Origin of the sequence: Paraniabella hibiscisoli (assembly GCF_022512515.1) — a bacterium.
GTDB lineage: Bacteria > Bacteroidota > Bacteroidia > Chitinophagales > Chitinophagaceae > Niabella > Niabella hibiscisoli.
Map to the genome: position 1 here is coordinate 787,261 of NZ_JAKWBK010000001.1, position 112,027 is coordinate 899,287.

A 112,027-nucleotide genomic window follows, 5' to 3' on the forward strand; every position below is an offset into this window, starting at 1 on the left:
ACGAAGGATGGGGACAATATGATACTAAAAGAATTGCAGCATGGACGCAGCAATATGATCGTACCCGGTTGGTGGATGCACCCAGTGGCTGGGCAGACCGCGGGGTGGGTGACGTACTGGATGTTCACCAGTATCCGGGTCCGGCAATGGGCGTGGTGGATCAAAACCCCTGGCGGTCGATGGTGTTAGGTGAGTTTGGAGGATTGGGCCTGGTGGTAAAAGATCATATATGGGACGCCAATAAAAGAAACTGGGGATACAAGACCTACACCGAAACTGATACATTGGTGAAAGAATATACAGAGCTGATGCATAACGTGGCACTGATGGTGAAGCGGGGATTATCTGCAGCTATCTATACACAAACAACCGATGTAGAGGGCGAGGTAAACGGCTTGATTACGTACGACCGGGAGGTGGTGAAAATTCCCGAAACCCTTTTAAAACAATTGCACCAACCGATTTATAATGACGCAGATGGACGTATTCTTTTTGTAAACCAACGAACAGAAACGGACCGGCCATTCATTTTTTCATCGCACCAGCAACCGGCAGCAGACTGGCTAACCGGACCCGTTAAATTTGAAAAAAGCAAACAGCCGGTTGAAGTAAAAAAAGGCAGTAATGTTTATTTATACCAGGACATTGACTTTGGCAAAATCCCTGAAGGGCTGGGCTTAAAGCTATATGCTTCAGGCGATGTAAAAATATTCATTAATGGAGAGTTGGTTTGGCAGGAAAGAGATGTAAGGACCAGGAGGCATTCAGATGATATTAATCTATCCTCCTTTATGCACCTGATTAAACAGTGGAACAATCGCATTGCAATAGAAGTAACAGGCGCTACACAGGATGGCATAATAGACTTCTCTTTATACCAGTGGCTGAAATAATATTAACCTGTAGCAGTTGTATCTCTACCTCTACCCGATCTTAGGTTTCGGTAATGGTACAAAGTCCTGGTCATCACCTGGTACTTTAGGAAAAGCGGCCAGGTTTTGCTCCTGCCAGTTTTGTTTCGCGGTTTCTATTTTTTCCCTGCTGGTACTTACAAAATTCCAGTAAATAAAACGGGGTTCCTCAAAAGGCTCTCCGCCGAAAATATATACACTGGTATTGGCATGTAGCGTAAACTCACAAAGCGTAGCATTTTTTGCGATCAGCAACTGTTTGGTACCATAGTCATTACCCTCAATGTTTACCGTTCCTTCGAGCACATACATAGCCGCTTCTCCAAAAAGATCTTTGCCAATGCTAATGGTTTGCGTTGTGGCACTTTTAATTTCAAGGAAAAATAATTTGCTGTGCACAGGCACGGGAGACTTTCGGCCAAAGGCTTCACCGGCAATTAGCTTATAAGCGATGTCTCCATCCTGCCACGCGGGTATATCGGTTGCCTCCGTATGATGAAAAGAAGGCTCACAATCTTCCAGCGCTGCAGGCAATCCTACCCAAATCTGGAATCCGTGCAGGCTTTTACCGGTATGACGCAAATATTCGGGCGTTCTTTCAGAATGCACTACACCTTTACCTGCAGTCATCCAGTTTACGGCCCCGGGTTTAATTTCAATAGCGCTACCTATGCTATCCCGGTGAAAAATGGACCCCTCGAAAAGATAAGTTAATGTAGAAAGACCAATATGAGGGTGTGCCGCCACATCAAAATTCTGGTAGTCTTTCATATAAACAGGTCCCATGTGATCGATAAACACAAAAGGCCCCACTGATCTTTTTCCCGAAACGGCAACTGGCGGCCTACCAGGAAGTTCCCGATATTAGCCGCCTGCTCTTCATGTATCATTCCAATATTTGACATAATATCAACGATTAAGCTGCTCTAAAAATAATCAATTAAAGTTGATGATAAGCCGGGAAGCTGGGGTGTACCAATCGCTTCCACTCTGGATGCTTTTTGATATAAGCAAATACATAAGGACAATAAGGTAAGATCTGCTTACCCTCCTGTTCTAACTGCAACAATGTTTGTTCAACCACTGCAGCAGCGGCACCTTACCGGCCAAACCCGGATCAGCTTCCGTATGTACCAATGCAACAAGTCCGTCTTCATCTACCTCGTATTCAACAAAAGCATACAAATCATCGACAACTATTTCAAAACGTGACTTTTCTTCTTTTTGCACAAGGGGTATATTTTCAAATTCAGGTTTCATATCTCTTTACAATTTAGGGTTATCTATAAAATTGGTTTTGCTTTCAGAATGTGCATCAGCCCATTTGGCCAATAATCCAGCCAGTTTGTAATGAATGAACTCTTCATCCGTCATCAAAAAGGCTACCAGGGCTGCATCGGGATGTAACAGATCTGCCACTTTGTGCAGTTTGTTATAATCTTCGTGAGACAAGCCTTTATCAATAATTAACAGATCAAAGCTTTGCTGACTGAATGTATTGATCGCCTGCTCCACATCTGTTTCATATTGCACTTCCAGCCCGTCTAACTTCCCGGTTACTTGTTTAAAGCTATCCAGGTTGGTTTTACTATCTGCTACTACGTAAGCTTTTAAGGTTTTCATCATTACTCCTTTTTTATACAGCGAATCTACCGGCTTCTTCCCACCCGGGCAATAATGTAGGTTAAGTCGAAATAGCAGGACAAAAAAAGCAACCCGAAAGTTGCTGTCTTTTATTGAGTCCTTAATGCACTGGCCTGGAAAGCCGTTGCAATAAATAACGCGTCAAAATCCTGTATTTATTCCCGGCGGGTTGTCTATCATAGTTTCGTTTAAAGGCTTGGATCTGAATTTTGACTGATAGTTTTCATTATTGCCTTCTCTTTCTGTGGGGTTAGGTGAGTGCAATACAAGAAACGGATGATCCGCTCCGTTATAGGTTTCCCAATTTACATCATAGGTTACTGTTTGCAACTTTCTATCTGAAGCTTTTACTTTACTACCCCAGCCTCTTGTACTACCTCCGGGTGCTTTGCTCCACCATCCGCCTTTTCCGGTTGCTGGAGTAATGGTTAGCTTTTTGCCCTGCACTTTATAAGTCCCTGTTTCGTAATTAAACAAAATGTCTTTGGCGTACACCGACCAATTTTTTTGCCTGAACAGGTAACGGCCATCTGCATAAAACACATATTCTTTGCGAAAATACCCAGCCGAGTATTGCGGCACACCATTTACATAACCAGAAGTTTCATTAAAGTAGTCCGTCCATAAGCCAACGATAGAGCCGTTACTTCCAGCACTTGTTGTGGCATTTGATATCGCAATAGTGTGTTTGCTGCTGGCAGCGGTTATTTCCAATGATTGAATCAGTGACAACAAATCACCTTGATAAGTATCTGAATTAGCTATTAAAACCACGCTTACCATTTGTCCTCCACCTGTAGCTGTAAGCAATGTTACCATTCCTTTTTGTTCGCCATCAGTATAATTAGCTTTACCTGAAATAATATCCCAGCCATTTTCTTTTACAGGCTCCTGCATAGCGGGCGCATCATTTACCTGTACAGAAGCTTTGATTAACTTATCCCAATCGCTATTGAAATTTCCATTGGCATCTGCATTGGTTGAAGCTGCTTTGGTTATAATAGCAATGGCATAAGCTCCTTTTTCTCATCAGTAGCCAGTAGCTGTATGCCGGCTTCATTTTGCTGCTGTTGCCAGCCTTTCGGAACTGTGAAGTTAACTACACCAAAGTTTTGCTTTTGAGTATAGCGGTGATGCTCATTAAAAGAATGGCATGAACAATCAATAGTATTTTGAATGGGCTCATTGCAATAAATTTATAGTTAGTACAGAAAATGATTTACATCATCGGTGCAGGCGCGGCTGGTGCACCGGGAGCTGGCTTTTTCGTTCTCGCCCTTAAATCAGCCTGGCCGGAGGTATCTTCTAATTCCATTGTCAGCGTTGTCATAAACTGGTTAAACTCACTGATGCAAGTATTGTTATTAGTCAACAGTTGGTAATACAGGGTTTGTTTACCATTACTCAGCGAGTAAAAATAACTTTGTACAGGAGCCAGTTGTTGCGCGGTAGTGCCTTTTGAAAAAAACTAATCAATCCATTGGCTTCATATTTGGTAACTGCACCTTTTTGATTTTGATAAGTAATACCCGTGCCGCCATACAGTGCACGGTATGACAGATACTCCGCATCAGTAGTTACAGCTCCTTTCTCGGCAGCCGAAATAATGATCCTGCATACAATGCCCTTTTTCAACGACTTCTCCAACGTTACAGTCTTGGTTGTCTTCGTCATTTGCCAACCTGCTGGTACTGTAAAACTTGCTTTGCCAAAAATTTCCTGTGCCTTTATCTGGAACAGGGAACAAAGCAATACACATGTGATGAAAATCTTTTTCATTTTTTAGAGTTTAAGAGGATTATTTATTATAGGTGTAATTGGTAGTATCTGTAAGCATTAGCGTATTGCCCGGCTGTGTGTAAATGTTCATTATTTTTTGGGAAACAAGGCCGATATTATTGGTTTGATAAACATACTCCATTGTTTGACGTATGGCATTTTTATCAAGCTGGTTATAATAAGTGGCTTTTTTAGCAGGTATTTATCCGGCTTGCCAAAAAGCGATACAGGCATTCCTGTATTAAAGAAATCAGCCCGAAGTGGTAATGCCGTATACTCATATATCACCGAGTCTTTTGCCGGGGCAATGGATGGAATATTGGAAACGCGTTCAATTGAAGCATATACTGCTACCCCATTTTGATATTTATACTTTTTTATGTTTTTATAGTTGATGTAATCAGACACTTCGATATCTTTTGTACCATCTGCATGATAACGATAGGAGCTTGTTTGAAGGATGCCGGAATTATTGGTGACCCAGTTGCTGTCAATGAGACCCGCTGTGTTGAAGCGGTAATAGATTTTTGCGGCGATATGGCGTTGTTGGTTATCAAAACCTGTGTAAACAACCCATTTTCAAGGGTGAGCCTGTAGTCATACACTAACCCGTTGTAGTAACGCAGGTAATTAATACTTGTGCCGCTGTATATATAGATGCTGGTATCAGCCGAAAAAGAAGAAGATGCTCCTGAGTAAGTTCTTTGACTGTGATAAATCGTCTTCGGCTTATATATGCTATAGTCAATGTCAGGAATTTGCGGAGGCTCATTTTCTTTAGAGCAGGCAAGCAACACAATGCCTGTACAAAAAGCAAAAACTGTTGTTTTCATTATTTAAAGTATTTGTTGCAGTAAAACTAAATGGCTGTAATGCGGTATACAATCGTTAAAAAAGATGATTTCTTCGCTATTTTCCACTTTTATATTTTCAAAAATCAGTATAGGATTATCTCAAAAACCACCACTCCCTAGGCTGTATACCCTTGGACAAACCTGCTCAACTTGAAATCCGTAAATAGCATTTCAATTTTTTGTTGGCAGTATCATACACCAGATTGCAAGTCAGAATTTTGCTCGCTTCTTTTTTGATCGTTACGGTAACGTTATTTCCATTTACCGCATATGTTCCACTCAACTCCCCGGCTTCTGAAATTATGGTGCCGTTACAACTGATAGTACCATCGGCATTAAACCTGAAATTCGAGGCAGACACAAAGCCTAGACCGCTACGGGTTGCACCCGTTGATTGCGAAAATTGAAGAAGCTTTACGAATATTGTCATTAATGGTATCTGCTTTTACCACTTGTATTTGCTTGATAACAGGGAGGATATAGGTTTTAACTGTGCATTTAAAATCCCACCAAAGCAACAGCTAAGCGCTTAGAAAAATACTGGTTTCATAATGCAAAATTTCAATGCGATAAAAGTAGATTTGATCTAAGGCGAAATCCATCTTTAAAAAGAATGATTTATTTCTCTTCAAAAAATCATTAAAAAAGATGATAAACCCCAAGCATCCTGAATACTTATTTTGTAATAGAATTATTAAGATGTAAAATGCTTAAAAAACATTCTTATCAGTTGTTTTGTTGTGTGGCTATTGCTGGCTTTTGGCACAGCCCGGTGGCGCTAAAGATAGCCTGCTGTTACAGTTGAATACGGCCAAAGAAGATACTGCGAAAATCAGGCTGCTGCTGAAAGTGCAAAACGTATATGCTAATAAAAACTATGATAGTTTTTACTACTACCTCAGCCAGGCCGAGGCGCTTTCGCAAAAATTGAGAACAGACTGGTTTGACTTTTACATTAATGCGGGCTACTCCGAATATTATTATTACAACAATGATTATAAAAAAGCAATAGCTTATGCACAAGCCGGCAGGGATGTAGCCGAAAAACAAAACGATTTAAAATTGCTGGCTAAAAGTTATAACAATCTTGCTGCCGTTTATAATCGCTTTGGCAATCATAAGTATGCTATCAACTGTATCCTAAAATGCCTGGACATTTCTGAGAAAACAAAAGACAGCATAAGCTTCCCGGTACGTAATCTTACAGCTTCGGTTACTTATTACAACCTGCTACAGTTTGACAAGGCAATTGTTTATGCTAAAAAAGCTTACGAATTTGGTAAGCTTTTTAAAAATGACTTTGCCATAGCCATGGGCTTAAATAATTTATCAGCCAGTTACTCCCAATTAAACAGGTTGGACAGCGCTATAATAATAAGCGAGCAGCAGCTTGCATTTGCAAAGGAACAGGAAGATGCGGTCAATACCGGTTATGCGCTTATCAATCTTTGCTATGACCATTTCAGGATGGGAAATAATGCGGCTTTAGCAAGCTATGCAGATGAACTTACATACTATAACAGATCGCTGCCCGATAGCCAGATCATCGGCTCGATACGTAATGCCTTTGCATTAAACCTCATTAGCCAGCGTAGGTACGATGCTGCAAAAATTCAATTGGATAGTGGCATCAATATATCCCTGTATATGAACAATGCCGATGCATTAGAGAATCTATACCAAACGGGGGCTATCTTATTCTATTTGCAGGGGAAAATAAAGGAGGGTAGCTATTATGCCTTTAAATATGATTCCATTATTCGTGCCGCTAACATTAAGGAGTTAAATTTTTATACGGAGGAGCTGGAAACAAAATATCAAACCACGAAAAAAGAAAACCAGATAAAACTGCACCAGGCCCAGCTTAAGCAACAATCGGCATTGAATTATTTTTTGCTGGCTTGTGCCGCAGGCTTGCTTATGATCTCAGTACTTACATATAGAAACTATAAGCATAGGAAAAAATTGCAGCAGGCAAAAATAGATGAGCTGGAAACAGAAAAATTGCTCACTGCCACAGAAGCAGTACTAAAAGGAGAAGAGCAGGAACGCAGCAGGTTGGCCAAAGATCTGCACGACGGATTAGGCGGTATGCTTAGTGGCATCAAACACTCGTTAAGCAGTATGAAAGAAAATTTAATTATGACGCCTGATAATGCACAGGCATTTGAACGAAGTATTGATCTACTCAATTCTTCTATCACCGAAATGAGGAGAGTGGCACACAATATGATGCCCGAAACCCTGGTGAAGTATGGATTAGATACCGCATTAAAGGATTTTTGCGCGGAGATAACCGGCAGCGGTGCAGCAAAAGTAAACTACCAGTCTATTGATATGAATGCAACAGCTATCAGTCAAACAGCATCGGTATCTGTTTACCGGGTTGCACAGGAGCTGGTAAACAATGCTATTAAGCATGGCAATGCCAGCGAAGTGCTGGTGCAGCTTCATTTACATCAACAGGAAAAACTACTGGCACTAACAGTGGAGGACAATGGTCGTGGTTTTGACGTAAATTCGTTGGAGGTGTCGAAAGGAATAGGATGGAAAAATATTCAAAGCCGCGTAGATTTCCTGAAAGGAAAATTAGATATACAATCTGCGCAGGGAAAGGGAACATCTGTAATGATTGAAATAAATACCTGATGGCAGTAAATTTATTTATAGTTGACGACCATTATATGGTAATAGAGGGCATACGTTCCTTATTACAAAATGAAAGCAATATTGTATGGCTGGGGCATGCTGCCAATGCCGCATCCTGCCTTAGTTTTTAAAGCAGCAGCAGCCGGATGTAATATTGATGGATGTGAACCTGCCTGACAAAAATGGCACCGAGCTTTGTAAAGATGTAAGGCAGCTATACCCATCAGTGTTCGTGCTTGGGTTAAGTACGTTTCATCAACAGGCCGTTATCCGTAATATGATGGATAACGGAGCTTCAGGGTATTTGCTAAAAAATGCAACAAAGCAGGAGTTATTAACCGCTATATCTACTGTAATAACAGGTAGAACCTACCTGAGTATTGAAGCATCTGTTTCGTTGAGGGAGTCTGCGGATAAGGTCTCTTTAATAACAAGAAGAGAAAGAGAGGTTTTACAACTGATTGCCGATGGACTTACTAATTCGGCGATAGCAGAAAAACTTTTATCAGCATACCAACCGTTAATACCCATAGAAAAAGCCTACTTTCTAAATTCAACGTAAGCAACACTGCCGGCTTAATAAAACTCGCAGTTCAACACAATCTGGTCTAGCGCAGCTACACATTAACCTGGTTGCTTTCAAATTTCATTTTGTCAGTATGACATTCAGGTGTTCGTTCACTATGTATTGGGGCATAAAAAAGCAACCCGAAGGGTTGCCTTGTTTCGTTGGGTTTATAATATATTATTGAGCAAACTCTCCGTCAGCTTTAATACGCACTACATCGCTCACCATTCCGTCGGGAAATTTCTCACCTACTTTAAAGTCTGAACGTTTGATGCTACCTGTAACCTGGAAGGCAGTTGTTTCTTTTTTGCTCATTGGGTTCTGTGTTTTGCCCTTGTACAAAAGGTCCACTACTACTGACTTGGTAACGCCATGAAGCGTTAAATCTCCAGTCAATTTGTAAGCATCTTTTCCAGCTTTTTTAATACCTGTACTTTTGAAAGAAATTTCAGGGAATTTTTCTGCATCAAAGAAATCAGCGCTTTTCAGGTGATTGTCTCTTGCTTCAATTCTTGTGTCTACTGATGCTGTTTTTGCAGACAGGGTAACTACTGCATCACTTAAATCAGGTTTGGCTGATTCCACAGATACGGTAAAATCTTTAAAGAATCCGGAAACATCATTGATACCCAGGTGTGTAACGGTAAATCCTAATTGGGAGTGAGCCGGATCGTTTTTCCACAAATTATTAAACGTAAAAGCCGAGAGGCCTAAAAATGCTGCTGCAATAAATAAGTAGCGCTTCATGTATAAATTAATTTTTGATATGAAACGCGAAGCTAAATCGCTTTGATTTTCCGGCACTTAATGTAGATTAAGAATGTCATTTTTTTACAGAAAAAGTTTGCAACAGGCTTTTTAAAAGGTATGAAATTTTGTTTTGTATTTGACAGGCTGTGCAGCAAATAAAAGCCAAAACCGCTATCTTTACTGCTTAAATTGTCCTGTTTAGGATTAAAAACCCGCTAAACAAATGACGCTGCTTCAGCCCTCATAAATGACTCAATATGGATCGCTATTGGAAATGGTTAATAGGAGATAAGGATCAGTTTTCCTTAGAAGCAAGGGTATTTAATGCAACCTGCATTGCGTTGATCATCTGCGTCTTATTGTATACACCTATTTCTTACTTTATGCTTACGATGGAGCTCTACCTTATTTTGGTTGTAGTAGCTTTTTTAGTAAGTATATTGTACTATTTATCCCGCTTTAAAGGCCTTTCAAAGGTAAGCGCCACACTTTTTCAGATAGCCCTGAATATAGCACTGGTGGTGAACTATTATTACAATTCGGGTATTGATGGTCCCAACCATATTATATTCCTGGTTGCTTTTTTCATTTCTGCGGCTACAGCTCCCATGAAGCAATACTATATATGGTTGCCTCTTAATATTTTGCTGCTCTCGGGATCATGATCATAGAGTATCAAAATCCAGGCTTTATTGAATTAACCTATAGTGATATCACCAGCCGGTTTATTGATATTTTTTCTTCTTATTTCGGGATTGTAATATTCATATTTATTGTTACGATGTTCGTGAGAAAATCTTACAACCGGCAGCGGGAAGAGCTCATTGCAAAATCTATTGCATTGGAAGAGGCCAATAGTACCAAGAACAAATTACTCTCTATTTTAGGTCACGACCTGAAAGAGCCCCTGGCTTCTTTACAAGGTTATCTTGAGCTCCTGATCGATTTCGATCTGGATGAAAAAGAGCGAAAAGAAATGAAGGCGCAATTGCTTACGATGACGCGTAACACTTCATTTATGCTTTCCAATATATTGGCCTGGACGCGTACCCAGGAACAGCGTCTTCGCGCAGACCTTCAAATACTTTTTGTTAAAGATGCTTTGGCTAATGTGGTAGAGCTAACCAGGAATATTAGCCTGAAAAAGAAATATCCTTTCGTATAGACCTGCCTCAGCAGCTCAGCGTAAAAGCAGACGCACAGATGCTGGCATTGATTATTCGTAACCTGTTAATGAATGCAATAAAATTTACGCGCAAGGGTGGTAATATTTGGATAACGGCGGCTATTGCAGGGGATCGTTGTAACATAATGGTGAAAGACGATGGTATAGGCATTCCCGAAACAATACAGCCTGGTATTTTCAGAATGGAGTCTGGTTCAAGAAGAGGCACAGAATCTGAAAAAGGAACGGGATTGGGCTTAATGCTTTGCCAGGAGTTTGCTGAAAAGATGGGAGGAACACTCAATTTTACCAGCCAGGCAGATAAGGGAACGGTGTTTTCACTAACACTTCCGGCGGCACAAATGCCTGTTGCTTCTATTAAAAAAATTGCGGAGTAAATGATAAGACGCTGGAACTATCAAACTAATTGCAACATTCGCTCTTTTATATTTTTGCCCGGGACCACAGCTATTTTTCTTATTACTACATTTATCTTTTAAAAAGGATAAACTAATAAGCAAAGGTTGAGAACTATACCGGTTAATAAAAAGTACATGGCATTTTATGATCTTTCAAAAGACGAAAGAGCTGCTTTATCAGCTACTATAAAGAAGAATCTCAGTAACGCGCTTTCTTCATCGCTTGTAGCAGGCATTATTGGTTATTTTTCTGACGAAGATACCTATATACGCAAAGCGGCGTACCTGGCCATAGGGCGTATTTATTTTGAGCAGGCATATTTACAGGCTTCTATTATTAATTCGTTGAACACTTTATTAGAAAAAGAAGATTTCAAGATCAGGCAAACGGTGATCAATGCCGCCGGCGAAATAGGCAAGCAGGATTTCGATAGTGTACAACACTTTTTCGACAAAGGTTTGTTTGATGCGCATCACTCACCCAGAAATGCCGTTATAGGATCGATCAAAAAGATGGGAGAGGTAAATCCGGAGTCTGTTTTAGCCTGGACAAAAAATACCTGCATCACGATGATAAAGAAATAAGGCGTGAAATATGTCATGGTATTGAATTGAGAGGCAGAAAACATCCGCAGGATATTTTACCCTTATTGAAAGAGCTGCAATATGATGCTACAGCCAGGGTAAGAAATACGCTGGTTCACGTAATAGGCCAGATCGCTTATAAAAAGATTGTTTAGCCACCGTAGTAGACCATCTTAAAAACTGGGATAACCAGCAATTGGTAGCCGAGGTGCTCGAAGAGATCATTGATGTTCATCACCGCTATCGCAATTTTGCAGTACTAACACAGGAAGAAGCACGACAGTATATTATCGAACATTTTAATGATCAGCTAAATGCAAAAGAATAACTACTTTGTAATAACCGGAGGGCCCGGCGTTGGGAAAACCACTTTATTAACAGAACTTGGGAATAGAGGATTTACCATTATTGCAGAAGACGCCAGGCGCATTATACAGGAACAGGTGGCTGCAAATGGCGAAGGGTTACCCTGGAGCAATAAAGAACGTTATGCGCAATTGATGCTGGAAGCCAGCACGAAGTCGTACAAGGCCGCTCAAAAAATAAAGCAGCAGGCAAAAGCAGTGTTCTTTGATCGTGGATTGATAGATGCTGTTTGCTATATGATAATGGAAAGCATGCCTGTCTCAGAAGAGATCAATAACCGGGTAGCTGCTTGCCCCTACTCATCTCCCGTATTTATATTGCCTCCGTGGAGAGAAATTTACCAAACAGATAAGGAGCGTAAACAAAAATGGGCGGAAGCAGTAAGAACTTATGAGGATATGAAACAAACTTATATCAGTTACGGGTACGAGGTTACCGATGTGCCTAAAGATACGGTGGCTAGCCGGGCAGATTTTGTTTTAAAGCTGATTGACCGAATGTCGTGATCACTTTTTAAAAGTTAGTGCACATTACTTCTAAAGATGTACACTAAAATTCAATTTTTAATACCAGTAAGTGCGAAATCACGCCATTGTAATTGTCTGAAAGCGACCTGGCCTGATACTCTATTGGCTCATACCATACAACACCGCAATAATAATGATGGCAATAATGATGGCCACCACAATTTTGGAGGTCGATAAAGGTTTATTACCACTAATCGCACCCGTTTGCCCATTGATAATAAAATGATAGCTTTTTCCTTTAAACAAATACTGGCAAAGCCAAATCGGCAATATCACCTGCTTAAAGGTTTCGCTGGCGTAGCGGGTTTGCACGCTAAGGTCTTTATAAGTATCATCCGCCAGGTGTTGTGCAGCTTCTCTGTGAACACGGTCGTTGATCTCGCTACGGGCCGCGTCAAATGTGTCCTGCAGCGCTTTGTCAAACGCCTGGGCGTGCCACCCCAGTAAATATTCAGGATTAAACAACTCCACCTGTTGCAGGTTGAAAGGATAGATCTTATTGATCTGCTCCTGGGTAATTCTTTTATTTCCACAAATCAGTATATCATCAAAAAAGCGTTCAAAAGAACCCTCACGCCAATACCAGCGGGTGCGCTGCACGCTTTGTGTTACTTCTTTACCATTTTCATCCCGGGTACGGATCGTTTCGTAATAATAAGTTCCCGCATAACCCTCCCATTGATTATAGGTATGGCAATCGAAGGTAAAGAACGGAACATAATGTCCTTCCAGCTTATCGGTCAGCGATAGCTCTTTTAAACTGCTGTCGTTCCAGAAACCTTTGCCGATCCATTGTTTAAAAACATCTAATGCTTCCTGCCTGGATAGCTGGAAAGGTAATATACCCGTAGGTGTGATGGTGCGGGTTTTATAAGCTTCAGGATTTAAAACATTATTGCCGCAGTTGCGGCACTCAAAAAAAGCAATATCAGCCCCAGCCTGTGTTTCCTGGCCACATTTACTGCATTTATAGGTAACCGTGGTCACCGGCTCCAGCGGGATAGCTGCAGCATCCTTAAATATCTGGATATTATTTTCTTCTACAACCTGGCTGCTTTTTTCAATAGGGAACTGTGCGCCACAATGCAGGCACTTTAACGCATTTTTATCTGCATCAAAATTCAGTTCCGAATTGCAATTAGGGCAAGGGTGCTCTTTTAAAACCTGCATACTATAACCTGCTCAGCAATTCTGTTTTTTTAGTATTAAATTCTTCTTCGGTAAGAATGCCCTGCGCTTTTAACTCACCTAATTGCTTCAAGGTTTCCAATATGGCAGTCTTACTTTCTGCTGCATTGGCTGGTTGAGCAGGCTGTGGTTGAGTAGCCTGTCCCATCAGGTTGTTTAAGAGTACGCCGGCTCCCAGTCCGCCCATACTACCTGCTGCGTCATTATCCGCTAATTTCTCCAATGCAATACCTCCCTGCATCTGGTTAAAGTCATTTAGGTTACCCTTCAATATATTCAGCTGCGTTTTTTATCCAGCATCTTTTCTACTTCTTCCGGCAGCGATACATTTTCAATAAAGAATTTTTCAAGTGCTATACCGTAGCTGTCTAATTCTTTTTGAAAAGCCGGTTTTACTTTTTCGCCAATGGCATGAAAATTAGCCGCCAGATCTAAAGCTGTAACATTGGCCTGGGCCAACGCTTCTGCAAATTTGCTGGATACAATGCCCTGTAAGGTTTCTTCCACGGCATCCACCCGCACAAAAGGATTGGTACCGGCAAATTCGGTGATGAATAATTTAGCATCTACAATACTAATAGCAAAATTGCCGAAAGACCTTATACGTACCTGGCCGAACTCCGGATCCCGCATTAGCACAGGGCCTGAAGTACCCCATTTCAGGTCAGTAAACTGGCGGGTATTGATAAAATATATGTCAACCTTAAAAGGGCTGTTAAATCCATATTTCCATGATTTAAGCGTAGTAATCACTGGCATATTGCTGGTAGTTAGCGTATGCAAGCCTGGATTATACACATCACCAAACTCTCCTTCGTTCATCAGCACGGCTACCTGGCTTTCCCGTACGGTTAATTTAGCACCGCTCTTAATATTGTTGCCTTTATCCTGGAATTTCCAGATGATGGTATTGTCTGAAGTATCCACCCATTCAATTACTTCAATCAGTTCGTTCTTAATAAAGTCGAATAAGCCCATTACTATTTTTTTAGAATACCAAATTAAGATTTAGCCCGTGAATTATTGATTATTTTTTTGTTTTAGAGATAGCTTAACCATCTGTTATTACGGTGTGCCGCTTTGTAAACACCATACCACTTACACAGGGGGTACAATACAAGGATCGCCAATATCCATACTCCATAAACAACAGGGAGGAAAAAAGCCTTGAATTCCTGAGGCCGCCCAAAGTTGAAGCCAAAAGCTAAATCGCCGACAGAAAAGCCACTAGCCAGTATTACTAATATTAGTGCAGCGTGTATCAGGTACCAGTGTACCAGGTAAAAAAATAAAGGCACTTTACCATAAACAGCTAGTATTCCTGAAAATCTATTCCGGCTATTGGTAAACAAAGCCAGCAGCAGAAACATAAAGCCCAGGAATAATAATGTATATTGAAGAGAAGGAGGGTACTTATTAACGTTAAGAAACGAAATAAAGGTAAAAGCGCTGCTCTTTTGATAGGACCAGGGTGTACCATCTCCATATATATTGATCGCTCTTAGAAAAAGAAAGGCTGCTATTAGTATAAGCCCTGTCCTGACGCAAATTCGTCGCACAGAGACGGCCTCTTTTAAAAATATCCTGGCCGAGCCAAAGCCTATCAGCATAATAGCCAGCCACGGTAAAGGTGGATAACCATAGATCAGGCTATGCTTGTCGCTAAGCGGTACAAATGCAGGCTGAAAAAGAGCGTTCAGTATTGCGGCAACTACATTTTGTTGGGATAACGCTAATAAAGGCAATATGCCTGAAAACACCATCACCACAATGCCTGTGGCTAATAGGGTAGTGCTGCGCAGCTTTAATAAAAGAGATAATACAATAAAGCCAAATCCAATAGCAAAGATCACCTGTATGAGAATAACGCTGAAGTGTATGTCGAACCAGATACCAAAATTGACCAGTGTTAATTCCAGTACAATGAGCCATATACCCCTGCTTAAAAGAAATAGACGGTGCTCTTTGGTACTGTTTTTTTATTTTGAAGGGACAGCCATGTAGAGGTTCCTGACAGGAAAACAAAAACGGGCGCACAAAGGTGGGTGACCCACCTTGTAAAAAATAGAGGTATAGTGGTAGTTGCCAGATCGGTAGGTTGTTGGGTAAGCGCCGTTTCGTGAAACAGGTCCCGGGTATGATCGAGCACCATAATTACCATTACCAGGCCTCTCAGGATGTCAATGGAGGGGATGCGTTTAGCCATACACCAAAATACAACTATTTATAAACAGATCGTTTTATGTACCTTCAATAAGCGATTACAACCATCCAAAAAATCATGTATTATGGCCGATAATAAAACAAAAGCTACTGCAGAAGATGTAGCCGCATTTATCGAAAAAAGCGACCCAAAAAAGGTGGAGGATAGTTTTAAACTAATAGAGATCATGGAACGATTGTCTGGCGAGAAGGCAACCATGTGGGGGCCATCCATTGTTGGCTTTGGCAAATACCATTATAAATATGCAAGCGGTCATGAAGGGGATATGTGCCGTATAGGATTTTCACCACGTAAGGCCCAGTTCTCCTTATATATTTTAAGCTGCGATAGCCCGGTTCAAAGTAAACTGGTCGATCAGCTAGGCAAAATAAAAAAGCAGTGGCTTGTATTTATTTTAAGAAGCTGGATGATCTGAACCTGGAAGTGTTGGAGAAAATGATCCTGCAATCTTTAAAAGAAACAAAGGAGTTGTGGGGCTGATAACCTTAATTTGCAGTCATGGGTGAGATTAAAAAAGAACAGGCGGAACCATTTATTTTCAGGATGGCTACAGCAGCCGACGCCGATAGTATCTGGGAAATATTGCAACAAGCCATTGAACGTCGCCGGCGGGATGGTAGCAAGCAATGGCAGGATGGTTACCCGAACCCAGACACGGCGCAGGAGGATATTGAAAAGGGCTGGGGTTTTGTGCTTACGGAGGAGGGTGCTATAATTGCCTTCTGCGCGCTAATAGTAAATGACGAACCTGCTTACGATAATATTGACGGCGCCTGGTTAACCAACGGTGATTTCCTGGTAGTACATCGTGTGGCCGTATCGGATAAAGTAGCAGGAAAAGGAATAGCTACCCATTTATTTAAAGCGATAGAACAATATGCTATCACTCAAAATATCCCCAGCATTAAGGTAGATACCAATTTTGATAACCCGGCAATGCTGAAGATATTGGAAAAGCTGCAATATACTTATTGCGGTGAAGTGATGTTACGCGGTGCACCCAGGAAGGCATTTGAAAAGGTATTGGGATAACTAAGATTAAATAGACTGTCGCGTTGTTTTAAGAACGACATGTAATAATGATAAATGTGCAAATTCGTAAGTGCTTCTCTTTTCATTTCATGAATAAGATCGAGTGTATTGTTTTTCACAATAATTCCGGTGATCTCACAAGATATTTTGCGGTAAGAAATTTTCTTAGGTGAAGGAAAGAATCCTTCTTCTTTAATTATATTAAGTATTTTCTCATTCAAGGCTCTGAAATCTTCTTTGGAGGAAAAGGTCAAATCATCAAGGTAGCAAGTAAATGTGAGATTGTTTGTTCGGGCAAAATCATGAAGTCTGCGCGCGACATTCTGCAGTACGAGGTTTGCAATGATGCAGGATGTGGGCGCGCCTTGAGGAAGCTTCCCCTCGACAGTAGTTAATGGGGTTACAATCCTAGCTATATCGTGCGGTAATCCAAATTTCACCAGCGAACCATATACCTGTCTGTGACTGATATTGGGAAAGAAATTTTTGAGATCCACTTTTAAAAAGTAAACATTATTGCAATGCCGAAATGCATTTTGTATATGATTTCTGCCTCTTATCGATCCGTACATATAATCAGGGAAAGCTGATTGAGCCGTAATAAATTCATGGATCGTCTTCTGAATCCGATCAAGAGGGTAGGTTGGTATTCTTAGATTTCTTTTCCTGATGCTGCCATTTTTATCTAATTGCGGCTTTCCATATTTGGTTTTATCTACTTCTTTTTCCTTGTAGTGTTTTGCAATGTTCTTTATAATGTACCAGATATGCTTTTCTGTAAATTTTAGGGTGTTGTATAATGCAGCTTTAGTACTGATCATAAAATTGATAGGGCTCAGACCATTCTCTTGATAATTGTCAAGGTTGTTGCAAACCATTGTTGTACCTTGATGAAACGCCACGGACTTTTATTCTTTTTTAGCCGACGAGTCTTCTTCAATGTTCTGGAAATCTTTTCCAGTTGGAGATGTTCTAATGGAGATAGCTCTTTTTCAAACTTTCTTTGAAGAGACTTTAAGCACATACATAAAGCCCTAGTTTTTAATTGCTTCATGAGATTGATTTTGGTGATGACAATATTGTCCCATGATCAATATGGCCAGTCGCCCATTGCAATAAGCTAACTCTCCTTTTCAAACCCTATCATTCTAATTTGGCGCGCCGCCCCATGCGGGCGCACCCAACCAGCGTAATTACGCTTCAAATACTGGGTCGATCTTCAAAGAACAGAGCTAATTTACTAATGTCTGTAGGTAGAATAACCTGCAGTTGTCAACAATTATTAAACATTATTAGTGATGTTGAACTCATGATAATAATTTCACCTTGCTTAATATCTGCTTCGATTCTATAACCTGTACGCCTCTATGTTTTTGCCTGCCATAATGCAGCATCAACATAGCCAGCTTATGTACCGGCAGGGGCTCCAGTTTTTTAAGCAATCCTAGCTTATTAAAAAAGTGCAATACCGATTCGCTTATTTTTTCACCGGCCCGGTCGGTACCCGGTCTCGATAACAAGCCCGGCCTCAACAGTGTTAAACTTTCAAAGCTCAAAGCTAGAATGGCTTGCTCAAGTTCACCCTTCATGCGGGAATAAAAGACCAATGATTTGGGATTCGCCATACCCGCTGATACTAAAACAAAGGCAGGAACAGCATTCAGACTTGCAGCCCGCGCGAAAGCCAGCTGGTATTCATAATCTACTTTGTATTGCGCCTCTTTACTTCCCGCCGCCTTCAAAGTAGTGCCCAGGCAGGAAAATGCCATATCTCCTCTAACCAGATCCTGCCATTGCCGGGGGTTGTCAAAGTTGATTACCTGCACCTGTAGCTTCGCATGATGCAGCGATAGCGGTTTTCTTACCAACGCAATTACTTCTGTAATGCTTTCATCCCGCAATAATACTTGCAATAGTTCTTTACCGGTAGCGCCCGTAGCGCCAATTAATACTGCTTTCATTAAATAGCTGGTAGAAATTTTCAGGCCAAAATTAATACAGGGATCAACGTCAGAGCATAATAACTACAACTCGCTAAAAAAGCATTGATCCGGCTTTCCAGTTCGGTATTACCAGTGGCTATATTATTATGATCGCGACCGGGGTAAATAAACAATGTCACACGGTCGCCAACGCCCTGCTTCTTCATTTCATTAAATGGCAATTCGGCCTGCGATGCCGGTGTAATACGATCGTTTTGTGCAGCGTGAAGCTGGGCCTTCGTAAGCCGCTTACAGAAATAAAAAGGAGAAGAGGCAATCAGGCGCTGTCTTGTTGCAGCGATGGTGATATGGCCATTAATAAGACCATCCAGGAATTGTGCCTTATAAGTAGGGTCATTATACAGTTGGGCCGTCAGGCCTATAAAATCCGAATTAAAAGCAACAGGCGCTACCCGTTTAAAACGCTGGTCGCGTATGCCGGTTAATAATGCCACAGTACCGCCGCGACTGCCACCCCTGATCATCGCCCGGCTGGTATCCGCCTGTTGAAACAGGTAACCCACTGCGTTCAGGCAGGCGATCACATCGTCCGTAGCACCATCAAAAGCATCGAATCTCGATCCTCCGGACAAAGCCGACTTGAGTATTTTACCGTCCACCTCCAGGCTTACATATTGTCCTCTCATCGATGGTATTACATATATAAACGGCAGGTCTTCCCGGGTAACTTAACTTTTACCGAATTGACGGGATCTTCATCAATGCCAAATCCACCGGCATAAAACAACAGCGGCACGCGTTGATCAGTTGCCGGCGCTAACACGGCCGCGTACTCTTTAATATCTCTAACCTGAACGAAATAATATAGGCTGATAATTTCGGATTGACGGCTTGGGTTTCTTCTATCCTGATATCCTGCGGCGCCAGGTTTCGTTGCGACCAGGTTTGTTCCACTGCATTGATCTCAGCGGCAGTGGGCGGCGCAAACAAAGATGCTTTATCTATTCCTTTAAGCACATCTTTCTTCTTACAGGCAAACCAGCTCAACATCAAAAGCAGCAAGGCTGTACAACGATAAGCATTCATTCTGGGAATGTTTCGCGAAATTATTTCCCGCCTTTTAAAGTAATCGTTTAAATTTCACTAATTAACAAAAGATCAACAGGGCCATTTTGAAGGGAAAATCCCGGAGTGCTGCGCATTTAGCCAATCTCTTTATTTCATTATTGAATGCTATGTTTTACTCCACACCCAATACCCGCTCTATCTCCGAATGGTATTCTTTAAATGCGTCCAGATCGTTATGCGCTCCACCTGGAATGGTAATAAATGTCTTGTCAGCACAATCTGCCTGCTCAAACAATTGCTGTCCTAAACCGTAAGGCACTACTTTATCAGCCGTGCCGTGAAACACTGTTAGAGGGCAATTAAGCTTTTCAATACTTTGGCTACTGTTGAATTGAAACCTTAGAAAATACTTTACAGGTATAATGGGGAACCGGGCTTGTGCAACATCCATCATAGTAGTAAAAGGAGATTCCAGTATAAGCCGTTGCGGTTTATTTTCAGCTGCTACCAGGGTAGCAAAATGAGTTCTAAAGACCGCCCATATACGATGATATGGTCTTCGGGAAACTGCTTTTGCAACTCTTTGTAAAAAAAGCGGGCATCGTTTTGCAGGTTTACTTCAGACAGTTCTCCAGTGCTTTTACCATAGCTCCTGTAATCCATCACCAGCACATTATAGTTATATTGTGTGAATGCTGAAGCAATCGTTCCCCACCGCTTTAAACTACCCTTGTTACCATGAAAATAAAGGATAACGCCTTTAGGTTGGGCTACTGTAAAATAAAGCGCATTCAGCATCGCACCATCGGCTCTTTGAAAATGCAGCTCTTTGAAAGCGCGGTCAAAAGAGAACTGATAAGAAGCTTCCAGCTTCTCTGGCCTGAAAATCAACTTTTGCTGAAACATAACTAGTCCCATCATAACTACAATATAGATGCCCGACAAACCATACAATATTTTTTTATGCGATGCCTCATCGTCTGTGATCTTCTCTATAGCTACTGCCTTCGAGGTTAACAGGTGTTTCTTTATAATGAATAATTTCTTCGAGCATTTTATGATAAGGTGGGAAATTATTCAGATTCTTATGTCCGCCGCCAATGACGGTATATAGCCTTGTCCTGTCCGGATTGATACGCGAAAGCTTTACCGATGAAGCCAGCGGGATAAGCTTATCATTAGTGCCATGTATGATAAAAATGGGACACTTTACATATTTGATCCATTTATAAGTAGGCAAAGGAAAACGCATGGCTAACGATAACGGCATAAAAGGCACAAATTGAGCGGCTACTTGTTTAAGGCTATAATAAGGCGACTCCAGGATGAGCATACGGGGATGATTTACCGAAGCCAGTTTGGTGGCAAAACCCGAACCTAGGGATCTGCCATATAAGATGATATATTTCTCTTCTACTTTTCCCTTAAGCTCATTATAGATCATTTGCAGATCCTGCTGAATGCCTTTTTGAGAACGCCTACCTGTACTTTTTCCAAAGCCCCTGTAATCGAACATGATCACATCATAACCATGCCGGGTAAAATCAACGGCAAACTTGCCCCAGCCTTTAATACTTTTGGAATTGCCCTTCAGATAAAGTACCACACCTTTCGGATGGCTGGCTTTAAAGTGCAGGCCATTCACTATAGCGCCATCGTGGGTTTCCAGGTTGTACTCATCTACCTGCTGATTCTCGTAAAAGAACTGGAAGTTTTTGGGTAACTTTTCGGGCTTAAATAAAAAATACTCCTGCAGGTAATAAATAGCTATGCTGATGCCGGTATAAACAGCCAGTATAATTAATATGGTTATTCCCCAGGCAGGCATGCAAGTATTTTGTACTTACAAGATACTAATGTTTATGGTAAATGGACATCTTTGAAAAAACATTAAGGAGTTAAGAATATTAAGACGTCATGTATCCTGATGTATTAATGATTTAAAAAATATTGTCAAAAACTATTTTCAAAAATTGCTAAAAATTAATACCTTAACATATCGATAAAAACCATTGCGCTTTTTTATGCGTCAATCATTTATCATTAAATTTGAGTAAAGAATAATCTAAAGGCTATGTTAGAACATTTGATTGAAAAAGAGGAGATCACTAATTACACGATCATCCCGGCTGAGGAAGACAGATCGGCGTTTTGGAAAGAAAAGCTGGAATATGCGGTACGACTCGGAAACGAGTTTAAAAGCAAAACAAGTATCACTTTTAATACCAGCGACGGACCGCGCACTGTTCACACTACCGTTTGGTCGCTTACAGAAAATTACATTGCGTTAAAGGCAGGAACTTTAATTCCTTTAAAAAGCCTGATCGACGTACATTTTTAAATGCATAAAAAAGCTGGTTAAAACCAGCTTTTTCTTTTTCTGCTTCCACCGCTAAGGCCAATAGCGCCCAGCAGGGAGCGCACAATAGTATTACCGGCAGTACGCGCCACACTTTTTACAATAGGGTTATCAAAAAAGCCCTTTTCCTGTTTTTGCGCTTTGGCCTCTTCTTTCTGCTGTGCTATCTCTTCTTTTTGATTGGCCGCAGCTTCGAGCTTTTGGGTTAGTATTTCGTAAGCACTATTCGAATCAATCACCTCATTATAATGCCTGGCTATTTTAGAGCTGTCAACTATGGCATTTAATTCAGTATCCGTTAATACATCCATACGGCTTTGAGGCGCACGCAACATACAATGCACCAATGGTGTGGGTATACCTTTTTCGTTGAGCATTGTAATTAAAGCCTCACCAATACCCACCTGTGTCAGCAATTCGTCTGTTTTGTAGAACTCGCTCTCGGGATAGTTTTCTGCTGTTTGCTTGATCACCTTCCTGTCTGCCGCCGTAAAAGCGCGTAATGCATGTTGCACTTTTAAACCGAGCTGCGACAAAACCGAAGCCGGTACATCCATCGGGTTTTGGGTACAGAAATAAATGCCGATACCCTTGGAACGTATGAGCTTTACAATGGTTTCTATCTGCTTTAAGAGCGCTTCGCTGGCTTCATTGAAAATTAAATGGGCCTCGTCAATAAAGAGCACCAGCTTAGGCTGATCCATATCTCCTTCTTCGGGACTGGATGCATATAACTCGGCCAATAATTGCAGCATAAACGTAGAGAACAGCTTAGGGCGATCCTGCAAATCGGTTACCCGCACAATCGAGATCATACCACGCCCGTCATTACTCACACGCATCAGGTCTTCCACATCAAAGCTTCTTTCTCCAAAGAAAAGATCAGCGCCCTGCTGTTGCAGCTCTATTACTTTTCTTAAGATGGTTCCGGTTGAGGTGGTAGATACCTTACCATAATCTTTTTCCAGCTCAGCCTTTCCCTCATCACTCACAAACTGCAGTACTTTAATAAAATCTTTCAGGTCCAAAAGCGGCAGCTTGTTATCATCGCAATATTTGAAGATCATGGCTACCAGGCCACTTTGCGTATCGTTAAGGTCGAGTATCTTGGACAGTAGTATGGGACCAAATTCACTTACTGTAGCACGTAGCCTTGTACCTTTTTCGTTGCTTAACGTGAGAAATTCGGTTGGATAAGCTGCCGGCTTAAACTCCACGCCCAGCTGCTGGCAGCGGCTCTCGATTTTTCGTTAGTGCTACCTGCGGCCCCAATACCACTCAAATCCCCTTTTATATCCATCAATACTACAGGTATGCTCGCATCACTTAATCCCTCGGCCAATACCTGCAGGGTTTTGGTTTTACCGGTTCCCGTAGCACCCGCAATTAAACCGTGCCTGTTGAGCGTTTTAAAGGGAATGAACACATCTGCACCTTCTACCACCTGGCCATCCAGCATGGCACGACCTATTTTAAACTTTTCTCCCTTAAAGGAGTAGCCATTATTTACTGCTTCAAGAAACCCGGATGTATTGGACATAGATTTTTATTTGAATATAGTTTTGTTTATCAAAAGTAAATATTCCGCGCTATGATTATACCAGATTTTTAATGGCATGATTTTTACATCTTTAACAAAACATTCATGCACTTATTATTTATGTATTAAAACCATTAACTTTATTTGTGTTAGAAAATATTAAAAACGAATACAATGGAAGCAAATAAACCACATATTTTATTATGCGAAGATGATCCTAATCTTGGGAACGTCTTAAAGAACTATTTAGAGCTGAACGATTATGATGTGACACTTGAAAGAGACGGAAGGCTGGGTTTGGCTGCATTCCAGAGAGAAAAATTTGATCTTTGCCTGTTAGATGTAATGATGCCGCATATGGACGGCTTTACACTGGCTGAAGAAATACGCGATATTGATGCAGATGTGCCCCTGTTCTTCCTGAGCGCGAAAACCATGAAGGAAGACATCATACAGGGTTATAAACTGGGGGCTGATGATTATATCACCAAGCCTTTTGACAGCGAGGTATTATTGCTGAAGATAAAAGCTATTTTAAAGCGCAATGAAGAATTGAACAAGGAAAGCGAGAATAAAGAATATAATTTATCCAGCTATCATTTCAATCCAAAGCTGCGTCAGCTGATCCAGGGTGATAATACACAAACGCTTTCTCCCAAAGAAAATGAGTTGTTGAAAATGCTGGCCGAGCATTTAAATGACCTGTTGCCGCGTGAGCAGGCCTTGAAAAAAATATGGGGCAGCGATACTTATTTTAATGGTCGTAGTATGGACGTGTATATCGCCAAGCTGCGTAAATACCTGAAAGAAGATGACAAGATCGAGATCGTGAATATTCACGGCAATGGTTTTAGGTTGGTAGTGCAGCCTTAAGTCAGTCAAAAGATATAATTAAACAATTAGGCCACGGTTTAAACCGTGGCCTGACGTTTTTTGGGGGTCTATATTAGTACACCAATGTTGAGTGTTTTTTATGGTCTTAGCTCAATCCGGTAAGTAGGCAAAAACTCATTAACAAATGGCTTCAACGAGCGGCTAATGTTGTCTGTAAAAAGTTGATGAGAAGTCCCTGTGGTTTCTGCAATAGCTTCATATAGGTTAGGATCTGAGCCTCATGTACAGGTAAAATATGTTCTATTGCTTTTAGTTCTACAACAATGCAATCATCCACCAACAGGTCCAGGCGCAATTCTGTGTCCATAAGTATATTAGCATAAAGCACTGGTACTGCTATCTGCTGCTGTACGGCATAGCCATTTTGCAATAATTCATATTTTAAGCATCTTTCATAAACGCTTTCCAGCAAACCCGGCCCAAGGGCTTTATGAACTTTTATCGCATAGCCGGCTATTTCATAAGATAGTTGAGTGACTTGTTTTTTAGTCATGGGTGTATATTTCAAGGTTACATTATCAAAGTTAGCAAACCGAAAGTATTTAAATATCTGTTTTAAAACCATGAAGAAATGAAGGCCCATTAAGGCTTAACTGTCCTTAACTTCTTCATGGCTCACTTATTACAGCTTCTTCCATTCAAACGGCGTCCTTTCTAACCATTAAGAGATGAAGGTTCATTAAGGCTCGACTACCCTTAACTCATTCATAGCCCACTTATGGCAGTATCTTCCATCTAAACGGCGCTCCTTTAAACCATTAAGACTTAACTATCCTTAAATCCTTCATGGTTTTAAAAATTCAACTCTAAACTGCTACCACCTCTATTGGGCTTTTTTCCTAAATGCTCATACGCTTTATGGGTAACCTCCCGGCCACGGGGTGTACGTTGCATAAAGCCCTCCTGAATCAGGAATGGCTCATATACTTCTTCCAATGTACCAGGCTCTTCGCCTACTGCTGTGGCGATAGTAGTAATACCTACCGGTCCACCTTTGAACTTATCTATAATAGCCAGAAGGATACGGTTGTCCATATCATCCAATCCATATTCATCTACATTTAACGCCTTTAACGCATGTTGGGTAATGCCGAGATCTATTTCTCCATCGTTCAAAACCTGTGCAAAATCGCGCACCCGGCGCAGCAAGCCATTGGCAATACGAGGTGTAGCCCGGCTGCGTTTGGCTATTTCTTTGGCAGCATCGTTGGATATAACGGTACCTAAAATTTTGGCGGCGCGCAACACAATTTTAGTCAATGTTTCGGCAGAATAGTATTCCAGTCTCGATTTGATCGCAAACCTGGAAAGTAGCGGAGCGGTTAACAAACCACTACGGGTAGTAGCACCAATTAACGTAAAAGGGTTAAGCGAAAGCTGTATGCTACGCGCGTTCGGACCACTATCTATTAATATATCCAGGCGATAATCTTCCATTGCAGCGTACAGGTACTCTTCTACTACTGTGCTAAGCCGGTGTATCTCATCAATAAACAATACATCATTCGGTTCCAGCGAGGTTAATAAACCTGCAAGGTCACCCGGCTTCTCAATTACCGGTCCGCTGGTTTCCTTGATATTTACACCCAGCTCATTAGCCACAATACGCGACAAGGTAGTTTTACCTAAACCCGGAGGGCCATGAAATAATACATGGTCCAGCGCCTCTCCCCTGATCTTGGCTGCGCGTATAAATATGGTGAGGTTTTCAATAAGCTGTGGCTGCCCGGCAAACTCTTTAATCTGCCCTGGCCGGATAGTATTCTCAAACTCACGTTCAGTGGCATTCAGCCCCTGTTTCTCCCTGTTTAAATTTGGATTGCTCATTGTACTTCAAAGATAAATACGAATATCTGAACCGTAACTTATAGGCTACATTAAAAAACCGCCTCTTTGCAGAAGCGGTTACATTTATGGGTTAGTAGTATAGCCTTTTATTTCACAGCCACTTTCAGGTCTACCCTCCTGTTTTGTGCTTTACACTCATCTGTATCATTTGCCGCGCAAACAGGGAATTCAGGACCGTAGCCTTCTGCTTCGACTATTTGCTTCGCTTCAGCACCTGCTTTCACCATTTCCTGGGAAACAATTTTGGCACGTTCTGCTGATACTTTTTTATTAATTGCAGCATCACCCGTATTATCCGTATAGCCGCCTAATTTAATAGCTGCCTTAGGGAAATTCTTAAGAATAGAGGCGATGTTTAGTATTTGTGCCGCAGACTCAGCAGTTAAAACCGATTTACCGGTTTCAAAATATACGCGGTCTAATACTACCCAGTTGGCAGATTTATTTACCGTATCTACAGCAAATGCCGCGTCGCTCAACATATGGTACAGCCTGGCTTCTGTGCTGTTTTCACCTACTGTTAATATGGTGCCATCTGCCAGTTTGATTTCTGTATTGTTACCTACATTGTAGATATAATTACCGGTTGCTGTATCTAATGTTCCGCTGGTAGTTGTTGCAGGAACCAATGCAGCAGCAGTATCCAGCGGGGCCGTTGCAACGGTATCAGCACCCGTAGTACCTGTTCCCTTATTACATCCTTTGCCCATTAGCCACCAAAGCAGGAATGCCAATGCAGCCAACAGTAATAATGGGAGCAACCATTTTAATCCACCACCGCTTTTTTCCGCTTGCTGCTCAGCATAATTATACGTAGCTGTAGATGCCGCCTGTACATCGTCAACAGTTTCGCGTGCCGTACTTCCTAAAGAACCAAGTCCCAACATAGAAGCCAGCGAGCCCAACCCAGACGGCAATGCACTTAAAATATTCGATTTCTGTGTATTTAAAAAACCGGAGAAGCCACTGGTATCCAGGTTGTTTTCTGTTGCCTGTTTTCCCAATAAACCCATGATCAGCGGTGTAACCATGCTGATCAAAGAATTGGAAGAGGATGATTTTACTCCGGCAAAACCGGATATCGCATCAATAACAGCAATTGACTGTCCACCGAAGATTCTATTAAACCAACCGGTACCCTGCGCCTGCAAATCAGCATTACCGAAAAAGAGCTAAGGTTGCCTAACAGGCCTGATGCATTGGCTTCTTTAGCGGCATTCAGCAATTGCCCTGCGTCCGTTTCTGACTGGGTTCCTTTCGCCACTACACCGCCTAAAATGGAAGGTATCAACCCTGAAAGCGCTTTTGAAATGCCGCTGTCACTTTCGCCGAGCAATGCGCTGGCTCTGGAGATCAGATCAGGAGAAACATAGTTCTTTACAAGATCTACGATGTTGATTGACATAATTGTGTTTTTAATTGTTGAAAATTTTTGGTTTAAAAAATATTAGGTGCGAAATTATAAGCCAATATCTTACAGATCTCAAAATCTAGCTGTAACAACCTCATTTCTCGCTAAAGGCAGCAATTATATCGCCCAATAATCCTGATAACTAAAGATTACATACTATTTTAAAACCGATTGATCATATGGCGGGCGGGGCTTGGGGTCTTATCAGCAAAATCATTTAGTACAAAAGTATTCCTAAATTACAATAAAATATTCACCGAAAACGAAACTGATTTTCGGCAGGCTGATAGGCAGTTGTTAAATCGTATCAAAATTGTAACAGCGATAGAATATTTGTATATTACCCTGATTAATTCAATGATATGAGAAAAACCGCACTCAACACTGTTACCGCTATCGCTTTGTTGCTGTCGACTGTATTATTTTCTGCCTTTTCTACCGAGGATCCTAAACCTGGCAACAAGCCCCTTGCCGGCATCTGGGAAATGCAGATCAATAACCGGCCCACCGGAATTTTAAAGATATTAGGTACTGGTGGCGATCTTAGTAATGTGAGGCTAACACCGTTGGGCTTTGTGAAAACGCTTTGGGGATCCTACGAAATACAATCTGACTCTACTTACATTGAAAAGGTAGAAGAGCATGAAAACGCTATATTAAACAAAAAAATGTTGTACTAAAGTATAAAATGGACAATCCCAATGTGCTTACGATAAGCTACACGATCAATAACCTTTATGGTGAAGAAACCTATAAACGGGTACCCTTTACTATCGTCGTAAATTAAAATACGGGCATAAAAAATCTCCGTTAACACGGAGATTTTTGACAATATTTCAATACGCTTTTATATAACAATATTGACCATCTTATTTTTAATATAGATGATTTTCTTAGGTGTTTTGCCCTCTACCCATTTCTGAACCACCTCATTGCCTAATACTAATTGCTCCACTTCTGCCTGATCAGCTGTTAACGCAATCACCAGAGTAGTACGCATTTTACCATTGATAGAGATCGGATATTCTTTACTGGTCTCCACCAGGAACTTCTCTTCCAGCTTAGGATAAGCCGCGTCGATTACTGAAGTAGTATTGCCTAACGCATGCCATAATTCTTCTGCTATATGCGGTGCATAAGGAGCCAGCATGATCAGCATAGGTAACACTTCTTGCTTGTGGCATTTAAGATCAGTTAACTCATTCACCAGGATCATAAAGCCGCTTACGCCAGTATTAAAGCTAAAGCGTTCTGTATCATCTTCTATCTTCTTTATGGCGCGGTGTAATACTTTTTGTTCGGCATCCGATGCTGCATCGGTAGTTATCTGCCAGATCGATTCCCCGTATTGGTTTCCTTATAGAATAAACGCCATAGTTTCTTTAGAAAACGATGCACCCCTTCAATACCTTTGGTATCCCAGGGCTTGCTCATTTCTACCGGCCCCAAAAACATTTCATACATACGGAAAGTGTCAGCTCCGTACTTATTCACCAGCTCATCGGGATTAACTGTATTATATTTGGTTTTAGACATTTTTTCTACTTCTGCTCCGCAGATGTATTTGCCGTCCTCCAAAATAAACTCCGCATTGGCATATTCACTATTGCGCCATTGTTTGAATTTCTCTATATCCAGTTCAAAACCATCAACAATATTTACATCTACATGCAACCTAACAATTGGCGAAAAATTAATGATGTACTCTTTATCCTGTAGCTTCTCATGAACTAATTTATTGATAGCCGCATGATGCTTAAAATCCGAATCAGCTTCATTTAACTCATCAGTTAATTTTGTGGCATAATCGCTGCTTAACATCAACTGAAATTCTACGTTCTCACCAGTGTTTTCTTTGGTCGCAATAGCCTGCATTCTGTATACAAACCGGCTGCTTCCCTGAATCATTCCCTGGTTTACCAGCCTTTTAAAAGGCTCGTCAAAACCAATATAGCCCAGATCATACAAGGCTTTCGTCCACAAGCGGCTATACAATAAATGCCCCACAGCATGTTCTGTACCTCCAATATAAAGGTCCACCTGATTCCAGTAGTCAGTAGCTTTTCGGCCTGCAAACTCCTGGTCGTTTTGCGGATCCATATAGCGCAGGAAATACCAGGATGAACCGGCATAGCCCGGCATGGTATTCGTCTCCAGGTTTTGTGAGGTCCACTCAGGGATGTTCGCTAATGGTCCTTCGCCTTCAGGACCCGGGCTGTAAGAGTCTACTTCAGGAAGGGTTAAGGGCAGCTCACTTTCGTCCAAAGCATAAGCCACGCCATTGATCCATTTTACCGGGAAGGGTTCTCCCCAATAGCGCTGGCGGCTGAATGCAGCGTCACGCATCCTGTAATTTACCTTGCGCTTGCCAATGCCTCGTTTTTCAATTTCGTTGATCACCGTTTCCATCGCTTCGCGCATAGGAACACCATTCAGGAAACCGGAGTTGCTCAACAAAGCATCCTTGGTCGCATTGGCATCTTCCCCGTTAAAATGCTCACCAATAATATTGGTAATCGGGATATTGAATTGTTTTGCAAACCTGTAATCGCGCTCATCACCGCAAGGCACCGCCATAATAGCGCCGGTTCCATAACCTGCCAGCACATACTCACTGATCCAGATAGGAATATGCTTGGTTTCGTCAAAAGGATTTACCGCATAGGCGCCGGTAAAAGCACCGGTAATACGCTTTTCAGCCATGCGCTCCCGCTCACTGCGACTGTTTACATAGTCGATATAATCATCTACTTCTTTCTGCTGTGCTTCGGTAGTAATTTGCCTTACCAACTCATGCTCCGGGGCAATTACCATAAAATCCACGCCCATAATAGTATCGGGCCGTGTAGTATATACAACCACATTAGCTTTATGGTTGGCGATCTGGAACTCAATTTCCGCTCCGGAACTCTTACCTATCCAGTTGGTCTGCATATCCTTCATCGCTTCGCTGAAGTCAACCGTTTGTAAACCCTGTAACAAACGATCCGCATACTCAGTAATACGCAGGTACCATTGGCGCAGCTTCTTTTTAACCACAGGATGTCCGCCGCGCTCACTTACACCGTTGATCACTTCATCATTTGCCAAAACCGTTCCTAACGCTTCACACCAGTTCACTTCACCATAACCACAAAACGCCAGGCGGTATTCCATTAAAATATGCTGGCGGGTAGCCTCATCAAATGATTTCCAGTCGGCTGCATTAAACACATGCAATCCGAAATTAGCCACCTGGTATTTTTCGTTTGGAAAAGGATGATGCCTGTTTCCTTCTGCTTCAAATACTTTTACCAGTTCGTCAATGCTTTCTGCTTTTTGCGTTTTGCGATTGAACCAGCTTTTAAACAACTGTAAAAAGATCCATTGGGTCCATTTATAATACTGCGCGTCGCTGGTGCGAACTTCCCGGCTCCAGTCATAACAAAAACCAATATTATCGAGCTGTTGACGAAAAGTGGCTATATTTTTATCTGTGGATACTGCAGGGTGAACGCCATGCTCGATAGCGTACTGCTCGGCAGGCAGGCCGAAAGCATCATAACCCATGGGATGCAGCACATTAAACCCTTTCAGCCGCTTGTAACGCGCATAAATATCGCTGGCAATATAACCCAGGGGGTGACCAACATGGAGACCTGCACCGCTTGGATATGGAAACATATCCAGTACATAATATTTAGGCTTTTCGCTGTCGTTACTTACTTTATAAGCCTGGCTCTCCTTCCATTGTTGTTGCCACTTCTTCTCGATCGAGTTAAAATTATAGTCCATATAGTACTATTGTTTTGATGATGCCCAATGCACACAGCCTTAAATACGGTTACTTTATTATGCCTTTCAAGATAGCCGAAATGCGCCTGTGCATTAAAAGGCGCAAATTTAAGCATTGTAGACCGGATACACTAAATTTGCGAAGCTGGAAATTTAAAGTCGAAAGCCGCCTGACCGGACGACGGACAGGTTCGATGTTGAGAGCTATTTGCTTTTAAATGAACATGGAACGCTGAACTTTAGATTCTGAACATTTGAACGTTGAACCTTAAATAATTTATGGCGGAAAAAACGAAAACAGTAAAACGGGGTAAGGCTTCCTATTTTATGAGCATATTAGGGGTTACCCTCGTGCTTTTCTTGCTGGGGGTTATCGGCTGGCTGGTGATCAATACCCGCACTTTAGGGCAGCATTTCAAGGAAGAAGTAGAGGTAAATGTTTACCTGCGGGAACCTCTGGCGGCTTCTGACAGTACGGCTTTGGTTCAGTACATTGCATCCAGGCCTTATATTAAAGAGTACATATTTACTACGAAGCAAATGGCTAAAGCCAAATACCTGGCGGATGGCAATGAGAGCTGGGAGGGCATTTTAACCGAAAACCCACTGCCGCAAAGCATTGACTTTAAGCTCAAATCAGAGTATTTGAATGCCGATACGCTTAAGAATATCCGGGTTGACCTGGAAAAACAGACTTATGTTACGGAAGTCACTTATCCGGAGCTTTTGGTAGGTGGGTTAGACAGTAAAATAAGCGTTTTAAATTGGATCTTATTGGGTGTATCTATTCTATTATTATTAGCCGCAATAGTACTTATCGACAACACTATTAGACTTGCAATGTTTAGTAACAGGTTCATTATCAAAACCATGCAAATGGTTGGAGCTACGCGCTGGTTTATCGCCAAGCCGCTTGACATAAGAGCTATTATCAACGGGGCCATTAGCGGCGTCATTGCAATTGTTGCAGTTTATACATTAATACAGGTTTTGGTCAGCCGGGTACCTTATCTCAATACGATACAGGATAATACACAGTTAGCCCTCCTGTTTGCCAGTATGATGATATTGGGAATACTGATCACCCTGGTAAGTACCCATACCAGTGTTTTAAAATATCTGAAGAAAAAGCTGGACGATCTTTATTAACGGTTATTTTAAAAAACAATACTAATATTGCAGTTCTAAATAGTTTATATGTCGGAAAATACAGTTAGCACCTCTGCAGGCAGTCCTGCTCTTTTTGGAAAAAGCAACTATATGTGGATGCTGCTGGGTGTAGTGGTTATTGCTTTAGGTATGTTTTTAATGGCTGGCGGCAGGAGCGAAAATCCCGGTGAATTTAAGCCCGAAGAAGTATACAGCACTACCCGCATCACAATAGCGCCTATATTGATCTTTATTGGCCTTGCTATTGAATGTTACGCTATTTTCAAAAAATCGAAATAGAATCTGAATTTTAAAATATGTCAGGCGATGCACCAGTATCGCCTTTTTTATATAGCATGAACCCCTGATTATGAATCTTATTGAAGCTATTATTATCGCCATTGTAGAAGGGATTACAGAGTATCTACCCGTTTCTTCTACCGGGCACATGATCATCGCCAGCTCTTTTATGGGTATAGAGAAGGAAGAATTCACCAAACTGTTTGAGGTGGCGATACAGTTAGGCGCTATCCTGGCGGTGGTAGTTTTATATTGGAAAAAATTCATCGACCCCTTAAAAACCAGGAAGCTGAAATTTTATTTTAAGCTGCTTGTTGGGGTAATTCCGGCTTTGTTATTGGGTTTTTTATTTTCGGACAAGATCGATGAGCTACTGGAAAGTCCTACCACAGTGGCAGTTTCATTACTGGTGGGTGGTGTTATCCTATTGTTTATCGATAAAGCTTTTCAACGGCCCAAAATTCATTCAGAAAAGGAAATCACTTATGGCAAATCGTTTATGACGGGTCTCTGGCAATGTATTGCCATGATACCGGGTGTAAGCCGCAGTGCCGCCTCTATTATTGGTGGTATGCAGCAGGGCTTAAGCAGGAGCGCGGCCGCCGAGTTTTCTTTTTCCTGGCAGTACCTACTATGGCTGCCGCAACGCTTTACTCGCTATTTCTGAAAAAATGGAATATCGCAGGTGTTGAACATAAGGGATACGAATTGATCACGCAGTCGTCTGACAATATGATCGCCTTCGCCGTGGGTAATATTGTGGCTTTTATTGTAGCCATCCTGGCCATCAAATTTTTCATTAACTACCTCAAAAAATACGGATTTAAGATCTTCGGATGGTATCGTATTATTGTCGGTATCCTCCTATTGATCCTTTTATCGCAGGGCATTATTGGGTAAAACCGTCTTCCTCTCAACCATTATACAAGCCATTAATAGCACCTTATATGAAAATACTATCCGCCCTTGTTTTCTTGACTGTGCTCCTTGGCTGTACTTCTGCTCCAAAACAACCGGAAACAATTACAGCAGATACCTCGATTATTGTAAGTACACCGGTATCAGACACTGTTTCAATTATTGAGCACATCAAAGACGTCTATGCTTCAATAAATAAAGAAAAACTTACCCAAAAATCATTTGAATGGGAAGCCGATACCACCTGCGAAGCGCCTCCCATGGGCGGTACGCTTACCTATTTTTACCGGGGCAGTGAAATAGTAAAAATGCTGAATGTGGGTGGAGAAGATCATGGATCCTGGAAAGAGGAATATTATTTCGATAATAACCAGCTGGTATTTATTTACCAGAACAATACTTATGGCGGAGCAGCCAATCCTGATGAGGTGAGCTATCAGAACCGCTACTATTTTTACGATAACCAACTGGTTAAAAAGATAGAAAGCGGCTCAGGTGTGGAGTTGGATTCCAATGCCATCCAGGACATGGTACAAACAACCTATCGTTTAAAAGATGCCGGAAACAGCGCCGCCATCGCCCGTATATTTTCCTGCCACTCCGAATAGTCTTCGTACTGCTATTGGAGCCGAGGAGTTAGCTTTGGACAGTCCCCAGAAATGGCAATTGCCATTACCAGACACCCGATACTTACCCTGGTAGAACAGCATTCCGAACATATCATATTCTTGTTGGCATAACATCAAATGGCTTATGCTCCAATCCGGTATATGCTCCGTCATTTTTAAATGAATATAAAAGGGAGAATCTATCTTTGGAATAATTAAATTTTATATGACGCAACAAACTGCTTCAAAAAAGTAATTAACGGCTGGGCCATGTACGACTGGGCTAATAGCGTATACAACCTGGTAATTACCACTACCTTCTTTCCTATCTACTTTCTGGCGGTTACCAGCGATCGATCTGACCATAAAGTAAATTTCCTGGGTAGGGAGTTCGTCAACTCATCACTGTACGACTATGTACTGGCAGTGGCCTACCTTTTTATTGCACTGCTGTATCCGATACTTACGTCTATTGCCGACACCAGGGGCAATAAGAAAAACTTTATGCGCTTCTTTTGTTATATGGGTGCACTGGGCTGTAGCGCGCTGTTCTTTTTAACGGCGATACGCTTGGGCTGGGCGTATTTGCGTTTATGTTGGCAGCAATGGGCTATGTGGGGAGCCTGGTGTTTTACAATGCATACCTGCCGGAAATTGCAGCTCCCCAGGACCGAGACAGGATCAGCGCCCGCGGCTATTCGTTTGGTTATATCGGCAGCGTAATTATGCAGATCGTAGGCTTTGCACTGATACTGATCATGACGGACCAGGGACTTGCGACCAGGCTTACATTTTTGCTGGTAGGTATATGGTGGTTTGTTTTTGCACAAGTAAGCTTTTCACGCTTACCCGAGTCAAGCTCTAAACCGGAGAAGAAAGGCAATGTCATTAAAGAGGGATTTAGAGAGATAAGCAAAGTGTATGCTGAAATAAAGAAAATGCCTGTTTTAAAACGCTTTTTGCGCGGCTTCTTTTTTACAGCATGGGGGTACAAACAGTGATGCTGGCAGCTACTATATTCGGCAGTAAATTGCTCAAATTGCCCGATACCAATCTGATTATAACGGTAGTGATCATACAGGTAGTAGCCATACTGGGAGCCTGGGGTATGTCGAAATTATCGGCGGTATTTGGCAACCTCAAGGTATTATTGGCCGTGATCATTTTCTGGATTGCGATATGTGTGCTGGCTTATTATACAGCGGTATTGGCCGAGGGCGGTTTGAATGCGGAATACCTGTTTTACGGCCTGGCGGTATTGGTAGGATTAGTAATGGGCGGGATACAGGCGCTTAGCAGGTCTACTTACGCCAAGCTCATGCCACCCACAAAGGATACGGCCTCATTTTTCAGCTATTACGATTTTACGGAGAAGCTGGCTATCGTAATTGGCATCTTCACCTTTGGGCGTATTGAAGAAGTTACCGGAAGTATGAAAAACTCGGTATTATCACTGATTGTATTTTTTGCTATTGGCTTCTTTTGGTTATACGCTGCTTTGCATAAAGAAAAACAAAATCATCTGGCATCATGAACCTTTATTCTGTTAACCACGGTCATTTTAAACTCGATGGGGGGCCATGTTTGGCGTAGTGCCTAAAAGCATTTGGGATGGACTGAACCCTGCCGACGAAAATAATATGTGCAGCTGGGCTTTGCGCTCTTTATTAATTGAAGATGATAACCGGCTGATACTGGTTGACACAGGCATGGGCGATAAGCAGAGCGAGAAATTTTTGGATACTATTACCTGCATGGCGATGACAACCTGGATAAAAGCCTTGCTGCATTAGGCTTTCACAGGGATGATATTACTGATGTATTCTTAACCCACCTCCATTTTGATCATTGTGGCGGCGCCATTATTAAATCCGGTGAACAGTTGGTGCCTGCCTTTAAAAATGCTGTGTACTGGAGCAACGCCGATCATTGGAAATGGGCCACCGAGCCAAATCCCAGGGAGAAAGCCTCCTTTTAAAAGAGAATATTTTACCGATACAACAAAGCGGCCAGTTACAAATGATCGGAAACCGAATGAGCAGCAGCTCACTGGATACTTCAGCCTTTGCTCCTTACATGCAAGTACGATTTGCAGACGGGCATACCGATGCCATGATGTTGCCGCAGCTACGATATAAAGGAAGGACTATTGTTTATATGGCAGACCTGCTTCCCTCTTTGGGACATCTGCCATTACCTTACGTTATGGCATACGATACAAGACCATTGATCACTATGACAGAAAAAGAAAGCTTTTTGCAGGAAGCATTAGATAACGATTATATTTTGTTTTTTGAGCACGATCCGGTAAACGAGTGCTGTACTTTAAGGCAGACGGAAAGAGGCATAAGAGTTAACGAAATTTTTAAATTATCGGACTTATAAAACAAATCGCCCGTGGTTAAACCACGGGCGATTTGTTATCTTGTATTAAATTTCTTACTTAACTGTAAAGTTAACTTTATTATCGCCCCATAAAAGCGAAACAACACCATCCTTAGCTGCAGTAATATTTAATTGCTCTGAAAAAGTACTTGCTTTTTCAGATTTAACGGTAATCCTTAAAGCATCATCCGCTTCTTTATACTTAAAAGCGCCAAACTGATCCCATTTTTTACTAAATATCACTGTCCAGTAATCTCCATCTACTAATGTAAACAGCGCATACTTGCCCGCTGCCAAAGGCTTTCCGTCTACAGTTACATCTTTGCTTACCTCAAATACGGTAGCTTTATTAGCACCAGTACGCCAAACCTGTCCAGGCAACGGCTCCAGGTCTTTACCAATAGTTCTACCTTTTACAGAAGGCTGACTATAATTGATAGTTACTACCGCACCGCTGCTTAGTTCAGCTTTAACAGTAGCAGGCGGACTTTTAGAGCTGCTTTATCCTGTGCATTCACCAGCACAACAGCAATCAAACTTAATGTTAACAGTAAAAACTTCTTCATTGTATAAATTTTATTAAATAACGCTTTACAATTTTGCAAATAACCTGCCAATTACAAACGTAAAAAGCGGCAATTTAGTATATGCCTGTAAAGCAATTATTTATTAGCTGTAATAGAAAAGCTAATGTTTACTTCGGGTCTGATGAATTTGTCGCCCAAAGACTGATCATTCCCATAAACCAGTCCCCAGTCTGTACGGTTTACATTGAAATTAGCTCTTGCCGTAACAGTAGTTGGAGTTACTGCAATAGCTGCAGGGAAAGTTACATTCTTGGTAACTCCTTTCAAAGTAAGATTGCCTTTTACAGTGTTAGTAGCTCCGTCTAAAACAATTTTATTGGTGCTATCGGGTGTATAAGGCTCAACACTGGTAATTTCAAATGTTGCGGTACCGTTCGCAGCGCCATCAAAAAAGTCAGGAGATAGTAAATGCCCCTTTAACTTGTAAGCACCTGATGTATCGGCGTCAGTTACCTGCAAACTGTTGATGTCAAATACTAATTTACCACCCGTAACAATTGCATCATTTTTTACAAAAAACTCGCCTTCTTTAATGTTGAAAGTTCCCTGGTGCTGACCAACAGGTTTGGTACCAATAAATTGTACTTTTTGCGTAGTGTCTACTTTGTAAGACGCGCCTTCAGCTGCAGATACTTCCTGCTGATCTTCGGTCTTTGCCTCGTCTGCCTTAGGTGCTGAATTGCAGGATACAAATGCAATGGATGCCACCACAAATGATAACGATAGTATTCTCTTCATAATTTGATTTTAAGTAGTTTAAGATTCAGTTTATAACAAAGAGTCCCTAGAAAAGGTTTAAAAAACGCAGCAAATTTTACGCCGGGATTTTCTCGAAGAATATTTTAGTATTTTTACACCTATTTCTACAACCAATGCAAAGAAAAACTGCCATTTTCAAACCTGTTGTTATAATAGCTTTCCTGGTCCTATTTTGCTGTAACAGTTTCTCCCAAAATAAGTTATATGTCTATTACCTGAACGAAAAAATGGAATTTGTCCCCAAAGAGGAGGCATTGGTTATAGGAAAGGGTTCGAAAACCGAAAGCGGCTTCATGGTTTTATTTTATAATCTCGCTGATAACAGGTTACTCTTCCTTGAAAACTTTACAGATTCTGCTTTAAATGTATTGAATGGGCAGCATATTGCCTATCACGCTAACCGTAAAAAGTTTGAGAGCGTGTATTACAAAAATAACCTGCTACATGGCACTTCGATAAAATGGGATAGCCTTGGCAATATGACCGATTCTGCTATCTACTATGAGGGGATGCCCACCTACCTGGTCAAATACCAGTTAAACAGCGATGGCAGCAAACAGAAATTACATGAATTTGATAACGACTACCCTAAAAGAAGACTCACAGAACAGGATATCATCATAACAGATAATGGTGCTGTGGTTACCCCAGCTGTATGGCAGTCCCTGGTTTATAATGGCGCTATACATTCAGGCAGGATAAAGTAAACAGCAACAAGTTTCTTATTTTCAGGTTTAGCGATGCGTATTACAATAGTATAGTATCTAAAGATCCCAAACCTAAAGAAAGTGCTTTTTTAAAACAGGGCAGGAATTTAGTATCAACATGGTTGATATTAACGGTAATAAATTAAAATCGAAAGACCTGAAGGGGAAGGTGCTGGTGATCAATTATTGGTTTATTAACTGTAAACCCTGTCGAATGGAAATGCCTGAGCTGAATGAACTGGTGAAGGAATATAAGGATTCCGCCAATGTAAAGTTCATCGGAATATCATTGGACGATCGTGCTTCTATCAAAGATTTTGTAAAGCTGTCGCCGTTTAATTACCAACTGGTAGCCGATGGCCAAACGGCCGCACATCAATATGGCATAACATCTTACCCCACACATGCTATTATAGATGGTGACGGCAAAGTGCATTTTCATACCGTTAGCTCGCCCCGCCAGCTATTTTACTGGATGCGCAAAACCATTAATGAACTGCTTGAAAAACAAAATCAGCGGCCTCAAATCTAAATTCAATCCTTTTCACCCCGATAAGCAGAATAAAGAGTCTTTATCGGCAACGCAAATATTTACTAATTTCAACTCTGACAACCGTTAATCAATGAAAAAAATATAGTATCAAAACTTTTGCTTTTAACGTCAATACTATCAACGACAACTATTTACAGCGCCGCTCAAAACAGGGTCTATACCTACTACTTCAACGCAAAAATGGAAAGTGCCCCCAAAGAAAAAGCAGTTATAGTAGGCAAAGGGCGAACAGTGGATTCCTTCTACCTTGTTCAGTACTACAAAATGGCCGACAATCGCTTATTATGGTTTGAGCAATTTAAAGACTCTACATTAGAAGTTTTACATGGCGATCGAGTGTTGTTCCATCCCAATAGGAAGGTTGAGGAGAAAAGCCACTTTGAAAACAACAGGCTTACGGGACTTTTAATGAAATGGGATAGTACGGGCAATCTAACCGATTCGGGACATTATAAAGAAGACCACTTACTTTTCGAAGTAAAAAAGCGGTACGTTAATCACAGGTGGCTATACAATGCGATTGAAACGGACAGCATCAACAATACACTTAGAGATACTGACTATGATTCAACCGGTAACAAGTTGAGAGAAATTGCTTTTGTGGGCAGCAGTGGTACATGGACAGAATACCAAAAAGATGGCACTGTTGAGTCGGTTGACAGTGTTTTTACCCGAGAAGATAGAGAAGCTAAGTTTCCACCTCAAAATGGCGGTTGGCGAACCTACCTTGAAAGAAACCTGGACGGAATGGTCCCTATCAGAAATGGCGCAACGGGAGGTCAGGGTACGGTGATTATCCAGTTCGTAGTTGAAAAAGACGGCACGCTTTCTAATATGAAAGCTCTGACTAAAATTGGCTACGGAGCAGAGGAAGAAGTATTGCGCATTCTAAAGAAATCTCCAAAGTGGATCCCAGCCAGCAGGTATGGTAAAATTGTAAAAGCATATCGTAAACAGCCTGTAACATTTCAAATACGCGGATAAAAAAGTAGTTCATTAACTACATATCTCCTGAGCCACCGCCCCACTTAACAACGATACATTTCACCAGTCTAAACATAGAAAAAACAACAGGATTTCCCGACAATAAGAAACCTCACGAACTTGCCGTGAGGTCAATAATACCTGTTATATAAAGCCATTATACTTTCTCCATCTCCTCTTTTACAAATTCCATCAACCCCTTGATATGTGCCGGAGACAGATCAAATTGCAAACCTGCAGCCTCAAACAACTGCGGCAAAGTACGGGTGCCTCCCAAACTCAAAGCATTAGTGTAATTGTGTAATGCCTGTTCTTTATCCTTTTGAAATTGCTGCCAGAGGCCGATAGCGCCTAGTTGAGCAATACCATATTCAATATAATAAAAAGGCACTTCAAACAAATGCAACTGGCGTTGCCAGCTATAATTACGGTAAGCTTCTAAGCCGGTAACATCCAGCGAGGCCGGAGTAAATTCTGTAAGTATTCTCTGCCAGTTCTGTAAACGCTCTTCCCGCGTATGGTTGGGGTTTTCGTATACCCAATGCTGAAACTTATCAATGGTAGCAATCCAGGGAAAATAGTTAATACTCTTTCCAATTGTAATTCTTTCGCTCTTCTTAGCTCTTCTTCGTTTTCGAAAAAAACACCCCATTCGTTCATGCTGAATAACTCCATGCTCATACTTGCTACCTCGGCAAACTCGGTTGGGTATTCTTTAAACCCGGTTAATGGCAACGGGTGCGATAAAAACGAATGAATAGCATGGCCACCCTCGTGCACCATGGTGATCACATCGTTCAATGTTCCGGCTGCATTCATGAATATAAAAGGAGCGCCTGTTTCAGCCAGCGGGCAATTATAACCACCGGGAGCTTTGCCTTTACGGCTTTCCAGGTCGAAACGCTTTAGCTGGCTCATCTTCTCCAGACAGGCTGCGAAAAATGGATCTAATTTTTCAAAACAGCTCACTGTTTTCTGCAGCAATTCGCCTCCTGTTCTAAAGGGCTTCAGGGGCTCTATTCCTGCAGGCTCTGCATCTGTATCCCAGGGACGTAAGCTATCTAAGCCTAGCTTTGCCTGCTTCTTTTTATAAATATCATCAACAATGGGCAATACATACTGCTTCACCGCCTCCTGGAACTGGAAAGAATCTTCCTTGGTATAATCAAACCGGCCCAGCTCTGCAAACCGGTAATCCCGGTAATTCTCATATCCCGCGTTCAATGCCACCTGGTTTCTCTTTTTCAAAAGACCATCATAGAGCTCGTTCAAAGCATCCTTATCCTGTAACCTTCTTTCCGCTATCTTACGATATACTTCCTCTCTTACACTGCGATCAGGATCTTCCAAAAACTTAGCGGCCTGTTGTAAAGTATATTCCTTTCCACCTACTTCAATGCTCATTTTACCGCTGATCACACCAAACTGCTGCGCCTCCACTGCCAGCTCAGACTGTAAGGGAATGTTTTCTTCTAAAAAGATCAATATTCTTTCTTACGTTTCGTAAGTACGTATAGTAAGCAGGTTCTTTCAGCTCTTTCGTAAGCGGATTTTCCACCAGCTTCCTGTTCAACAGATCGGAAAACGGTTGAATTTTAGGCTGGATCTCCATCATAAAATAATTGAATGATTCGGCCAGTGCAGGGTTTTCCGTATCGCAGGTCATTTTTATCTGGCGCCAGCAGGCATCTTCGCTGATCACAGCTTCCAGTTCACTCAAGTCTTTAAGCCATTGCTCCAGATCCTGCAGAGAGCTGATAGTACGCTCTGACAATTCTTTAAAATAGGGCTCCAGCGTTGGCCAGTCTGTTACCTGGAAATCAGCGGGCAATAATTGCCTGGGGGTAGGTTGAATGTCTGCGGTCATAAATTTTCGATGGTTAAGTCCGTAAGTCGGAAAGTCCGCGAGACCGGAAGATCAATAACGTAAAACGTCTAACCTGCCGACTTCCGGACTTCCCTGAATTTCGGTTCTGTATTAAAAATTATTCTTCTGCTTTTTCTTAGCGGGAGCTTTCTTTTTGGCAGCTGCTTTTTTAGGAGCCGCTTTTGGAGTTTCGCCCTCTTCACTTTCTTCAGTTGCTTTCTCTGCTGTTTTCTTTTTTGCAGCAGCCTTCTTAGGCTTTTCTTCAGCTGCAGCTTCTTCTTTCAGCGCTTCAGCCGCTATTTCTGCAGCCGCCGCTACTTCAGCTTCATCTGCTTCTTCCTCAGGCGCTTCTGATAATTTCAGCTCTATTTCATTCTTCTTTAGTATGTCGAACCATTTTACAATTTTCTTCATATCGCTATTGTAAACACGGTCGAAATCCATAACAGGGAACACTTCCTGGAAATAGGCTTTTACCGCCTTATCGTCCTTAGCATCCGGTAAGGCTGCAGTGCTTTTTCGATTGCCTGAAATACCTCTATAAGATTTACATTTTCGCCGGTAGTGTAAATTTCAATACTTTCCAAATGCGAAAACTGGTGAATACGTGTTGACGCAAATTTGGTTGATTTATCCTGTAAAGAACGCACAATCGCACCATCCTTTTTGCTGCTTACTAATTCATACAGGCCAGGTAATCCTGTAACTGCAACTAATTTATAATATTCCATAACAAAAATATTGAGTGGCGCAAGATAAATATTCTAAGCGATTTTATTGGTAATTTTTGATTTTTTAGGATTAAATAGCCATTTATACTACCCAAAACGTTTAAGCAGTCCCTTTCTAACACCAGTTAACCAGCCACTTCTTAATAATTTGTCGCTATACGATCATCTATTGTCGAAATAGAATTTCACACAGTTATCTTATAACAAACAGCCAAGAGAAAATGATTTTGAATTTTATGTAATTGTTATCAATAGCGAAGGATTACACTATTTTGAGCGTCAAACGGGCTAATAAAAAATTTTATGAAGTTAGCCGGTTTTTTGTCTTTTTTCTAGCGTTAAGTATTGTAGGGCAAGCCCAAACGATCAAAGGCACACTAATGGACCCTGTTGAGGGCATTGTTGTTAAGGGAGCCACAGTGCAATTACTCAACCCGTCCGACAGCAGCAATATCCGGTCAACCAGCTCCGATTCTTCAGGAACCTTTCTTTTCACCAATATGGACAGAGGTAGCTATGTATTAAAAGCTACTTCAATTGGTTTCGAAACCTTTTTCAGATCCATTGCTTTAAATGACTCCACACCGTCGCTGGACCTGGACGATGTATATATACCCAAAAAAACCACTACGCTTGAAGGCGTAGTAATTGTGGCCAGCGCACCGGCAGTAAGCCAAAAAGGCGACACTACCCAGTTTAGTGCGGGCCAATACAAAGTAAACCCCGATGCTACAGTGGAAGACCTGATCAAAAAATGCCGGGTATTACAGTAGCGAAAGACGGGACGGTTACCGGCCAGGGAGAGCAGGTAAAAAAAGTGACTGTTGATGGTAAAGACTTTTTGGGGAAGATGCTACGATGGCGCTGCGTAACCTGCCAGCTGAGGTAGTAGACAAAATTCAATTATTTGATCGACTGAGTGACCAGGCTCAGATGACTGGTTTTGACGATGGCAATGCCGTGAAAGCCATCAACATCGTTACACGTGGCGGAATGCGCAATGGCCAGTTTGGTCGTGTATTTGCCGGATATGGCACAGAGAACACTTATTCGGCGGGGGAAATACGAGCTTTTTTAAAGGAGACCGCCGTATTACCCTGATCGGGAATTTCAATAATATCAACGTTCAGAATTTTGCGCAGCAGGATCTTTTAGGTGTGATGAGCGGCGGCGGCGGTCGAGGAGGCGGTGGCCGTGGCGGATTTGGTGGCGGCGGTTTTGGCGGTGGTTTCGGTGGCAACTTTTCCTCCGGTCAATCTGCGGGAATCAGCACAACCAATGCATTCGGTCTTAACTATTCTGATATGTGGGGCAAAAAATTGAACGTAAGTGGTAGCTATTTTTTCTCTAATGGTAAAAACGTCAACGAAACGGAAACCTTTTCTCCCAGTATTACTACCGATGATAGAATTTTGAACCTGGCTACCAGAAGCGCATCGTCATCAAATAATAATAACCACCGGTTTAACATGCGGTTTGAGTATAAATTAGATTCCAATAATACCATCATGTACATACCAGCTGGAGCTTTCAAAACAATAACAGTTATTCCAGCACCTACTCTTCAGCAATTTACGCCGATGGAGACAGTTCCTACATCAGCGATGCAAATAGTAGCTCAAAGAGAAATGGTTATAACATCGGCAACAACTTAATGTACCGTCGTAGTTTTAAAAAAACCGGCAGAAGCCTATCGTTATCGCTGCAAGCTAATTTCACTAAAAACGATGGAGAAAGCTACAACCTTACCAACATTTCAAAGTATGAGGAAATAAATCTCCCCGACGTACGCAATCAATATAGAACCAACCCTACCAACAGTTCCAATTATTCTGCAAGATTGAATTATACTGAACCGTTGGGAAAGCAAGGAATGTTAGAATTGAGCTATACACCGGCAAAACGTATTAACAAACGCAACCAGGAAACTTTTGACTATGATGGCGTGGCTTATACATTGCCTAATACTGCCCAGTCAAACCAATTTGAAAATACCATTACCACACATAATGGTGGCTTCAATTACCGTTTGGGTAGAAACCGTGATAATCAGCTTTCTGCAGGGTTCGATTTACAGTATTCAACATTGTACAGTGAAAGAGTAAGGCCTACTGTGGGAACCGTTGATCAAAACTTTTTGCCTTCCTACCCAATTTAAGATGGTCTAAAAAAATCGGACGCTACGGTAATGGACGTGTTTTCTATCGCTCAGGTACCGACTTCCCGTCAATTGACCAGTTACAGGATGTCATAGACAGCTCTAATCAAACCAGTATTGTGGTAGGTAACCCCAATTTGCAACAAGCCTATAATCACCGCGGGGTATTGAGGTATATCTATGCAAATACTAAAAACAATAACAGCTTTACAGCCAACGCATCTTTTAATGTCATCGACAACTATATTTCTACTGATGTTGTAAATGATAAAGGTATTACCAACACCACCTACATCAACTTAAATGGCTATCGTAACTTCTCGGGTTTATTGGTATACTCCTTTCCGGTAAAATTCATTAAGTCCAATTTCAATATTACCACTAATTATAATTATGGTAAAACACCTAGCAAATACAATGGGGTAATAGGTTTTGTTACCCGAAACACATTCGGCGGCGGCGCAGTGTTAAGCAGTAACGTGAGCGAATTTGTAGACTTCACACTTAACTACGATATCAACTATACTCAGACGACCAGTACGTTAAATAACGCCAGTGCAGGACAAAACTATTTACAGCAAAGTCCTGGGGCCAACCTTAACCTGCTTTCTAGATCCGGTTGGTTCTTTAATACCAATGTATCCTATCAGAATTACAAACTTGAGAATGCCGAAGGAGTTGAGTACACACTTTGGAATGCAGCTATAGGTAAAAAATTCCTGGCCAAAAAGCAGGCTGAGTTAAAACTGTCTGTATTTGACATTTTGAAACAAAATAATAGTTTCAGCCAAACCCTGAACAATTTCAACCTGATACAAACTACCACAACAAGAGTTTTACAGCAGTATTTCATGCTTACGTTCACTTACAGTCTTCGTAATTTCGGAAAAGCCAACACTTCTTCTCAGAGAAGCGAAGAAAGAGGCGACTGGAGAGGCGGACAAGGCACCGGTGGCGGAATGCCAGGAGGTGGCGGTGGCCGACCTGGCGGAGGACCAATGTTTTAAAGGCTTTCACAAATCGTATAAGAAAAATGTAGTAATATCGCTGCCTGAATTTTTTGTATAAACTAAAACTTTTGGTTAGCGAGGAAATACTGGTAGAACAATTAAAACGGGGAGACGAAGCCGCTTTTAAACAGGTTGTGGACAGTTATCAAAACATGGTCTACAACACCTGTCTCAGTATTGTGAAAAGTGAAGAAGATGCAGAAGATTTGGCACAGGAGGTATTTGTGCAGGTATATCAGTCGATTGGCTCTTTTAAAGGAGAATCTAAGCTCTCCACCTGGTTGTATCGAATTGCCACTACCAAATCGTTAGACCACGAACGTAAAAAGAAAAGAAAAAAACGTTTTGGTTTTGTGAAAAGTATTTTTGGCGATGACGCGCAGGTTGAAGTAAATCCACCCGACTTTAACCACCCCGGCGTAGTACTGGATAAGAAAGAAACTGCCGCCGTTTTGATGAAAGCAGTAGACAAATTGCCTGAAAATCAAAAAATTGCATTTATTCTAAATAAAATTGAGGGGTTGAGCTACCAGGAGATAAGCGAAATTATGCAGACAACAGTGTCGGCCATTGAGTCGCTGTTGCACCGTGCAAAAAATAATTTGAGGAAAATATTAGAAACATAAAAAACGTTATTTTACAAGGAAAATGAAAAAATAGCGTCAAAAAGATATAGACAGACATGGGAAAGCCCGGCAGCGGGTAGTTGATTTCCCGGCGAACTATAAAAACCCGTCTGCGGTAAGCAGGCAAAAAAATTAAGGATGAAAAGGTCCAACCTGGAAATAGATGAAATTTTAAACAGCCTGGATGGCATTAGTCGTGCTGAGGCCCGGCCCTACATGCATACCCGCATTATGGCCAGGATTCAGGAAGAAAATAGTTTCTGGACAAAAACAGTTGGATTTTTAACAAGACCAGCGGTTGCCATTGCCTGTGTTTTGGTGGTATTAATGGCCAATGCTTATACTGTACTTAATTCAGAGTACCCGAAGCAGGAGGTTTCAACAATTACATCCAGTGTAGTATCGGATGGTTTACAAAATGAAAACTATATACTGGCAGTTAACGATGTTAATCCCTAATAAATGACGCAAAGCCGATCCAATAACAAAGTTCTCGTATTCATTATTTTTCTTCTTTTATTGACCAATATTGCCGTATTGGCCTATTTTTTTTTTTTTGTGTAAAAAGCCCGAGAAAAAACCTGATAATAAGGATGGATTTGCAGCAGTGCTGAGAAAAGAGGTGGGTTTTAACGATGCGCAGGTGGCCAGATTTAACGAATTAAAAAAACGCACTGGACAGACGCTAAAGCAAAAATGGACCAGATCATTCACATGAAGAATATTCTTTTGATCTGACCAAGACCCAGGATACGGTAGATACAACGGTGATAAAGTGGGCAGACTCGATCGCCAGCCTTCAGAAACAAGTAGAAATCAACTCTTTCAGGCATGTGGTGCAAACAAGAAAAATTTGCACGGCTGAGCAGCAGGTTGCTTATGACTCGCTGATGAAAAAATAATCAACAAAGGAAGAAGTCGTAAACCGGGCGACGGCCCGCCACCCGGAGACCGGTAGAAAATGTCCTCTTGCAACTTTTGCGGGATTTTATCTTCTTATTAGTATAGAATCTTTCAAAATGAACTCAGGCATGACCGATTTTAAGCATACTAACAGTAGTAATCTTGCAGCGTATTCAGCCCGGCAGGTCTATAAAAAGGCCTATACGGAAGCGTTTAACCCTTTAAAAAGTTTGCGGATGAAAACCAAAACAGCATTCGTTGTACTGCTTTCCCTATTGCTGGGTTATGCACCTTTAAGCGCGCAGAATAATGCATCGAACGAAGACATTAAGGCCAAAGCAAGCATGGCTGTGGATGCCCTGGATGAGGCTTTCAAACTGGAAAAATCCAAAAAACAAAATATAGAAGAAATTTTCGTTGAGTTTTACCAGGATCAGCAAAAGCTAAAAAACAATATACAACGACCCGCTTCAGGACTGGCCCAGGGTTTATCCAGCCAGGACTTTCAAAGTGTAAGAAAGAGAAATGATGCGTTGATCAGCGAACGCGATAACCGGCTTAAAAAAGAATTAAGCGAAGATCAATATAAAAAATGGAAAGGCGATATTGAGCCTTCTCTTCACAAAAGAAAAAAATAACCGAACACCTACCGAAGTGTATAAATAATCAACTTATCGGTCCCCACCAGCTCGTCATGATCCTGCACTAAAACCAGCTTATTTCCATCCGCATTCCACACAACCGCATGCAGCTCTTTTTGGGTATAGTCATTTTCACCCTGCTCAGGTCTCTCGTATTTACCAGCCACGCATCCATTTCTTGAGTAATATAAAACAACCATTTGCCATCCGGGCTTAAATATCCTTTGAAATAGTCGGCATTCAATGGGCGGCTTTCTATCAAACGATTTTTCTTATACTTCACTATGTAGTTCGTATCCTCCGCCATAAAGTGCTCATCATCTAAAAACACCAATTCGTCGTTGGCTGTCATAGCAAACTTATAAGTCAGGTTCGTGAATTTCCGGATACCAAAATCCTGCAAAGTATCTTTTTCAGACAATAATAAATGCCTGTATTCACTCGCCATGCCACTACCCGAATCAGCCGGGCTGTAAACAATATAAGCGAGCTTCTTATTGATCAGGTAAGACTCCCCATCAACTCATACAAGCGATACTTAATACCAGGCTGGCGGACCAATCTTGTTCTTTTGCTGGCCAGATCAACCTCACTGATAGCAACCGGTGCGCCATAAGGACCATTCACTTTGTCTCCCGCTTTATATACGAGCTTTAAAGAGTCAACAAAAAAGGGATCGAGCAGATAGTTGTTCAGGGGCTTGGCTACTTCCTGTATTTTCTTGAAAGACTTATTAAATATTTTGATAGTATTTCCTTTGTAGGCTTCTGCATACAATTTATCGGGTCTTTGCAATGGATTTACCTGGTAAGAATAGGCCAAACGGTTATCATTGGTGGAGAATGCCGGTCCCCAGCCATAGTCGATTAAAGATAGCCGACGGGTTTTATAATCCAACATACTTACAACAGGGTCAAACTGCCGGGCATTAATGCTATTGGGAGCAAGATAATTTACGGCTCCACCCGGCAAAAAATGCTGTACATTATTAATGCTGCTGTCTTTACCACTAAGCCTTCGAACAAACGCTATTTCGTTGCTGGTACGCGCAAAAACGGGGTTGAGTATATAATAACCTTTTTGAAACCATTCGGCGGTTTTTTCCACTTTAGGAGGCTGCCCATATAAAGAACTTCCTGCAAGCAGTAAAAAAGAAAAAACCAATACACACACATGCTTAATCATATTCCTTTATCTGTCAATTTGTAGTAAAACGAAATTTTAAGGGAAATATTATATCCCTTATAAGACAGCAGAAACAGCGAATGGTTTTTTGCCCTGGTATAATTTAACAATACGCTTACTGTAAGGTATAAATCAGCCTCGGTCCATCAACAAAAGTTATATCGTATACCAATGATTGGGGTGTTTTGATATTTAACCAGCCTCCATAGATCGTTAAAGAGGATTCTGTATTAAACGATAGCTTGTAAAACTTCTCTGTCTCCAGGCTGGTAATAGTATAAGTGCCGCCAACCGATAACTTTTCTGGTCCGTTTATTCTCGTTTTCAGAAACGTAGAATCAGGATAAAAAGTAATGGTTTCAACATAATCAGGAGCCTTATCCATATTCGTCCAAGGATTAGAAACCGATGTCAACTTATATACTTTTGTTTTTGCTGTATGCTCTTCTGGCATGTTCTTTTCCTTCTTACAAGAACCAAAGGCCAGCAGTATAAGCAGTCCGCCCAGTGCTAATATTTTCATAATAGTTTGTTTTACCGGTAGAACGGCTTTTAGTTGAAAAACGCAACATATAAAATAATAATAACAGCCCGGCAAACGGATTCAACAAGCTGTGTCTCTATTTATTTTTCAAATAATTTTCATATTCTACTGATGCCATAATAAAAGTACCAATGGCTTTACCTTCATTTTTTGTGATGCCCACATCTTTTCCTGCAAGGTAATAATTGATCGTGCCGGTTCTCGATGGGTCTTTGGCAGGCCCCAGCCCGGCGGAAGCACATATTTGAATAATATCTGTTTTGCTGCCGTTTTCTTTGATAAAAGTCTTTAGCAATCCATTATATGCTTTTCGGGCTACCGGGAGGTAGGTTTTGGTATCAAGCAATCCTAAGCGTATGCCTTTTAAATAAGCGTAGGTAAAAATGGCCGAACAGGAGGCCTCCAGGTAATTAGGTTGCATTCCTGTATTATATCTTTTACCGTTTACTACATCGCCTTTTCCATCTGCCTTTGTTGCAGCATTGTAGGCCAGTAATTGGTACCAAACCCCGGATGTTTTGTCCTGCCTTCTTTTTAATCCTTCTGCCACCTGATTATAGATCTTCAAAACAGCCGGGTAATCTTTATGTGTTTTCGGTAAATACTCCAACACATCAACTAATGCTGCAAAATACCAACCCATACCACGCCCCCAGAACTCTTTGCTGGCGCCTAAAAACGGGGCCTGCTGGTTAGCCCAGAAAGAGTTGGCATCTGTTGGGTTAGCAGACCAGGCATGATAGTTCAGTTGCTCCTTTGCGTTGTAGGTGTACTGGTGAATGGTTTTAAACTGGTAAGCTATATCATCCCAGCTTTGCTGCTTATTAGTTGATGTAGTACTATCGCTAAAATAATGTTGCCATTCAGCATAAATAGGAGAGCCCATGTATAAACCATCCAGCCACATCTGATCGGGGTAAACAGCCTTGTGAAAAAGCCGCCCTCACCCGGCAAGCCCGGTGCAATTCTCGAATGATGATACTTTAGTGTATTACGTATCAATGTAGCCGCAGTTTTGTAACGGTTCGCATCTTTCGTATTGCCTTTTCGAAGTTCTTCTTTGTACAAAGCAAAATATATTCTCCCTGCCGGGTAGTCATCAATATTGCTGGGCCTCAGGGCCGATTTCCCTTCCGTGTCTTTAATAAAAGAACCGTCTTCGCTCAGGCTATTATCGGCAAAGGCTTTCACTGCGTTATAGTACGCTGCTTTTTCAGGGTAGGCCTCCCAGGCCTTCATCACTGCATTAGCCACCAGGCCGGAGACATAGTCCCAACCGGTAGTACCTAAAACCGCCTGGTAATGGGTATTGCAGTAAAAATCAACCACCCCGTGCGACTCTACCATTTTCTGAGACCAGGGCTTTTGAGCCTGCATAAATACAGACAGCAACAGCGATACCAACAAACAAGCAATCTTCATTATGTGCATTATTATAAATGTGAACTAAACCATTAAGAGGTTAAAGTTGCCATAAGGTTGCTCAAGCCTCAACCGTATCTCTCTTTAATGGCCTGCAGCTTAAACGGCAGCAGTAAATGTACAAATTACCATTTGATTGCGAGGCAAGTATCCTGACGGCCTCTTACAATCGTCCTATGTTAAATTTTTCAAACCACGAAAATTTAATATTAAATAATTGTTATGTTTTGTAACTTTAAGTAAGTTGCTCATGAAACAGTTGCTGATCATATTATCGTTTGCTTTGCTGCCCTTTTGCATATGGGCCACTGAAAGGAGTGTTTCTTTTAATTTTTATGGAGACAGGATTTCATTTGCATTTAACGACCAGCAATTTGTAAATTTTGGTGAGAAAAACTTTACAGATGCTTCTATACAACAGTTCTATAATGAAGTGTCTAAAGCTGATTATAGCAGCATTTTTACCATGCTCACCAACTACCGGCAAACACAGCGAGCAGACGACTGGTTATTTTACCAGTTGGTTCGAAAAACAGCTGAGCAAATCAGTCCTAAAGCAGATAATTACCTACGGTATACTTTATATAAGTGGTATTTTATGGTGCATTCGGGATATGGTACTATGCTGAGCCAAAACAACGGACGGCTATTATTTTATATTCAGTGCGACGAGAATATCTACAATATCCCTTACCGAATAAAAGACAGTAAACAATACGTATGCCTCAACTACCACGACTATGGCAGCAATATCGACTTCGACAAGGAACCGTTTAAGCCAGTAGCAATAGGGCTGCCAGCCTTTACCAAAACCTTCTCTTATAAAATAGATAAGTTGCCCAATTTTAATGATACGGATTATATCGATAAAGAGCTCCAGTTTACTTATAACTCTTCCGACTATAATTTTAAGATCAAGATCAATTCGCAGATCAAAAACCTGTTTAATAATTATCCGGCAGTAGAGTACAAGGATTTTATTAATATACCGCTCAGCAATGCCACCTATCAATCTTTGATCAGTTTGCTAAAAAAACAGTTAAAGGGATTAAATGTAAAAAGCGGTGTTGATTACCTCATGCATTTTACCCGCTACGCTTTTGCATTTGATGTAGACACTAAAGTGTATGGCGATGAAAAGAGATTGTCTCCAGAACAGACCCTGCTGTCGCCCTACAGCGATTGTGAAGACCGCGTGGGGTTATTCTTTTTCCTGGTGAAGGAAATTTACAACCTGCCCATGATCGTGCTCGCTTATCCCAAGCATGTTACCATTGCAGTAAAGTTCGACAAGCCGGTAGGTAACACTATCGAATATAAGGGCGCCAAATATTCGGTTTGCGAACCCACACCACAACGAATGGACTTAGAGATCGGGCAGTTATTACCCGAACTAAAGAAAGAACATTTTGAAGTAGCCTACGCTTATACACCAGATAATTAATAGCTCCCTGCATTTACTTACCACAGGACCACAATTCTTTCCTGTCTTTTATTTTCGACAAAAAAGTAACACGATTGCTTTCTTCTGAACCTGGTACAGCTTCTCCCTTTTCCGTATAGTAAAGATGTATACATTGACATGCCGGTCCTGCGCAGCCTGTTTCGTAAATGGTGGCACCCTCATAAGTAGCTTGCCATATAGACGGAATGCAGGTGCAGTTTTTAGCCTGCTCAATTTTTATCTTCTTTAACCAGGCCAGATCCTCTGTGGGGTCGCCGGTTTTCTTCGATCCTTCAGATTTATTACAACCCAACATCGTAATCAGGGCAAAGGCAATTAGTAGTAGTTTTATTTTCATAATCAGATTTTTACAGGTAAACGAGTAAAGTTTTCGATATGCAACAACACCTGTGTTAAGTAATTGTAACCAGGTTTATGCCTTTGCTGCTCTTGTTTAAAATAAGAGCGGTTATAGATAACAGCTGCTTTATGCCGGTTATAAATTGATACAGTTTTATTGCTTCCATTTCATCTGCCACCGAGCTGCCTGACAGCGCCGCATGAGTAAAAGCCTGCAACCATCTTTTCCATTTCATTATAGATACCTGACTAAAGAAAGCTTTCAAAAAATTATCCTCCTTTTGCCGTGTTGTGACAGGTGATTGTTTGCCGGATTGTTGAGGTTTTATATATAGCAGGTAAGTTGCTTCTATCAATAGCTCCAGCTGTTGGCTATAATGCAGCAGGTTGGCCGGACTGCCCCTTCGCCAGCAATACTTCTCTTCGAGTGCAGCTCTGCAAAACGCATCAAAGGCGTTGGCGTGCTCCGCATATGTGGCGTAGTTGAAAAATTCTTTTAATATGCCTATTGGCGATGCTTTCAGGGGGTTGCCTTTGCAGGTTGCTGCAATGCGGTTTAAGTGAACGGCGTGTTTTTTCATTGGGTTTTATTTAAGATTTGTATTGCAGATTAGGAGAGTGAGCAGGAACATATTGTTATGTCATGGTGAGCCCGCCAGGATGGCCGGTCGGGCCTGTCCAAAGGTCTTCTTTGGAGACGAACCATGTTTAGGATCGGTGCTTCCCATAGATATATGTTTGTTTTGTTATCAACCGTATTATAGAATCTGTTTCCTATTAATCTTTCCTCCCCTTTTTCTTCCTGCCCGACTACAAACTAAATATCATAGGTGGTCAGGCGGGGATAAAAAGGTGGAGCCAAAAATCAAGCCCGCCCGGACGACCGGTCGGACGGGGCTGTGAAAAAATTGGCTAAAATAATTTTGCAAGCCCAAACCCGCCAAACTCGTCCCGAAGTGCGTGTAATTACTCAATTCCCACGGGCTCGAACAGTGGCGGCTTCTTAGCGGCTTACTTCAATTATTTCTTAACGACATTTTTTCAAGGCCGCCAGGCATCCGTTGGGCTCAAACATGATTTAGTTGCCTGAACTGGTAGGGAGTTGGTGTGCGTAAGCAAATATTAATAGATCATTTGCCAAGCTCACCGTTCAATAGATATTCCTCCGCCAATCGCCCTGGCAACCGATTGGCGGTGCCCTTTTTGCTCCACTTTTTTGGGCAAGCAAAAAACGTGGAAAAACACATTTTACATTTGGGCATATACATGTTAACCATTCAATAAGTGTAGGCACCTTGCAATATTTAATTGATTAATTATGGCTGTGAGTTGTCAACTATCACGCCCGGAAACGCCGTAATAATCCGTCCCGCGGCATCCGCAATAACGGTGACTAACTGCGTAGCACTCCCCGCCACATCATAACCAATGATGCTGCCCGCATCCCAAACCCTTTGGTAATTGCAGCTTTGCGACACCGGCTGCGGGCTAGCGGCAAACGCTTCTTTGATGATGGAAACAATGCGCTCCACGCCAATGGTAAACTTACCCGCGCCGGGGTGGCGGGCCATGGGTGCATAATGCCGCTCCAGTATATGTGCCAATACCGATGCACTCAGGTACCAATTATTCCGCAACAGCTTTTTATGCTGTTTAAGTGGAAGCTGGTAAAAAATATCTTTATGCAATTGCTGTAACCATTGCTCGGTATCGGCAATAAGAAATAAAATACGCAGCCATTGGGCCTCGTTAAACGGATGGTGTGTTGTAGGTGTAGTAACGGCGTTCATAACAGGTGGTTTTAATAGCACCCGCACAAAAAAGGCGTGGCGCTCAACTTGCCGAACTGAGGTACTGGTATACCCACACACAGACAAGAGAGCTCACGCCTAGGTCGTGAGCTATTCTACTTATCCTCTCGTGTGTTAAAAATTACCAGTTTTCAGTTCGAGATTCAAAGCGAATGCTTCAAATATTTTTATGAAGTAAACGCGAAAATAATTTCTATTACGAATATAGAAAGAAATATTCAATTGTAGCCCATAAAGACTACACAATATTTTTTAAACTATTCCCACCTTACGGCAAATAATTCAGGATGGATAATATAGCTGATCAATTTCTTTCAGAGCTAGGGAACAAGCTGGCTTTTTATCGTAAGAAGAAAAATTTAAGTTATAGAGAACTTGCTCAACTGTGTAGTGTTGATCATAGTAAGATTAGCAAAATTGAAAAGGGACAGGTTAATATTCAAATACTAACTATTCTTGAACTGGCTAAGGGCTTGGGTATTCAGCCTAAGAAATTGTTTGATTTTGAGGTAGAGTTGGAGGAGTGAAATTTATTTAGACTGAACCCTTCAGGCTCTTCGAAGGATTCTATCGGACAGGCGAACATTCGTCTCCACTCGAGCAATGCTATATGTCGTTTTTCTTGCTTTTTGAAATTTCAAATTCTGTAAGTAGTTTACCCAGCATACTCTAACGTCGTCAACCATATCTGTAGTTTGGTCAATCACTTCCTCTTTAACTATATAGAACTCCTCCAAACTGTTTATTTTTCTCCGATTTAGCACTCTTGCAATGGTCTTTTCCACAACTCCTTGTAAATCCCTTAGACTGGGAAGGTTATTTGCAGCCAGATCCTTGTCAATGGAACGCTTTAAATTTGGGGGAAATTCTTTAATGTTTGAAACTAAATCCTGCAATCCAGCCTTAAGGCCACGCTTAGCAATTGATTTACTCTTTTGTTCCCACTTATTGAGTATTGCAACCGGGTCGCTATCGTCGTGCAACATTTCAGGAGGAAAGAGTGTCTTATAGTGAGACCAGATTATCTCACATATCTTTTTATAGTAGGAGTAATTTGTATCGTTAATCTGTATTTTCAAATCAAGGGAGTTTAGCTGAAAATGAAGCCGGGATTTACAATTTGCGAATGTTACAATGTTGAGCCCAACTTGAATAAAACCCAATGTTAGCTGCTGTATTTTTAATACTCACTTTTTCGTAGTCAACAATTATTCTATCAATTATTGGGTTGAGAATTCTGAGCCACCTTTGAATATCGCTGGTGTCAAAATAAATAAACCAAATGTCGCTGGAATTGGCATATAATGTATGGTCCTTCTCAAATTTCTTTTTATACCATTTCTGCACGTCTTCCGACATGGTAAATATAAAATGTGATTTTGGTGGCTTAGGAAGTTTGTCCTTTATTTCGTTTTCAGTTTTTTTGATGTAGTCCAATTCGTTTTCTGTCAAAAAATATGGAATTCTGTGTCTGTGCAAACTGCCTCCGATTTCAGCGGTGCTTCCTATTTGTGTCTCCACAATAAATTTGGAACCGGCATATTGGTCAAACCCGTCTTGAGAACATTGAAACCAAATAATCAAATAATGACTTTTCAATTTTTTGTAAAATCCAAGCATTCCACTTTTCGTCTTTTTAAAACCATTAGATTTCAATGCCGGAAAAACTAAACTGTTTATTTCGTTATAAACCTCTGTTGATTTCATGTCTATGAGATTGACCCTTGTTTCCTTTTGAAGTCTGTCACAATATAGCCACTAACGTTTCGGGGCTTTGCGTTCGGGCGGGTTTCGGAGCACAAAACTGTCAATCAGGACTGAACTTGAATAGAAGCACAAAGCTTCAATTTTGTACAAAAGTTCAATCAAAGAACTACCGTTGAACTTTGCAGTTTCGCCCCACTATTGCAAAACCCTTGTTAGCGGTTCGGCTTTTATTTGTCAAACAGTTTTTCAAGTCCATATATTTTGTTCTTAGTTAGCAAGTCAACGATTACATTTTGTAATTCAATTATTTCAGTCTTGTGTAAATTTCTTTCTTCTATTGAATTATCTATACTTATGAATTTATTTTTCAGAGTATCAATTAAGTTGTCGTCACCAAAGTTGGAAGTCAATAGTTTTCTTTTTGCTTCATGGAAAACTTCACGTCCTTCTTTAAGTGTCATGTGGTTTAGTCCGCTGTCATTATTCTCTTCAAAGTCATCTATTCCATCGTCTTCCCAAAAACATATTGCACAAATGTCAAACGAATCTCGTTCGTCCAATGTCAAATAGCCACAAACTGGGCAAGAGTTTTTTAAAATGTCTTCGCTTTTTAAATCGGTTCTTTGTCTGCCGATTTTTAATGCAAAGTTCTTCTGAAAGAATTCTCTTCGCTGATTGAAATTGTCGATATAATCTTCTTGGTCTTTCATTTCAGGGTTGTCTTTTAAGCTGACCGCTAACTCAGAAATATGCGAAACAAGTATCATGATTAGTAGTTTATAAACGTTTATAAATACTTAAAACGCTTTCCAAGTTTGATTTAATTGTCAATAATATTATTTGTAGCTATTGGGCAATCTTTGTTGTTCCATTGCCTCCCAAGCAGTTTTGCTAATGTAGTTGTTTTTTATAAAACAGCATGTGGGTTCCGTAATTTAAAAAGGCATTGCGCTCCCGAAAATGGTTCGTCTCCGAAGGAGTCCTTCGGACAAGCCCGTCCGACCGGCCATCCGGGCGGGCTCACCACGACATTCGTTTGGTTTACTGCACTAGATGATTCGTGCATTAGTGGCATTCAGTGATATGAGAAGAGATTCCCCTCGGTGCGGCAAGTGTGAATAACGTTAGTAAATTACAGAAGCAGCCGGGCTAATCGTTCAACCTGTTTTCGATGTCCATTTGCTGGTGTAAAACCCTGATCACCTCAATCAGATTTTCTTTTGTATTAATCTTGTAGAAAATAAAATGCAATTTCACTTTTGAACATAAATAACCTGCTCTTACATGATTATAATTTTTTCCGGCATCAGGATTTTCGGCTAAATATTCAATTTCGTCAACCAGGAGATTATAGTATCTGTCGGCTTGCTCTACAGACCATTTTTCATAAGTATAAAGCCAGATATTTTCAAGGTCGCTTTGAGCTTCATGGCTAATTTTAAACCTCATTGGGTATTATGTTTCTGATGAAGTTTTTTCAATAAAGCAGCCCTGTCAAAGTTTTTTACAAAACCCGATTTTTCTCCTTTTTTGAGTTCTTTGATCAATTCAGTTTTTTTAGCTTCCTCGTGTTCAAACATTCTTAAAGCAGCTCTTATTACTTCACTTGCAGACGAAAATTTTCCGGATTGAACCTGCGTATTGATGAAACTATCAAAATAATCTCCCAGCAATATTGAAGTATTCTTTGCCATAATTGTAATGTTTGATTAAAGATACCAAATATTGGTATCTTATAAATGATTTAAAACTATTTTCAGAACCGTTCGACCCTGTTTTATTGATGCGACGCGCTTAATTACCCGTGCAGATGTGTAAAAACATCTCCGGAACGGTTGTTTACTGGTCGGTTGGGGTTGTGCAAACCCATTTTTGCGGCTCCGAACCCCAACACCTGGGTTATGCAATGGGTTGGTTGGGTAACGCACTGCACCGGCCGGGTGCTGCACTTATCCGGATAGGTTCATTACCCATCCAGACTTATTAAACATACATCCGGACATATAGCGAACCGCGCCGATGCGGTTCAATACCCTGCGGTTGGGGTTATACAACCTATCTCACGGGGTAACTAACCGGGGCAGCGGGGCGCAAAACCCCGCCCGATAGGTTCATTACCCATCCAGACATATAAAACATACATCCGGACATATAGCGAACCGCGCCGATGCGGTTCATCACCCTGCGGTTGGGGTTATACAACCTATCTCACGGGGTAAACAACCGGGGTAGCGGGGTGTCACATCCGGCCGGACAGGTTTGTTACCTATCCAGACCTATAAAACATATATCCGAACCTATAGCGAACCGCGCCGGTGCGGTTCAATACCCTGCGGTTGGGGTTATACAACCTATTTCTCGGGGTAAACAACCGAAAGGAAGCAATAAAAAGCCCCGCCGGAAGTGGATGATACTTCGCTGGCGGGGTATTCCCAGTTTTCCAACACTCCGGTTAACCAGCCGGATTTTCTGTTGCAGGCTTACCTGCTTTCACAAAAACTGTTTCAGTCCGGCCCACTTTTCTTCGTAGCCCGGCTCATTGCTGCCTGCCTTATAAGCGGTAAAAGCATAATCGGTAAGAGCAGATTGATAATTGTCGTAATCGTGCAGGGTTTTGGCATTGTTCAACCGGTCTACCAGGTTGTTCAACCTCGAAATAATGCCTTCGTAATTGGTGCGACTCTGGTAGTCAGCATTAAACTCACTCCAGTCTACTTCGGTGGCCGATAAGCTCGTCTGGCTAAGGTTATAATCTCTAACCTTGTTAATAGACAGCTTGTTTTGCTCGTTTACACTGCCATACTTACGCCGCTCATCGGGCGTGAGGTTGATGTTTACGGCTGTTAACACTTGTTCTAACTGGCTGAGCGCACTCTGCGCCTGTGCCACCTGCTCGGCGCTAAGGTGCACATTGTTAAGGTTGCTTATTGGCATACTTTTTCATTTTTGGCCCATTGGGGAGGGCCTGGTTAAAAAATAATTTTTCAGGTTAACAGGTTGGCAATATGAGCATTGTTACTGTTAGCAGCTGTAATATACGATAAATTACTAATGGATAAAATCTAAAATTTTGTAAAAAGATCAGGAGCCTAAAACAACGATAAAAAAAATCACTTCAGAATAATTGGCCTATGTTAGTACATAGCTATCTACGGTTATAGAAAAACAGTGGACAGTTAAAATGAAACGAAACATCAACCCTTGTTTTCACCTGTCGGAGGCGGTAACCCAATACTATCAGCAACCGCTATTTAAACCGCTTATATTTCATATACACCAGGTCGGTAACAGCGCCGTTTACATAAGCAATAAAAGAATCTTTGGTGTACCAGCAAAGCTCTTCTTTGTACGTAATGGTTTGTAACAGCGGGTGGCTGGCTGGCAACTTTGCCAAATCAGATTCTGTGGTATATTTCATGTGCAGCCAGTTAATGCTGGAGTCGAGCTGGTAGCTACCCTGCAAGCTGCTCACATCCTTACTAAGTTGATACTCTTTTTTAAAAGTGTCATCGTAATAGAAAAAAACCTGATGGTATAGCCAATGTCCGGCTTTCTTATGGTGCCCTTGCTTAATGTATATATTTCAGAAAGCTCATAAGCTCCCCAGCTGTTATCATTCCTTATAACAGGTTTCCTTATGGGCTCAGCCTTTTTACAGGCTATCCACAGCGGCAGTATAAGAAGTAGCAGGTATATAATTTTCTTCATACAAAAACGCAAATTTAAGCACTTGGTGGCGTAGCTGAAAAATCGTTTAAAATAACTATGTCTATAACGGCTGTTATCTATTAATCTCTTCATGATCCCTCTAAACAAATAAATGCAACGCTACCCTTTCTTTATAAACAAAAGCGCCTCCCGGGGAAGCGCTTTTACTTGCTTTATAGTTGACAAGAAAATTAAAATCTGCTCCAGCCTTTGTGCCAGATAGCATATTCACCACCGGCAGCTAAACCACCAACAAATGTAACAGGTGTAATGAACGGACGAGCTGCTATTAAAGCATCAGAAAATTCATACACTCTTGTACCTGCAGTTGTGTTTACCAACAAAGAGTTTCCTGTTGGAGTCCAGTCTGGATTTGAGTAATCAAACGGACGTGTAAAGTTTACTTCAGGAGCTGTAGTAACTACCCTGTTGCCCGAAGCCAGGAACCAGGTATTTAAAGTAGCCGCACTCATACCGGTAGGTGTACCGTTAACCGTGTAGCCCATAGCTGTTCCAAAGCTTGATGTAAATACAATATTTCCCCTGATACGCAGTGTGCTGTCGTTACCTGCTGCAGAACCAATGTTCAGGTCAGTTGCACGACCTGTACCTGCATCAATTAAGATACCGTTTGTCCAGCCAATGATGGCAGAATTGTACAGCGATAAAGATGAGTTACGACGAATTTGAATAGCAGAACCTAAATAGTTACTGTTGCCCACGTTAGCTGCAGTAGCTCTTGGACCAAAGATGGAAATATTGCTGAACACCGGTCTTGTCTGTGGAGTTAATGTAGTTCCCTGTGCATCGTTATCGCTCTCAAAACCTTCAATTTAGATACATCAGCAATAGAAGAATCGCGGATAATTAAACCAAACTGAACTGAACCGCTATAGCCATTGTCTGTATCAAAATCATCGTCCTGTGTTTTGTAAGCAATGAGATATTTACAATTCACCGTACCGCCAAACCACTCAAAAGCATCATCTTTTGCATAAGATACCTGAACATGGTCGATAGTAGTACCGCTACCTACAGCAGCCATGGTAAGACTGTTAATTTCCTGGTTAGGTAAGTAAGCGTTACCAGCATACTCGATACGGGCATACTGCAATACACCAGAGTTGTCGTTATCTACAGCGGCTGGTGCTACAGCATCGCCCCAACCAGCTACGGCACCATTGGTTGAGTTACTAAAGCCACCTTCGGGAGCATACAGCCTGGTTGTAGTACCGGTACCTGCATTATTAGAGTTGATAGAAGCTTTACCTAAAAGAACTATTCCACCCCAATCACCAGAAACAGGATTAGGATTAGATGAGGTAAAAACAATGGGTTCAGATGCTGTACCTGCCGCCATTATTTTAGCGCCTCTTTTAATGATTAAAGTTGATGCTTCACCGCTCAGGTAGTCACCTTTTACAGTGGTACCTTTTTCTATCGTAATAGTAGCGCCATTATCAATATATACAAAACCAGAAATTGTGTTGTTATCGGCAGCTCTTAAAGTGGTATCCTTTGTAATAGTACCCTTAAGCGTTACAGTTTTTCCGGTTGTACCACCAGTACCACCACCCGGACCGGGAACTTCAATTATAATGGGTTGGCCATCCATTTCTATTTTGCGACATGCTGTGAAACCCAGTACAGCAAGTGCAGCTACACCCAAAATATACTTTTTCATATTTCTTTGTTTTAATATAGTTTTAATTTTTAAAGAGAATAGTTGAATGATAAACTGAACGTGGTACCATATTTACGGGTAAAACGGTAGGCATCAGTGTTCTTTTGAAAAGAGGTTTTACTGTCAGCGTTTTGGTAGAAATACAGTGTTTTGTTCAAAATATCCGATACGTTCAATCGTATTTCTCCTTTCTTCTTTATTATTTTTTGGCTAATCTGCCAGTCAAGAACTGGTCTTGGCGCTTCCCATATATCCGGGATACCACCGCCGGTTGCATCAAACGCTCCCAGGTAATAAATCCTTTGTCCGATCTGGTTAAACAATACCGTAGTATTAAATCCTTTTTCTTCCAGGTCGTACATCAACGCCAGGTTGATCAGGTAGGGAGACTGTCCCTGCATCGGCCTGTCTATTTCACCCGCCTGGTCTTTTACCCTGCTATAGATATAAGCCCCGTTTGCCTGGAAGGTAAAGTTGCGTAATGCATCTACAACATCTAATTTCTTCCTCAACTCAAGCTCTATACCATAAGCGGTAGCTTCGTCGGGGTTTCTGAAAGTGAACATCGCACCACCTTGTTGCAGTTGTTGTTCAATCGGGTTTTTGAAGTATTTATAAAATACACCGGCAGTTATAGCTTCGCCGGAGCGAGGATACAACTCATAACGAAAATCTAAGTTGGTTACTTTAGTACGCAACAGTTTGGGATCACCCGATACTGCCGCATTCAATTCAAAGTCGTAAATAGTCAGGTCAACCAATTCACGCAACTCAGGACGAATAACTGTTTGAGAACCCGACAAACGTAAATTTGTTTTTGTATTGATTTTATAAGTAGCGTTAAACCCAGGCAGGAAATCCAGTTGCTTGGTATGGTTATGACGTTTGTCCCATGTTTTTACGCTACCAATAAGCTGATCGTAATGCTCGGCACGAACACCCCAAACCATTCTAAACTTATCTGAAAACTGGTTGTCAAACTGTATAAAGCCTGCATTGAGGATGGTGTTGGCCATATACCTCATGTTTTCATTATTAATAGAACCAAAGGCAAACTGGGTGCTGGTGTTGGATGCATCTCCAAAATTTTCGGGCGCAAATATCTGGTCTATCGATAGCCCACGTAAAGAAGCATTATCTCTTGGCAGGTAGTTTGCAAAAAGAGAGGCGTTAAACAAACGATCCTTCGCCTGGAACATATAACCACCTTTTACCGTCTGCTTTTTTCCGAAAAGGTTAAAATTATAAGCAAGGTCGCCACCTGCCGTATAGATATAATCATTGAGCGACTGGAACAAACGGCTACCACTCTCTGGTGTTACCGTATTACCTATCTGCAGCAAATAAGGATTGGTTGTGCCCGATGTACGGAAATACATATACCTTGTCTGATCAGGACTATACCCATCCAACACGTTAAATGATCCATACCACTTGAACTTTAACGGTGTTGCAATGCTGTGCTCACCGGTAAGCTGTGTAGTAAAAAATGTGTTTTGCTTAAATGTGTTTTCACCTCCATATCCTTCCTGATCGCCCATTACAAAGTTCTCACCGCGACGGTTGATGGTATAAGCATTGGTGTTTACGTTTACGATAGACTTAAGACTAACCTTGTTATTGTTATTGAACTGCATTGATAAACTAGCTAACCCGCCTAAAGTGGTTTCCTGGTTATAGCGATCATCATTATAGTTGTAATCAGCACTAAACACCCCTTCAGATAAGGAGTTAAAACGGTTGAGCATCTGGACCCACCTGTTGGTTTTATTGTAGTTTACAGCAAGCGTACCTCCTATTTTTTTCCCAAACAATGTACTTGCAAATCCGCCGTTAGCCTGGAAGTTTACGTTAGGTGATACATTGCTTGCTGTAGCACCCCAGTTGTTGTTCATTTCTTTACCGATAGCTGTTTTTTCAGCCGGCGTAAGCATATTAAACTGATTTTTGGTTGTGTAGCTTTTTGGCAGATCACGGTAACCGTCATCTATTCCTAACCAGTCCAGTTTGCCTCCTTTGGCCTTGTAAAAATCGTTTCCGATAGCCTGGGCGTTAAAACCAGTTCCTACCTGTATATTCAAAAAGTTTTTTGTTGGAATGTCTTTCGTATTAACCTGTATCAGTCCACCAGCCCACTCGCCGGGCATTTCCGGAACAAATGCTTTATTGATAACGATATTATCAATCATGGAAGACGGAATGATATCGAAGGAGAAAGTTTTACGGTCAGGCTCGGTGCTGGTTAACAGTATACCGTTTAACATAGCCTGGTTATACCTGTCGGCTAGCCCGCGCACTACCAGAAATTTACCATCTAATAAGCTGGCGCCTGGTGTACGTTTTAGTACCTCACCGGTATTTCTATCGGGCGATCTTCTGATTGTTTCGGCAGATACAATAGAAGCTACGGTATTCGTATTTTTTGAAACTGGATTGCCGAAGCGGCTGTTTCCATTCTGGCTGTTGTTCTTCTTGCAGTTACCGTAACACCTTCCATGTTACCAGCCTTTACTTCCAGCGTAATATTCAACTCGTTAAAAACTCCGTTTACAGCTTCTACATCTCCAATAATTTTTGATTGGTATCCTATTGCAGAAACTTCGATTTCATATTTTTTACTTCTGTCGAGACCTAATGTGTATCGCCCCTCAACATTAGTGCTTACCCCCTGATTAGTACCTGTAACTTTTACAGAAGCTCCAACTACAGGTTCATTTTGGCTATTGGTTACTTTACCGGTTAAAGATTGTGCGTAAGTGAAACCAGCAGTAAAAAGCGTTAGTATTGTAGCTATAAACAACCTCAATTGCATACATTTAATTTGCTGCAAAGGTGAATTCGCTATGTTACCAGACCGTTACCGCCATATTACGAAATTGTAACGCTAATGTTACGCCAATATTAATTATGCCTATTTTTGTGAAGAACGCTATGTTTAAGGAGGAAGACAACAGGAAGCCCGGAAAAATATTGAAATTCAATATTAAGGAATTATTAAATCCTCTATTTTTAAGTAACAGAAACATCTAACAAGTACTTTTGCCATCAATTTAAAACAATTTGTTATGGGTCTTAACTCAATACTTAAAATTTTCACACCTGCCAGCACGGTATTCTTCGAACTTTTTGAGAAAATCTCTGAAAACGTAGCCAAATCAGGCGCTTTATTAAAACAATTAGTTACCGAACCGGATTATGATAAACGCAATACCCTGGTAAAAGCGCTTGAAGATGTGGAGCATGATAGTGATGAGCTTACCCATAATGTATTTACCGAGCTAAGCCGCAACTTTATCACACCATTCGATAGGGAAGATATCCATGCCCTGGCTTCTGCCCTTGATGATATTGTTGACTTTACTTATTCTGCCGCTAAAAAATCAACTTCTACCGCGTTAACCCTAACGATATGGGTATACAGAAAATGGCAGAACTGATTGAACAAGGCTCCCAGCACGTTAAAACAACTGTGGGTGAGCTGAGAGATATGAAAAAGATCAGGTTAATAACCGAAGCCCTTGTAAAAATAAACAGCATCGAAAACCAGGCAGATGATGTATTCGATATGAGCATTGAAAAACTGTTTGACAGCGATATTGATGCTAAAGAGCTGATTAAAAGAAGAGACATTTACCAGGTAATGGAATTGGTTACAGATAAATGCGAAGACGCAGGTAATGTAATCGAATCTATTATTATTAAATACGCTTAGAGAGCAAAATTTGCTAATATGCTAATTTGCCAATTAGCTGATAATTGCATTAGCACATTAGCTCATCATCACATTAGCACATTAATATATGTTTACTTATCTCGTTGTCATCATAGGGCTGGCGCTTGTTTTCGATTATATTAACGGATTTCATGATGCAGCCAACTCTATCGCTACTGTTGTATCTACCAAAGTACTCACCCCGCTTCAGGCCGTTGTATGGGCCGCTTTTTTTAACTTCCTGGCCTATTTTATTTTCGATCATGGTGTAGCCGAAACCGTTAGCCAGATCGTTTATCCTGAGTTTGTTACTCTAAATGTACTATTTGCCGGTATCCTGGCAGCTATTCTCTGGAACCTGCTTACCTGGTGGCTGGGCATTCCTTCTTCCTCCTCGCACACACTTATCGGTGGTTTTGGGGGTGCAGCAATAGCACATGCTTATGCTCTCGCACCGGCGACGGCCTGGGCATTTGGGAAATAGTGAATAAGAGTAAAATATTACCTACGGTTGCCTTTATTATACTGGCTCCTTTGCTGGGTATGATCGTAGCTTTCTTTATTTCTATTTTCTTTCTTCATTCATTTAAGAAAACAATTGTAATGCGGGTATTGGCTATAGGTGTTATCCTGGGCGCTATATACCTGTTTACTGCGGTTACACACAGTCCTTCACATGAAATACCTAAACTGCAAACCGAAGCAGTTAAGGCGGCCGCTAAATACGAGGAAACGGCTTTGGTCATCAGCCCGTCGGAAACGGATATTCTAAAGAAAAGAGAACTGGACGCATCGAAAGGCAAAATGATGAAGACCAAAAAGACACTTGAAAATGCTGAAAAGCTGATCAACAGTAATAAGCCTTACTTTTTAAAGTATATTTTATTTGGCCATAATATGAAATGGTTTTTATTAACCTTCATACTGGTAAGCATCGCCACATTCTCCTTATTCCTGAGCTCATTGAACTTCTCGAAGGCCGAGCGCTGGTTTAAAAGGATGCAGCTGGTATCATCAGCCGCATTTAGTATTGGCCATGGCGGTAACGACAGCCAGAAGGTAATGGGTATTATTATGGCGGCGTTTGTAGCCTACGACTCTTCCACCTACAGCCTTGATGTGATGGTATACTGGGTGCCTTTAGCCTGTTATACGATGATTGCGTTGGGAACGCTGAGCGGTGGCTGGAAGATTATTAAAACCATGGGTACCCGTATTACCAAGGTAACGCCTTTTGAGGGTGTTGCTGCGGAAACTGCCGGCGCCATTACCCTTTTTGCTACAGAAATGCTTAAAATTCCGGTAAGTACTACCCATACGATCACAGGTTCCATCATTGGGGTGGGCGCTACCAAGCGTTTATCAGCCGTAAGGTGGGGTGTAACAGTAAATTTGATCTGGGCCTGGGTATTAACCATTCCTATCAGTGCCGTATTGGCCGGGCTGGTTTATTTTGTAGTACGAATGTTTTAGCAGTTAAAGTTCTCATTGATAATTCAATAAAAAACGCGCTCACCTTTGCGCCGGCTCAAGCGCAAAGGTGTTTTTGTTTTAAGCCAGTGCCGCTAATAAAAAAAAGGTACATTATTTTCAGTTGCTTTGCATGCCCGCTGCGCTTACCACTATCATTATCTATATAAAACAGACATCTATATGGCAAAAATTTTAGTGACCGGAGGTTGCGGTTACATTGGCTCTCACACAGTAGTAGATCTCCTTCAAAATGGCTATGAAGTAATCTCTATCGACAATAACAGCCGCTCGAATCCCGAGGTTTTAAAAGGGGTTGAAACAATTACCGGCAAAGCAGTGAAAAACTATAAAGTGGACCTCTGCAGCTACGATGATACGCATGCTGTATTCCAGGAGAACACCGACATCGTGGGTATTATACATTTTGCTGCTTATAAAGCAGTAGGAGAATCGGTAGAGCAGCCTTTGATGTATTATGAAAACAATATCAATTCTCTCCTTAATATCTTAAAATGTGTGCGGGAATTTAAAGTACCACATCTTGTTTTCTCTTCTTCCTGCACCGTTTATGGCAATCCGGATGCTATTCCGGTAACCGAGCAAACGCCGGGTAAACCCGCAGAAAGCCCTTATGGCGCTACCAAGCAAATGGGCGAGCAGATCCTGGTGGATTTTGCCAAAGTGGTTACCGACACTAATATTATTTCCTGCGATATTTCAACCCGGTGGGTGCACACCCTTCCATCGAAATCGGCGAGTTACCTATTGGCCGCCCGCAGAACCTCTTCCCTGCCATTACGCAAACCGCCATTGGCAAGTTACCTAAAATGACGGTTCATGGAGCTGATTACGATACGCGCGACGGTAGCTGCCTGCGTGATTTTATTCATGTAAGCGATATTGCGCACGCTCACACACTGGCCATCCAGTTTGCAGAAGGCAAAAAGAATGCAAGCAACTACGAAATTTTCAACCTCGGAACAGGAAATGGCGTTACCGTACTGGAAGCGATCAATGCTTTTGAACGTGTGAGCGGAGAAAAGCTGAATTACGAAATAGGGCCGCGCCGCGCCGGAGACGTTATAGCCATTTACGCTAATAATGACCACGCAGTACAAAGCCTCGGCTGGGATATACAATACGGAATTGACGACATGATGTCTACCGCCTGGGCCTGGGAGCAAAAGTTAAAGGCTGCAACTGCGCCAACAAGCTAGACTCTTATATATTATCTGAAAACAGAAGCCATGTACTAAAGACGCATCTTTTACATGGCTTTTTGATTATAGTAAGAACAATATCACTAATTTTCACAAAAGTTTTATTAAACTTGGTTGAGTTTTAACGATTTTGTGAACTTCCGCTAATGAGCAGGTGGAGATTCAAACCAATAGAATGGCGATTACTTGCCCCACTCTATTATAAACACATCAAACTAGAATGAAAGTATTACTAATAGAAGATGAGCCGAGCGTAGCCAGTGTTATTAACAAAAGTTTGAGCGAAAGCGGCTACAGCATTTCAATTGCGCCTGATGGAAATACAGGTCTCGACTTTGCCTTAACCAATGATTTTGATGTAATCGTTTTAGATATTATGTTGCCCGGTATTAATGGTATGCAGCTCTGTAAAACCATCAGAGACCATAAAATCGATACTCCTATTCTCTTTCTTACCGCATTAGGTACCACCGAAAATATTGTAGCGGGACTGAACGCAGGCGCAGATGACTACCTGGTGAAGCCATTTAAGTTTGTGGAGCTGGAAGCGCGCATAAGAACGCTGGCCAGGAGAAAAGGCGCACCTATTGAGCAGGAAGAAACCTTTAGAGCAGGCAATTTATATGTAAACCGCTCCTCGAAAATAGTGAAGCTAAAAGACGAGCCGGTGAGCCTTACCGCAACCGAGTTCAGATTACTGGAGTTTTTGGTAAGAAATACGAACAAAGTAGTATCGCGCATTGAAATACTGGAACATGTGTGGGGCATCAACTTCAATATGGGTACTAATGTGGTGGACGTTTATATTAATTACCTAAGAAAAAAATAGATACGGATCCGGCTAATAAACTCATTCAAACAGTAATTGGCATGGGCTATATGTTTAAAGTGTAGCATTATGACGATACAGTCTAAGACGACCATATTATTCACCATTCTTACAGCAGCGGTATTCACTATTCTATCGATTGTGGTTTATTACTTTTCGAACAAATTTGCTTATGCTGATTTCTATAAAAGGCTGGAATTAAGGGTGCATATTACCTCCAAGTTCAGGTTTGAGGAGGATCATAATACCACCGAGTCATTTAAAATTATTCAAAACCAGTTTTTAGAACGATTGCCGGACGAAAAATCTTATATCGTTCCTTTATCAACTACAGGCGAACCTCAGCCTCCGTTTCCGCCAAATGTTCCGGACTCTTATTTAAGCAACATCAAAAAGGCTAAAGGAGAAACCGTGTTTTATCAACACCGGCTGGATCACTATGCCGGTATTTTTTATAAGGATGAGACGGGCGACTTCCTCGTTATTGAGTCTGCCGCTAATATTTACGGCGGAGAGATCATCAGGCAACTGGGATATATACTACTCATTACATTGGTGGCTTCTGTTATTATTATTTACAGTGTTGGCCTTTATTTTTCCAAAAGAGCGTTCCGCCCGTTCCGTTATATCACAGAACGGGTTAAATCTATTAGTGAAGGTAACCTGCATTTGCGTTTGAAACAGCAGCCCGGAAATGATGAAATTGCAGCTTTGGTAGACACTTTCAATAACATGCTGGACAAGTTATCTACTGCTTTTGAAGCACAAAACAATTTTGTAAGTCACGCATCGCACGAGTTCCGCACACCTCTTACCACCATTATAGCAGAAGCGGATTACGCCCTTTCGCGCGAACGCCAGCCGGAAGATTATAAACAGAGTCTTGCGAATATTGTACAACAATCAGAAAAACTCCAGCGATTAACAAAGGGACTGTTGGCCCTGGCTCAGTCTGGTTTCGACGGCAAAACCCAGCGTTGGGAAAAAATAAGACTGGATGAGCTGCTTTTTCGCACTAGAGAGAATGTTACAGATGTGGAGCCCGAAAACAAAGTGCGTATCAAACTCCCCGATCTTCCGGAACATGAAGATGATATAAGTGTTTATGGCAACGAGGAGCTGCTTAAAGTGGCCCTGGATAATATTGTTTTGAATGGTTGTAAATACTCGGGTAATGCACCGGTTACTGTTGAGCTACAGCTGGAGAAAAACAAGCCATTATTATTGTTACCGATAAGGGAATTGGTATTCCTACCAACGAGGTTAAATATATTTATGATCCCTTTTTCAGGGCATCCAACACATCAAGATTTGAGGGGTATGGTATCGGCATGCCTTTAACCAGGAATATTATGCGTATGCACAGAGGCAGCATTGAAGTAATTTCTGCTGAAAATCAAGGAACTACGATAAAAGTGTTTCTCCCGCTGGCTAGCCGGCAGACATAATATTAAAATAAGATTAGAGCGTATGGCTTATTTTAATCTTACTCTAATTTAATTCTAACTGCAATCTAACTTTACTCTTAAGACCTTTTAATACCGAAACCGCAGTTTTGCTCTAACAAAAAAGCAAACTATGGTTAATATTTTAGTACCTACCGATTTTTCCCAGGCTTCTTTTCGCCTGGCAGAACAAGCCGTTAAGTCTTTAAACAAAGAAGTAAATATTATTCTGTTTCATATTTATGAAATGCCCTCCGGCATCAGCGACCTGATACGCCCCGAGCCTCCTTACGCACAAATGCTTAACGATGCTTTCAGGCAAAACTGTAAATACCTGAAGTACAAATATCCTGATCTAATCAATAAGATCTGCTTTAAATACCTTACCGGTAACACGCAATCTGTTTTTAATCACTTTACTGATGCTAACGATATTGATATGATCGTATGCCCTGATGAATATGTTTTTGTAAAAACCAATAAAACCAGCATCGACCCTGTTCCATTCTTTAAGAAAAGCAAAATAGCCTTGTTGAAAGACCTGTCTAAAAATAATGTTACTGAGCCGGTAAATGAAGCAGAGGAAGTACATCTGGGTGCGGCACAAGTAGCATTGGCAAGCGCCTAATTTTAGCTGTGCTATACCGGGGAGTAAACAAAATACAGGAAAATAAAATATCGCAATTATGTTACTGAAAAAAATATACCGTTTAAATACGTGTTTGGGAAGATCAAATACGAGATTATTGCGATAGCGGTTTACGCTACTATTATTGCGATACTCTATAATTACTCCCATATAACCAGGATCACTATTCCATTGGCAATACCCGCTATACTGGGAACCGTTATTTCTTTACTATTGGGTTTCAGAAGTAACCAGGCTTATGACCGGTGGTGGGAAGCCCGCCATATATGGGGGCCGTTGTAAACGACTCACGCAGCCTCTCCCGCCAGGTAATGAGCTTTACTTATAATAACTATCATAGTGAAGATGTGGAAACTTTCAGGCAACGTATTATTCGCCGCCAGATAGGATGGTGCTACGCATTAGGCCGTCATTTAAGAAAACAAGACGCCTTAACAGGTCTTGATAAATATATTGATCGCGATGAATTTGAAGCACTTAAAGATATTGAGAATATACCGAGTGCTTTATTAGACAATATGGGATCGGACCTTCACCTGGCGCTCGACAAAGGCTGGATCAACAGTTACCAGCAGGTGGAGCTGGATAGAACCTTATCGAAGCTTACAGACTCTATGGGTAAATGTGAACGTATTAAGAATACTGTATTCCCTCATACTTACAGTTTGTATATACATATTGCCCTGATGCTTTTTATTGCACTGTTGCCGTTTGGTGTAATTGAATATTTCGGTTACGTGGAAGTACCCTTGGTAGTAGCTATTGCAGCCAGCTTTTTACTGATCGAAAAAATGGCGATCCACCTGCAGGACCCGTTTGAGAACAAACCAACCGATACGCCGATGACGGCCATAGCACGGAGCATCGAAAAGAACCTGACACAGTTGTATGCAAAAAGCAATGCCGATAAAATGTATAAGAAAAAATTGCCCGTTACAAACGCCGTTGCCAGCCCTTTAACCAACACTAAACCCATTGAAGAGCAGGAGTATGCTGAAGTGTCTTCTGCTTATGTTTCGAATAAAGAGTATTTTATATTGTAGCCGGACATCGCGTTTAACCAAACGCAAAAAGCGGGGCAATGCCTCGCTTTTTTCTTAAAATATATTCCATCTCCCTGTACTATATAAAAAAGCATCGTGTTTGTGCTTCAGAGTCAGTTTCCCAAGTCTTTCTGCTTTAAACCCGATGCTTTAAATAGCTTTAGCACTGTCATGTAGAGTAGATATCGATTAATTTAAGTAAGCATATTGCTATGCAAAGTTAAAAACACCATCAACCCACAGAACAATTGGCAAGGCTTCCGCTAAATGTTTGCTTCAGCATTTTACCCAGATTCACACGCTTCATTAAAACACTCCCGGTATTACTACCTTCGTTATTCCAATGTTGATGATGTGCCTCCTGGTATTGCTTCAGCGTTTTTACAGCTTCATACATCTACTTTTGTATGCGTCATTCTAACCGGTTATAAAAACAAAACTGTGTTTATATCCAAATCAAAACGTTGCAATACACTTGTCAAAGAATCTGCTGCGATCACAGTTGTAACTTAATCGTTCGTTTGAAATAGTAACTTATCAACTGTGCATTATGAAGATACGAAACTGAAAACCCCATTTCAAAATTTTTGGCCTGTTATATACGCACCTGTTATGAACAGGTTTATACACATTCCTTCAGCACGTAATGCACATTTCCAGCCGCTTTATAAAGAATATTATGGTTGGCATCAATAGTTTTCAAAAGGTATGTCGTCTAAAACTATATTACTTTACAAAAAATATCCGATATGTATCTGTACCTGGTAAAAAGAAGTTTGCTGCTCGCTGTTTTGGGAGAGCGGGGCTATAACAGCCGCTGCGCAGCAAGGGCAAAAGGGGTTTATTGACAAGGTTAATATGGATTTGTCTGTGAACCCGGGTGATGATTTTTATACCTATGCCAGTGGGGCCTGGGTAAAAAACAATCCCATTCCTCCCAAGGAAACGCGTTGGGGAAGCTTTAACCAACTGCGTGATTTTAATATAAACGCCGTTAAAACGATCCTGGAAAAGGCTGCAGCTGATAAAAATGCACCTGCAGGCTCACTAACACGTATAGTGGGCGACTTTTATGCCGCCGGGATGGATAGCGCAGCCATCGAAAAGCTGGGATATACTCCCATAAAAAAGACCTGGCCCGTATTACAGCTATAAAAGATCTGTCGGGTATATTGAAGGAAATGAACTATTTGCGCTCCAATGGCATTGCTTCGCCTTTGTATGGATTCTCTATCGGTCAGGATCGTAAAAACGTGGAGCATATGGTTCCCCAGCTCTCCCAGGGAGGCATTGGGCTTGCCGACCGCGACTACTATTTAAAAGATGATTCCCGCTCGCAGGATATACGGGCGGCCTATTCAACATTCATCATACGTTTATTTACCTTAACCGGTACTTCGGCAACAAAGGCGGAGGCAAACGCAAAAGCTATTTTCAATATTGAAAAGCAATTGGCGAATGCCCAATTAAGCCGCGTAGAAATGCGTGATGCGTACCGCACTTACAACAAATTCAGTGTTGCCGATCTAAGCCGCAAAACGCCCATGCTTCAATGGCCGCAAATACTACCGGCATTAAAAGTTTTGGGCCAGGATTCCATTCTGGTTAACAACCCTGCCTTCTTTGTTACTGCCGATTCGTTGCTGCAATCCATTCCTGTGGCAGACTGGAAAACCTACCTGCAGTGGTATGTTTTGCGTGGCGCCGCACCTTACCTGAACAGTACTTTTGTAGACGCTGGTTTTGCTTTTAACCAGGTTATTACAGGCCAAAAAGTGCCTACACCCAGGTGGCAGCGCATTTCCTCGTTAACCGATGGAAATATAGGAGAGCTTTTGGGCCAGCTATATGTAAAAGATTATTTTAAACCTGCTGCAAAAGCCAGGATGGAAGAGCTGGTAAGCAATCTGAGAAAAGCTTATGCGAGTCGCATACAACAACTGGATTGGATGAGTGATGCCACCAAACAAAAAGCATTGGCTAAGCTGGCAGCGTTCCGACCTAAAATAGCCTATCCTGATAAATGGCAGACCTATGATGGCCTGCTAATTAGCCGTAACAGCTTTTTTCAAAATATGCGAAACGCCGATGCCTGGGGCTATAATTACATGGTTGGCAGGCTGGGAAAACCCGTAGATAGAGAACGTTGGGGGATGACACCGGCAACTGTTAACGCCTATTATAATGCTACATTAAACGAGATCGTGTTCCCCGCGGGAATTCTGCAATTCCCCTTCTTTGATCCTAATGCTGATGATGCCATTAATTATGGTGGTATTGGTGCGGTAATAGGTCACGAAATGTCGCACGGATTTGATGACAACGGCAGTAAATATGATGCAGATGGTACACTGAGAAACTGGTGGACCGAAGAGGATCGTAAAAAATTTGAAGTAAAAGCAGATGCACTTGCCCGGCAATTTGACGGCTACACCGTATTGGATACCTTACATGTAAACGGCAAACTAACCCTTGGAGAAAATATAGGCGACCTGGGCGGGCTGAATGTAGCTTATGAAGCATTTAAAATGACGAAGCAGGGCCAAAGCGATGAAAAGATTGACGGGTTTACGCCTGACCAGCGTTTCTTCCTTTCCTGGGCTCAGGTTTGGCGCACCAATACCTTACCCCAAACAGCGGCTCAATTGCTTAAAACAGATACCCACTCTCCCGGACAGTACCGGGCCATTGGTCCACTGGTAAATATGGACGCCTGGTATAAAGCTTTTGATGTAAAAGAAAATAACCAATTGTATAAAAAGCCTGAAGAACGCATCCGGATCTGGTAGATTATAAATGTTTCTTTTCTTTATACTTAAAACGAAAAAAGCCGCTGAACGCGGCTTTCTTCGTAAATATCCGTATCTGCTTAATTAGCTTTATAAGCCGTTATCACTTTTGAGGTGGATGTTTTTCCGTCTTTATCCACTTGCACAATTCTTACAAACAGCTTGCCTTCGCCACTTACATCTACCTGGTCGCCATTTTTGGAGCAGGAGGCAAATGTTAAACCAACTCCCATTACCATCATTACAGAAAGCAACAGTTTATTCTTCCTGTTTACCAGCAAAAGAATACCAGCTAAAGAGAACAGCGAGATACCCATAACTGCTACCGGCAGGTCAATTGCTTTTGTAAAACTATATTCTATTTTCGAATCTGAATTGCCATTCAATGCTTTGGTGGCAACGCTACCTATATTAACAAACTTTTTGCCATCTGCAGAAACTTCAACATCAAAGCGGGCATTGTTAGACTCTGACAAAGTGCTCCAGTCAACAATCAACCGGTTGCCGGAAATACGCGCTTCTATGGTATTATAAGTTACGGGCAGTACCGTTGTTGCAGGAAAATAGGCAGTTGTTAAATCAGCCAGCCCATCGTTATTGGCAGTATTGCCAGGCCCTTTAATAGTTACAACCCCATCCAATACACCTGTATTGATGTAATAGATACCACCATCAGCCGGTCCCTGTACCGCCACATAAAAGGTTCCGGTAGACGAAAGCGCCAGGCCTGTTACAAGACCCTGGAAGTTGACACCGGCTTCGTTCTTTATCACATACTTTGTTGTAATATTAGTTACAGAAGTGGGCGTATTAGCCGCCGCCAGGGTTGCAGCCGATACATAATAAATAACGGCTTCACCTCCTGTTGCATCCAGGTTCACTAATATATACATATTACCCGAACCATCTATCACCAGGTCACCATTATTAAAATTAGGTGAAAGCGGAATGCCATCTAAAGTTATCGTTCCAAGGTTCTGAAAATTACTGGCGCCACCTGTGGTTCCGTCTGTTAAAAATCTTGAAAGGTAAATTTGCCCGGTGAGTTCCTCGGTGGTAACCATGTACGCCCAGCCATTAGGTGCAGTACCCAGTCGTCTGAAATAAAGAAGGTTATTATCGGCGCCATTCGCATCAGCAGACAATACTACAGTACCAGCCGTAGGAGCAGTGGTTACGCCAGGAGCAGGGTAAGCCGGGATGGAGCGTACTTCAAAATCTCCGGTATTTGTAGTCTGTGCGATGTAATAAATAAATTGTCCATTAGCAGACATGGCCATAGCCGCCGAATTAGTTGTACCATCTCCGGTTGCATAGTTGGTAGAAGTGCCCCCAACAGTTGCATTATTAGGATTAACATTCCCATGCTGGGTAATACCAGTTCCTACGGATATATCATTATTAATGGTGTACAGAACATCCGTTTGCGCGATTGCGGTAGCAAAAGAACTCAGAGTAAGGCTTAAAAGAACAAGAACATTTTTCATAAGATGAAATTTTAATAATAAAAAAACGTTTAGAAGTTTAAAAAAATTATTTGAAAGCATATAGAGACATACGGCGCCAGTACAACTCAAAAGGACCGTAATGATTTTTATTTAACCAGTATTTTGAAAAAAGTATCTGAGCAACGGTAATAATTGCAAAAAGAAGCACAATAGCTGTGCTTGATAAATAAGCAGCCCCGTTAAGCGCGAAAGGCGCAAAAACAATACCTCCTATTATTGACTGTGAAATGTAATTGGTAAGACTCATTCTGCCATAAAAGCGTAACGGGGCAAAATATTGAGCGGGAAATACATTGTAAAGAAATATTATGACAACAATATAGATAAAAGCAAAGGATAGCCCAGACCAGTTTGATAATAACAATGTTATCTCTTTTACAACCGGAGTTCCTATAGCATACTTTCCAAACATCATACTCCCTGCAATAACTAAGACTGGGATCAATAAATAGCGAAGATTCCTGTTTCCTCTTTCAATAATACCGCGAAACGCCCACTCATGCCCAGATAGTACCCCAGTAGCATCAGCCCTATCGTTTGGCTTATTCTCCCAACTTCCAGGGCCCACAAAAAGTTCCCGATCTGCCCTTTTGTAAGATTGGTCCATATTATTTGAAGGACACTCCCTGAGCTATGGTGCTATTTACCTCTTTAATAAACAGGTCTGAATGATAGTTGATAATATTCGCATCTCCGTTAAAGAGATTGATACCCATCTGTATCCATATGAGCGGTTGTAAAAGAAAGAAAACCGCTATAGCGGGCAACCATTTCAAGGGGAGTTTTACCAGCAGTAAAACAATCAATCCTACAATTACATATAATCCCAGTATATCACCGTCCGGAAAAAAATGGCATTAAGGCATGCAAAGGGTATAAGGGTCAATAAACGCTGAAAAGAACGGGTAGAAGCATTCCCCATAGGAGACTTATTTACCAGGAACATGGAAAAACCAAAAAGTAGTGCAAAAATGGGATAGGTTTTATCCAGCAAAAAATGATAATCCGCTGCTTCAATAAACCTGTCGATTTTAGAAAAGAACCTGCTGTGTGAATGCGCACTATTACTGTAGTCAAACCGCGAGATGAAATGCCTTAGAAAGATTCCCAGTAAAGCAAAACCGCGGAGTGCGTCTATGACTTCAATCCTATTGGTTATATTTGTTTTAGAATGTTGCATTTAAATAGAGGGGCGATAGATAAACTGCTAACCAGACCGCTAATGTAAATCATTTAAAAAAGGCAATTAGGTCATTTTTAGACGAAACGGGCAATTTTATCGATGAATACCCTCATTTTTTAGTTAAATCACATAAAAAAATGATTAATATTATAGCAATCGACCTGGATGGGTCTTTATTAGATGATAACAAAAACTTGCCTCCCGATTTCTGGGAAACGGCCAATCAGCTGTTTGACAAAGATATCAATATAGTGATAGCAAGCGGCCGCCCTTTTCATAACATCGCTTCTGTTTTTGAGCCCATAAAGGATAAATTATATTTTGCCTGCGATAACGGCGCTTATGTAGTACATGCCAATGAAGAGATACTGGTCAATCAGCTGAGTAGTGCAGCGATCAAAAATTTGATAGAAATATCAAGACCCATCGAAAATGTATATCCTGTTTTATGTGGTAAACACCTCGCTTATATTGAAAATACAGATAAAGCTTTTACGGATCAGGCTTTAAAATACTACCAGGAATATAAAATAGTGGACGATTTGACTAAAGTAGATGATGTGATCCTGAAAATATCCCTGTGCGACCTGGCCGGATCGGAAACCAATAGCTATCCTTTTTATCAACAATTTGAGAGCGACTTTAAAGTAGCAGTTGCCGGCCAGATATGGTTAGATATTACCAATATAGATGGCAGTAAAGGAACAGCTATAAAAACCATACAGAACCGACTAGGGATTTCGCCCAATGAAACGCTGGTTTTCGGAGACTACCTGAACGATATGGATATGATACAACAAGCGGGCTTCAGCTATGCGATGAAAAATGCCCACCCAAAGATTATTGAGGCGGCCAAATTCATTACAGAGCTGGATAACAACCATGGAGGCGTTACGCATACCATTAAAAAATTGCTCCATCTTTAAACAAAAAGCTTTTCCATACTTTGGGGTATGCTTTTACTGTAGTCTATTTGCAGCGGTTTATAATCATTGACCCAGTTCTCAAAATCACGGGCAAAGTTGCCGTTAATCTTGTCTAATGTCATCACTCCCATATCCCTCAGGGCGGCAGCATTGCAACATTGCTCATACTGCCCCCTGATGGGGATGGCCACTTTTTTCCCAAATGAATAGCTTCGGAAGGTGTTTCAAAACCACCACCTGTAATGATGGCGGAACAATGGATAAGGCTGTGGTTAAACAGGTTTTTGTCAACTGGCTTAAATGTTATGTTGCCAACCGTACGGTCCTGCCGGCTCTGACGGCTGAAAATCTGGAACTGATGTTCTTTAAACGGAGCAAATATTTCTACTAATTGTGGCTCGCAGTACGAAGGCAGGTATACGGTAATATATCCACCATCGGTAGGTGTTGCTTCTCTTATTTCTTTTTTGATAACAGGAGTGATGATAAAGTCATCATAATTTTTAAAGTGCAATCCAATATATCGATCGGCTTTTGCATAACGTTTTAACAACCATTCTCCCGTTTTGCTCTTTTGCGCAGGCCTGGGCACTTTCATGGACTGAAAACTGGCCTGATGTCCGAAATTTACAGAAGGGATCTTTTTTGCAGCACAGGCGGAAGCAGTAATGTAGTCGTAGTCATTAATCACCAGGTCGTACTTCTCGACCGGTAATTCCCTAATCTCTTTCTTAAGCGCTACCGGGTTAATGGCTTTGGCAATACGCCAGTAGTCGAGCGCGCCATTACAGGTATAATAAAGACTTAAGCCCTTGCTACGGTAGGTGATGGGTGCGTCCAATTTTAGGTTGCTGTTATCGCCGCTTAAAAAGATGTCTACCTGCCCATATTGCTGCAAATAAGGAAGCAGCTCCATACTGCGGCTGATATGCCCATTGCCTGTTGCCTGTACGGCATAAAAAATCTTCATATTTATTTCGCTAAAGAATGTAAGTAAAAAGCGATTTCGCTGGTTAGCACTTCTGTTTGCGGTATATGTCTTACCGGCTTTTCTGCAATAATCTCTTTTTCATTATAGGTATATAAATGCCAATCGCCATCATAATATTCCAGTGAGGTCATATTCTCCACCCAATCGCCCGAATTAAGGTAACAAACCGATCCCTTTTCATTGTTAATGACTCTTTTTTGAGGTTGATGAATATGGCCGCAGATAACATTATCAAAACCTTTTTCGATAGCAATGCCGGCTATTTTTTGCTCATACTCATCAATTTTAATAAACCGCTTATTAAACTGCTGCATCACCGTTTTGGCAAGCGATAGCTTTTCTTTTCCGAAAAGTTGCATGATGAAATTGGCAATCTTATTGAAACCCAAAAGCACTGCATAGCCATTACTGCCTAATTTGCCCAAAAATTTGGCCTGTTTTGAAGTGGTATGGTCAAATACATCTCCGTGAAATATCCAGGTTTTTTTCCCGTTTACTTCAATAGCCACTTTATCAGCCAGCAAAAAATTGCCCAGTTCCAGGTCGGAGTATTTACGAAAGGCATCATCGTGATTGCCGGTGATATACACCACACGGGTGCCATTGGAAAGCTTGCTAAAAATCTCTTTAATTGCCAGTATATGGGCCGGGGAAAATATCTTTTACTAAATTGCCATCCATCTATGATATCGCCGTTTAATACCAATAATCGTGGCTCAATGCTTTTTAAGTAGGCAGCAAACTCCTTTGCCCGGGATGCATAGGTTCCAAGGTGCAGGTCCGATATAACCGCCACTTCCACCGGTCTTTTGTTCATGGTTTTTAGAGTTTACCAAAACTCCACCATTCTTTTAAACTAATTGTTACGATAGCATTACCTGATTGTTACCAGTCCCCGCCAAATATTCCTGCTTATTATTTACCAGGCATTTATAATAGGTTCAATTGGCAGAACCATTCTTATTTTTCCAGGACAGGGATTATAAACCGGCTCACCTCGGGTGTTTGGTGTTCTTTTTCATAATGAATTCCATTTTCGCAACGATATCCGGATGTTTTTGTGCTATATTTTTTGCTCCTGTAGGTCCGTTGAAAGGTCATATAGCTCCGTTATTATGTTACCTTTCATCAGGTTCATGCGAACGGCTTTCCAATTGCCCATTCTAAGTGCCTGCTGGCCTCCGTATTCCGGGTATTCAAAATATAAATAGTCATGTTGTTTTTGCCGTTGTGTATTACCCAAAATTTCGGGAAGCATGGATACGCCATGTATATTAGGTGGTGCATTCACCTGAAGTAGTTCACAAAAAGTAGGCATCATATCAATCGTTGCGGAAACCAGCGCAGATGAGGAGCCAGCCTTTACTTTCCCCGGCCATTGCACTATAAAAGGCGCCCGAATGCCACCTTCGCGCAGGTAGCCTTTTCCCCAACCGCCGTTACCCCTGAATGGTCCTGCGCTGTTGAAGAACACCGGGTCTACTCCTGCATTACTTGCAGGACCATTATCACTGCAAAACATAATGATGGTATTTTCATACAAACCATTCTTTTTAGCTGCGCTACTATCTGCCCTACCTGTTCATCCAGCAAACTGATCATGGCGGCATAAGTAGCTCTCGGATAACGACAGGGAAAATAAGATCCGCCCAGGAAGGGCTTCTCCTCTCCAAACTTTTGATGATAATAGTCTACCAGCCTTTTGGGCGCCTGTAACGACACATGCGGTAGTGGCGTTGGATAATACAGGAAGAAGGGCTTGCTTTTATTTTTATCGATAAAGTTCAGTGCAGCTTTTACCAGGTAATCTGGTGCATAATATTTTTGCTGATATACTTCGTAGTTATCCGGATCGAGTTTATCCAGGCTGTCTGGAAACTTTATGGCTGGATCTACAATTTTATTGTCAATAGCTACCCGGTCTTCGTTCTCCCATAAATGGCCATTGTAGTAGGTATGGTCTTGCCGTTGGCAGATGTATCCGTAGAAATAGTCAAAGCCCTGCCTGTTCGGATGCCCCGAACTTGCCGGCGCACCCAACCCCCATTTACCCACCATTCCGGTGGTATAGCCTGCACTTTTCAAAACTTCTGCTATAGTAAGTGTGGAATCGGGAATTGGAAACTGTCCTTCTAAAAAAGGGTTCTCCTCCATTGCCTTAAAATCCCATACAGGTCCACGTTCTCCCCATTCGTGATTTCCACGAATGTAGGCGCTGCCGGAATTAATACCGGTCATTAATAAATACCTGGAAGGTGCACAAACGGCAAACGCATAATGTTGCGTAAACTTTTTACCATTCCTGGCTAATGCATCAATATGAGGCGTTTCTATCTTTTCCTGGCCATAGGCCCCAATATCGCCATAACCCAGATCATCTGCCAATATATAAACGATATTGGGTTTACGTGGTACTTTTTTTGAGCAGAACCAATACCAACTATTAAAAACAGGCCTACTGAAAGAAAAATAAGTTTATTGAGCATAACAAAGCGTTGTGTGCTCAATAAAAATAAGCCATTCGTTGCAACGCTATTTGCGCAAACGATTGTATTATTTTGTTATCCGGAACCAGTCCACATCTATAAAACCTGCATCATTGATCTTTACATCGCTGGTAATAAACAGTCCCACTTTAGATCCGATCCATTTTCCCGGCGTCGCCTTCAGTGTTCCTGCTTCAACAAACTTTTCACCGTCCAGGCTATAGCTGAAGACACAGGTAGTATCCTGCCTGAACTGCATCCTGAAATACACTTCTTTTTGAGCCAGTTTCACTAATTCCTTCTCTGTTTCTTTTCCATCCCGATCGGCTTTTTCGCAGGTGGTGAATACAATATACACACCGTCATTTTTACGCCTGATAGCAATATTGCCATAACTCATTGCCATGGTGGTAAGCCCGGCCTTTTCACCCGTAAATTTCTCGCTGGCGCGGAAGCTGATTTTGGTGGTAACCGTAAACGCATCATGCGGAAATTTTTGTAATAGTACATGAGGCGTGTTCCATAAAGTCTGCCCTTTTTCTACGGGGTGCGCAAACATCCTTAAGCTGCCTTTTTGTGTATTCATAAAACTCCAGGTAGCCTGCGGATTGGCCTGCCACTGCCATTGTAATCCTAATTTCAGATCATTAAACTCATCTGACTCCGCGGGATTTTCTTTAGCATAGGTTTTCCCTACATTCGGCTTTTTATACCGCAACACCGGGTTACCATTTCCATCATTGTCTTTATCTTCTCCAATCACGGGCCAGTCGTTTACCCACTTCATTGGCTGCAGATGCACTACTCTTCCTATTGCATCCTTATCCTGGAAATGCAGGAACCAGTTTTCTCCCGTTTGCGTATCTACCCAGGCTCCCTGGTGTGGGCCATTAACGCTTGTTTTGCCTTGCTCCATCACCACTTTGCGTTCGTAAGGACCATATATATTTTTGCTGCGTAACACCAGTTGCCAGCCAGTAGCCACACCACCCGCAGGAGCAAATAAATAATAATATCCGTTACGCTTATATACTTTGGGACCTTCAATAGTAGGATCCAGCTCATGCCCATCATAAACCATCATACCATTGGTGGTAGTTTTGGTACCTTCTGCATTCATTTCCTTAATCACCAAAACACTTTTGATACCGGCACGGCTTCCTGCATAGGCGTGAGAAAGATATACTTTGCCATCCTCATCCCAGAACGGGCAGGGATCAATTAACCCTGCTCCACCCTCTACTAAAACCGGATCGCTCCACGGACCGGTTATTTTTTTTGCTTTGGTAACATATATACCAAAATCAGGATCGGGATAATAAATGTAAAATTCATTTTTATGATAGCGGATAGCAGGAGCCCAAACGCCATTGCCATGCTGTACTTTATTAAAAACTTCCAGGGGAACCTGGCGTTGTAAGGCATGTCCGATCAGTTTCCAGTTTACCAAATCCTTAGAGTGAAGGATGGGCAACCCCGGCACCTGGTCGAAGCTCGAAGCGATCATGTAAAAATCATCTCCCACCCGTATCGCATCCGGATCAGAATAATCTGCATTCACCACCGGATTGCTATAGGTACCATCACCATTATCAGGGCTCCAAACCTGCGATGTATAAGGCTTCTGTGCCTGCAGGTTGCAACTTAAAACCAACAATCCCGCTACCAAAAATTTTATTTTCATTGTTATCAATTTATTCAGATCAATATCTTTTATTAGTTGTTGATATCTGCGACTGGATTTACTTGCCGGCACTCCAGCCATTAAACATATTTTTTGCCGTATACAGCTTTGCTTCCTCTTTACTCAATTGCTTGGACCAGCTTGCTCTTTTACTCGTTTGGGCCCCTTCGCCTGCGTTCTTATATTCAGCATACTGTACCGTTTGCTCTCAGCAGCAGGCCGGCCCCAGTTATGCCAGCCTTCGGGCTTAATAAATGCGGGCAGCTTCGACTGTATGAAAACAGTCTTTGCAAAATCGCCCCAGGGGCGACCTAAGTAATAGGATACTGTTGGATCACCCGTTACGGAACAGTTCAAAAAAACCATTCCGTAAGCAGCTTCTTTAGGCGTGTTGGCTGCAGTAATATAACTGCCCCTTTTTTGCAGTATATAGAGCAGTTCTCAAATAAGGCAGTGGCGGCGCCAAAAATAAAATCAGTGGTTCCTTCTATATAGCAATTCTTATAGTACTGCTTGCTTTTAGCGCGGCGCCATGTACATAAAGCGTATCCTGGAAACCCAGGAAGCGACAATTCTTAAAACTGATCCTGTCGGCGGAAACCCGCACGGCAACAGCCTGCCCAACCGGCCCTGCACTATTTTCGAAAGTGATGTTCTCTGCAGAAAAGCCATCTCCATAAACAAAAAAAGAGGAGCTGCCTGTGGTACCTATATTCGCACCTTTCTCATTTTGTTTGCTGGCATAATCATCATAAGTAAGAATTACCTTATTGATATCTTCTCCTACAAAACTCACATTGGTCTTGTTGGCAGGTAAAGTCAGCTTTTCCTTGTAGATTCCGTTCTTAATAAAGATCACTGTTCGCTTACTGCCGGATGCCGGAACTGCATTAATAGCTTCCTGCACGGTTGTAAAATTTCCGCTTCCATCTTTTGCTACTACGAAATCGGGCTTCACCGCAAATGCACTATTACTTATGTATAATACAAGAAGCTGCAATAAAAATAGTCTTATCATGATCTTATTTAAAGGGTATCGGTTTTAAAAAATTCATTTCTTTTAACCAGGATTGCAATAAAGGCAACCAAAGCTCTGTTGATCCCGGGTTTTCTGTAACTCTTATTCCATGCCCGCCTTGTGGAAAAGTATGCAAGCTGGCATTCACACTGTTATCAATTAATGCATTGTAGTATAGCAGGCTGTTATGCAGATTGACTGTTTTGTCGTTTACCGCATGAACCAGGAAAGCTGGAGGGGTGGAAGCCGTAACCTGTTTTTCCATCGAATATTTTTCTATCCTGGAGGCGCTCGTATCACTACCCAGGAGGTTAGACCTGCTGCCTTTATGAGCCCATTTGCCCATCGTAATTACAGGAGATAGCAATACAGAAAAATCCGGTCGATAATTAAGCGTGTCATATCTATCGCTTATTTTGGATACATCGCTTATTTGCGTGGACAGCATAGCAGCCAAATGTCCGCCCGCGCTAATGCCCATTACACCCAGCTTTGAAGTTTCGAGGTTCCATGTTGATACATTGGAACGAATGTATTTCATGGCACGTTGCGCATCCTGCAAAGGTGCAATAGCGGGCTCTTTAAGATTGGCCTGATGCGGCAAACGATATACCAAAACAAATACATTAATGCCCAGCGTATTGAACCAACGTGCAAAGTTAAACCCGTTATACACATAGGATGCTCGCTGATAGCCGCCTCCAGGGCAAATCAAAATACTGGTTCCCGTATTCTCTGCTTTATTTGCGGGAAAAACATAGATCCCAGGAGTTCCTACTTTCAAGGCCCGCTCATCTGCAATGCTATCGGGTATCGCATATTTTTGGTTAGGTATCTTTCCTTTCTCCCAAATGGGCAGGAATTCTTGCGCTGTGACTTCCGCAGATACTGTCAGCAATAAAGAAAGCAATATTACTATGTTTCTTAGAAGATCGATTGGCTTATAGCCCGAAGAGATTACGCTGTTTCGCTTCGCTTCAGTTGGAATGACAGAGCCATTTTGTATTATTTCTTTGCCGGCCATTCAAATGGTTTTAAAGAAGTTTGTTTGAACCAGTCTTTTTCGCCCGGCAGATCGGGGTTGCTGCCGGAAGCAAAAATATTCTCAAGCGTGTAAGCAGCGGCTTCTTTATCCGTAAGTTGCTTTGACCATCCAACTCTTCCTCCAATATTGCCGCCGGGGCCCCTGCTTTTATACTCAGCGTATAAAACGGTTTTTTCCACCTCAGGATTACCCCAGTTATTCCAGCCTTCTGCTACCACCTGCGCAGGCATTTCACAACGCACAAAGACAGTTTTTGCATGTGCACGCCAGGGTCTTCCTAAAAAACTTTTGTTGCCTCATCAGCTGCCGTTATTTTACAATCCAGGAAAACATAACCAAATTTTTTACCCGGGGTGGTACTTGCTGCTGTTATGTAAGAGTTTGTTTTTTCTTTAATGGTACAGTTTTGAAAAACTGCTGTTGAGGGACCAAAAATAAAATCGGTAGTGCCCTCTATATGGCAATCTACAAACAACTGTCGTGATGCTTCGCCCGCGCTGAATATAGTATCCTGGTCACCTATGAATTTGCAATTTTTGAATACTGCTTTATCCGCGTCCACATACAATGCAACTGCCTGTCCTACCCGGCCCGCATTATTTACAAAAGTGATATTCTGGGCTATAAACCGGTTGCCCGAAATTTTGGCAGTAAAGGAAGTGAAAGTAGTGAGCTTGCCCCGGCCTGAATAATCGTTAAACGTAATGATTGTTTTGTCTACATCTTCGCCAATAAAAGTTACATCGGTATTATTAGCGGGCAGTTCGATTTTTTCATTGTACACGCCACTCTTAATATAGAGCGTAATAGGCGCTAATGGGTATACCCGCATAGCATCAATAGCTTCCTGTATATACTTATAGTCGCCGCTTCCATCTTTGGCAACGGTAAAAGTATATTTATACTTGTCTGCATTACCAGTTTGCGCGTTAATGTTTATTATAGTGAACAACATAGTGATCACTATCAAAAGAATCCTGATTGAAGCCGTATGCACGGCTACCCATTCCGGCCTGATTGCAACACTACGCGCTCCGGCAGCTACTGCTCTTTCACTCTTATACATTATCATAATGAAAAATTTATCTTTAAAAAGTCATCGATATAATTTACGGCAGGTGTAAACCAGGGCTCAAATAAACAAAATGAATGAGGGCTATTCTCAAACGTATGTACCCGGCTCAGTACGTTTCTTTCCTGTAATATTTTTATATAATCATCCCGGCCTGCATGCATGCGGTCTACCGAGCTATTCAGAAATAATATTGGCGGACTAAATACTGCATAGCTTAAAGGCGATGCGGTTGCCCATAGCAGCGGATTATCTTTGGGTGTATATCCTAACCAATAAGCCGATGCTCCTTCAGCTGATGGATTCTTTTGTTCGCTACTTTCGGCATGTACAAAAGAAGTAGTTCCATCTATATCGATGATCGCCTTTACTTTGGTGCTGATCGCGTTTTTCTGATCATAGTTTTCGAAAGTAGGCATATCACCTGTACAACCAACTAGCGCTGCCATTTGTCCACCCGCTGAAAACCCGGCTACTACCAGCTTTGCTGAATCAACTCTAAAGTCTTTCGCATGTATCTTGATCCATTTAATAGCTTCCTTTATGTCAAAAATGGCGGCAGGAAAATAGGCTTCTGGGGATAGGCGATACTCAGGTGTAAAACAGGCATAGCCTTTATTCGCCAATGCCTTCGCCATATCATGATGTTGGGTTCGGTTGCCCGAACGCCATCCACCACCATGAATGATGATAATGGCGATACCGTTAGATTTTTGCTTTGGATAAAAAGCATCTAATTTCAACTTTCGCTTGCCAATCTCGCAATAGGTACATTCCATTTTTTGTGCCAGCCCCGAAGCATCTACCACCGGCATGGTAATACCGGGATGATATTTTTTTCTTTCAGGAAAGCAGTAGGATTATTAAAAGAAGTATCCCTGATGCCCGTAAGCCCGGTTGCTATTTGCGCATAGCAACAGCCTAAGCTAATCATCATCGCGAAAAGAATAAAGCAGGCACGCTTACTCATTAGTTATTTATTTAACAGCAGGGTTTTTAATTCGGGAAGCCAGCTCAGGAACGAGTGTACGAATATCTTTCAAAACGATCTGGGCTACTTTCCGGGCACCTAATTCACTGAAATGCGTATCATCAACCTTACCCGTTGGATAGTTAGGATGCTCACCCGGCTGCAGATGCACAAATAAAAGTTTAGACGCTTCTACGCCTAATTGTTGGTAGAGGTTCTGCGCTTGCTTGTCCAGATCAATCAGGGGAGTTTTCTCAAGAGTTGCAACATCTCTAACAATCTGCGCATATACATCATGTGTTCCTACCACTTTGCCGGTACTATCAAATTTTCTCCGGGCTACGGGGGTAATCAAAACCGGAGTACCACCTTTTAACCGGGCCTCTTTCACATACTGCACCAGGTTATTTTTAAACTCCGCTTCTGTTGTAGCCGATTTCTTCGTGGGCACTTCATCATTATGCCCGAATTGAATAAAAATATAATCACCTTTTTCGCATTCTTTCATGATCGTTCCCCATAAACCTTCTCTTTTGAACGAAGAAGTGCTACGCCCATTTTTTGCCAGGTTAATTACCTGTACCGTGCTATCCCAGAAGTAAACAAAAGGCATCCCCATCCGTTTTCGGGATAGGCTTTTATATCTTTTATAGACATAGTGGAATCGCCTGCGAGAAAAATTTTTACCTTTTTGGGAGGTAACACAAAAGCCGCCGCAGAGATCAGTAGTAAGGGAAGGATAATTTTCAATTTCATTTGTAAATCTTTATTTTTTACTGCTCGAATGGAGCCTTTAATGATAAAAACTTTCATCATACCGGCCTCATTCGTCTGTTCATTTATTTAAGTGCTGTACTGTTTTTGGACAATTGCTTTTGCCACCTGGAATAAGCATCCAATGCTTTTTGTGGCGCATAAGTATACCAGGCATAGCCGTCGCGACGTTCACGTTCCACTTCGGCAAGCGAATAAACCACTTTACTATCGCGATTGCAAAATAGGGGACGATGTGTTTTTAATTCATAAAAGCGGGTCCAGATAGGAGGTGCGGTACTATCGGTTTCCACCACCCTGTCGCTGCTTGAAATACGAAAAGGAGTATCCATCTTTTCGGCCCTTACGGTCTTCACTACCGTATTATAGATCCGGGAAGCTTCAAACCATTTCATGGCAGCATTAACGGATTTGATCACGCGCTCATCCGGGTGTTTAATGTCCATCAGGAAGAATACAATCCCCACACTTTCCCCATTACAAATGCTGGGGGCTCAAACTTCCTGGCCCAGGCGGGTTGCAGAGCTACTTCATCATACTGCTGGCACCAGGCCGTTAATACGCCGTTATCAACGATCTGTGTATTTAAAATACAGTCGATACCCTTGTTATATGCCTGATGTAGTTTTGTCCTTATCCCGGCGTTAATAAAGTCATACAAGGGTTCGTTCTCAACAATATCTGAAAGCAGGTCAACAATACCCGTCATACCGCCATCGTTGAAGGTAATGTAGCGACTATAACCCTTTTCCAAAGGATAATATTGCGGCCATCCGCCATTAGCATATTGTGCTTCCAGAATATAATTCAGCCCTCTTAGCGCAGCAACTTTATACGCCTCATCCTTTACAGCCGCGTAAGCAATCGCTAAGGCCCTTATCTGGGTATAGCAGGTTCCATTATCAAAAGTGGTATTGAGTGTATTCTTATATCCAGCCACTGCCACTTTTTGCTCAGGGCTAAGAATGGCAAACATGTCGTAATTCTTGGGCCAGCCTCCGTTTGCTTTTTGAAACAGTAGTATATTATCGGCCACCTGTTTCAGGTCGGTGGATTTATACCTGGGCCGACCCGGACCGGCATTGATCATATTTTTACTATCAGCAATACCATACCAATGGCCGGCATTATCGGCAAAGGGTTTTGTATCTATTTCGGATGGTATAGGCTTTTGCGCCTTTGCAAAGGACAGTAGCGACAAAACAAGAAAAAGACAAAAAATACGTTGTAACATGATATCTAATTTTACTGATAACCAACAAGGTTGTTTACTTTGCCCGTTCATTTATATACATCTCGATATTAGTATATTCCTTACTTAAATCATTGCCGTTATTATCAGCCCTTTTAGGGTCTAACCGGTGCTTGATCTCCCATTCATCAGGCATACCATCTTTGTCTGTATCAACAGGCACTTTTGTATACTGATACACTGGCCATCCACCAACTTCTGACGCGTCATTAATAATACCTTTTTCGCCAGATACAGCTTTATGTGATTTCGCTTCTGCTATCAACCGCAGATCCACAGCGTCGTATTTTGGCAGAGATGCACCTACGTTCCCCAACACCAGCTGGTAGGCTTCACGGGCTGTTTGTAAAGTCACTGGTGCTGTAATAGTGAAGGGCGCTGTAACAAGCGCTTGATTTTTGTATAGATCCGGAAACTCTGACAAATCGATACCTAAATTGTTATTGGCTGAAAGTTTTTTATCTCCATGCATCACATTACCGCTCAGATACCACTGCCCAAAACCTTTTGCTTTTGCGGAATTATAATTAGCTTTTACAAATTTCAATTCTTTAGCGGTAGCAGGTCCGGGAATGTAATAGTTATTCACCAGGTTGATGTTCGATTTTCCACCAGGAATATCAACTTCTCCTCCATAACAGGCATTGGCGCTCTTCCAGTTAAAAATTACATTGTTGCGATAATCTACTACCGCCAATGTATCGTGGGCTCTTGAACCGTTGAACCTTACGGTACGGCTGTTTTGATTTGAGATGAGGTTATGGTGATAAGAAGCGTTTTGTCCGCCCCATACACCACCGTAGGCTCTTAGTCCTTTATGATGATTGGCATTGTACAACCCTTCACTAATAATGCTCCATTGCACTGTAACATTTTTGGTATCGTACATAGCAGCACATTCTTCATTGGCCCAGGTAAAAGAGCAATGGTCGATAATGATGTTCTGGCTATTCTCCATACCAAATCCATATACGCCATTCGCTATTTTGGCGCCCGGCCTGGAACGCAGGTATCTTATAATAATATTGCCCCTCACACCGGTTTTATCACCGGCACAATTGATAATAAATGAATTCCCTTTTAAGCAGATACCATCTCCCGGCGCAGTTTGCCCGGCGACAGTAATATTAGAGCGGCTGATTTTTAACGGAGACTTCAGATCGATGAGTCCCGCTACCGAAAAAACGATAGTAATAGGCTCACCCGGATATTCTTTAAAAGCCTGGCGCAAGCTACCCGGTCCATCATCATTTAAATTAGAAACTGTTACTACCCGACCTCCTCTGCCACCCGTGGTGTATTTACCAAACCCTTCGGCTCCGGGGAATGCAGGCGCCTGGGCATTGATCCCTTTGATAATTGTTAAACTAAAGACTATATAAAAAAACTCTTCATGGAACTAGGCTATTGATATACACTTCGATATTCGTATAAGATTGATGAATGTTGCAAACAGATGCATCACCGGGATCATTTATATTGAGTTTGTTCTTTTTCTCCCATTCATCCGGCATCCCATCTTTATCCGTATCTGCGAGTATAGATTGCTGCTTTAAATACGGCCAGGCATTCACCGTTTTTTCATACACGGTACCATGCGAATATCCTCCCTGCACATCAATAAACCGTCCTGTTCTGTTGGTAACTTCCTTAATCACTCTTTGGTCCAGTGTATCCCGTTGCGGTAATATGGCGCCGGCATATTTTATTACTTCTTTGTAAGCATCTTTTGCTGACTGTTCTTTCAAATCAATAACGCGAAAGGCCTGGCCAGCTATTGCCAATTGCTTTTCGTTATCTGTAGTTGCTTTATCTACATGGATACCCAGGTAATTATTTTTAGTTGCTTTATCGTCACCATCAACATAGTTACCCTTTACATAAAAACTGCCATAAGGATGCGTAGTGTCTGAAGTTTTAGTAGGATTTACAATGCGGCTTTGTACATTCTTTTTTGTTTCAGGGCCATATTTATAATAATTATTAACAATATTGTACTTACCATTTTCGCCGCCGTACACATTATTATGTCCCCAGTTGTAGATCACATTATTTCTGAAATCGGCCAGCTCATCTGTTTCTCCTAATCGCACACCGTTAAATCGGGGCGTACGGCTAACGCAATGGGCTATTAAATTATGGTGCGCACTAAAATGGGTCCCTCCCCATATACCACCATAACCATGATGCTCAAAGTCTTTATCGCCTGTTTCAAAATGATAAGAATAATTGAGTGGCTCTGTAATCAGGTTCCATTGCAGGGTTGTGCTATCTCCTTTATAAACAGAGCATACTTCATCTGTACTCCAGCTCATACTACAGTGATCAATCATTATATTTTTTCTTCCCGAGGCGCTAAAAGCATCATCAGCACCGCGCCATCAATCATGCCTTTATTCTGGTAACGGTCTCCCATACGAAACCTGAGAAAACGAACAATAACATTATCGCCCACAACAGAAACAGGATAATCGGCAATACAGATACCGCCACCCGGAGCTGTTTGCCCTGCAATAGTTATATCTCCCTTTATATTTAATTTAGACTGCAAATGAATAGTTCCGGAAACATTAAAAACAACGATGCGCGGGCCTTTTGCCGCTAGTGCTTTTCGCAGGCTTCCCTCTCCATCGTCATTCAAATTACTAACGATCAAAACTCTGCCGCCACGCCCACCGGTGGTATACTTACCAAAACCTTCAGCACCGGGAAACGCAATCGGCCTTTCTTCGATAACAGGTATTGATGCTAAAGCCTGCTGTGATTTACAGGAAAATAAAAATACCTGTCCGACTAATATGCACCATATCCATTTAGAGCCCATGTTTTTATTCTTTATTTTATTAAACCGGTAAGAGGGCAACACAATTTTTCGGTATTACAATTTTTGTTTGTCAGTAATAGCTTTTACCAGGCTATTGATATACATTTCTATATTATCATAATCCTTGTTCAGATCACGGCTGTTAGCATTGGCTTTTTTAGGATCCAGCTTATTGGCTATTTCCCACTCATCGGGCATCCCATCATTATCGGCATCCTTCAATGCAGGTAATGACTTCAACTCCGGCCATCCGCCTACATCGCCCTGCGTATCGATAATACCGTTTTTGCTACCATTGGATCCCTCCTTCGAGAATGATCCTTTTTCACATCATTAAGTATCCGCAAATCAACCGCATCTCTTACCAGGGAAGCGCCCACAAAATTTACCACCTGCTTATAGGCCTTACCTGCATCATAGGTAATGATATTGTTCTCTACAGGGTGTGGAGCAGACAGTCTCATAGCTATTCTCTCCGCATCTGTAAGGTCGGGATAATTATGCTGCATCTGGTTATAAACCCCATAGGTCCAGTTATCTTTAGTACTGCGATCGCTGCCCTCTACATAGTTTCCGCTGATATAAAATTTCCCCCATTTATTATATACCGGAGTTCCGGGTTTCTTGTTTTTATCGGGTGAATAAACTCTTTCTCTTTTTAAAGTAGCAGGCCCCGGTTTGTAATAATTATTAATAATATTGATGTTCATGCCCTCGCCACCGTAAGCACTGTTGTTACCCCAGTTATAATAAACATTGTTGCGTACATCTAGGAGGTCGGTTAAAGCAAACTCGTGATTGGCATGCTCACCATAGCGCGGAACACGACTGTCATGGTGTGCCATCAGGTTATGATGAAAGGTAGCAAACTTTCCACCCCAGATACCGCCATAACCATGCGCTCCTTTATGATGCGCGGAATTGCGTAAGCTCTCGGAAATGATGCACCATTGCACCGTAGTATAATAGTTATTGTATACCGATACACATTCATCTGTGCTCCAGCTCATAGAGCAATGGTCCAGTATAATATTGTTCTTCCATTTACCACCGATCGCATCGCCCTCCTGCTTTGCTTCATCGCCCATGCGAAAACGCATGAAGCGGATAATAATATTGTCTGCCCCCAGGTCAACAGGATAATTTTTCAGAGTGATCCCATCGCCGGGTGCTGTTTGGCCTGAAATAGTAATATCGCTGTTATTAATTCGTAAATTAGATTGCAATGCAATAGTGCCCGAAACGTCAACACACAACCATGCGAGGTCCTTTTGTTTCCACGGCCGCACGCAGGCTGCCTTCGCCGTTATCGTTGAGATTAGTAACTTTTATTACCTGGCCTCCACGGCCGCCGGTAGCAAAACGCCCAAAGCCTTCCGCACCAGGAAAGGCAATTATGATACTCTTAGGAGATGGTAATGTACCAGGCTGCTGCGAGATGCAGTTGCCTGATATCAACACCAGCGGAACTAACAATTTTAAAAACATATTAAAACAACATTGATATTTCTGGATCATTACTATCACCATTTCTTCTTATCCTTTTAAAGAAAATAACCTGAAGTCACCACCATCCGGTGAGCCGACTCCAGGTTCAATTTGATCAGGTAATTAAAACATCCATTGATCTATATTTCATTACCGCCAGCGTGGATCCCCGATACCTTTCGTGTAGATCGGGTGATTTAACACTTCCGGTGTATTCTTGAATTTCAGGCCTTCTACATTATAAATGTGCGCATTCACGTCCCAGGCGGTACCTACTTTTTTACCTTTGGGATAGGGATCAACCATCAGGTTTTCCGGAGCAATAGGCGTTGGACCGGTAATTACCTTGGTTGCTTCAAGGCCACCAACATTCAACACTCCGTTGTTAAAGCCAGCGCCTCTTGTGGTGTTACTGAAAGCCTGGTTATTGAAAATTTCGGCGGAAGTGAAATAAGTAATAGCTCCGTTGGCAGATTTTGATGAAGTGGAATAGTTATCTGCAATATCAAAGCTTAAGCCTGGACGATAAGTTCTGAAGTCCATCCCACTCTGGAAGAAGTCCCTGCTATCACCGGCGGCCTTAACTGACACAAAGAGGTTTTTCTTAACAACATACCTACTGTTGGCTGGCGGATTCTGATGCTGTATCAGGAAGCGCCCATTGGAAACAGAGAAAGCATTCAGGAAAGTATTATTCTCTACCGTTACATTCCAAACAACACTTGACGCCCAGGCCCGGTTGCCATTTTCCCGTACCAGCTGATCCCAGCTCACTCCAATAAATGAGTTGTTTTTAATTACTACATTATTAAAAATATTCGTCCTGTCCGACCTGGCTTCTCCTGTAATAAACGGATAACCACGCCCTGTTACATCGTACATACCAGCATCATGAAACAAGCAGTTATCTACAATGATATTCTCAATTACCTGGCGGTTTGGCCCCTGTGTTCTGAACCAACATCTTACCATACCCTGAAAATTGCAATTACGCGCTTCCAGTTTGGAACAGGTAAACGGCATAGACGCCGAATGCTGGTTGATGAAATAGTTACCGTTAATGGATTTACCCGGGAATAAGGACTGATTGAAAAAGTTAACGGCCAGAGGAAGTTCAAAACTGATATTATCAAAGATCACATCACCCATGGTAATACTGCCAATCTCACCCGCCTGCGCCGGACGTCCGAGTTGGAAATTATTGGCGTTAGAAGCGGTATTGGTAGCGTTATAGCCAAGGCCCAGATAAACAATGGGTTTTGCACCGCCAGGCGAATTCGATTTTAAGGTTAAGCCTTTAGCCAATACCACGCCAGTTGCTATATAGTACTTTTTGCCGGCTTCCAGCATAAATATGGTGCCTTCGGCCAGGGTATTATCAAAAAGGAAATTGTTTAATATCGTATCGATACGGCATGCATTATTTTGTTGTGCCCAGGTATTGGTGGCATCTACCACATGAGGTATCAATATAGGCGCTCCAACCTGTCCCCTCATGCGTACCATGCTGGTGTTGTATAAACGATCCCAGTATCGGGGAACTTTGCTGTTCAGGCCGTTCACTACGTAAAGGGAATTGGGCGTTAACCCGGTAACATCTACATAACCTCTGGCCTTATCTGCTTCTGTTAATTTGATCGTTTGTGAAGGAAGATCCCTGTTTACTGAAGCTGGCTGAACCAATATCTCATCTATCAAAAATTTCCCATTTTCATATTGAAAGCTGGGATTCAAATCCGTGGGATTAGTACTTCCAACCGTTAATTCAAAAAAACACGCATGCTGGTCTCTGTTACTGCCCCGACAGCTACCACATCCGGGATACCCAAACGCTCTCCCATTTCCCACTCTGCACGATCATCGTTATGAGAACCATCCCCAAGTCCATACCATTTAGAATGATAGGCCTCTCCGAGTGGAGAAAGGGTTTGTATGGCAAAATTATGTTTAGTAGAATATTGCAGGTCCTGCTTGGTAATTTTTAGCACATCCGGCCCTACAATGGTATCCCAGAGAATATCGCCAGGAATGTCCCATGAGCCCGATTGCACTTTCATTTTAAGCCGATAACCCGCAGCGCCGTTGATACCATTCCATGTGAGGTACATATCGTTGGTATTTACTACCTGGCTCGCTAGCGGATCACCTGTTTTACCCGTATTTCCCTGGTGGCGAAATACGGCCATAAAGGATGTATTTTCTTCCGCATCGGTAACTTCCCGCTGGTTTTTTCTACAGCCATTTAGGACCATTGCCAGCAAGCTGGCTACAGCGATGTTCAGTATCAAAATTTTAATTTTCATATTGCCTATTTTTAATACGATACATTAATAACCATAATTGTTTTTGTATACCCCATTACTCAGGACAATGGCCTGGTTGGGGAAAGGAAGTATATAACGTACGGGGGCAGATTATTACGATTCAGAGATTCCCAGTTGCTATTGGTACCACCCCTGATAAAGCCACGGAACGAATAAAATATCTGTGCCCTGGGTAATGAAGTATTTTCATCATACCAGGCATAGAGGGTGGCCATGTCCCAACCGGCACCCGGATGCAATACACCTTCCCATGGGTTATAAAACTCAATGATATTTAAAGTGGTATTAGGATAGATGTCTTTATTGCCTGGATTAGCCACACGCCTGAAAAACTTATTAAAAGGAAGCGTTTGGTATTTTTCTGAGCCTTCCATAAAATCACCACCAACCATGGATGCTACAATATAGTACTCCATAAAAGTGTCATACACCACTTTCGAATATAAGTTCCAGCGAACCAGGTCTTTCCAGCGTATATTTTCCCCACCAAACTCCCATTTACGCTCGTTTACAATCGCATTGAAAAATGACTCCTTCGAAACAGACACCGTACTGGTGTAGGCTTCTACTTTCTGCGATTGAACTGAATCGCGAAATGCACGTCTGCGCACTTTTTTAAAAGCGTCTAATGCTTTGGCGCCATGGGTACCATTTACACCATTCTCTACTTCGTTCACCGCTTCTGCATACATCAGCAATACATCTGCATAGCGCATATAAGGGAAATTAATGCCGGTGTTGTTGGTACTCTGACTACCCAAAGCTTTTCCGGGATCAGACCATATTTTAGACCATTTGTTATTATACATGGTATAGTCTGCCAATACCTGGGGGTACCCGTGGCATCATAACTCCACTGACCTACCACATAGTCCTTGCGAATATCCGCCCGATCGAAAGAGTAATGGTAAAAAGCATTCAACCGCATACCGCCACCTGATACACCCCAGACATGCGTAGTAACATTCTCTACACCTGATACAGCCGGACCGGTAACATTGCCCACCGTTCCACTTCCATTCCTTAAAAAGGGAATCTCAAAAATAGGATCGTCGTTATTGGTCACCACGTTATTGGTTTCATCAATGAATACATTTCTATAAGATTTAGTAAGATTATGTTTTCCTGATGTTATCACCGAATCTGCATACTGCATGGCAATTGCATAGTAATCTTTGTAGTCAGGCATTCTCTTCATGGTACCTTTTGTGCCCTCCGGATATAAAGCATACCCTCCTCTTGTTAACGCTATACGGGCAATCATGCCATGACAAAATTCTTTAGATGCACGCTCAATACCCTGGGCAATTTCATTGGCACTTTTCATTCCGGGCGCTGCTTCCTTCAGATCATCGATGAGAAAGCTAAGAATCTCGTTGCGATCAGTAACCGGTATCACGAAATCAGTGCCCAGCTGCATAGCAGGTTTTGTATTAAAAGGCACATCACCATACATTACTACCAGGTCGTGGTAGAACATCGCCCTCAACACTTTCGCTTCTCCTAATTGCTGCGTAAGATCTCTGTCATTTTTGGTAAATACAGGGCTCTTTTGAATGCCATCAATAAAAATATTGGCTCGCTCAATGCCCTCGTAAAGTTTGTCCCACAATCTTTGAACGGTGGGCGCATGCCGGGCGCCATCAAAAGCCTTGAAATCTTCTCCGCTTACGCTAGGCAATTCACCTGCGAAGGCACTAAACTCTACATCGCTATTTAAGGCAAAAGTGTTAAAAAGGCATTGCCGTAAGCATCATTGCTCATCAACGAAGCATATACAGCGGTTAATACCCTGTTAATCTCTTCTTTGTTCCCAAATACATAATTCCCTTCATATTTGGAATCGGAATTCACTTCCAGGAAATTTTTGTTACAGGAGATAAAGCCTATTAATAAAGTGCTGAGAATGAAAATATATTTTCTCATCTTATATAAGTTTATACTAGGTTAAAATGTAATATTGATACCCGCTAAAAAGTTCCGGCTTCTTGGATAACGATTGTAGTCGATTCCCGGAGTCAATGATGTCTGTACATCCACCTCAGGATCATACCCTGTGTACTTAGTCAGCAGAAATAAGTTATAACCACTGAAAAATACCCTCAGGTTATTAATCTTCATGCGGTTGAGCAGGCTTTGCGGCAATCGGTACCCTAAAGTTACGTCTTGTAAACGCAGGAAAGATCCGTCTTCTATAAAATAAGAATGAGTAACTTTTTTACCAATATCTACCGGGTTAAAAATGGTAGCATTAGCGTTCACTTCCTGGTACTGGGTTAGGTAGTTTGCATTGCTCACCATCCTGTCTCCGTAGATATCATCCGCATATCTCCAGCGTTTGTCTGAACTAAATTCCGGTAGTATGTTGAAGTAATTATTCACATTGCCTTCAAAGGATGATAAGGTATAACGTGTAGCGTTATTGACATCAAACCCGTACATAAAAAGAAGTTAGCCGACATATCAAAATTGCCCAGCCCTCCTGAGAGGTTTAAACCTCCACTGAATTTAGGGTTCGTGTTTCCGATCACGACTTTGTCTCTTTCATTCACCACATTAGTTTCACCTTCTCCATCTACAAAGTTTTTAAACTTCGGACGGCCAGGTTGTGTACCAAATAGTGCATCGTTAATTACCGTTCCGGGTTTAGCCACCCAGTTAATCCCCTGCAGATCAAACTCATCAAATCTATAAATACCATCATATACATACCCGTAAATAAGGCCCAGCTGATCGCCTACTTTTATCATATAATCGGCATCCGACGAATTCCAGCGGCTGGATGTCATCCATATAACATCCTCCGTTCCATTCAACTTATCGATGGTTTTTTTATTCGCACCAAAAGTGAAGGTTGTATTGAAGTAAGCTTTTTGTTTTTGTATGATCTGTGCATTAATCGTGAGTTCAAAACCCCGGTTGGTTACCTGGCCGATATTCTGCATTTGTTTTACGTAGCCAGTGGTTGTTGGGATATTACTCTCATACAGTAAATCCTTGGTTGTATTGATATAATATTCCGGCGTGATGGTTATACGATCCTTAAACAGACCAATGTCGAGTGCGAGGTTGCGCTTGATAGAAGTCTCCCACTTGATATTAGGATTAGGAAGTGTGGCGCCGCCGGTGTTGGTGTAATATTCATAACCTGTTTCATTGCTCTCACCCCAGCCCGGTCCTCCGCCCGTATTAATTCTGTATTGGTAACGCCACATATCGTCTTCAATTTCATTGTTTCCGGTAAGCCCGTATGCAACGCGTAATTTAAGCTGCGAGAATAAGTTCTGTTCCTGCATAAACTTTTCGTTGGTCACCATCCAGCCACCCGAAACAGCCGGGAAATGGCCCCATTGATTACCCGGAGCGAATCTCGTAGAACCATCGGCTCTGTAGGTAAGCGAAAGCAGGTATCTTTTCTCAAAATCGTAGTTAGCCTGTGCAAAATAAGATGACAGCCTCACTGGTGAACTCATAAACGATGTTGCCTGCCAGGGCGTTCCCAGGCCAAGGTTTCTCAGGGCTCTTTCCGGCTCTACATCCTTAGGAAAATAACGGGAACGCTGTGAAGCTGAAAATCCCTTTGAGCTAAGAATTTCCTGACCCGCTACTATCTGATAACTGTGTTTTTCCTTAGAGCCCCGATATTCGAAGGTATTAGACCATTGATACCGGCTTCCTCTCGAAGTGGTCATTTGTGTTAAAGGCAAACCATTATTGCTGATCGCATCACGGGTCAGATCGCCCCAAAATTGATCCACATAACCAAAGGACATATTTTGAGAACCCACCGAACGAAAGGTCAGGTTTTTCAAAATTTTCCAGTCCAGCATAGCCTGGTTGGAGAAAGAGTAGTTATTATCCCTTAAATAGTTTTGCTCCAGATCGCCACGAGGGTTATTGTATTCGAAAAGCCTTTCCTCATCCGGATCAATATCCTCTGGCGGCAGGTGCGAAAATTCGCGAATACCATTGGTAGGCCGGTAGCGCAATACACCTATAAGACCGCCCGCGCCTACTGCACTTGCGCCTCCACCTTTTCTCTTGGTATAAGTAAAGCGCGGCACAATCTGCACTTTTACTTTTTTAGAAAGATCTGCTTCAAATTTCGTAAGCACATTGGTTCTTGAGAACCCGGATCCCATCAATACACCATTTTCCTCGTGATGGGTGATACTGGTATTATACCGCATCGTTTGCGTACCACCGTTGAGGGTTATATTATACATATGGCTTAATGGGTTACCTCCCAAAATTTCATCCTGCCAGTCATTACCCTCAAAGCGTTTGTACAAATCAAAATCCATGGGATTACCAAAGTTTCCACGAAACCTTTGGCGGTTGGTATTATTACCCACCACCGCTTCATACTGAATTTTTACAAACTCATACGGATCCATTACTGCTATCTTTCGGGCCAGTGTTCTTACCTGTGTATTATGGTTAAATGTTACCGATAATTTACCCGCCTGGGCACGCTTGGTAGTAACTACCACCACCCCATTACCTCCGCGGGCTCCGTAGATAGCCGTTAAAGAAGCGTCTTTAAGAATGTCGATGCTCTGAATATCTGTAGGAGGAATATCGTTGATATTGGGCACCTGGAAACCATCCACAATAAACAGAGGCGCGTTACTTTGCGTAACGGAAGTACCACCCCTGATACGGATATTGATCTCGGCGCCGGGCTCACCATCTGCCACAGTTACCTGTACACCCGCGGCTTTACCCTGCAAAGCTTCTGCCGCTGATGATACCGGAACACGGGCCAGCATTTTTCCTGAAACAGAAGAAACCGAACCTGTCAAACTTTTTACGGATGTGGCAGAACCGTATCCAATGATCACCACATCGTCACCGGCAACAATATTTTTACCAGGGAAACATGCATGCCTTCTGTTGCTACTATTGTTTGTCCCATATAACCGGTGAAAGAGAAAACCAGGCTGGCAGTATCTCCCGCGGGAACATTAATCGAGAACTTACCGGCAACATCTGTTTGAGTGATAGCAACACCTTCTTTTACGGCAACCGTAACACCTTGCAAGGGAAGTTTTTCATCATCCACTACTGTACCAGAGATCTTTTTAGTTTGCGCATTCGCAGCAGCGCAAAAAAGACCGTCAATAGCATAAGCAATAATCTGTTCATGTGGCTTTTAATTTTAGTTTTAGAACTCCGGAATTACAAAAAATACGCAATCGGTTTCATTTTTATGCCGGAAATAATCCAATCGTTAAGCAATTGTACTTATTTTTTTTGAAGCAGGTAGGTACAGGATAGATTTATTTACGCAAACGTTTTCGATAGCAGTTATTGATGAAGATTTTGATCCTAAAATAGAAACCCGCTTCTTTAAAAGTGCGCACAAAAGCATACATCAAACAGGTTCAAGTACCTGCAAATACTACATTATAGCATGTATTAGAAAATAAAACACTACATCAAAACTTTATAGTAAAACCCGGGCCACTCATGCATCAAAACAAATCGTTCCCCGCAAGGAAATTACTGGCTCTCTGTAACGAGCATTATGATCGCTATTCAACACTAATAGATGGTGGGACTAAAAAGACTGTTTTAAAATGTCAAAAATTGCATCTTTTATAAAAACGGTTACAAAATTTATTTTTATACCCTATTTTTAAACTTTATTTATCAGCAACGATTGCCCAAAATTTGATTTAACTCCATTTTTATCCCGCTTATGCACCCCTCCCCACCTCTTTTTTACTGGTAGCTCTAATTATGTTTTCGCCTGCGAAGGCACAAACAACTGTTGATGGAAAATCTACCTTATGGTACAGCCAGCCGGCTTCCAACTGGAACGAAGCGCTTCCTATCGGAAACGGTCCATTGGCGGCCATGGTATTTGGCAACCCGCTGAATGAGAGCGTACAGCTAAACGAGGAAACAATCTGGGCCGGAGAGCCAGGCAATAATTTGCTACCCAATGTAGCGGCGCCGATTGGTGATATACGCAAGCTGCTGTTTAATGGTGAGTATAAAGCCGCACAGGATCTTTCCAACCAGGCTTTTCCACGACAGGCACCTGCTAATGCCAACTATGGCATGCAATATCAAACGGCGGGGGCTTGTTGATGCGGTTTGCAGACAAAGGAGCTGTTACTAATTTCCGCAGAACACTGGATCTTAAAAATGCGGTGGCTACAGTTACCTATACCAGCAATGGCATTAACTATAAAAGAGAATATATTGCTTCTTTAAAAGACCGGGTTATTATGGTACGCGTAACCGCTGATCGCCCGGGCAGTATTGACTGTGATCTTCAATTACGAAGCCCCTTTAAACAATATACAAGGGCTATAAAAGGAAAGCAATTGAGCTTATCCGGAAATACCTCATCAGTAGATAACAAAACGGGTAAGCTGCAGTACGAAGTAAGAGCATTGCCCATTGCTGAAGGAGGTAGTATACGTGCTACCGACAGCCTGCTATCTGTATCAAAAGCGAACTCATTAACCGTATTTATTTCCATCAGCACTAATTTCATTAATTACAGAACCCTGGGTAATGACCCGGTATTACTGAATGATCAAAGGCTCAACACTGTTAGCCGTAAACCCTTTGCCAGCCTGAAACAGCAGCATATTGATCTCTATAAAAAATACGTCGACCGCGTGAGCCTTGACCTGGGCAGCAATGAAGCTGCTAATCAACCTACTGACGAACGTATTAAAGCCTTTGCCCAAACCAACGACCCCGCGCTGGTGTCCTTGTATTTCCAATTCGGGCGATACCTGCTGATCTGTAGTTCTATGCCGGGTAGTCAGCCTGCTAATTTGCAGGGCAAATGGAATCATTTACTAAGTCCGCCATGGGATAGTAAATACACGGTTAACATCAATACAGAAATGAATTACTGGCCCGCAGAAGTAACAGCCTTACCCGAAATGCATGAGCCCCTTTTTAAAATGCTGGAAGAAGTTATCCGTTACCGGTAAAGAAAGCGCCAGCCAGATGTATGGAGCACGCGGCTGGAACCTGCACCACAACACAGATCTGTGGCGCATCACCGGGCCGGTAGATGGTGGTTTTTATGGTATGTGGCCCATGGGAGGTGCCTGGCTAAGCCAGCATTTATGGCAGCATTACCTGTTCACGGGCGATAAACATTTTCTGAAAAAATACTACCCGGTTCTAAAAGGAGCCGCCTTGTTTTATGTGGATGTACTACAGGAAGAGCCAAAGCATAAATGGCTGGTGGTGGCTCCTTCTATGTCACCCGAAAACACCTACCAGAGCGGCGTTGGCATCAGTGCCGGAACAACAATGGACAATCAGCTGGTATTTGATGTGTTCAATAATTTTTTACAATCTGCCACAATACTCGCCAGCGATGCTTCATTAGCCGATACCGTAAGCAATATGCTGAAACGTCTTCCGCCAATGCAGATAGGCCAGCACGGGCAGCTGCAGGAATGGCTGGAAGACTGGGACCGCGCCAACGATAAGCACCGGCACGTATCTCACCTGTATGGACTATTTCCGGCAGCACAGGTATCTCCTTATACCAACCCTCAATTATTTGAAGCTGCAAGAAATAGCCTAGTGTACCGCGGCGATAAGTCCACAGGATGGTCGATGGGATGGAAGGTAAATTTATGGGCCCGGTTACTGGATGGCGACAGGGCTTACAAATTAATAGCCGATCAGCTTTCACCGGCCTCCCTGGAAACAAAGGGACAGAACGGCGGTACTTACCCCAATCTCTTTGATGCCCATCCACCTTTCCAGATCGATGGAAATTTTGGCTGCACTTCAGGAATTGCCGAAATGCTGTTGCAATCTCACGATGGCGCACTACATATTTTACCGGCTATTCCTACTAATTGGAAACACGGATCTATACAAGGGCTGATCGCCAGAGGAGGTTTTGTAGTTGACATTAAATGGGCTGACGGAAAGGTCACCTACCTGAAAATACAATCCCGCTTAGGTGGTAATTGCAGGTTACGGCTCAACCACTTCCTCAAACCGGTGACGGCTTTTGTTCAATTATGGAAGGCATCGGGAGCCAACAGCAACCCGTTTTATTTTGTACCGGATATCAGGAAACCATTAATATCAGATAAAGCAAAACTAGCAGGCAACACCATCGAAGAAACTGCCTTGTTCGATTTTAAAACGATGCCAGGAAAAACATATGAATTTATAAGTAAGTAGTTATCATAAAAAAGAGCAATAGGCCTGGTTATACCAATGGCTGGCTTATTTGTTAAAACCGGCTGCCATTACAGTACGGATAGTGCTATGCTGTGCATAATTCTATATCTTCGCAGCAAAGGTGTGATGCTTGTATGAAGTTTGAAGCTGCTACCATAAAGGATATTGCCAAAGCGCTGGGACTGTCGACTTCGACAGTATCGCGTGCTTTGCGGGACAGCCACGAAATCAGTGAAGCCACCAAGAAAAAGATCAGGGACTACGCCGCAGAGATCAATTATCGCCCCAATCCCGTTGCTTTAAGTTTAAAGGAGAAAAGAACGCTATCTATTGGCGTGGTGGTATCGGAAATTGCCAATACTTTTTCAGCCAGGTGATTAACGGTATTGAATCCATTGCCTATAAAAACGGGTACAATGTTATCATTACCCAAAGCAGGGAATCATTGGAGCGGGAACAAATGATCCTGGATTATCTTACCTCCAGATCAATTGACGGTTTGATCATTTCTATTTCTTCTGAAACCAGCGATTTCACTGGCTTAAAGCAGCTGCACGAAAAGAGGTTACCCATTGTATTTTTCGACCGGGTGGTGGAAGAGATCAACACCCACAAGGTAATTACCGATAATTTACAGGGTGTGTACCAGGCTACACAACATCTTATTCAAAATAAATTTAAGCGCATTGGTATTATTGCCAGCAACCCTAATCTCGCTATCACCCGGGAACGTCTTGCCGGCTACCTGCAGGCCCTGGCAGATAAGAAGATGACGGTGGACAAATCGCTGATCCGTTATTGCTCACATGGAGGCTCAGATGTGGAAGAGGTTGAAACGGCGGTAAAGGAATTGCTAAAGCTTAAAAAGAAGCCAGATGCGCTTGTTTTGCTGGCAGACAAGATCACAACAGAAACTTTCAGCATTTTAAAAAGAGAAAAGATCCAGATCCCCAAAGATATGGGCGTGATCGGTTTTAATAATTCCAAGTATACCTCGCTTTTTGATCCAGCCCTTTCGGTGATCCGCCAGCCGGCATTTGAAATGGGTGAAAAAGCCGCTACATTGTTGCTGAAACTGATTGAAAGCAAGCGTGCTGTCACCGATTTTCAACTGGAAAGCCTGGCCCCAGAGATCATCATCAGGGAGAGCAGCCAAAATAGCCGTTAGATACCCGAATCTTTATTATATTTGCAGCCCTTTCCAAAGGAGTTTGGAAAATGGCCCGGTAGTTCTCCCGAACTTTCGGGAGGATAGAATAAGAGTTCTTACACAAGAAGCAAAACCAAAGATTTGCTTTAATATTGGCCCGGTAGTTCAATGGATAGAATAGGAGTTTCCTAAACTCTAGATACAAGTTCGATTCTTGTCCGGGCTACAAAAGGAATGATCACAGTCATTCCTTTTTTTGTTTTCAAGTCATTTGTGGGTATCGATATACATATGCACTAAACCTTATATGCCGGGCAGTCATTTCGTTCGGGGAAACAAGTTCCCTGCCCGACTGCGTCTTGGCAGGCGGGGATTCTTGTCCGGGCTACAAAAGGAATGATCACGGTCATTCCTTTTTTGTTTTCAAGGCATTTGTGGGTATCGAATACATACGCACTAAACCTTATATGCCGGGCAGACATTTCGTTCGGGTAAACAAGTTCCCTGCCCGACTGCGTCTTGGCAGGCGGGGATTCTTGTCCGGGCTACACAAAAGGAATGATCACGGTCATTCCTTTTTTGTTTTAACGGCATTTGTGGGTATCGAATACATACGCACTAAACCTTATACGCCGGGCAGACATTTCGTTCGGGTAAACAAGTTCCCTGCCCGACTGCGTCTTGGCAGGCGGGGATTCTTGTCCGGGCTACAAAAGGAATGATCACGGTCATTCCTTTTTTGTTTTAACGGCATTTGTGGGTATCGAATACATACGCACTAAACCTTATATGCCGGGCAGACATTTCGTTCGGGTAAACAAGTTCCCTGCCCGACTGCGTCTTGGCAGGCGGGGATTCTTGTCCGGGCTACACAAAAGGAATGATCACGGTCATTCCTTTTTTGTTTTCAAGTCATTTGTGGGTATCGATATACATATGCACTAAACCTTATATGCCGGGCAGTCATTTCGTTCGGAGAAACAAGTTCCCTGCCGACTGTGTTATGCAGGCGCGCCTGCCCGTTCGCTCCGGCAGGCGGGGATTCTTGCCCGGGCTACAGTCAAAGGAATGATCACGGCCATTCCTTTTAATATATCGGTTGAAAACAAAGAGCCTTTAAGCACCAATATCCAACTTATACCCTTTGCCCCGAATAACAACGATCTTTATGTTCGGATCTACTTCTAACTTTTTCCTGAGTTTTGATATAAACATATCTAGGCTACGCCCTACTATTACGCCTTCATCTTCCCAGATCTCTTTTTGCAGCCTGCTTCTTTCTATGGTCTGGTTAGGAGATTGCGCGAAAATGAGCAACAAACGGGTTTCAGTTCCTGTCAGCTCTATGATATTTTCATTTACGATCAATCGACGCTCCTTTGCATTAAATAAAATAGTACCTAGAGAAAACTGATCTGCAGGCGGCTTATTATTATTGGATATTTTCTTCGGTTTGGCAGACCTCAAAAACATAAACCCAACAAATGCCAGAAACGGCAGGCTACCCAGCAGGGTTACCGTCCTTACAATATTGGTATCCGCTGGTTCAAATTTAATATTGATGATATAAGATGCCTTAGGTTGCTTTCTTCCGGTACAGCTTACGATGTCATCTTTTTCTTTCCGGATATAGCAAATCCATAGGCTACACTATTGTTGCCATTCAAAACATTAACGATATAGCCACCTGTAAGCGGGTCGTTAGCTAATAAACGCCTGGTGGTGTTCACCAGGGAGTCTGGTTGAAAACTAAAGTCATTTGCAAAGCTGATGCGGTACTCATTTTCGCCGGTCTTTTTACCGGCAGCACCCTTGAGGTACTGTCGCCAGACTGCAAAAGCAGTTCATGCCCGATCCTGCGAAGCAAAACTTCCCGCCTGGCAATATCAAAATCGTCCTTATCTCTTATGGTGAAAGCCAGGCAGATCACCGCAATAAATGAGAGTACGAGCAATCCGAAAAGGTATTTACGTTTTCCGGACAGGATGCTTAGGCTATCAGACATACTTTACAATTTATTTACAAAGGTTACATTTTTATTTACAATCCTGATTCTCAGGCCTAAAAACATGAAAGTACTTTCGTTGTATCCCTCCTAAAATAATTTATCCATTTTTTTATTAACCAATATAATCTCTGTAGCATGAACAACAAAACAACATGTACCTTTCTAATTGTAGTAACAACTTCTTTGCTTTTTGGTTGCAGCGGCCCTGTAGCAACTGAGAACAAAGAGAGTGCAGTAACAAGCTCTTTACCCCTGCATGTAGATGATAAAAACTATATTACCATAGATACAGCAGAAAGTGTTGTAACCTGGAAAGGCTCTAACCTGCTTGGCTCCAACACCCATACAGGATATGTTTATTTATCCAAAGGAGCATTACTGATCAAGGATAACCAATTGGTGGGTGGCAGCGCCGAAGTTGATATGAATACCATTGAAGACGAAAGCCATGGTAGAAATAACAATCTTGTCAATCACTTAAAAGATCCTGATTTTTTTAATGTTACAACATTCCCCACTTCTACCATTGCAATTACGAGTGTTGAACCAGGGAACAGTGATAATATAAAAATTTCGGGAAACTTAACCATTAAAGGCATCACGCACCCCGTTAGCTTTCCTGCCAAAATGGAAGTTAAAAATGGAATGATTAAAGCCGACGGCAAGCTGGTCATTGACCGGGCCAAATGGGATGTTCGCTATAAATCAGGAAAATTCTATACGCTTTTAGCGGACCAAACGATATCAGATTCCATTGAATTCCATTTTAAAATCGTTGCAAAAAAACAGATAAATGCTAAAGACTGTTTTCGGGAAATCTGGGGTTTCCCTTGTTCTGAGAGAATCAAAAACCTGATTTGCAATCAGTCAAAATACCTGCACTTTTTAGCAAACCAGCGTAAAGCTTAATCCGGTTTTATTTTAAACTACTTCCTGATATTCATTTAACAAAAGGAATGATCGCCTATGGGCCATTCCTTTTCCAGCATCTTTAGTTAACTCAATTCCCGCTATTTAAATTAACTTATGATTGTGCCAGAACTTTAATAAATTCATATAACAAAATTATCAACAGGGTAGGGCTATATGAAAACGGCTGTTCAACAATTATTGCTGGGGTTATTGATGCTGACCCTTTTCGCCTGCAAGAGTACCATGAGCAGGAAAACAAATGTACTTACACAAAAAACAGCTGCAAAACCCGGAGCAACGAAGCAGACCGCGGAACCACAAAATCCGACAGCTAAGACGGGTAATAATGCTACTGATCATACACCCTTTAAAACTAAGTATCCGGGTATAGATGCTTCCACACTGGTTTACCGGTCTCCTGAATATTTTCTTTACAAGGCTGACAGCCTGCAAATGGCTTCTGCAAGAACCACCTATTTTAAAACCCTGGACACGATCATAGCTCAGCTATCTGTTACGCCAGACAACAAGTTCAACCCCGCGGTTAATACCGACCAATGGTATGCAGCAATTGATTTCAATATACGCAGACCCAACTATGTTATCCTGCATCATACAGCGCAGGACAATGCAGCGCAAACCCTCTTCACCTTTTCTGTTCCAAGACCCGGCAGAGAGTCCAGCGCCCATTATGTTATTGCTAAAGACGGCAGCGTATTCCAGATGTTAAATGATTATGTGAGATCCTGGCATGCCGGGGCGAGCAAATGGGGAAGCATTACTGATATGAACTCCTGCAGCCTGGGTATTGAAATAGATAATAATGGAAAGGATGAAGCCTTTACCGATGCCCAGATCAATGCGCTACTTATATTACTACGCTATTTAAAAGAGCAATACAAAATCCCCCAGGCTAATTTTATAGGCCACTCCGATATTGCACCCGGAAGAAAAGATGACCCCGGCAAATTATTTCCCTGGAAAAAGCTGGCCGATGCAGGATTTGGATACTGGTACAATGCCAATGCTTTAAAGGAGCCGCCCGCAGACTTTAATACTACCTGGGCTTTGCGTATAATTGGCTATGATGTTAGTGACATGAAAATAGCGATCGGGGCATTTAATCTTCATTATCTTCAAAAGTCTAATACAGATAGCCTAACGGATTATGATAAAAAAGTGCTGTATAATGTGGCTTTGAAATACATGTAGAGAATCTTGTAATCTTCTTTTACAGACCCAGTAATAAAACATGGTAAATGACTAATGCCTAAAATGCTCACTAACCATTTTATTTTAACAAACCCCTTCTGCTTTACTCATATATTTTGTTTATACTTGCTATGATAACATTATTGCTGATGTCTTAAAAATTAACGATGGTTCTAAAAATTGCATGTTGCTATTGGCAATAATTTTTTTATCTGCCAACGGCTTTTGCCAATCGCCCATCGGCACCTGGAAAACAATCGATGATAATACCAAAAAGGAAAAATCGTATGTGCGCATTTATGAAACGAAAAGCGGCAAGTTGCAGGGCGAAGTGTTGAAAATACTGGATCCGGCAAGGGAAAACGCTACCTGTACTACTTGTACCGGAACCCGGAAGGACAAGCCGGTAAAAGGCATGATCATTTTATGGGGATTGACGAAAGACGGTGACGAATGGTCGGGTGGACAAATACTCGACCCTGAAAAAGGCAAGCAATACAAATGCTATATTAAACCGAAAGGGAAGAATGAATTAGAAGTTCGGGGCTATGTAGGCTTTTCGCTGATTGGCAGAACACAGACCTGGCAGCGGGTACCATAATATTTTTAGTAGTTAATCATTTTAACCTAACTTATGGACTCAGCAAGCAGTATTGGCCTTGTTTATGCTATAAATAGTATTATATTACTCAGATAAATTATAACGCATGATCATTCAAATTAACTCAGACAATCATTTAACGGTAAGTGCCGAATACAGAGAAAAATAGAAGGAATAGTGATGGCAGAAGCCGACCGTTTCCTGGAACATTTAACCCGCATTGAAGTATATCTATCTGATCAGAATTCGCATAAAGATAACGGCGCTGACAAACGTTGCAATATTGAAGCAAGATTGAAAGGCAAACAACCTATTGCCGTTTCAGATGACGGTGAAACTTACGACATTGCTATTAACGGAGCTACTGATAAGCTAGCTACTTCATTGGAAACAATAATAGGTAAGATGCAAAATCATTAATACATCATTTGTTTAGTGTAATAAAAAGATCAGGTTGCTCAACAAGTTGAACAACCTGATCTTGCTTTAATATTTATCTCCAACCTCCTCCTAAATCCTTATACATATTTACCACAGCACTCAGCTGGTTTTTCCTGGTTTCTGCCATCTCCAGCCTCGCTTCCAGCACATCGCGTTGCGTAGTCAATACTTCTAAATAATCAGCTCTTGCAGCTTTGTATAAAGCATTAGACACATCCACCGATTTATTCAACACCTGCACCTGTTTTTGCTTTTGCTCAAAAGTCTGTTGCAGATTACTGATATGGGAGAGTTCATTAGCCACTTCTATATATCCCCCTAATATCGATCGTTCATAATTGTATACAGCCTGCAACTGCCTTGCATTAGCCGTAAGATACTGCGCTTTAATAGCATTCTTATTTATTAACGGCCCTGCCAGGTCGCCTACCCGAAGCTATTAGTGACTCGGGCAGCTTAACTAGGTAACTGGGATTAAAAGCATTCAGTCCCACTACAGCCGAAATATCAAAAGATGGATAGAACTGCGCCCGCGCCACTTTAACATCCAGTTTGGAAGCAGCCA

General features: G+C 41.9%; 140 protein-coding genes, 1 tRNA gene and 13 pseudogenes (2 of these 154 running past the window's edge). 62 read left to right on the forward strand and 92 right to left on the reverse strand.

From position 1 onward, the window contains the following. A protein-coding gene (locus tag MKP07_RS05050) for a glycoside hydrolase family 2 protein (RefSeq protein ID WP_240845473.1) crosses the window boundary here: on the forward strand, positions 1–893 show its 3' portion. 1,339 nt of this gene lie to the left of the window's left edge; the window shows 893 of its 2,232 coding nt (coding positions 1,340–2,232); the start codon falls outside the window, past its left edge; the stop codon is at positions 891–893. Positions 894–923: 30 nt separating this feature from the next. Here the strand turns inward: MKP07_RS05050 and MKP07_RS05055 are convergent, their stop codons facing one another. The 8 genes from MKP07_RS05055 to MKP07_RS05085 form a co-directional block, all read right to left on the reverse strand. Beyond that, positions 924–1,724 (reverse strand): pirin family protein, encoded by an 801-nt coding sequence (locus MKP07_RS05055; protein WP_240845475.1) that lies wholly within the window; start codon positions 1,722–1,724, stop codon positions 924–926. A gap of 127 nt (positions 1,725–1,851) precedes the next feature. Beyond that, complete coding sequence (locus MKP07_RS42130; RefSeq protein WP_394803532.1) at positions 1,852–1,995, reverse strand: GNAT family N-acetyltransferase; 144 nt, start codon at positions 1,993–1,995, stop codon at positions 1,852–1,854. Further along, on the reverse strand, positions 1,968–2,171 hold the full coding sequence (locus MKP07_RS05060; protein WP_240845477.1) for an N-acetyltransferase: 204 nt from the start codon (positions 2,169–2,171) through the stop codon (positions 1,968–1,970). Before MKP07_RS05060 ends, MKP07_RS42130 begins: the two co-directional genes overlap by 28 nt. Before the next feature lie 6 nt (positions 2,172–2,177). Further along, the gene (locus tag MKP07_RS05065) at positions 2,178–2,537 is read right to left on the reverse strand and encodes a hypothetical protein (RefSeq protein WP_240845479.1); all 360 of its coding nucleotides are present in this window, start codon (positions 2,535–2,537) and stop codon (positions 2,178–2,180) included. A gap of 159 nt (positions 2,538–2,696) precedes the next feature. Next, on the reverse strand, positions 2,697–3,452 hold the full coding sequence (locus tag MKP07_RS05070) for a hypothetical protein (RefSeq protein WP_240845481.1): 756 nt from the start codon (positions 3,450–3,452) through the stop codon (positions 2,697–2,699). A gap of 507 nt (positions 3,453–3,959) precedes the next feature. Continuing rightward, entirely contained in the window at positions 3,960–4,334 is a 375-nt protein-coding gene (locus MKP07_RS05075) for a hypothetical protein (protein ID WP_240845482.1), read from the reverse strand. A 90-nt stretch (positions 4,335–4,424) separates the two neighbouring features. Beyond that, the gene (locus tag MKP07_RS05080) at positions 4,425–4,742 is read right to left on the reverse strand and encodes a hypothetical protein (RefSeq protein ID WP_240845485.1); all 318 of its coding nucleotides are present in this window, start codon (positions 4,740–4,742) and stop codon (positions 4,425–4,427) included. Beyond that, positions 4,712–5,167, reverse strand: a complete 456-nt coding sequence (locus MKP07_RS05085; protein WP_240845486.1) for a hypothetical protein — start codon at positions 5,165–5,167, stop codon at positions 4,712–4,714. The genes MKP07_RS05080 and MKP07_RS05085 overlap by 31 nt, the downstream gene beginning before the upstream one ends. A 780-nt stretch (positions 5,168–5,947) precedes the next feature. Here MKP07_RS05085 and MKP07_RS05090 point away from each other — a divergent pair. The 3 genes and pseudogenes from MKP07_RS05090 to MKP07_RS05095 all read left to right on the forward strand — a co-directional run bounded on the left by MKP07_RS05090 (position 5,948) and on the right by MKP07_RS05095 (position 8,449). Continuing rightward, positions 5,948–7,837 (forward strand): tetratricopeptide repeat-containing sensor histidine kinase, encoded by a 1,890-nt coding sequence (locus MKP07_RS05090; RefSeq protein WP_240845487.1) that lies wholly within the window; start codon positions 5,948–5,950, stop codon positions 7,835–7,837. Beyond that, the gene (locus MKP07_RS37695; protein WP_262919150.1) at positions 7,837–7,968 is read left to right on the forward strand and encodes a helix-turn-helix domain-containing protein; all 132 of its coding nucleotides are present in this window, start codon (positions 7,837–7,839) and stop codon (positions 7,966–7,968) included. Before MKP07_RS05090 ends, MKP07_RS37695 begins: the two co-directional genes overlap by 1 nt. Positions 7,969–7,994: 26 nt before the next feature. After that, positions 7,995–8,449: pseudogene (locus tag MKP07_RS05095) on the forward strand (LuxR C-terminal-related transcriptional regulator). 133 nt (positions 8,450–8,582) lie between these two features. On the opposite strand, the gene MKP07_RS05100 reads toward MKP07_RS05095, so the two are convergent. Then, positions 8,583–9,152: a YceI family protein gene (locus MKP07_RS05100; RefSeq protein ID WP_240845489.1), complete on the reverse strand. Its 570-nt coding sequence runs from the start codon at positions 9,150–9,152 to the stop codon at positions 8,583–8,585. 260 nt (positions 9,153–9,412) lie between these two features. Between MKP07_RS05100 and MKP07_RS05105 the strand changes: the two genes are divergently transcribed. The 7 genes from MKP07_RS05105 to MKP07_RS05125 all read left to right on the forward strand — a co-directional run bounded on the left by MKP07_RS05105 (position 9,413) and on the right by MKP07_RS05125 (position 12,196). Further along, entirely contained in the window at positions 9,413–9,820 is a 408-nt protein-coding gene (locus tag MKP07_RS05105) for a hypothetical protein (protein ID WP_240845491.1), read from the forward strand. Then, a complete protein-coding gene (locus tag MKP07_RS05110; protein WP_240845493.1) occupies positions 9,817–10,320 on the forward strand; it encodes a sensor histidine kinase in 504 nt (167 codons plus the stop codon). The genes MKP07_RS05105 and MKP07_RS05110 overlap by 4 nt, the downstream gene beginning before the upstream one ends. A 38-nt stretch (positions 10,321–10,358) precedes the next feature. Further along, positions 10,359–10,718 carry a sensor histidine kinase gene (locus MKP07_RS05115; RefSeq protein WP_240845495.1) on the forward strand — a complete coding sequence of 120 codons (360 nt, stop codon included), beginning with the start codon at positions 10,359–10,361 and terminating at the stop codon, positions 10,716–10,718. A gap of 156 nt (positions 10,719–10,874) precedes the next feature. Next, positions 10,875–11,324, forward strand: coding sequence for a HEAT repeat domain-containing protein (locus tag MKP07_RS05120; RefSeq protein ID WP_240845497.1), 450 nt, complete (start codon positions 10,875–10,877; stop codon positions 11,322–11,324). 26 nt (positions 11,325–11,350) lie between these two features. Next, on the forward strand, positions 11,351–11,479 hold the full coding sequence (locus MKP07_RS37700) for a hypothetical protein (RefSeq protein WP_262919151.1): 129 nt from the start codon (positions 11,351–11,353) through the stop codon (positions 11,477–11,479). A gap of 41 nt (positions 11,480–11,520) precedes the next feature. Continuing rightward, on the forward strand, positions 11,521–11,652 hold the full coding sequence (locus tag MKP07_RS37705; RefSeq protein WP_262919152.1) for a hypothetical protein: 132 nt from the start codon (positions 11,521–11,523) through the stop codon (positions 11,650–11,652). Beyond that, complete coding sequence (locus tag MKP07_RS05125) at positions 11,639–12,196, forward strand: AAA family ATPase (protein ID WP_240845499.1); 558 nt, start codon at positions 11,639–11,641, stop codon at positions 12,194–12,196. Before MKP07_RS37705 ends, MKP07_RS05125 begins: the two co-directional genes overlap by 14 nt. 120 nt (positions 12,197–12,316) lie before the next feature. Here MKP07_RS05125 and MKP07_RS05130 read toward each other — a convergent pair whose 3' ends face one another. The 5 genes from MKP07_RS05130 to MKP07_RS05150 all read right to left on the reverse strand — a co-directional run bounded on the left by MKP07_RS05130 (position 12,317) and on the right by MKP07_RS05150 (position 15,611). Beyond that, entirely contained in the window at positions 12,317–13,387 is a 1,071-nt protein-coding gene (locus MKP07_RS05130) for a hypothetical protein (RefSeq protein ID WP_240845501.1), read from the reverse strand. 1 nt (position 13,388) lies between these two features. After that, positions 13,389–13,676, reverse strand: a complete 288-nt coding sequence (locus MKP07_RS05135) for an SHOCT domain-containing protein (RefSeq protein WP_240845503.1) — start codon at positions 13,674–13,676, stop codon at positions 13,389–13,391. 5 nt (positions 13,677–13,681) lie between these two features. Beyond that, on the reverse strand, positions 13,682–14,383 hold the full coding sequence (locus MKP07_RS05140) for an SPFH domain-containing protein (RefSeq protein WP_240845505.1): 702 nt from the start codon (positions 14,381–14,383) through the stop codon (positions 13,682–13,684). A 62-nt stretch (positions 14,384–14,445) separates the two neighbouring features. Further along, positions 14,446–15,258 (reverse strand): hypothetical protein, encoded by an 813-nt coding sequence (locus tag MKP07_RS05145; RefSeq protein WP_240845507.1) that lies wholly within the window; start codon positions 15,256–15,258, stop codon positions 14,446–14,448. A gap of 89 nt (positions 15,259–15,347) precedes the next feature. Then, positions 15,348–15,611, reverse strand: a complete 264-nt coding sequence (locus MKP07_RS05150) for a DUF1624 domain-containing protein (RefSeq protein WP_240845509.1) — start codon at positions 15,609–15,611, stop codon at positions 15,348–15,350. An 82-nt stretch (positions 15,612–15,693) separates the two neighbouring features. On the opposite strand from MKP07_RS05150, the gene MKP07_RS05155 reads away from it, so the two are divergent. After that, positions 15,694–16,044, forward strand: a complete 351-nt coding sequence (locus tag MKP07_RS05155; RefSeq protein ID WP_240845511.1) for a DUF1801 domain-containing protein — start codon at positions 15,694–15,696, stop codon at positions 16,042–16,044. Between the two features lie 83 nt (positions 16,045–16,127). Beyond that, on the forward strand, positions 16,128–16,661 hold the full coding sequence (locus tag MKP07_RS05160) for a GNAT family N-acetyltransferase (protein ID WP_240845513.1): 534 nt from the start codon (positions 16,128–16,130) through the stop codon (positions 16,659–16,661). On the opposite strand, the gene MKP07_RS05165 is transcribed toward MKP07_RS05160, so the two are convergent. From MKP07_RS05165 to MKP07_RS05195, 7 genes are all read right to left on the reverse strand, one after another. Continuing rightward, positions 16,598–17,563 (reverse strand): reverse transcriptase family protein, encoded by a 966-nt coding sequence (locus MKP07_RS05165; RefSeq protein ID WP_240845515.1) that lies wholly within the window; start codon positions 17,561–17,563, stop codon positions 16,598–16,600. The genes MKP07_RS05160 and MKP07_RS05165 overlap by 64 nt on opposite strands. A 405-nt stretch (positions 17,564–17,968) precedes the next feature. Further along, entirely contained in the window at positions 17,969–18,622 is a 654-nt protein-coding gene (locus MKP07_RS05170; RefSeq protein ID WP_240845517.1) for an NAD(P)H-binding protein, read from the reverse strand. 20 nt (positions 18,623–18,642) lie between these two features. Continuing rightward, positions 18,643–19,290 carry an alpha/beta hydrolase family protein gene (locus MKP07_RS05175; protein ID WP_240845519.1) on the reverse strand — a complete coding sequence of 216 codons (648 nt, stop codon included), beginning with the start codon at positions 19,288–19,290 and terminating at the stop codon, positions 18,643–18,645. A gap of 130 nt (positions 19,291–19,420) precedes the next feature. Further along, positions 19,421–19,690, reverse strand: a complete 270-nt coding sequence (locus MKP07_RS05180; protein ID WP_240845521.1) for a hypothetical protein — start codon at positions 19,688–19,690, stop codon at positions 19,421–19,423. 154 nt (positions 19,691–19,844) lie between these two features. Further along, the gene (locus MKP07_RS05185) at positions 19,845–20,126 is read right to left on the reverse strand and encodes a serine aminopeptidase domain-containing protein (protein WP_240845523.1); all 282 of its coding nucleotides are present in this window, start codon (positions 20,124–20,126) and stop codon (positions 19,845–19,847) included. A gap of 50 nt (positions 20,127–20,176) precedes the next feature. Continuing rightward, on the reverse strand, positions 20,177–20,617 hold the full coding sequence (locus MKP07_RS05190; protein WP_240845525.1) for an alpha/beta hydrolase: 441 nt from the start codon (positions 20,615–20,617) through the stop codon (positions 20,177–20,179). A gap of 28 nt (positions 20,618–20,645) precedes the next feature. Then, entirely contained in the window at positions 20,646–21,500 is an 855-nt protein-coding gene (locus tag MKP07_RS05195) for an alpha/beta hydrolase (RefSeq protein ID WP_240845527.1), read from the reverse strand. A gap of 246 nt (positions 21,501–21,746) precedes the next feature. On the opposite strand from MKP07_RS05195, the gene MKP07_RS05200 reads away from it, so the two are divergent. Then, a complete protein-coding gene (locus MKP07_RS05200; protein WP_240845529.1) occupies positions 21,747–22,013 on the forward strand; it encodes a hypothetical protein in 267 nt (88 codons plus the stop codon). Between the two features lie 17 nt (positions 22,014–22,030). On the opposite strand, the pseudogene MKP07_RS05205 reads toward MKP07_RS05200, so the two are convergent. Further along, a pseudogene (locus tag MKP07_RS05205) lies at positions 22,031–23,571 on the reverse strand (helicase HerA-like domain-containing protein). A gap of 174 nt (positions 23,572–23,745) precedes the next feature. Here MKP07_RS05205 and MKP07_RS05215 point away from each other — a divergent pair. Beyond that, the gene (locus MKP07_RS05215; protein ID WP_240845535.1) at positions 23,746–24,444 is read left to right on the forward strand and encodes a response regulator transcription factor; all 699 of its coding nucleotides are present in this window, start codon (positions 23,746–23,748) and stop codon (positions 24,442–24,444) included. Between the two features lie 151 nt (positions 24,445–24,595). Here the strand turns inward: MKP07_RS05215 and MKP07_RS05220 are convergent, their stop codons facing one another. The 4 genes from MKP07_RS05220 to MKP07_RS05235 form a co-directional block, all read right to left on the reverse strand. Continuing rightward, complete coding sequence (locus MKP07_RS05220; protein ID WP_240845537.1) at positions 24,596–24,958, reverse strand: GxxExxY protein; 363 nt, start codon at positions 24,956–24,958, stop codon at positions 24,596–24,598. Positions 24,959–25,257: 299 nt separating this feature from the next. Further along, positions 25,258–26,292, reverse strand: coding sequence for a Holliday junction branch migration DNA helicase RuvB (gene ruvB / locus MKP07_RS05225; protein WP_240845539.1), 1,035 nt, complete (start codon positions 26,290–26,292; stop codon positions 25,258–25,260). Positions 26,293–26,399: 107 nt separating this feature from the next. Further along, complete coding sequence (locus MKP07_RS37710) at positions 26,400–27,464, reverse strand: OmpA family protein (protein ID WP_262919153.1); 1,065 nt, start codon at positions 27,462–27,464, stop codon at positions 26,400–26,402. After that, positions 27,374–27,718 carry a DUF937 domain-containing protein gene (locus tag MKP07_RS05235; protein WP_262919154.1) on the reverse strand — a complete coding sequence of 115 codons (345 nt, stop codon included), beginning with the start codon at positions 27,716–27,718 and terminating at the stop codon, positions 27,374–27,376. The genes MKP07_RS37710 and MKP07_RS05235 overlap by 91 nt, the downstream gene beginning before the upstream one ends. Before the next feature lie 368 nt (positions 27,719–28,086). Here MKP07_RS05235 and MKP07_RS05240 point away from each other — a divergent pair, with 368 nt between their 5' ends. Next, positions 28,087–28,404, forward strand: coding sequence for a DUF4488 domain-containing protein (locus tag MKP07_RS05240; protein ID WP_240845541.1), 318 nt, complete (start codon positions 28,087–28,089; stop codon positions 28,402–28,404). 167 nt (positions 28,405–28,571) lie between these two features. Here MKP07_RS05240 and MKP07_RS05245 read toward each other — a convergent pair whose 3' ends face one another. Together MKP07_RS05245 and MKP07_RS05250 are read right to left on the reverse strand one after the other, a co-directional pair. Further along, on the reverse strand, positions 28,572–29,060 hold the full coding sequence (locus MKP07_RS05245) for a class I tRNA ligase family protein (RefSeq protein ID WP_317235949.1): 489 nt from the start codon (positions 29,058–29,060) through the stop codon (positions 28,572–28,574). Continuing rightward, complete coding sequence (locus MKP07_RS05250; protein ID WP_317235775.1) at positions 29,048–31,498, reverse strand: class I tRNA ligase family protein; 2,451 nt, start codon at positions 31,496–31,498, stop codon at positions 29,048–29,050. Before MKP07_RS05250 ends, MKP07_RS05245 begins: the two co-directional genes overlap by 13 nt. 279 nt (positions 31,499–31,777) lie before the next feature. On the opposite strand from MKP07_RS05250, the gene MKP07_RS05255 reads away from it, so the two are divergent. The 8 genes and pseudogenes from MKP07_RS05255 to MKP07_RS05295 all read left to right on the forward strand — a co-directional run bounded on the left by MKP07_RS05255 (position 31,778) and on the right by MKP07_RS05295 (position 36,858). Next, positions 31,778–32,647, forward strand: a complete 870-nt coding sequence (locus tag MKP07_RS05255) for a cell division protein FtsX (protein ID WP_240845543.1) — start codon at positions 31,778–31,780, stop codon at positions 32,645–32,647. A 48-nt stretch (positions 32,648–32,695) separates the two neighbouring features. After that, entirely contained in the window at positions 32,696–32,947 is a 252-nt protein-coding gene (locus tag MKP07_RS05260) for a DUF3098 domain-containing protein (protein WP_240845545.1), read from the forward strand. A 70-nt stretch (positions 32,948–33,017) separates the two neighbouring features. Next, positions 33,018–33,847, forward strand: a pseudogene (locus tag MKP07_RS05265) (undecaprenyl-diphosphate phosphatase). 47 nt (positions 33,848–33,894) lie between these two features. Beyond that, entirely contained in the window at positions 33,895–34,473 is a 579-nt protein-coding gene (locus tag MKP07_RS05270) for a hypothetical protein (RefSeq protein WP_240845547.1), read from the forward strand. 270 nt (positions 34,474–34,743) lie between these two features. Then, positions 34,744–36,007 (forward strand): annotated as a pseudogene (locus tag MKP07_RS42135) (MFS transporter). A gap of 46 nt (positions 36,008–36,053) precedes the next feature. Then, on the forward strand, positions 36,054–36,266 hold the full coding sequence (locus tag MKP07_RS05285; RefSeq protein ID WP_240845551.1) for an MBL fold metallo-hydrolase: 213 nt from the start codon (positions 36,054–36,056) through the stop codon (positions 36,264–36,266). Beyond that, positions 36,242–36,451 (forward strand): MBL fold metallo-hydrolase, encoded by a 210-nt coding sequence (locus tag MKP07_RS05290; RefSeq protein ID WP_262919611.1) that lies wholly within the window; start codon positions 36,242–36,244, stop codon positions 36,449–36,451. Before MKP07_RS05285 ends, MKP07_RS05290 begins: the two co-directional genes overlap by 25 nt. After that, complete coding sequence (locus MKP07_RS05295) at positions 36,409–36,858, forward strand: MBL fold metallo-hydrolase (RefSeq protein WP_240845553.1); 450 nt, start codon at positions 36,409–36,411, stop codon at positions 36,856–36,858. The genes MKP07_RS05290 and MKP07_RS05295 overlap by 43 nt, the downstream gene beginning before the upstream one ends. A gap of 54 nt (positions 36,859–36,912) precedes the next feature. Here MKP07_RS05295 and MKP07_RS05300 read toward each other — a convergent pair whose 3' ends face one another. Continuing rightward, positions 36,913–37,296, reverse strand: a complete 384-nt coding sequence (locus tag MKP07_RS05300) for a DUF2911 domain-containing protein (protein ID WP_240850668.1) — start codon at positions 37,294–37,296, stop codon at positions 36,913–36,915. 224 nt (positions 37,297–37,520) lie between these two features. Further along, on the reverse strand, positions 37,521–38,183 hold the full coding sequence (locus tag MKP07_RS05305) for a YceI family protein (protein ID WP_240845555.1): 663 nt from the start codon (positions 38,181–38,183) through the stop codon (positions 37,521–37,523). A 248-nt stretch (positions 38,184–38,431) separates the two neighbouring features. On the opposite strand from MKP07_RS05305, the gene MKP07_RS05310 reads away from it, so the two are divergent. From MKP07_RS05310 to MKP07_RS05320, 3 genes are all read left to right on the forward strand, one after another. Continuing rightward, complete coding sequence (locus MKP07_RS05310) at positions 38,432–38,911, forward strand: toxin-antitoxin system YwqK family antitoxin (RefSeq protein ID WP_240845557.1); 480 nt, start codon at positions 38,432–38,434, stop codon at positions 38,909–38,911. Positions 38,912–39,023: 112 nt separating this feature from the next. Then, the gene (locus MKP07_RS05315) at positions 39,024–39,443 is read left to right on the forward strand and encodes a TlpA family protein disulfide reductase (protein ID WP_394803629.1); all 420 of its coding nucleotides are present in this window, start codon (positions 39,024–39,026) and stop codon (positions 39,441–39,443) included. 117 nt (positions 39,444–39,560) lie between these two features. Then, entirely contained in the window at positions 39,561–40,448 is an 888-nt protein-coding gene (locus tag MKP07_RS05320; RefSeq protein WP_240845561.1) for an energy transducer TonB, read from the forward strand. A gap of 157 nt (positions 40,449–40,605) precedes the next feature. Here the strand turns inward: MKP07_RS05320 and MKP07_RS42140 are convergent, their stop codons facing one another. From MKP07_RS42140 to MKP07_RS05345, 5 genes and pseudogenes are all read right to left on the reverse strand, one after another. Next, a complete protein-coding gene (locus tag MKP07_RS42140; RefSeq protein WP_394803533.1) occupies positions 40,606–41,100 on the reverse strand; it encodes a M3 family metallopeptidase in 495 nt (164 codons plus the stop codon). Further along, a pseudogene (locus MKP07_RS05330) lies at positions 41,091–41,852 on the reverse strand (M3 family metallopeptidase); the annotation flags it as partial. The gene MKP07_RS42140 and the pseudogene MKP07_RS05330, both read right to left, overlap by 10 nt. A 43-nt stretch (positions 41,853–41,895) precedes the next feature. Continuing rightward, positions 41,896–42,315: a gluzincin family metallopeptidase gene (locus MKP07_RS05335; RefSeq protein WP_240845566.1), complete on the reverse strand. Its 420-nt coding sequence runs from the start codon at positions 42,313–42,315 to the stop codon at positions 41,896–41,898. 111 nt (positions 42,316–42,426) lie between these two features. Then, positions 42,427–42,771 carry a DUF6852 domain-containing protein gene (locus tag MKP07_RS05340; protein WP_240845567.1) on the reverse strand — a complete coding sequence of 115 codons (345 nt, stop codon included), beginning with the start codon at positions 42,769–42,771 and terminating at the stop codon, positions 42,427–42,429. Between the two features lie 17 nt (positions 42,772–42,788). After that, complete coding sequence (locus MKP07_RS05345; protein ID WP_240845568.1) at positions 42,789–43,046, reverse strand: DUF5606 family protein; 258 nt, start codon at positions 43,044–43,046, stop codon at positions 42,789–42,791. A gap of 380 nt (positions 43,047–43,426) precedes the next feature. Between MKP07_RS05345 and MKP07_RS05350 the strand changes: the two genes are divergently transcribed. The 8 genes from MKP07_RS05350 (at position 43,427) to MKP07_RS05380 (ending at position 48,381) form a co-directional block, all read left to right on the forward strand. Continuing rightward, a complete protein-coding gene (locus MKP07_RS05350; RefSeq protein WP_240845570.1) occupies positions 43,427–43,819 on the forward strand; it encodes a carboxypeptidase-like regulatory domain-containing protein in 393 nt (130 codons plus the stop codon). Between the two features lie 85 nt (positions 43,820–43,904). Beyond that, on the forward strand, positions 43,905–44,147 hold the full coding sequence (locus MKP07_RS05355; protein ID WP_240845572.1) for a hypothetical protein: 243 nt from the start codon (positions 43,905–43,907) through the stop codon (positions 44,145–44,147). 56 nt (positions 44,148–44,203) lie between these two features. Further along, positions 44,204–44,701, forward strand: a complete 498-nt coding sequence (locus tag MKP07_RS05360) for a hypothetical protein (RefSeq protein WP_240845574.1) — start codon at positions 44,204–44,206, stop codon at positions 44,699–44,701. Further along, entirely contained in the window at positions 44,701–45,204 is a 504-nt protein-coding gene (locus tag MKP07_RS37715; RefSeq protein WP_262919155.1) for an outer membrane beta-barrel family protein, read from the forward strand. The genes MKP07_RS05360 and MKP07_RS37715 overlap by 1 nt, the downstream gene beginning before the upstream one ends. Before the next feature lie 14 nt (positions 45,205–45,218). Further along, positions 45,219–46,211, forward strand: a complete 993-nt coding sequence (locus MKP07_RS37720; protein WP_317235950.1) for an outer membrane beta-barrel protein — start codon at positions 45,219–45,221, stop codon at positions 46,209–46,211. A gap of 71 nt (positions 46,212–46,282) precedes the next feature. Beyond that, positions 46,283–46,840, forward strand: coding sequence for an RNA polymerase sigma factor (locus MKP07_RS05370; RefSeq protein WP_240845576.1), 558 nt, complete (start codon positions 46,283–46,285; stop codon positions 46,838–46,840). A gap of 138 nt (positions 46,841–46,978) precedes the next feature. Beyond that, the gene (locus tag MKP07_RS05375) at positions 46,979–47,299 is read left to right on the forward strand and encodes a hypothetical protein (RefSeq protein ID WP_240845578.1); all 321 of its coding nucleotides are present in this window, start codon (positions 46,979–46,981) and stop codon (positions 47,297–47,299) included. 680 nt (positions 47,300–47,979) lie between these two features. After that, a complete protein-coding gene (locus MKP07_RS05380; protein ID WP_240845580.1) occupies positions 47,980–48,381 on the forward strand; it encodes a hypothetical protein in 402 nt (133 codons plus the stop codon). Positions 48,382–48,448: 67 nt separating this feature from the next. On the opposite strand, the gene MKP07_RS05385 is transcribed toward MKP07_RS05380, so the two are convergent. The 5 genes from MKP07_RS05385 to MKP07_RS37725 form a co-directional block, all read right to left on the reverse strand. Beyond that, positions 48,449–48,832, reverse strand: a complete 384-nt coding sequence (locus MKP07_RS05385) for a hypothetical protein (protein WP_240845582.1) — start codon at positions 48,830–48,832, stop codon at positions 48,449–48,451. A 53-nt stretch (positions 48,833–48,885) separates the two neighbouring features. Beyond that, entirely contained in the window at positions 48,886–49,569 is a 684-nt protein-coding gene (locus MKP07_RS05390) for a hypothetical protein (protein ID WP_240845584.1), read from the reverse strand. 115 nt (positions 49,570–49,684) lie between these two features. Next, complete coding sequence (locus tag MKP07_RS05395) at positions 49,685–50,092, reverse strand: hypothetical protein (protein ID WP_240845586.1); 408 nt, start codon at positions 50,090–50,092, stop codon at positions 49,685–49,687. 97 nt (positions 50,093–50,189) lie between these two features. Next, positions 50,190–51,020: a glycoside hydrolase family 88 protein gene (locus tag MKP07_RS05400; protein WP_262919156.1), complete on the reverse strand. Its 831-nt coding sequence runs from the start codon at positions 51,018–51,020 to the stop codon at positions 50,190–50,192. After that, positions 50,912–51,535 carry a glycoside hydrolase family 88 protein gene (locus tag MKP07_RS37725; RefSeq protein WP_262919157.1) on the reverse strand — a complete coding sequence of 208 codons (624 nt, stop codon included), beginning with the start codon at positions 51,533–51,535 and terminating at the stop codon, positions 50,912–50,914. The genes MKP07_RS05400 and MKP07_RS37725 overlap by 109 nt, the downstream gene beginning before the upstream one ends. 250 nt (positions 51,536–51,785) lie before the next feature. On the opposite strand from MKP07_RS37725, the gene MKP07_RS05405 reads away from it, so the two are divergent. Beyond that, positions 51,786–52,979 (forward strand): hypothetical protein, encoded by a 1,194-nt coding sequence (locus tag MKP07_RS05405; protein WP_240845588.1) that lies wholly within the window; start codon positions 51,786–51,788, stop codon positions 52,977–52,979. A gap of 13 nt (positions 52,980–52,992) precedes the next feature. Here the strand turns inward: MKP07_RS05405 and MKP07_RS05410 are convergent, their stop codons facing one another. From MKP07_RS05410 to MKP07_RS05420, 3 genes are all read right to left on the reverse strand, one after another. Next, entirely contained in the window at positions 52,993–53,337 is a 345-nt protein-coding gene (locus MKP07_RS05410; RefSeq protein ID WP_240845590.1) for a hypothetical protein, read from the reverse strand. 55 nt (positions 53,338–53,392) lie between these two features. Continuing rightward, positions 53,393–53,920, reverse strand: coding sequence for a hypothetical protein (locus MKP07_RS05415; RefSeq protein WP_240845592.1), 528 nt, complete (start codon positions 53,918–53,920; stop codon positions 53,393–53,395). Between the two features lie 735 nt (positions 53,921–54,655). Then, positions 54,656–55,129 carry a hypothetical protein gene (locus MKP07_RS05420; protein WP_240845594.1) on the reverse strand — a complete coding sequence of 158 codons (474 nt, stop codon included), beginning with the start codon at positions 55,127–55,129 and terminating at the stop codon, positions 54,656–54,658. 308 nt (positions 55,130–55,437) lie between these two features. On the opposite strand from MKP07_RS05420, the gene MKP07_RS05425 reads away from it, so the two are divergent. Beyond that, positions 55,438–55,677, forward strand: a complete 240-nt coding sequence (locus MKP07_RS05425; protein WP_240845596.1) for a helix-turn-helix domain-containing protein — start codon at positions 55,438–55,440, stop codon at positions 55,675–55,677. 21 nt (positions 55,678–55,698) lie between these two features. On the opposite strand, the gene MKP07_RS05430 is transcribed toward MKP07_RS05425, so the two are convergent. The 5 genes from MKP07_RS05430 to MKP07_RS05450 all read right to left on the reverse strand — a co-directional run bounded on the left by MKP07_RS05430 (position 55,699) and on the right by MKP07_RS05450 (position 58,551). Further along, positions 55,699–56,229: a hypothetical protein gene (locus MKP07_RS05430; protein ID WP_240845598.1), complete on the reverse strand. Its 531-nt coding sequence runs from the start codon at positions 56,227–56,229 to the stop codon at positions 55,699–55,701. A gap of 34 nt (positions 56,230–56,263) precedes the next feature. After that, positions 56,264–56,857, reverse strand: coding sequence for a hypothetical protein (locus MKP07_RS05435; RefSeq protein WP_240845600.1), 594 nt, complete (start codon positions 56,855–56,857; stop codon positions 56,264–56,266). Positions 56,858–57,084: 227 nt separating this feature from the next. Further along, positions 57,085–57,624, reverse strand: coding sequence for a CPCC family cysteine-rich protein (locus tag MKP07_RS05440; protein WP_240845602.1), 540 nt, complete (start codon positions 57,622–57,624; stop codon positions 57,085–57,087). Positions 57,625–58,006: 382 nt separating this feature from the next. After that, on the reverse strand, positions 58,007–58,306 hold the full coding sequence (locus tag MKP07_RS05445; protein WP_240845604.1) for a type II toxin-antitoxin system RelE/ParE family toxin: 300 nt from the start codon (positions 58,304–58,306) through the stop codon (positions 58,007–58,009). Further along, positions 58,303–58,551, reverse strand: a complete 249-nt coding sequence (locus MKP07_RS05450; protein WP_240845606.1) for a type II toxin-antitoxin system ParD family antitoxin — start codon at positions 58,549–58,551, stop codon at positions 58,303–58,305. Before MKP07_RS05450 ends, MKP07_RS05445 begins: the two co-directional genes overlap by 4 nt. 116 nt (positions 58,552–58,667) lie before the next feature. Here MKP07_RS05450 and MKP07_RS05455 point away from each other — a divergent pair, with 116 nt between their 5' ends. Continuing rightward, complete coding sequence (locus tag MKP07_RS05455) at positions 58,668–58,844, forward strand: hypothetical protein (protein ID WP_240845608.1); 177 nt, start codon at positions 58,668–58,670, stop codon at positions 58,842–58,844. Between the two features lie 503 nt (positions 58,845–59,347). Here the strand turns inward: MKP07_RS05455 and MKP07_RS05460 are convergent. The 7 genes from MKP07_RS05460 to MKP07_RS05490 form a co-directional block, all read right to left on the reverse strand. Continuing rightward, a complete protein-coding gene (locus tag MKP07_RS05460) occupies positions 59,348–59,791 on the reverse strand; it encodes a hypothetical protein (RefSeq protein WP_240845610.1) in 444 nt (147 codons plus the stop codon). Between the two features lie 313 nt (positions 59,792–60,104). After that, complete coding sequence (locus MKP07_RS05465) at positions 60,105–60,329, reverse strand: hypothetical protein (RefSeq protein WP_240845612.1); 225 nt, start codon at positions 60,327–60,329, stop codon at positions 60,105–60,107. After that, the gene (locus MKP07_RS05470; protein ID WP_240845614.1) at positions 60,326–60,565 is read right to left on the reverse strand and encodes a hypothetical protein; all 240 of its coding nucleotides are present in this window, start codon (positions 60,563–60,565) and stop codon (positions 60,326–60,328) included. Before MKP07_RS05470 ends, MKP07_RS05465 begins: the two co-directional genes overlap by 4 nt. 191 nt (positions 60,566–60,756) lie before the next feature. Further along, on the reverse strand, positions 60,757–61,335 hold the full coding sequence (locus MKP07_RS05475; RefSeq protein ID WP_240845615.1) for a hypothetical protein: 579 nt from the start codon (positions 61,333–61,335) through the stop codon (positions 60,757–60,759). Between the two features lie 17 nt (positions 61,336–61,352). Then, the gene (locus MKP07_RS05480) at positions 61,353–62,249 is read right to left on the reverse strand and encodes a hypothetical protein (RefSeq protein WP_240845617.1); all 897 of its coding nucleotides are present in this window, start codon (positions 62,247–62,249) and stop codon (positions 61,353–61,355) included. A gap of 29 nt (positions 62,250–62,278) precedes the next feature. Then, entirely contained in the window at positions 62,279–64,648 is a 2,370-nt protein-coding gene (locus tag MKP07_RS41000; RefSeq protein ID WP_317235951.1) for an outer membrane beta-barrel protein, read from the reverse strand. Positions 64,649–64,653: 5 nt separating this feature from the next. Beyond that, positions 64,654–65,055 (reverse strand): carboxypeptidase regulatory-like domain-containing protein, encoded by a 402-nt coding sequence (locus tag MKP07_RS05490; protein WP_240845619.1) that lies wholly within the window; start codon positions 65,053–65,055, stop codon positions 64,654–64,656. Positions 65,056–65,314: 259 nt separating this feature from the next. On the opposite strand from MKP07_RS05490, the gene MKP07_RS05495 reads away from it, so the two are divergent. From MKP07_RS05495 to MKP07_RS05530, 11 genes and pseudogenes are all read left to right on the forward strand, one after another. Continuing rightward, the gene (locus tag MKP07_RS05495) at positions 65,315–65,686 is read left to right on the forward strand and encodes a DUF47 domain-containing protein (protein WP_240845621.1); all 372 of its coding nucleotides are present in this window, start codon (positions 65,315–65,317) and stop codon (positions 65,684–65,686) included. After that, positions 65,659–65,961 carry a DUF47 domain-containing protein gene (locus tag MKP07_RS05500; protein WP_240845623.1) on the forward strand — a complete coding sequence of 101 codons (303 nt, stop codon included), beginning with the start codon at positions 65,659–65,661 and terminating at the stop codon, positions 65,959–65,961. The genes MKP07_RS05495 and MKP07_RS05500 overlap by 28 nt, the downstream gene beginning before the upstream one ends. A gap of 88 nt (positions 65,962–66,049) precedes the next feature. Further along, positions 66,050–66,445, forward strand: coding sequence for an inorganic phosphate transporter (locus tag MKP07_RS37740; RefSeq protein ID WP_262919158.1), 396 nt, complete (start codon positions 66,050–66,052; stop codon positions 66,443–66,445). After that, complete coding sequence (locus MKP07_RS05505; RefSeq protein ID WP_317235776.1) at positions 66,445–67,434, forward strand: inorganic phosphate transporter; 990 nt, start codon at positions 66,445–66,447, stop codon at positions 67,432–67,434. Before MKP07_RS37740 ends, MKP07_RS05505 begins: the two co-directional genes overlap by 1 nt. A 180-nt stretch (positions 67,435–67,614) precedes the next feature. Next, positions 67,615–68,265: an SDR family NAD(P)-dependent oxidoreductase gene (locus MKP07_RS41005; protein WP_394803534.1), complete on the forward strand. Its 651-nt coding sequence runs from the start codon at positions 67,615–67,617 to the stop codon at positions 68,263–68,265. Then, on the forward strand, positions 68,160–68,651 hold the full coding sequence (locus MKP07_RS42145) for a GDP-mannose 4,6-dehydratase (RefSeq protein WP_394803535.1): 492 nt from the start codon (positions 68,160–68,162) through the stop codon (positions 68,649–68,651). The genes MKP07_RS41005 and MKP07_RS42145 overlap by 106 nt, the downstream gene beginning before the upstream one ends. A 223-nt stretch (positions 68,652–68,874) precedes the next feature. After that, positions 68,875–69,483: a response regulator transcription factor gene (locus MKP07_RS05515; RefSeq protein WP_240845625.1), complete on the forward strand. Its 609-nt coding sequence runs from the start codon at positions 68,875–68,877 to the stop codon at positions 69,481–69,483. 69 nt (positions 69,484–69,552) lie between these two features. Next, positions 69,553–70,824, forward strand: coding sequence for a histidine kinase dimerization/phospho-acceptor domain-containing protein (locus MKP07_RS05520; RefSeq protein WP_240845626.1), 1,272 nt, complete (start codon positions 69,553–69,555; stop codon positions 70,822–70,824). After that, positions 70,731–70,931 carry a sensor histidine kinase gene (locus MKP07_RS42150; RefSeq protein WP_394803630.1) on the forward strand — a complete coding sequence of 67 codons (201 nt, stop codon included), beginning with the start codon at positions 70,731–70,733 and terminating at the stop codon, positions 70,929–70,931. The genes MKP07_RS05520 and MKP07_RS42150 overlap by 94 nt, the downstream gene beginning before the upstream one ends. Positions 70,932–71,061: 130 nt before the next feature. Further along, a complete protein-coding gene (locus MKP07_RS05525; protein ID WP_240845627.1) occupies positions 71,062–71,556 on the forward strand; it encodes a universal stress protein in 495 nt (164 codons plus the stop codon). A 90-nt stretch (positions 71,557–71,646) separates the two neighbouring features. Then, positions 71,647–72,620: pseudogene (locus tag MKP07_RS05530) on the forward strand (bestrophin family protein). Between the two features lie 232 nt (positions 72,621–72,852). On the opposite strand, the gene MKP07_RS05535 reads toward MKP07_RS05530, so the two are convergent. Beyond that, the gene (locus MKP07_RS05535; protein ID WP_240845628.1) at positions 72,853–73,017 is read right to left on the reverse strand and encodes a hypothetical protein; all 165 of its coding nucleotides are present in this window, start codon (positions 73,015–73,017) and stop codon (positions 72,853–72,855) included. A gap of 461 nt (positions 73,018–73,478) precedes the next feature. On the opposite strand from MKP07_RS05535, the pseudogene MKP07_RS42155 reads away from it, so the two are divergent. Together MKP07_RS42155 and MKP07_RS42160 are read left to right on the forward strand one after the other, a co-directional pair. Next, positions 73,479–74,578 (forward strand): annotated as a pseudogene (locus MKP07_RS42155) (M13 family peptidase); the annotation flags it as partial. Between the two features lie 195 nt (positions 74,579–74,773). Continuing rightward, complete coding sequence (locus tag MKP07_RS42160; protein ID WP_240850670.1) at positions 74,774–75,409, forward strand: M13 family metallopeptidase; 636 nt, start codon at positions 74,774–74,776, stop codon at positions 75,407–75,409. Between the two features lie 80 nt (positions 75,410–75,489). Here the strand turns inward: MKP07_RS42160 and MKP07_RS05550 are convergent, their stop codons facing one another. From MKP07_RS05550 to MKP07_RS05560, 3 genes are read right to left on the reverse strand one after another with little or no spacing between them, the layout of a single operon-like run. Beyond that, positions 75,490–76,896, reverse strand: a complete 1,407-nt coding sequence (locus MKP07_RS05550; RefSeq protein ID WP_240845630.1) for a hypothetical protein — start codon at positions 76,894–76,896, stop codon at positions 75,490–75,492. A gap of 46 nt (positions 76,897–76,942) precedes the next feature. After that, positions 76,943–77,524: a DUF418 domain-containing protein gene (locus tag MKP07_RS05555; protein WP_240845632.1), complete on the reverse strand. Its 582-nt coding sequence runs from the start codon at positions 77,522–77,524 to the stop codon at positions 76,943–76,945. A gap of 1 nt (position 77,525) precedes the next feature. After that, positions 77,526–77,693 (reverse strand): hypothetical protein, encoded by a 168-nt coding sequence (locus MKP07_RS05560; RefSeq protein ID WP_240845634.1) that lies wholly within the window; start codon positions 77,691–77,693, stop codon positions 77,526–77,528. Positions 77,694–78,237: 544 nt separating this feature from the next. Here MKP07_RS05560 and MKP07_RS05565 point away from each other — a divergent pair. After that, a complete protein-coding gene (locus tag MKP07_RS05565; protein WP_240845636.1) occupies positions 78,238–79,026 on the forward strand; it encodes an HAD family hydrolase in 789 nt (262 codons plus the stop codon). Between the two features lie 136 nt (positions 79,027–79,162). On the opposite strand, the gene MKP07_RS05570 is transcribed toward MKP07_RS05565, so the two are convergent. From MKP07_RS05570 to MKP07_RS05700, 28 genes and pseudogenes are all read right to left on the reverse strand, one after another. Next, positions 79,163–79,996: a glycosyltransferase family protein gene (locus MKP07_RS05570; protein ID WP_240845638.1), complete on the reverse strand. Its 834-nt coding sequence runs from the start codon at positions 79,994–79,996 to the stop codon at positions 79,163–79,165. A gap of 2 nt (positions 79,997–79,998) precedes the next feature. Next, complete coding sequence (locus MKP07_RS05575) at positions 79,999–80,610, reverse strand: UDP-2,3-diacylglucosamine diphosphatase (protein WP_240845640.1); 612 nt, start codon at positions 80,608–80,610, stop codon at positions 79,999–80,001. After that, positions 80,511–80,834 carry a metallophosphoesterase gene (locus MKP07_RS42165; RefSeq protein ID WP_394803536.1) on the reverse strand — a complete coding sequence of 108 codons (324 nt, stop codon included), beginning with the start codon at positions 80,832–80,834 and terminating at the stop codon, positions 80,511–80,513. The genes MKP07_RS05575 and MKP07_RS42165 overlap by 100 nt, the downstream gene beginning before the upstream one ends. A gap of 246 nt (positions 80,835–81,080) precedes the next feature. Next, positions 81,081–82,402: pseudogene (locus MKP07_RS05585) on the reverse strand (arylsulfatase). A gap of 168 nt (positions 82,403–82,570) precedes the next feature. Then, positions 82,571–84,187, reverse strand: a complete 1,617-nt coding sequence (locus tag MKP07_RS05590) for a glycoside hydrolase family 43 protein (RefSeq protein WP_240845645.1) — start codon at positions 84,185–84,187, stop codon at positions 82,571–82,573. A gap of 58 nt (positions 84,188–84,245) precedes the next feature. Continuing rightward, positions 84,246–84,332 (reverse strand): annotated as a pseudogene (locus MKP07_RS37765) (hypothetical protein); the annotation flags it as partial. Next, positions 84,311–84,759 (reverse strand): annotated as a pseudogene (locus MKP07_RS42170) (pectinesterase family protein). The pseudogenes MKP07_RS37765 and MKP07_RS42170, both read right to left, overlap by 22 nt. Next, the gene (locus MKP07_RS37780) at positions 84,675–85,205 is read right to left on the reverse strand and encodes a pectinesterase family protein (RefSeq protein WP_262919162.1); all 531 of its coding nucleotides are present in this window, start codon (positions 85,203–85,205) and stop codon (positions 84,675–84,677) included. The pseudogene MKP07_RS42170 and the gene MKP07_RS37780 overlap by 85 nt, the downstream one beginning before the upstream one ends. Positions 85,206–85,209: 4 nt before the next feature. Next, positions 85,210–86,229 (reverse strand): alpha/beta hydrolase, encoded by a 1,020-nt coding sequence (locus tag MKP07_RS05600; protein ID WP_240845647.1) that lies wholly within the window; start codon positions 86,227–86,229, stop codon positions 85,210–85,212. After that, positions 86,211–87,322 (reverse strand): annotated as a pseudogene (locus MKP07_RS05605) (pectinesterase family protein). The gene MKP07_RS05600 and the pseudogene MKP07_RS05605 overlap by 19 nt, the downstream one beginning before the upstream one ends. Further along, positions 87,319–88,137: an alpha/beta hydrolase gene (locus MKP07_RS05610; protein ID WP_240845649.1), complete on the reverse strand. Its 819-nt coding sequence runs from the start codon at positions 88,135–88,137 to the stop codon at positions 87,319–87,321. Before MKP07_RS05610 ends, MKP07_RS05605 begins: the two are co-directional and overlap by 4 nt. Next, entirely contained in the window at positions 88,125–88,292 is a 168-nt protein-coding gene (locus MKP07_RS05615; RefSeq protein ID WP_240845651.1) for a hypothetical protein, read from the reverse strand. The genes MKP07_RS05610 and MKP07_RS05615 overlap by 13 nt, the downstream gene beginning before the upstream one ends. Before the next feature lie 7 nt (positions 88,293–88,299). Further along, the gene (locus MKP07_RS05620; protein WP_240845653.1) at positions 88,300–88,905 is read right to left on the reverse strand and encodes a rhamnogalacturonan acetylesterase; all 606 of its coding nucleotides are present in this window, start codon (positions 88,903–88,905) and stop codon (positions 88,300–88,302) included. Positions 88,906–89,131: 226 nt separating this feature from the next. Then, positions 89,132–90,351: pseudogene (gene pelA / locus MKP07_RS42175) on the reverse strand (pectate lyase). Further along, complete coding sequence (locus tag MKP07_RS05635; protein ID WP_240845659.1) at positions 90,335–91,549, reverse strand: pectate lyase family protein; 1,215 nt, start codon at positions 91,547–91,549, stop codon at positions 90,335–90,337. Before MKP07_RS05635 ends, pelA begins: the two are co-directional and overlap by 17 nt. A gap of 160 nt (positions 91,550–91,709) precedes the next feature. Continuing rightward, positions 91,710–92,651, reverse strand: a complete 942-nt coding sequence (locus MKP07_RS05640; RefSeq protein ID WP_240845661.1) for a hypothetical protein — start codon at positions 92,649–92,651, stop codon at positions 91,710–91,712. Then, the gene (locus MKP07_RS05645) at positions 92,651–93,184 is read right to left on the reverse strand and encodes a hypothetical protein (protein ID WP_240845663.1); all 534 of its coding nucleotides are present in this window, start codon (positions 93,182–93,184) and stop codon (positions 92,651–92,653) included. The genes MKP07_RS05640 and MKP07_RS05645 overlap by 1 nt, the downstream gene beginning before the upstream one ends. A 12-nt stretch (positions 93,185–93,196) precedes the next feature. After that, positions 93,197–93,382, reverse strand: coding sequence for a hypothetical protein (locus tag MKP07_RS05650; protein WP_240845665.1), 186 nt, complete (start codon positions 93,380–93,382; stop codon positions 93,197–93,199). A 14-nt stretch (positions 93,383–93,396) separates the two neighbouring features. Then, a complete protein-coding gene (locus MKP07_RS05655) occupies positions 93,397–94,398 on the reverse strand; it encodes a pectate lyase family protein (protein ID WP_240845666.1) in 1,002 nt (333 codons plus the stop codon). Beyond that, entirely contained in the window at positions 94,388–94,660 is a 273-nt protein-coding gene (locus MKP07_RS05660) for a hypothetical protein (RefSeq protein ID WP_240845668.1), read from the reverse strand. Before MKP07_RS05660 ends, MKP07_RS05655 begins: the two co-directional genes overlap by 11 nt. A 120-nt stretch (positions 94,661–94,780) precedes the next feature. After that, a complete protein-coding gene (locus tag MKP07_RS05665; RefSeq protein WP_240845670.1) occupies positions 94,781–96,364 on the reverse strand; it encodes a hypothetical protein in 1,584 nt (527 codons plus the stop codon). Between the two features lie 26 nt (positions 96,365–96,390). Next, positions 96,391–96,933 carry a hypothetical protein gene (locus tag MKP07_RS05670; protein ID WP_240845672.1) on the reverse strand — a complete coding sequence of 181 codons (543 nt, stop codon included), beginning with the start codon at positions 96,931–96,933 and terminating at the stop codon, positions 96,391–96,393. 59 nt (positions 96,934–96,992) lie between these two features. Then, positions 96,993–97,763 carry a RagB/SusD family nutrient uptake outer membrane protein gene (locus MKP07_RS05675; RefSeq protein ID WP_240845674.1) on the reverse strand — a complete coding sequence of 257 codons (771 nt, stop codon included), beginning with the start codon at positions 97,761–97,763 and terminating at the stop codon, positions 96,993–96,995. Next, positions 97,646–98,635 carry a RagB/SusD family nutrient uptake outer membrane protein gene (locus tag MKP07_RS05680; RefSeq protein WP_240845676.1) on the reverse strand — a complete coding sequence of 330 codons (990 nt, stop codon included), beginning with the start codon at positions 98,633–98,635 and terminating at the stop codon, positions 97,646–97,648. Before MKP07_RS05680 ends, MKP07_RS05675 begins: the two co-directional genes overlap by 118 nt. A gap of 35 nt (positions 98,636–98,670) precedes the next feature. Next, entirely contained in the window at positions 98,671–98,880 is a 210-nt protein-coding gene (locus MKP07_RS05685) for a hypothetical protein (RefSeq protein ID WP_240845678.1), read from the reverse strand. Between the two features lie 21 nt (positions 98,881–98,901). After that, entirely contained in the window at positions 98,902–99,396 is a 495-nt protein-coding gene (locus MKP07_RS05690; RefSeq protein WP_240845680.1) for a hypothetical protein, read from the reverse strand. After that, complete coding sequence (locus MKP07_RS05695) at positions 99,333–101,801, reverse strand: SusC/RagA family TonB-linked outer membrane protein (protein ID WP_240845682.1); 2,469 nt, start codon at positions 101,799–101,801, stop codon at positions 99,333–99,335. Before MKP07_RS05695 ends, MKP07_RS05690 begins: the two co-directional genes overlap by 64 nt. Then, on the reverse strand, positions 101,795–102,094 hold the full coding sequence (locus MKP07_RS05700; protein WP_317235953.1) for a carboxypeptidase-like regulatory domain-containing protein: 300 nt from the start codon (positions 102,092–102,094) through the stop codon (positions 101,795–101,797). The genes MKP07_RS05695 and MKP07_RS05700 overlap by 7 nt, the downstream gene beginning before the upstream one ends. 605 nt (positions 102,095–102,699) lie before the next feature. Here MKP07_RS05700 and MKP07_RS42180 point away from each other — a divergent pair. The 6 genes and pseudogenes from MKP07_RS42180 to MKP07_RS05725 all read left to right on the forward strand — a co-directional run. Beyond that, positions 102,700–103,409 (forward strand): annotated as a pseudogene (locus MKP07_RS42180) (glycoside hydrolase family 95 protein); the annotation flags it as partial. Positions 103,410–103,592: 183 nt separating this feature from the next. After that, positions 103,593–103,916, forward strand: a complete 324-nt coding sequence (locus tag MKP07_RS42185; protein ID WP_394803631.1) for a glycosyl hydrolase family 95 catalytic domain-containing protein — start codon at positions 103,593–103,595, stop codon at positions 103,914–103,916. Next, positions 103,870–105,138 (forward strand): glycosyl hydrolase family 95 catalytic domain-containing protein, encoded by a 1,269-nt coding sequence (locus MKP07_RS05710; protein WP_240845685.1) that lies wholly within the window; start codon positions 103,870–103,872, stop codon positions 105,136–105,138. The genes MKP07_RS42185 and MKP07_RS05710 overlap by 47 nt, the downstream gene beginning before the upstream one ends. Positions 105,139–105,272: 134 nt before the next feature. Further along, a complete protein-coding gene (locus tag MKP07_RS05715) occupies positions 105,273–105,515 on the forward strand; it encodes a LacI family DNA-binding transcriptional regulator (protein WP_240845687.1) in 243 nt (80 codons plus the stop codon). Then, positions 105,512–106,306, forward strand: a complete 795-nt coding sequence (locus tag MKP07_RS05720; protein ID WP_240845689.1) for a substrate-binding domain-containing protein — start codon at positions 105,512–105,514, stop codon at positions 106,304–106,306. Before MKP07_RS05715 ends, MKP07_RS05720 begins: the two co-directional genes overlap by 4 nt. Positions 106,307–106,442: 136 nt before the next feature. Beyond that, positions 106,443–106,514: transfer RNA gene (locus MKP07_RS05725), tRNA-Arg, on the forward strand. Between the two features lie 890 nt (positions 106,515–107,404). On the opposite strand, the gene MKP07_RS05730 is transcribed toward MKP07_RS05725, so the two are convergent. The 3 genes from MKP07_RS05730 to MKP07_RS05735 form a co-directional block, all read right to left on the reverse strand. Then, a complete protein-coding gene (locus MKP07_RS05730) occupies positions 107,405–107,755 on the reverse strand; it encodes a winged helix-turn-helix domain-containing protein (RefSeq protein ID WP_240845691.1) in 351 nt (116 codons plus the stop codon). 134 nt (positions 107,756–107,889) lie between these two features. Next, positions 107,890–108,018: a hypothetical protein gene (locus tag MKP07_RS37785; protein ID WP_262919163.1), complete on the reverse strand. Its 129-nt coding sequence runs from the start codon at positions 108,016–108,018 to the stop codon at positions 107,890–107,892. After that, positions 108,015–108,293 (reverse strand): hypothetical protein, encoded by a 279-nt coding sequence (locus MKP07_RS05735; protein WP_240845693.1) that lies wholly within the window; start codon positions 108,291–108,293, stop codon positions 108,015–108,017. Before MKP07_RS05735 ends, MKP07_RS37785 begins: the two co-directional genes overlap by 4 nt. 138 nt (positions 108,294–108,431) lie before the next feature. On the opposite strand from MKP07_RS05735, the gene MKP07_RS05740 reads away from it, so the two are divergent. From MKP07_RS05740 to MKP07_RS05755, 4 genes are all read left to right on the forward strand, one after another. Continuing rightward, positions 108,432–109,205, forward strand: a complete 774-nt coding sequence (locus MKP07_RS05740) for a YceI family protein (protein ID WP_240845695.1) — start codon at positions 108,432–108,434, stop codon at positions 109,203–109,205. A gap of 177 nt (positions 109,206–109,382) precedes the next feature. Further along, on the forward strand, positions 109,383–110,420 hold the full coding sequence (locus MKP07_RS05745) for an N-acetylmuramoyl-L-alanine amidase (RefSeq protein WP_240845697.1): 1,038 nt from the start codon (positions 109,383–109,385) through the stop codon (positions 110,418–110,420). Between the two features lie 193 nt (positions 110,421–110,613). Beyond that, positions 110,614–111,021, forward strand: a complete 408-nt coding sequence (locus tag MKP07_RS05750; protein ID WP_240845699.1) for a DUF2147 domain-containing protein — start codon at positions 110,614–110,616, stop codon at positions 111,019–111,021. Positions 111,022–111,186: 165 nt separating this feature from the next. Beyond that, positions 111,187–111,441: an HPF/RaiA family ribosome-associated protein gene (locus MKP07_RS05755; protein ID WP_317235954.1), complete on the forward strand. Its 255-nt coding sequence runs from the start codon at positions 111,187–111,189 to the stop codon at positions 111,439–111,441. Positions 111,442–111,514: 73 nt separating this feature from the next. Here the strand turns inward: MKP07_RS05755 and MKP07_RS37790 are convergent, their stop codons facing one another. Continuing rightward, on the reverse strand, positions 111,515–111,817 hold the full coding sequence (locus MKP07_RS37790) for a TolC family protein (RefSeq protein WP_262919164.1): 303 nt from the start codon (positions 111,815–111,817) through the stop codon (positions 111,515–111,517). A gap of 43 nt (positions 111,818–111,860) precedes the next feature. Next, on the reverse strand, positions 111,861–112,027 hold the 3' end of the coding sequence (locus tag MKP07_RS37795) for a TolC family protein (protein ID WP_317235777.1). 520 nt of this gene lie beyond the right edge of the window; 167 of the gene's 687 nt are visible here — the last part of the coding sequence; its start codon lies off the right edge, out of view — the gene reads right to left on this strand; the stop codon is at positions 111,861–111,863.

Excerpts from the sequence above, each read along its gene's own strand:
- MKP07_RS05060 (WP_240845477.1), bottom strand. The coding sequence starts at position 2,171 with ATGAAACCTGAATTTGAAAATATACCCCTTGTGCAAAAAGAAGAAAAG.
- MKP07_RS05065 (WP_240845479.1), bottom strand. The coding sequence starts at position 2,537 with ATGATGAAAACCTTAAAAGCTTACGTAGTAGCAGATAGTAAAACCAAC.
- MKP07_RS05070 (WP_240845481.1), bottom strand. The coding sequence starts at position 3,452 with ATGCAGGAGCCTGTAAAAGAAAATGGCTGGGATATTATTTCAGGTAAA.
- MKP07_RS05075 (WP_240845482.1), bottom strand. The coding sequence starts at position 4,334 with ATGAAAAAGATTTTCATCACATGTGTATTGCTTTGTTCCCTGTTCCAG.
- MKP07_RS05085 (WP_240845486.1), bottom strand. The coding sequence starts at position 5,167 with ATGAAAACAACAGTTTTTGCTTTTTGTACAGGCATTGTGTTGCTTGCC.
- MKP07_RS37695 (WP_262919150.1), top strand. The coding sequence starts at position 7,837 with ATGGCAGTAAATTTATTTATAGTTGACGACCATTATATGGTAATAGAG.
- MKP07_RS05100 (WP_240845489.1), bottom strand. The coding sequence starts at position 9,152 with ATGAAGCGCTACTTATTTATTGCAGCAGCATTTTTAGGCCTCTCGGCT.
- MKP07_RS05105 (WP_240845491.1), top strand. The coding sequence starts at position 9,413 with ATGGATCGCTATTGGAAATGGTTAATAGGAGATAAGGATCAGTTTTCC.
- MKP07_RS05110 (WP_240845493.1), top strand. The coding sequence starts at position 9,817 with ATGATCATAGAGTATCAAAATCCAGGCTTTATTGAATTAACCTATAGT.
- MKP07_RS05115 (WP_240845495.1), top strand. The coding sequence starts at position 10,359 with ATGCTGGCATTGATTATTCGTAACCTGTTAATGAATGCAATAAAATTT.
- MKP07_RS05120 (WP_240845497.1), top strand. The coding sequence starts at position 10,875 with ATGGCATTTTATGATCTTTCAAAAGACGAAAGAGCTGCTTTATCAGCT.
- MKP07_RS05125 (WP_240845499.1), top strand. The coding sequence starts at position 11,639 with ATGCAAAAGAATAACTACTTTGTAATAACCGGAGGGCCCGGCGTTGGG.
- MKP07_RS05130 (WP_240845501.1), bottom strand. The coding sequence starts at position 13,387 with ATGCAGGTTTTAAAAGAGCACCCTTGCCCTAATTGCAATTCGGAACTG.
- MKP07_RS05140 (WP_240845505.1), bottom strand. The coding sequence starts at position 14,383 with ATGGGCTTATTCGACTTTATTAAGAACGAACTGATTGAAGTAATTGAA.
- MKP07_RS05150 (WP_240845509.1), bottom strand. The coding sequence starts at position 15,611 with ATGGCTAAACGCATCCCCTCCATTGACATCCTGAGAGGCCTGGTAATG.
- MKP07_RS05155 (WP_240845511.1), top strand. The coding sequence starts at position 15,694 with ATGGCCGATAATAAAACAAAAGCTACTGCAGAAGATGTAGCCGCATTT.
- MKP07_RS05160 (WP_240845513.1), top strand. The coding sequence starts at position 16,128 with ATGGGTGAGATTAAAAAAGAACAGGCGGAACCATTTATTTTCAGGATG.
- MKP07_RS05170 (WP_240845517.1), bottom strand. The coding sequence starts at position 18,622 with ATGAAAGCAGTATTAATTGGCGCTACGGGCGCTACCGGTAAAGAACTA.
- MKP07_RS05175 (WP_240845519.1), bottom strand. The coding sequence starts at position 19,290 with ATGAGAGGACAATATGTAAGCCTGGAGGTGGACGGTAAAATACTCAAG.
- MKP07_RS05180 (WP_240845521.1), bottom strand. The coding sequence starts at position 19,690 with ATGAATGCTTATCGTTGTACAGCCTTGCTGCTTTTGATGTTGAGCTGG.
- MKP07_RS05185 (WP_240845523.1), bottom strand. The coding sequence starts at position 20,126 with ATGATGGATGTTGCACAAGCCCGGTTCCCCATTATACCTGTAAAGTAT.
- MKP07_RS05195 (WP_240845527.1), bottom strand. The coding sequence starts at position 21,500 with ATGCCTGCCTGGGGAATAACCATATTAATTATACTGGCTGTTTATACC.
- MKP07_RS05200 (WP_240845529.1), top strand. The coding sequence starts at position 21,747 with ATGTTAGAACATTTGATTGAAAAAGAGGAGATCACTAATTACACGATC.
- MKP07_RS05215 (WP_240845535.1), top strand. The coding sequence starts at position 23,746 with ATGGAAGCAAATAAACCACATATTTTATTATGCGAAGATGATCCTAAT.
- MKP07_RS05220 (WP_240845537.1), bottom strand. The coding sequence starts at position 24,958 with ATGACTAAAAAACAAGTCACTCAACTATCTTATGAAATAGCCGGCTAT.
- ruvB (WP_240845539.1), bottom strand. The coding sequence starts at position 26,292 with ATGAGCAATCCAAATTTAAACAGGGAGAAACAGGGGCTGAATGCCACT.
- MKP07_RS05235 (WP_262919154.1), bottom strand. The coding sequence starts at position 27,718 with ATGTCAATCAACATCGTAGATCTTGTAAAGAACTATGTTTCTCCTGAT.
- MKP07_RS05240 (WP_240845541.1), top strand. The coding sequence starts at position 28,087 with ATGAGAAAAACCGCACTCAACACTGTTACCGCTATCGCTTTGTTGCTG.
- MKP07_RS05250 (WP_317235775.1), bottom strand. The coding sequence starts at position 31,498 with ATGGACTATAATTTTAACTCGATCGAGAAGAAGTGGCAACAACAATGG.
- MKP07_RS05255 (WP_240845543.1), top strand. The coding sequence starts at position 31,778 with ATGGCGGAAAAAACGAAAACAGTAAAACGGGGTAAGGCTTCCTATTTT.
- MKP07_RS05260 (WP_240845545.1), top strand. The coding sequence starts at position 32,696 with ATGTCGGAAAATACAGTTAGCACCTCTGCAGGCAGTCCTGCTCTTTTT.
- MKP07_RS05270 (WP_240845547.1), top strand. The coding sequence starts at position 33,895 with ATGAAAATACTATCCGCCCTTGTTTTCTTGACTGTGCTCCTTGGCTGT.
- MKP07_RS05285 (WP_240845551.1), top strand. The coding sequence starts at position 36,054 with ATGTTTGGCGTAGTGCCTAAAAGCATTTGGGATGGACTGAACCCTGCC.
- MKP07_RS05295 (WP_240845553.1), top strand. The coding sequence starts at position 36,409 with ATGGGCCACCGAGCCAAATCCCAGGGAGAAAGCCTCCTTTTAAAAGAG.
- MKP07_RS05305 (WP_240845555.1), bottom strand. The coding sequence starts at position 38,183 with ATGAAGAGAATACTATCGTTATCATTTGTGGTGGCATCCATTGCATTT.
- MKP07_RS05310 (WP_240845557.1), top strand. The coding sequence starts at position 38,432 with ATGGAATTTGTCCCCAAAGAGGAGGCATTGGTTATAGGAAAGGGTTCG.
- MKP07_RS42140 (WP_394803533.1), bottom strand. The coding sequence starts at position 41,100 with ATGGGGTGTTTTTTTCGAAAACGAAGAAGAGCTAAGAAGAGCGAAAGA.
- MKP07_RS05335 (WP_240845566.1), bottom strand. The coding sequence starts at position 42,315 with ATGACCGCAGACATTCAACCTACCCCCAGGCAATTATTGCCCGCTGAT.
- MKP07_RS05345 (WP_240845568.1), bottom strand. The coding sequence starts at position 43,046 with ATGGAATATTATAAATTAGTTGCAGTTACAGGATTACCTGGCCTGTAT.
- MKP07_RS05350 (WP_240845570.1), top strand. The coding sequence starts at position 43,427 with ATGGACCCTGTTGAGGGCATTGTTGTTAAGGGAGCCACAGTGCAATTA.
- MKP07_RS05355 (WP_240845572.1), top strand. The coding sequence starts at position 43,905 with ATGGCGCTGCGTAACCTGCCAGCTGAGGTAGTAGACAAAATTCAATTA.
- MKP07_RS37715 (WP_262919155.1), top strand. The coding sequence starts at position 44,701 with ATGTACCGTCGTAGTTTTAAAAAAACCGGCAGAAGCCTATCGTTATCG.
- MKP07_RS05375 (WP_240845578.1), top strand. The coding sequence starts at position 46,979 with ATGAAAAGGTCCAACCTGGAAATAGATGAAATTTTAAACAGCCTGGAT.
- MKP07_RS05380 (WP_240845580.1), top strand. The coding sequence starts at position 47,980 with ATGAAAACCAAAACAGCATTCGTTGTACTGCTTTCCCTATTGCTGGGT.
- MKP07_RS05385 (WP_240845582.1), bottom strand. The coding sequence starts at position 48,832 with ATGGCGAGTGAATACAGGCATTTATTATTGTCTGAAAAAGATACTTTG.
- MKP07_RS05390 (WP_240845584.1), bottom strand. The coding sequence starts at position 49,569 with ATGATTAAGCATGTGTGTGTATTGGTTTTTTCTTTTTTACTGCTTGCA.
- MKP07_RS05395 (WP_240845586.1), bottom strand. The coding sequence starts at position 50,092 with ATGAAAATATTAGCACTGGGCGGACTGCTTATACTGCTGGCCTTTGGT.
- MKP07_RS05400 (WP_262919156.1), bottom strand. The coding sequence starts at position 51,020 with ATGTGGCTGGATGGTTTATACATGGGCTCTCCTATTTATGCTGAATGG.
- MKP07_RS37725 (WP_262919157.1), bottom strand. The coding sequence starts at position 51,535 with ATGAAGATTGCTTGTTTGTTGGTATCGCTGTTGCTGTCTGTATTTATG.
- MKP07_RS05405 (WP_240845588.1), top strand. The coding sequence starts at position 51,786 with ATGAAACAGTTGCTGATCATATTATCGTTTGCTTTGCTGCCCTTTTGC.
- MKP07_RS05410 (WP_240845590.1), bottom strand. The coding sequence starts at position 53,337 with ATGAAAATAAAACTACTACTAATTGCCTTTGCCCTGATTACGATGTTG.
- MKP07_RS05415 (WP_240845592.1), bottom strand. The coding sequence starts at position 53,920 with ATGAAAAAACACGCCGTTCACTTAAACCGCATTGCAGCAACCTGCAAA.
- MKP07_RS05420 (WP_240845594.1), bottom strand. The coding sequence starts at position 55,129 with ATGAACGCCGTTACTACACCTACAACACACCATCCGTTTAACGAGGCC.
- MKP07_RS05425 (WP_240845596.1), top strand. The coding sequence starts at position 55,438 with ATGGATAATATAGCTGATCAATTTCTTTCAGAGCTAGGGAACAAGCTG.
- MKP07_RS05435 (WP_240845600.1), bottom strand. The coding sequence starts at position 56,857 with ATGAAATCAACAGAGGTTTATAACGAAATAAACAGTTTAGTTTTTCCG.
- MKP07_RS05440 (WP_240845602.1), bottom strand. The coding sequence starts at position 57,624 with ATGATACTTGTTTCGCATATTTCTGAGTTAGCGGTCAGCTTAAAAGAC.
- MKP07_RS05445 (WP_240845604.1), bottom strand. The coding sequence starts at position 58,306 with ATGAGGTTTAAAATTAGCCATGAAGCTCAAAGCGACCTTGAAAATATC.
- MKP07_RS05450 (WP_240845606.1), bottom strand. The coding sequence starts at position 58,551 with ATGGCAAAGAATACTTCAATATTGCTGGGAGATTATTTTGATAGTTTC.
- MKP07_RS05455 (WP_240845608.1), top strand. The coding sequence starts at position 58,668 with ATGTGTAAAAACATCTCCGGAACGGTTGTTTACTGGTCGGTTGGGGTT.
- MKP07_RS05460 (WP_240845610.1), bottom strand. The coding sequence starts at position 59,791 with ATGCCAATAAGCAACCTTAACAATGTGCACCTTAGCGCCGAGCAGGTG.
- MKP07_RS05470 (WP_240845614.1), bottom strand. The coding sequence starts at position 60,565 with ATGAAGAAAATTATATACCTGCTACTTCTTATACTGCCGCTGTGGATA.
- MKP07_RS05480 (WP_240845617.1), bottom strand. The coding sequence starts at position 62,249 with ATGAAAAAGTATATTTTGGGTGTAGCTGCACTTGCTGTACTGGGTTTC.
- MKP07_RS05495 (WP_240845621.1), top strand. The coding sequence starts at position 65,315 with ATGGGTCTTAACTCAATACTTAAAATTTTCACACCTGCCAGCACGGTA.
- MKP07_RS05500 (WP_240845623.1), top strand. The coding sequence starts at position 65,659 with ATGGGTATACAGAAAATGGCAGAACTGATTGAACAAGGCTCCCAGCAC.
- MKP07_RS37740 (WP_262919158.1), top strand. The coding sequence starts at position 66,050 with ATGTTTACTTATCTCGTTGTCATCATAGGGCTGGCGCTTGTTTTCGAT.
- MKP07_RS41005 (WP_394803534.1), top strand. The coding sequence starts at position 67,615 with ATGGCAAAAATTTTAGTGACCGGAGGTTGCGGTTACATTGGCTCTCAC.
- MKP07_RS05515 (WP_240845625.1), top strand. The coding sequence starts at position 68,875 with ATGAAAGTATTACTAATAGAAGATGAGCCGAGCGTAGCCAGTGTTATT.
- MKP07_RS05520 (WP_240845626.1), top strand. The coding sequence starts at position 69,553 with ATGACGATACAGTCTAAGACGACCATATTATTCACCATTCTTACAGCA.
- MKP07_RS05525 (WP_240845627.1), top strand. The coding sequence starts at position 71,062 with ATGGTTAATATTTTAGTACCTACCGATTTTTCCCAGGCTTCTTTTCGC.
- MKP07_RS05535 (WP_240845628.1), bottom strand. The coding sequence starts at position 73,017 with ATGTATGAAGCTGTAAAAACGCTGAAGCAATACCAGGAGGCACATCAT.
- MKP07_RS42160 (WP_240850670.1), top strand. The coding sequence starts at position 74,774 with ATGACACCGGCAACTGTTAACGCCTATTATAATGCTACATTAAACGAG.
- MKP07_RS05550 (WP_240845630.1), bottom strand. The coding sequence starts at position 76,896 with ATGAAAAATGTTCTTGTTCTTTTAAGCCTTACTCTGAGTTCTTTTGCT.
- MKP07_RS05555 (WP_240845632.1), bottom strand. The coding sequence starts at position 77,524 with ATGGACCAATCTTACAAAAGGGCAGATCGGGAACTTTTTGTGGGCCCT.
- MKP07_RS05565 (WP_240845636.1), top strand. The coding sequence starts at position 78,238 with ATGATTAATATTATAGCAATCGACCTGGATGGGTCTTTATTAGATGAT.
- MKP07_RS05570 (WP_240845638.1), bottom strand. The coding sequence starts at position 79,996 with ATGAAGATTTTTTATGCCGTACAGGCAACAGGCAATGGGCATATCAGC.
- MKP07_RS42165 (WP_394803536.1), bottom strand. The coding sequence starts at position 80,834 with ATGAACAAAAGACCGGTGGAAGTGGCGGTTATATCGGACCTGCACCTT.
- MKP07_RS05590 (WP_240845645.1), bottom strand. The coding sequence starts at position 84,187 with ATGAAAATAAAATTTTTGGTAGCGGGATTGTTGGTTTTAAGTTGCAAC.
- MKP07_RS37780 (WP_262919162.1), bottom strand. The coding sequence starts at position 85,205 with ATGATAAGACTATTTTTATTGCAGCTTCTTGTATTATACATAAGTAAT.
- MKP07_RS05600 (WP_240845647.1), bottom strand. The coding sequence starts at position 86,229 with ATGGCCGGCAAAGAAATAATACAAAATGGCTCTGTCATTCCAACTGAA.
- MKP07_RS05610 (WP_240845649.1), bottom strand. The coding sequence starts at position 88,137 with ATGCCGGTGGTAGATGCTTCGGGGCTGGCACAAAAAATGGAATGTACC.
- MKP07_RS05615 (WP_240845651.1), bottom strand. The coding sequence starts at position 88,292 with ATGAGTAAGCGTGCCTGCTTTATTCTTTTCGCGATGATGATTAGCTTA.
- MKP07_RS05620 (WP_240845653.1), bottom strand. The coding sequence starts at position 88,905 with ATGCCTTTTGTTTACTTCTGGGATAGCACGGTACAGGTAATTAACCTG.
- MKP07_RS05640 (WP_240845661.1), bottom strand. The coding sequence starts at position 92,651 with ATGATTGATCACTGTAGTATGAGCTGGAGTACAGATGAAGTATGCTCT.
- MKP07_RS05660 (WP_240845668.1), bottom strand. The coding sequence starts at position 94,660 with ATGATCCAGAAATATCAATGTTGTTTTAATATGTTTTTAAAATTGTTA.
- MKP07_RS05670 (WP_240845672.1), bottom strand. The coding sequence starts at position 96,933 with ATGAAAATTAAAATTTTGATACTGAACATCGCTGTAGCCAGCTTGCTG.
- MKP07_RS05675 (WP_240845674.1), bottom strand. The coding sequence starts at position 97,763 with ATGTATAATAACAAATGGTCTAAAATATGGTCTGATCCCGGAAAAGCT.
- MKP07_RS05685 (WP_240845678.1), bottom strand. The coding sequence starts at position 98,880 with ATGAGAAAATATATTTTCATTCTCAGCACTTTATTAATAGGCTTTATC.
- MKP07_RS05690 (WP_240845680.1), bottom strand. The coding sequence starts at position 99,396 with ATGTACGGGTTTGATGTCAATAACGCTACACGTTATACCTTATCATCC.
- MKP07_RS05710 (WP_240845685.1), top strand. The coding sequence starts at position 103,870 with ATGAGCCCCTTTTTAAAATGCTGGAAGAAGTTATCCGTTACCGGTAAA.
- MKP07_RS05715 (WP_240845687.1), top strand. The coding sequence starts at position 105,273 with ATGAAGTTTGAAGCTGCTACCATAAAGGATATTGCCAAAGCGCTGGGA.
- MKP07_RS05735 (WP_240845693.1), bottom strand. The coding sequence starts at position 108,293 with ATGTCTGATAGCCTAAGCATCCTGTCCGGAAAACGTAAATACCTTTTC.
- MKP07_RS05740 (WP_240845695.1), top strand. The coding sequence starts at position 108,432 with ATGAACAACAAAACAACATGTACCTTTCTAATTGTAGTAACAACTTCT.
- MKP07_RS05745 (WP_240845697.1), top strand. The coding sequence starts at position 109,383 with ATGAAAACGGCTGTTCAACAATTATTGCTGGGGTTATTGATGCTGACC.